The 115,343-nt window shown below is 43.4% G+C and carries 110 protein-coding genes, 1 pseudogene and 3 riboswitches (1 of these 114 only partly in view); of the genes and pseudogenes, 28 read left to right on the top strand and 83 right to left on the bottom strand.

Annotated features, from left to right (window positions below; all coding sequences use genetic code 11):
* Positions 1–250: 250 nt before the first annotated feature.
* From tpiA to JNG37_RS01565, 8 genes are all read right to left on the bottom strand, one after another.
* Positions 251–1,003, bottom strand: a complete 753-nt coding sequence (gene tpiA, locus JNG37_RS01530; protein WP_158454302.1) for a triose-phosphate isomerase — start codon at positions 1,001–1,003, stop codon at positions 251–253.
* A gap of 173 nt (positions 1,004–1,176) precedes the next feature.
* Positions 1,177–2,373 (bottom strand): elongation factor Tu, encoded by a 1,197-nt coding sequence (gene tuf / locus JNG37_RS01535; RefSeq protein ID WP_024531546.1) that lies wholly within the window; start codon positions 2,371–2,373, stop codon positions 1,177–1,179.
* A 276-nt stretch (positions 2,374–2,649) separates the two neighbouring features.
* Positions 2,650–3,618: an anti-sigma factor gene (locus JNG37_RS01540; protein ID WP_158454300.1), complete on the bottom strand. Its 969-nt coding sequence runs from the start codon at positions 3,616–3,618 to the stop codon at positions 2,650–2,652.
* Complete coding sequence (locus JNG37_RS01545; protein WP_158454298.1) at positions 3,605–4,108, bottom strand: RNA polymerase sigma factor; 504 nt, start codon at positions 4,106–4,108, stop codon at positions 3,605–3,607. The genes JNG37_RS01540 and JNG37_RS01545 overlap by 14 nt, the downstream gene beginning before the upstream one ends.
* A gap of 103 nt (positions 4,109–4,211) precedes the next feature.
* Positions 4,212–6,908: a phosphoenolpyruvate carboxylase gene (gene ppc, locus JNG37_RS01550; RefSeq protein WP_158454296.1), complete on the bottom strand. Its 2,697-nt coding sequence runs from the start codon at positions 6,906–6,908 to the stop codon at positions 4,212–4,214.
* A 20-nt stretch (positions 6,909–6,928) separates the two neighbouring features.
* A complete protein-coding gene (ftsW, locus tag JNG37_RS01555; protein WP_158454294.1) occupies positions 6,929–8,149 on the bottom strand; it encodes a cell division peptidoglycan polymerase FtsW in 1,221 nt (406 codons plus the stop codon).
* A gap of 109 nt (positions 8,150–8,258) precedes the next feature.
* Entirely contained in the window at positions 8,259–8,633 is a 375-nt protein-coding gene (locus tag JNG37_RS01560; protein ID WP_158454292.1) for a DUF4430 domain-containing protein, read from the bottom strand.
* Positions 8,630–9,127 (bottom strand): ECF transporter S component, encoded by a 498-nt coding sequence (locus JNG37_RS01565; protein WP_261979768.1) that lies wholly within the window; start codon positions 9,125–9,127, stop codon positions 8,630–8,632. Before JNG37_RS01565 ends, JNG37_RS01560 begins: the two co-directional genes overlap by 4 nt.
* A gap of 120 nt (positions 9,128–9,247) precedes the next feature.
* Here JNG37_RS01565 and JNG37_RS01570 point away from each other — a divergent pair, with 120 nt between their 5' ends.
* The 7 genes and pseudogenes from JNG37_RS01570 to lysS all read left to right on the top strand — a co-directional run bounded on the left by JNG37_RS01570 (position 9,248) and on the right by lysS (position 14,794).
* On the top strand, positions 9,248–10,099 hold the full coding sequence (locus tag JNG37_RS01570; protein WP_158454290.1) for a glycoside hydrolase family 25 protein: 852 nt from the start codon (positions 9,248–9,250) through the stop codon (positions 10,097–10,099).
* A gap of 21 nt (positions 10,100–10,120) precedes the next feature.
* Positions 10,121–10,216, top strand: a riboswitch (TPP riboswitch).
* A gap of 53 nt (positions 10,217–10,269) precedes the next feature.
* Positions 10,270–10,485 (top strand): annotated as a pseudogene (locus tag JNG37_RS01575) (glycosyl hydrolase family 25); the annotation flags it as partial.
* Positions 10,486–10,506: 21 nt separating this feature from the next.
* A riboswitch (TPP riboswitch) is annotated at positions 10,507–10,602 on the top strand.
* 42 nt (positions 10,603–10,644) lie between these two features.
* Positions 10,645–11,193, top strand: coding sequence for an energy-coupled thiamine transporter ThiT (gene thiT / locus JNG37_RS01580; RefSeq protein WP_158454288.1), 549 nt, complete (start codon positions 10,645–10,647; stop codon positions 11,191–11,193).
* Positions 11,194–11,263: 70 nt separating this feature from the next.
* A complete protein-coding gene (locus JNG37_RS01585; protein WP_158454286.1) occupies positions 11,264–12,106 on the top strand; it encodes a DUF368 domain-containing protein in 843 nt (280 codons plus the stop codon).
* Positions 12,106–12,588: an aminoacyl-tRNA deacylase gene (locus JNG37_RS01590; RefSeq protein ID WP_158454284.1), complete on the top strand. Its 483-nt coding sequence runs from the start codon at positions 12,106–12,108 to the stop codon at positions 12,586–12,588. Before JNG37_RS01585 ends, JNG37_RS01590 begins: the two co-directional genes overlap by 1 nt.
* A 2-nt stretch (positions 12,589–12,590) precedes the next feature.
* Complete coding sequence (locus tag JNG37_RS01595; protein ID WP_158454282.1) at positions 12,591–13,214, top strand: histidine phosphatase family protein; 624 nt, start codon at positions 12,591–12,593, stop codon at positions 13,212–13,214.
* A gap of 89 nt (positions 13,215–13,303) precedes the next feature.
* A complete protein-coding gene (gene lysS, locus JNG37_RS01600; RefSeq protein WP_158454280.1) occupies positions 13,304–14,794 on the top strand; it encodes a lysine--tRNA ligase in 1,491 nt (496 codons plus the stop codon).
* Between the two features lie 629 nt (positions 14,795–15,423).
* On the opposite strand, the gene JNG37_RS01605 is transcribed toward lysS, so the two are convergent.
* The 4 genes from JNG37_RS01605 to JNG37_RS01620 all read right to left on the bottom strand — a co-directional run bounded on the left by JNG37_RS01605 (position 15,424) and on the right by JNG37_RS01620 (position 19,695).
* Positions 15,424–16,470, bottom strand: a complete 1,047-nt coding sequence (locus tag JNG37_RS01605) for an LLM class flavin-dependent oxidoreductase (protein ID WP_158455359.1) — start codon at positions 16,468–16,470, stop codon at positions 15,424–15,426.
* 144 nt (positions 16,471–16,614) lie between these two features.
* Positions 16,615–17,865, bottom strand: a complete 1,251-nt coding sequence (locus JNG37_RS01610) for an ABC transporter permease (protein ID WP_158455361.1) — start codon at positions 17,863–17,865, stop codon at positions 16,615–16,617.
* Complete coding sequence (locus JNG37_RS01615) at positions 17,865–18,560, bottom strand: ABC transporter ATP-binding protein (protein WP_158455363.1); 696 nt, start codon at positions 18,558–18,560, stop codon at positions 17,865–17,867. The genes JNG37_RS01610 and JNG37_RS01615 overlap by 1 nt, the downstream gene beginning before the upstream one ends.
* Complete coding sequence (locus JNG37_RS01620; protein WP_158455365.1) at positions 18,541–19,695, bottom strand: efflux RND transporter periplasmic adaptor subunit; 1,155 nt, start codon at positions 19,693–19,695, stop codon at positions 18,541–18,543. Before JNG37_RS01620 ends, JNG37_RS01615 begins: the two co-directional genes overlap by 20 nt.
* 204 nt (positions 19,696–19,899) lie before the next feature.
* Between JNG37_RS01620 and gor the strand changes: the two genes are divergently transcribed.
* Together gor and JNG37_RS01630 are read left to right on the top strand one after the other, a co-directional pair.
* On the top strand, positions 19,900–21,249 hold the full coding sequence (gene gor / locus JNG37_RS01625) for a glutathione-disulfide reductase (protein WP_158455367.1): 1,350 nt from the start codon (positions 19,900–19,902) through the stop codon (positions 21,247–21,249).
* Positions 21,250–21,336: 87 nt separating this feature from the next.
* Positions 21,337–21,873, top strand: coding sequence for a biotin transporter BioY (locus JNG37_RS01630; protein WP_158455369.1), 537 nt, complete (start codon positions 21,337–21,339; stop codon positions 21,871–21,873).
* A gap of 10 nt (positions 21,874–21,883) precedes the next feature.
* On the opposite strand, the gene JNG37_RS01635 is transcribed toward JNG37_RS01630, so the two are convergent.
* Complete coding sequence (locus JNG37_RS01635; protein WP_158455371.1) at positions 21,884–22,096, bottom strand: YdbC family protein; 213 nt, start codon at positions 22,094–22,096, stop codon at positions 21,884–21,886.
* Positions 22,097–22,189: 93 nt separating this feature from the next.
* Between JNG37_RS01635 and JNG37_RS01640 the strand changes: the two genes are divergently transcribed.
* Entirely contained in the window at positions 22,190–22,516 is a 327-nt protein-coding gene (locus tag JNG37_RS01640; protein ID WP_158455373.1) for a hypothetical protein, read from the top strand.
* A gap of 14 nt (positions 22,517–22,530) precedes the next feature.
* On the opposite strand, the gene JNG37_RS01645 is transcribed toward JNG37_RS01640, so the two are convergent.
* Together JNG37_RS01645 and JNG37_RS01650 are read right to left on the bottom strand one after the other, a co-directional pair.
* The gene (locus JNG37_RS01645; RefSeq protein ID WP_158455375.1) at positions 22,531–23,820 is read right to left on the bottom strand and encodes a peptidase U32 family protein; all 1,290 of its coding nucleotides are present in this window, start codon (positions 23,818–23,820) and stop codon (positions 22,531–22,533) included.
* Position 23,821: 1 nt separating this feature from the next.
* On the bottom strand, positions 23,822–24,751 hold the full coding sequence (locus tag JNG37_RS01650) for a peptidase U32 family protein (RefSeq protein WP_158455377.1): 930 nt from the start codon (positions 24,749–24,751) through the stop codon (positions 23,822–23,824).
* 151 nt (positions 24,752–24,902) lie between these two features.
* On the opposite strand from JNG37_RS01650, the gene JNG37_RS01655 reads away from it, so the two are divergent.
* Positions 24,903–25,220, top strand: coding sequence for a DUF3270 family protein (locus JNG37_RS01655; RefSeq protein WP_158455379.1), 318 nt, complete (start codon positions 24,903–24,905; stop codon positions 25,218–25,220).
* A 67-nt stretch (positions 25,221–25,287) separates the two neighbouring features.
* On the opposite strand, the gene JNG37_RS01660 is transcribed toward JNG37_RS01655, so the two are convergent.
* From JNG37_RS01660 to JNG37_RS01705, 10 genes are all read right to left on the bottom strand, one after another.
* Positions 25,288–25,851, bottom strand: coding sequence for a YtxH domain-containing protein (locus JNG37_RS01660; RefSeq protein WP_158455381.1), 564 nt, complete (start codon positions 25,849–25,851; stop codon positions 25,288–25,290).
* Position 25,852: 1 nt separating this feature from the next.
* A complete protein-coding gene (locus tag JNG37_RS01665; protein WP_187321604.1) occupies positions 25,853–26,245 on the bottom strand; it encodes a DUF948 domain-containing protein in 393 nt (130 codons plus the stop codon).
* A complete protein-coding gene (lgt, locus tag JNG37_RS01670) occupies positions 26,245–27,030 on the bottom strand; it encodes a prolipoprotein diacylglyceryl transferase (protein ID WP_158455385.1) in 786 nt (261 codons plus the stop codon). Before lgt ends, JNG37_RS01665 begins: the two co-directional genes overlap by 1 nt.
* Complete coding sequence (gene hprK, locus JNG37_RS01675; RefSeq protein ID WP_158455387.1) at positions 27,030–27,968, bottom strand: HPr(Ser) kinase/phosphatase; 939 nt, start codon at positions 27,966–27,968, stop codon at positions 27,030–27,032. The genes lgt and hprK overlap by 1 nt, the downstream gene beginning before the upstream one ends.
* A 144-nt stretch (positions 27,969–28,112) precedes the next feature.
* Positions 28,113–28,379, bottom strand: a complete 267-nt coding sequence (locus JNG37_RS01680) for a PspC domain-containing protein (RefSeq protein WP_158455389.1) — start codon at positions 28,377–28,379, stop codon at positions 28,113–28,115.
* Positions 28,363–29,133 carry a hypothetical protein gene (locus tag JNG37_RS01685; protein ID WP_202848231.1) on the bottom strand — a complete coding sequence of 257 codons (771 nt, stop codon included), beginning with the start codon at positions 29,131–29,133 and terminating at the stop codon, positions 28,363–28,365. Before JNG37_RS01685 ends, JNG37_RS01680 begins: the two co-directional genes overlap by 17 nt.
* A 68-nt stretch (positions 29,134–29,201) precedes the next feature.
* Positions 29,202–29,636, bottom strand: coding sequence for a SprT family protein (locus JNG37_RS01690; protein WP_158455393.1), 435 nt, complete (start codon positions 29,634–29,636; stop codon positions 29,202–29,204).
* Positions 29,623–31,752, bottom strand: a complete 2,130-nt coding sequence (locus tag JNG37_RS01695; RefSeq protein WP_158455395.1) for a Tex family protein — start codon at positions 31,750–31,752, stop codon at positions 29,623–29,625. Before JNG37_RS01695 ends, JNG37_RS01690 begins: the two co-directional genes overlap by 14 nt.
* An 86-nt stretch (positions 31,753–31,838) precedes the next feature.
* On the bottom strand, positions 31,839–32,681 hold the full coding sequence (locus JNG37_RS01700) for an aldo/keto reductase (protein ID WP_158455397.1): 843 nt from the start codon (positions 32,679–32,681) through the stop codon (positions 31,839–31,841).
* Between the two features lie 86 nt (positions 32,682–32,767).
* A complete protein-coding gene (locus JNG37_RS01705) occupies positions 32,768–33,277 on the bottom strand; it encodes a QueT transporter family protein (protein WP_158455399.1) in 510 nt (169 codons plus the stop codon).
* Positions 33,275–33,377: riboswitch (PreQ1 riboswitch) on the bottom strand. Its footprint overlaps the gene before it by 3 nt.
* Before the next feature lie 29 nt (positions 33,378–33,406).
* Here JNG37_RS01705 and JNG37_RS01710 point away from each other — a divergent pair.
* Complete coding sequence (locus JNG37_RS01710) at positions 33,407–33,841, top strand: GtrA family protein (RefSeq protein ID WP_158455401.1); 435 nt, start codon at positions 33,407–33,409, stop codon at positions 33,839–33,841.
* Positions 33,842–33,862: 21 nt separating this feature from the next.
* On the opposite strand, the gene JNG37_RS01715 is transcribed toward JNG37_RS01710, so the two are convergent.
* The 6 genes from JNG37_RS01715 to metK all read right to left on the bottom strand — a co-directional run bounded on the left by JNG37_RS01715 (position 33,863) and on the right by metK (position 39,518).
* Positions 33,863–34,786 carry a YihY/virulence factor BrkB family protein gene (locus tag JNG37_RS01715; RefSeq protein WP_158455403.1) on the bottom strand — a complete coding sequence of 308 codons (924 nt, stop codon included), beginning with the start codon at positions 34,784–34,786 and terminating at the stop codon, positions 33,863–33,865.
* A gap of 42 nt (positions 34,787–34,828) precedes the next feature.
* Complete coding sequence (locus tag JNG37_RS01720) at positions 34,829–35,689, bottom strand: methionyl aminopeptidase (RefSeq protein ID WP_158455405.1); 861 nt, start codon at positions 35,687–35,689, stop codon at positions 34,829–34,831.
* Entirely contained in the window at positions 35,676–36,263 is a 588-nt protein-coding gene (locus JNG37_RS01725; RefSeq protein ID WP_158455407.1) for a GNAT family N-acetyltransferase, read from the bottom strand. Before JNG37_RS01725 ends, JNG37_RS01720 begins: the two co-directional genes overlap by 14 nt.
* A 51-nt stretch (positions 36,264–36,314) precedes the next feature.
* The gene (locus JNG37_RS01730; protein ID WP_158455409.1) at positions 36,315–37,574 is read right to left on the bottom strand and encodes a UDP-N-acetylglucosamine 1-carboxyvinyltransferase; all 1,260 of its coding nucleotides are present in this window, start codon (positions 37,572–37,574) and stop codon (positions 36,315–36,317) included.
* Between the two features lie 118 nt (positions 37,575–37,692).
* On the bottom strand, positions 37,693–38,289 hold the full coding sequence (locus tag JNG37_RS01735) for an NAD(P)H-dependent oxidoreductase (protein ID WP_158455572.1): 597 nt from the start codon (positions 38,287–38,289) through the stop codon (positions 37,693–37,695).
* A gap of 35 nt (positions 38,290–38,324) precedes the next feature.
* Positions 38,325–39,518 carry a methionine adenosyltransferase gene (gene metK, locus JNG37_RS01740; RefSeq protein WP_158455411.1) on the bottom strand — a complete coding sequence of 398 codons (1,194 nt, stop codon included), beginning with the start codon at positions 39,516–39,518 and terminating at the stop codon, positions 38,325–38,327.
* A 633-nt stretch (positions 39,519–40,151) separates the two neighbouring features.
* On the opposite strand from metK, the gene JNG37_RS01745 reads away from it, so the two are divergent.
* Positions 40,152–43,016 carry a GBS Bsp-like repeat-containing protein gene (locus JNG37_RS01745; protein WP_202848232.1) on the top strand — a complete coding sequence of 955 codons (2,865 nt, stop codon included), beginning with the start codon at positions 40,152–40,154 and terminating at the stop codon, positions 43,014–43,016.
* Between the two features lie 40 nt (positions 43,017–43,056).
* Here JNG37_RS01745 and JNG37_RS01750 read toward each other — a convergent pair whose 3' ends face one another.
* Genes JNG37_RS01750 through JNG37_RS01760 form a run of 3 tightly spaced genes read right to left on the bottom strand, consistent with a single transcriptional unit; the run spans position 43,057 to position 45,333 of the window.
* Complete coding sequence (locus tag JNG37_RS01750; protein WP_158455415.1) at positions 43,057–43,524, bottom strand: deoxycytidylate deaminase; 468 nt, start codon at positions 43,522–43,524, stop codon at positions 43,057–43,059.
* A gap of 10 nt (positions 43,525–43,534) precedes the next feature.
* The gene (locus JNG37_RS01755; RefSeq protein ID WP_158455417.1) at positions 43,535–44,290 is read right to left on the bottom strand and encodes a hypothetical protein; all 756 of its coding nucleotides are present in this window, start codon (positions 44,288–44,290) and stop codon (positions 43,535–43,537) included.
* Positions 44,291–44,298: 8 nt separating this feature from the next.
* A complete protein-coding gene (locus JNG37_RS01760; protein WP_158455419.1) occupies positions 44,299–45,333 on the bottom strand; it encodes a M42 family metallopeptidase in 1,035 nt (344 codons plus the stop codon).
* Between the two features lie 65 nt (positions 45,334–45,398).
* Between JNG37_RS01760 and birA the strand changes: the two genes are divergently transcribed.
* A complete protein-coding gene (gene birA / locus JNG37_RS01765; protein WP_158455421.1) occupies positions 45,399–46,334 on the top strand; it encodes a bifunctional biotin--[acetyl-CoA-carboxylase] ligase/biotin operon repressor BirA in 936 nt (311 codons plus the stop codon).
* Here the strand turns inward: birA and JNG37_RS01770 are convergent.
* The 10 genes from JNG37_RS01770 to udk all read right to left on the bottom strand — a co-directional run bounded on the left by JNG37_RS01770 (position 46,315) and on the right by udk (position 55,772).
* Positions 46,315–46,509, bottom strand: a complete 195-nt coding sequence (locus JNG37_RS01770) for a DUF3272 family protein (RefSeq protein ID WP_158455423.1) — start codon at positions 46,507–46,509, stop codon at positions 46,315–46,317. The two genes, birA and JNG37_RS01770, sit on opposite strands and share 20 nt — an antisense overlap.
* Before the next feature lie 687 nt (positions 46,510–47,196).
* A complete protein-coding gene (gene dnaX, locus JNG37_RS01775; RefSeq protein WP_158455425.1) occupies positions 47,197–48,867 on the bottom strand; it encodes a DNA polymerase III subunit gamma/tau in 1,671 nt (556 codons plus the stop codon).
* The gene (locus JNG37_RS01780; protein ID WP_158455427.1) at positions 48,867–49,364 is read right to left on the bottom strand and encodes a GAF domain-containing protein; all 498 of its coding nucleotides are present in this window, start codon (positions 49,362–49,364) and stop codon (positions 48,867–48,869) included. Before JNG37_RS01780 ends, dnaX begins: the two co-directional genes overlap by 1 nt.
* 89 nt (positions 49,365–49,453) lie before the next feature.
* Entirely contained in the window at positions 49,454–50,056 is a 603-nt protein-coding gene (gene leuD, locus JNG37_RS01785) for a 3-isopropylmalate dehydratase small subunit (RefSeq protein WP_158455429.1), read from the bottom strand.
* 2 nt (positions 50,057–50,058) lie between these two features.
* The gene (leuC, locus tag JNG37_RS01790; RefSeq protein WP_158455431.1) at positions 50,059–51,447 is read right to left on the bottom strand and encodes a 3-isopropylmalate dehydratase large subunit; all 1,389 of its coding nucleotides are present in this window, start codon (positions 51,445–51,447) and stop codon (positions 50,059–50,061) included.
* A 4-nt stretch (positions 51,448–51,451) separates the two neighbouring features.
* Complete coding sequence (locus JNG37_RS01795) at positions 51,452–51,721, bottom strand: DUF1294 domain-containing protein (RefSeq protein WP_158455433.1); 270 nt, start codon at positions 51,719–51,721, stop codon at positions 51,452–51,454.
* Positions 51,718–52,755, bottom strand: coding sequence for a 3-isopropylmalate dehydrogenase (gene leuB, locus JNG37_RS01800; RefSeq protein WP_158455435.1), 1,038 nt, complete (start codon positions 52,753–52,755; stop codon positions 51,718–51,720). The genes JNG37_RS01795 and leuB overlap by 4 nt, the downstream gene beginning before the upstream one ends.
* Positions 52,756–52,764: 9 nt before the next feature.
* Positions 52,765–54,324 (bottom strand): 2-isopropylmalate synthase, encoded by a 1,560-nt coding sequence (locus tag JNG37_RS01805; RefSeq protein ID WP_158455437.1) that lies wholly within the window; start codon positions 54,322–54,324, stop codon positions 52,765–52,767.
* 277 nt (positions 54,325–54,601) lie between these two features.
* Positions 54,602–55,141 carry a PadR family transcriptional regulator gene (locus tag JNG37_RS01810; protein WP_158455439.1) on the bottom strand — a complete coding sequence of 180 codons (540 nt, stop codon included), beginning with the start codon at positions 55,139–55,141 and terminating at the stop codon, positions 54,602–54,604.
* A 1-nt stretch (position 55,142) separates the two neighbouring features.
* The gene (udk, locus tag JNG37_RS01815) at positions 55,143–55,772 is read right to left on the bottom strand and encodes a uridine kinase (RefSeq protein ID WP_158455441.1); all 630 of its coding nucleotides are present in this window, start codon (positions 55,770–55,772) and stop codon (positions 55,143–55,145) included.
* Positions 55,773–55,853: 81 nt separating this feature from the next.
* Between udk and JNG37_RS01820 the strand changes: the two genes are divergently transcribed.
* Positions 55,854–56,834: a Gfo/Idh/MocA family protein gene (locus tag JNG37_RS01820; RefSeq protein ID WP_158455443.1), complete on the top strand. Its 981-nt coding sequence runs from the start codon at positions 55,854–55,856 to the stop codon at positions 56,832–56,834.
* Between the two features lie 36 nt (positions 56,835–56,870).
* Positions 56,871–57,953, top strand: a complete 1,083-nt coding sequence (locus JNG37_RS01825; protein ID WP_158455445.1) for a DEAD/DEAH box helicase — start codon at positions 56,871–56,873, stop codon at positions 57,951–57,953.
* Positions 57,954–57,979: 26 nt separating this feature from the next.
* On the opposite strand, the gene JNG37_RS01830 is transcribed toward JNG37_RS01825, so the two are convergent.
* The 4 genes from JNG37_RS01830 to JNG37_RS01845 form a co-directional block, all read right to left on the bottom strand.
* Positions 57,980–59,377, bottom strand: a complete 1,398-nt coding sequence (locus tag JNG37_RS01830) for a polysaccharide deacetylase family protein (protein WP_158455447.1) — start codon at positions 59,375–59,377, stop codon at positions 57,980–57,982.
* Positions 59,378–59,539: 162 nt separating this feature from the next.
* Positions 59,540–59,923 carry a lactoylglutathione lyase gene (gene gloA / locus JNG37_RS01835; RefSeq protein ID WP_158455449.1) on the bottom strand — a complete coding sequence of 128 codons (384 nt, stop codon included), beginning with the start codon at positions 59,921–59,923 and terminating at the stop codon, positions 59,540–59,542.
* Between the two features lie 67 nt (positions 59,924–59,990).
* A complete protein-coding gene (locus JNG37_RS01840) occupies positions 59,991–65,600 on the bottom strand; it encodes a discoidin domain-containing protein (RefSeq protein WP_187321603.1) in 5,610 nt (1,869 codons plus the stop codon).
* Between the two features lie 509 nt (positions 65,601–66,109).
* Positions 66,110–66,796, bottom strand: coding sequence for a phosphoglycerate mutase (locus tag JNG37_RS01845; protein ID WP_158455453.1), 687 nt, complete (start codon positions 66,794–66,796; stop codon positions 66,110–66,112).
* 224 nt (positions 66,797–67,020) lie between these two features.
* On the opposite strand from JNG37_RS01845, the gene JNG37_RS01850 reads away from it, so the two are divergent.
* The 3 genes from JNG37_RS01850 to JNG37_RS01860 all read left to right on the top strand — a co-directional run bounded on the left by JNG37_RS01850 (position 67,021) and on the right by JNG37_RS01860 (position 70,718).
* Positions 67,021–68,196: an acetyl-CoA C-acetyltransferase gene (locus JNG37_RS01850; protein ID WP_158455455.1), complete on the top strand. Its 1,176-nt coding sequence runs from the start codon at positions 67,021–67,023 to the stop codon at positions 68,194–68,196.
* A 28-nt stretch (positions 68,197–68,224) separates the two neighbouring features.
* On the top strand, positions 68,225–69,379 hold the full coding sequence (locus JNG37_RS01855) for a hydroxymethylglutaryl-CoA synthase (RefSeq protein WP_158455457.1): 1,155 nt from the start codon (positions 68,225–68,227) through the stop codon (positions 69,377–69,379).
* Positions 69,380–69,446: 67 nt separating this feature from the next.
* Positions 69,447–70,718, top strand: a complete 1,272-nt coding sequence (locus JNG37_RS01860; RefSeq protein WP_158455459.1) for a hydroxymethylglutaryl-CoA reductase, degradative — start codon at positions 69,447–69,449, stop codon at positions 70,716–70,718.
* Between the two features lie 9 nt (positions 70,719–70,727).
* On the opposite strand, the gene JNG37_RS01865 is transcribed toward JNG37_RS01860, so the two are convergent.
* Positions 70,728–71,192 (bottom strand): GNAT family N-acetyltransferase, encoded by a 465-nt coding sequence (locus tag JNG37_RS01865; RefSeq protein WP_158455461.1) that lies wholly within the window; start codon positions 71,190–71,192, stop codon positions 70,728–70,730.
* Between the two features lie 459 nt (positions 71,193–71,651).
* Between JNG37_RS01865 and JNG37_RS01870 the strand changes: the two genes are divergently transcribed.
* A complete protein-coding gene (locus tag JNG37_RS01870) occupies positions 71,652–71,819 on the top strand; it encodes a YjzC family protein (RefSeq protein ID WP_105128986.1) in 168 nt (55 codons plus the stop codon).
* Between the two features lie 263 nt (positions 71,820–72,082).
* Here the strand turns inward: JNG37_RS01870 and JNG37_RS01875 are convergent, their stop codons facing one another.
* From JNG37_RS01875 to xseA, 10 genes are all read right to left on the bottom strand, one after another.
* The gene (locus tag JNG37_RS01875) at positions 72,083–72,358 is read right to left on the bottom strand and encodes an HU family DNA-binding protein (protein ID WP_093650803.1); all 276 of its coding nucleotides are present in this window, start codon (positions 72,356–72,358) and stop codon (positions 72,083–72,085) included.
* A gap of 90 nt (positions 72,359–72,448) precedes the next feature.
* A complete protein-coding gene (locus tag JNG37_RS01880; protein WP_158455463.1) occupies positions 72,449–73,042 on the bottom strand; it encodes a YpmS family protein in 594 nt (197 codons plus the stop codon).
* Complete coding sequence (locus JNG37_RS01885) at positions 73,014–73,748, bottom strand: SGNH/GDSL hydrolase family protein (protein WP_238336217.1); 735 nt, start codon at positions 73,746–73,748, stop codon at positions 73,014–73,016. Before JNG37_RS01885 ends, JNG37_RS01880 begins: the two co-directional genes overlap by 29 nt.
* Before the next feature lie 70 nt (positions 73,749–73,818).
* Positions 73,819–74,652: a DegV family protein gene (locus JNG37_RS01890; RefSeq protein WP_158455467.1), complete on the bottom strand. Its 834-nt coding sequence runs from the start codon at positions 74,650–74,652 to the stop codon at positions 73,819–73,821.
* Between the two features lie 104 nt (positions 74,653–74,756).
* Positions 74,757–76,418: a DNA repair protein RecN gene (recN, locus tag JNG37_RS01895; protein ID WP_158455469.1), complete on the bottom strand. Its 1,662-nt coding sequence runs from the start codon at positions 76,416–76,418 to the stop codon at positions 74,757–74,759.
* A 1-nt stretch (position 76,419) separates the two neighbouring features.
* Positions 76,420–76,845 carry an arginine repressor gene (locus JNG37_RS01900; protein WP_158455471.1) on the bottom strand — a complete coding sequence of 142 codons (426 nt, stop codon included), beginning with the start codon at positions 76,843–76,845 and terminating at the stop codon, positions 76,420–76,422.
* On the bottom strand, positions 76,838–77,659 hold the full coding sequence (locus JNG37_RS01905) for a TlyA family RNA methyltransferase (RefSeq protein ID WP_158455473.1): 822 nt from the start codon (positions 77,657–77,659) through the stop codon (positions 76,838–76,840). The genes JNG37_RS01900 and JNG37_RS01905 overlap by 8 nt, the downstream gene beginning before the upstream one ends.
* Positions 77,652–78,524 (bottom strand): polyprenyl synthetase family protein, encoded by an 873-nt coding sequence (locus JNG37_RS01910; protein WP_158455475.1) that lies wholly within the window; start codon positions 78,522–78,524, stop codon positions 77,652–77,654. Before JNG37_RS01910 ends, JNG37_RS01905 begins: the two co-directional genes overlap by 8 nt.
* Entirely contained in the window at positions 78,517–78,738 is a 222-nt protein-coding gene (locus JNG37_RS01915) for an exodeoxyribonuclease VII small subunit (RefSeq protein ID WP_158455477.1), read from the bottom strand. The genes JNG37_RS01910 and JNG37_RS01915 overlap by 8 nt, the downstream gene beginning before the upstream one ends.
* Complete coding sequence (gene xseA, locus JNG37_RS01920) at positions 78,713–80,056, bottom strand: exodeoxyribonuclease VII large subunit (protein WP_158455479.1); 1,344 nt, start codon at positions 80,054–80,056, stop codon at positions 78,713–78,715. Before xseA ends, JNG37_RS01915 begins: the two co-directional genes overlap by 26 nt.
* A gap of 147 nt (positions 80,057–80,203) precedes the next feature.
* Here xseA and ypfJ point away from each other — a divergent pair, with 147 nt between their 5' ends.
* Complete coding sequence (gene ypfJ, locus JNG37_RS01925) at positions 80,204–81,112, top strand: KPN_02809 family neutral zinc metallopeptidase (protein ID WP_158455481.1); 909 nt, start codon at positions 80,204–80,206, stop codon at positions 81,110–81,112.
* 81 nt (positions 81,113–81,193) lie between these two features.
* On the opposite strand, the gene JNG37_RS01930 is transcribed toward ypfJ, so the two are convergent.
* The 4 genes from JNG37_RS01930 to JNG37_RS01945 all read right to left on the bottom strand — a co-directional run bounded on the left by JNG37_RS01930 (position 81,194) and on the right by JNG37_RS01945 (position 83,923).
* On the bottom strand, positions 81,194–82,042 hold the full coding sequence (locus tag JNG37_RS01930) for a bifunctional methylenetetrahydrofolate dehydrogenase/methenyltetrahydrofolate cyclohydrolase (protein WP_158455574.1): 849 nt from the start codon (positions 82,040–82,042) through the stop codon (positions 81,194–81,196).
* Between the two features lie 117 nt (positions 82,043–82,159).
* On the bottom strand, positions 82,160–82,894 hold the full coding sequence (locus JNG37_RS01935; RefSeq protein ID WP_158455483.1) for an amino acid ABC transporter ATP-binding protein: 735 nt from the start codon (positions 82,892–82,894) through the stop codon (positions 82,160–82,162).
* Entirely contained in the window at positions 82,887–83,576 is a 690-nt protein-coding gene (locus JNG37_RS01940; protein WP_158455485.1) for an amino acid ABC transporter permease, read from the bottom strand. The genes JNG37_RS01935 and JNG37_RS01940 overlap by 8 nt, the downstream gene beginning before the upstream one ends.
* 116 nt (positions 83,577–83,692) lie before the next feature.
* The gene (locus JNG37_RS01945; RefSeq protein ID WP_158455487.1) at positions 83,693–83,923 is read right to left on the bottom strand and encodes a DUF1797 family protein; all 231 of its coding nucleotides are present in this window, start codon (positions 83,921–83,923) and stop codon (positions 83,693–83,695) included.
* Positions 83,924–84,267: 344 nt separating this feature from the next.
* Here JNG37_RS01945 and JNG37_RS01950 point away from each other — a divergent pair, with 344 nt between their 5' ends.
* Positions 84,268–86,487, top strand: a complete 2,220-nt coding sequence (locus JNG37_RS01950) for an ATP-dependent Clp protease ATP-binding subunit (protein WP_158455489.1) — start codon at positions 84,268–84,270, stop codon at positions 86,485–86,487.
* Between the two features lie 66 nt (positions 86,488–86,553).
* Here JNG37_RS01950 and JNG37_RS01955 read toward each other — a convergent pair whose 3' ends face one another.
* Positions 86,554–87,549 (bottom strand): MBL fold metallo-hydrolase, encoded by a 996-nt coding sequence (locus JNG37_RS01955; RefSeq protein WP_158455491.1) that lies wholly within the window; start codon positions 87,547–87,549, stop codon positions 86,554–86,556.
* 171 nt (positions 87,550–87,720) lie between these two features.
* Here JNG37_RS01955 and JNG37_RS01960 point away from each other — a divergent pair, with 171 nt between their 5' ends.
* Both JNG37_RS01960 and JNG37_RS01965 read left to right on the top strand, forming a co-directional pair.
* Positions 87,721–88,179 (top strand): NUDIX hydrolase, encoded by a 459-nt coding sequence (locus JNG37_RS01960; protein ID WP_158455493.1) that lies wholly within the window; start codon positions 87,721–87,723, stop codon positions 88,177–88,179.
* A 51-nt stretch (positions 88,180–88,230) separates the two neighbouring features.
* The gene (locus JNG37_RS01965; RefSeq protein ID WP_158455495.1) at positions 88,231–88,536 is read left to right on the top strand and encodes a DUF1827 family protein; all 306 of its coding nucleotides are present in this window, start codon (positions 88,231–88,233) and stop codon (positions 88,534–88,536) included.
* Between the two features lie 107 nt (positions 88,537–88,643).
* Here the strand turns inward: JNG37_RS01965 and ileS are convergent, their stop codons facing one another.
* From ileS to murD, 12 genes are all read right to left on the bottom strand, one after another.
* Entirely contained in the window at positions 88,644–91,436 is a 2,793-nt protein-coding gene (ileS, locus tag JNG37_RS01970) for an isoleucine--tRNA ligase (protein ID WP_158455497.1), read from the bottom strand.
* Between the two features lies 1 nt (position 91,437).
* Positions 91,438–91,881 (bottom strand): GNAT family N-acetyltransferase, encoded by a 444-nt coding sequence (locus JNG37_RS01975; RefSeq protein WP_158455499.1) that lies wholly within the window; start codon positions 91,879–91,881, stop codon positions 91,438–91,440.
* A 227-nt stretch (positions 91,882–92,108) separates the two neighbouring features.
* Positions 92,109–92,813 (bottom strand): DivIVA domain-containing protein, encoded by a 705-nt coding sequence (locus JNG37_RS01980; protein WP_158455501.1) that lies wholly within the window; start codon positions 92,811–92,813, stop codon positions 92,109–92,111.
* A gap of 8 nt (positions 92,814–92,821) precedes the next feature.
* The gene (locus JNG37_RS01985; protein ID WP_158455503.1) at positions 92,822–93,616 is read right to left on the bottom strand and encodes a YlmH family RNA-binding protein; all 795 of its coding nucleotides are present in this window, start codon (positions 93,614–93,616) and stop codon (positions 92,822–92,824) included.
* On the bottom strand, positions 93,613–93,873 hold the full coding sequence (locus JNG37_RS01990) for a YggT family protein (RefSeq protein ID WP_158455505.1): 261 nt from the start codon (positions 93,871–93,873) through the stop codon (positions 93,613–93,615). Before JNG37_RS01990 ends, JNG37_RS01985 begins: the two co-directional genes overlap by 4 nt.
* A gap of 3 nt (positions 93,874–93,876) precedes the next feature.
* A complete protein-coding gene (locus JNG37_RS01995) occupies positions 93,877–94,452 on the bottom strand; it encodes a cell division protein SepF (RefSeq protein WP_158455507.1) in 576 nt (191 codons plus the stop codon).
* A gap of 12 nt (positions 94,453–94,464) precedes the next feature.
* Positions 94,465–95,136 (bottom strand): YggS family pyridoxal phosphate-dependent enzyme, encoded by a 672-nt coding sequence (locus JNG37_RS02000; RefSeq protein ID WP_158455576.1) that lies wholly within the window; start codon positions 95,134–95,136, stop codon positions 94,465–94,467.
* 1 nt (position 95,137) lies between these two features.
* Positions 95,138–96,373, bottom strand: a complete 1,236-nt coding sequence (gene ftsZ, locus JNG37_RS02005) for a cell division protein FtsZ (protein WP_158455509.1) — start codon at positions 96,371–96,373, stop codon at positions 95,138–95,140.
* A 19-nt stretch (positions 96,374–96,392) separates the two neighbouring features.
* Positions 96,393–97,772, bottom strand: a complete 1,380-nt coding sequence (ftsA, locus tag JNG37_RS02010; RefSeq protein WP_158455511.1) for a cell division protein FtsA — start codon at positions 97,770–97,772, stop codon at positions 96,393–96,395.
* Positions 97,773–97,913: 141 nt separating this feature from the next.
* A complete protein-coding gene (locus tag JNG37_RS02015; protein WP_158455513.1) occupies positions 97,914–98,978 on the bottom strand; it encodes a cell division protein FtsQ/DivIB in 1,065 nt (354 codons plus the stop codon).
* Positions 98,968–100,047 carry a UDP-N-acetylglucosamine--N-acetylmuramyl-(pentapeptide) pyrophosphoryl-undecaprenol N-acetylglucosamine transferase gene (locus tag JNG37_RS02020; RefSeq protein ID WP_158455515.1) on the bottom strand — a complete coding sequence of 360 codons (1,080 nt, stop codon included), beginning with the start codon at positions 100,045–100,047 and terminating at the stop codon, positions 98,968–98,970. The genes JNG37_RS02015 and JNG37_RS02020 overlap by 11 nt, the downstream gene beginning before the upstream one ends.
* A gap of 1 nt (position 100,048) precedes the next feature.
* A complete protein-coding gene (murD, locus tag JNG37_RS02025; RefSeq protein ID WP_158455517.1) occupies positions 100,049–101,401 on the bottom strand; it encodes a UDP-N-acetylmuramoyl-L-alanine--D-glutamate ligase in 1,353 nt (450 codons plus the stop codon).
* 186 nt (positions 101,402–101,587) lie between these two features.
* Between murD and JNG37_RS02030 the strand changes: the two genes are divergently transcribed.
* Positions 101,588–102,790, top strand: a complete 1,203-nt coding sequence (locus JNG37_RS02030; protein ID WP_158455519.1) for a mechanosensitive ion channel — start codon at positions 101,588–101,590, stop codon at positions 102,788–102,790.
* 117 nt (positions 102,791–102,907) lie between these two features.
* On the opposite strand, the gene JNG37_RS02035 is transcribed toward JNG37_RS02030, so the two are convergent.
* From JNG37_RS02035 to JNG37_RS02055, 5 genes are all read right to left on the bottom strand, one after another.
* On the bottom strand, positions 102,908–103,183 hold the full coding sequence (locus tag JNG37_RS02035; protein ID WP_158455521.1) for a DUF3165 family protein: 276 nt from the start codon (positions 103,181–103,183) through the stop codon (positions 102,908–102,910).
* A gap of 23 nt (positions 103,184–103,206) precedes the next feature.
* Entirely contained in the window at positions 103,207–105,054 is a 1,848-nt protein-coding gene (typA, locus tag JNG37_RS02040) for a translational GTPase TypA (protein ID WP_158455523.1), read from the bottom strand.
* 141 nt (positions 105,055–105,195) lie between these two features.
* On the bottom strand, positions 105,196–106,188 hold the full coding sequence (asnA, locus tag JNG37_RS02045; RefSeq protein ID WP_105151131.1) for an aspartate--ammonia ligase: 993 nt from the start codon (positions 106,186–106,188) through the stop codon (positions 105,196–105,198).
* Between the two features lie 83 nt (positions 106,189–106,271).
* Positions 106,272–107,330, bottom strand: coding sequence for an MmcQ/YjbR family DNA-binding protein (locus JNG37_RS02050; protein WP_158455525.1), 1,059 nt, complete (start codon positions 107,328–107,330; stop codon positions 106,272–106,274).
* Between the two features lie 20 nt (positions 107,331–107,350).
* Complete coding sequence (locus JNG37_RS02055) at positions 107,351–108,841, bottom strand: Sau3AI family type II restriction endonuclease (protein WP_158455527.1); 1,491 nt, start codon at positions 108,839–108,841, stop codon at positions 107,351–107,353.
* Positions 108,842–108,952: 111 nt separating this feature from the next.
* Between JNG37_RS02055 and dcm the strand changes: the two genes are divergently transcribed.
* Genes dcm through JNG37_RS02070 form a run of 3 tightly spaced genes read left to right on the top strand, consistent with a single transcriptional unit; the run spans position 108,953 to position 112,478 of the window.
* Positions 108,953–110,218, top strand: a complete 1,266-nt coding sequence (gene dcm / locus JNG37_RS02060; protein WP_158455529.1) for a DNA (cytosine-5-)-methyltransferase — start codon at positions 108,953–108,955, stop codon at positions 110,216–110,218.
* Between the two features lie 9 nt (positions 110,219–110,227).
* Complete coding sequence (locus JNG37_RS02065) at positions 110,228–111,481, top strand: nucleotidyltransferase family protein (RefSeq protein ID WP_158455531.1); 1,254 nt, start codon at positions 110,228–110,230, stop codon at positions 111,479–111,481.
* Positions 111,471–112,478 carry a DGQHR domain-containing protein gene (locus JNG37_RS02070; RefSeq protein WP_158455533.1) on the top strand — a complete coding sequence of 336 codons (1,008 nt, stop codon included), beginning with the start codon at positions 111,471–111,473 and terminating at the stop codon, positions 112,476–112,478. The genes JNG37_RS02065 and JNG37_RS02070 overlap by 11 nt, the downstream gene beginning before the upstream one ends.
* Before the next feature lie 54 nt (positions 112,479–112,532).
* On the opposite strand, the gene JNG37_RS02075 is transcribed toward JNG37_RS02070, so the two are convergent.
* The gene (locus JNG37_RS02075; protein ID WP_158455535.1) at positions 112,533–115,184 is read right to left on the bottom strand and encodes a valine--tRNA ligase; all 2,652 of its coding nucleotides are present in this window, start codon (positions 115,182–115,184) and stop codon (positions 112,533–112,535) included.
* Positions 115,185–115,342: 158 nt separating this feature from the next.
* Position 115,343: a 1-nt sliver of a hypothetical protein gene (locus tag JNG37_RS02080; RefSeq protein ID WP_158455537.1), read on the bottom strand. Its footprint extends 431 nt past the window's final position; a 1-nt sliver of its 432-nt coding sequence is all that appears in the window; the start codon falls outside the window, past its right edge — the gene reads right to left on this strand; the stop codon is cut by the window's right edge — 1 of its three bases falls inside, at position 115,343.

The raw sequence follows: 115,343 nt of genomic DNA on the forward strand, positions 1-115,343 counted from the left end.
ATTTATTTCCATCTGCACTCTTATTTTGTTGCCGACTCGATTTTGCAAACACTACTATACTTTTTCAATAACTTTAGACAAATATATGCTAGGTAACAAAAAACTATCAAATAAAATGAAATGGATTTTTTTGAACTAATCAAAAAATAACTATGAAAAAGGGTTTAGTTCTAAACAATTCAGAACTAAACCCAGACAATAATTAATCAGCTAGCTATAGTAGAAACAGCTCACTTATAATTATTATTAATTAGAAGTTCAAAAGTGCCAAGAAGCTTTCTGCTTCAAGTGAAGCACCACCAACAAGCGCACCGTCAACGTCTGGACAAGCCATGTATTCAGCAACGTTTGATGGGTTTACAGAACCGCCATATTGAACGCGAACTTTGTCTGCAACTTCTTGACCGAAGTCAGCTGCAACAACGTCACGGACTGCTTTACACATGTTTTGTGCGTCGTCTTTAGTAGCTGATTTACCAGTACCAATTGCCCAGATTGGCTCATAAGCGATAACAAGTGATGCTACTTGTTCAGCAGTCAAGTCTTTCAAAGCTGCAGAAACTTGCGCACCTACGAATTCAACTGCTTTACCAGCTTCATAGGTTTCAAGTGACTCACCACAGCAGATGATTGGAGTCAAACCGTTGCGGAAGATTGCGTGTGCTTTTTTGTTGATGTCTACGTCAGTTTCGTGGAAGTAATCACGACGCTCTGAATGACCGATAACAACGTAGTTAACACCCATTTCAGCCAATACTTTTGGAGAAGTTTCACCTGTAAAGGCACCAGCATCTTCAAAGTAGCAGTTTTGAGCAGCAACTTTCAATTCTGAATCTTTAGCGAACCACAAGAGAGCGTTCAAATCTACAGCTGGAGCTGCGATAGCTGCTTCAATTTTGTCGCCAGCAGGCAATTTTCCTGCAATTGCCTCAACGAAAGCTTGCGCTTCTTGAGGGTTTTTGTTCATTTTCCAGTTACCGGCAATGATTGGTTTACGTGACATTTCACATACCTCTTCTTTTTTATTTTACAAGGTCCATTATAGCATAAAATCAGGTAAGGTTAAAGCATTTCTGTGCATTTTATGAATGCTTACAGAAAAACTCCCTGTCCAAGGACAGAGAGTTCCAATTAAGTTGTCTGACTATAATTGTTATATCTGGGAACGTAATCGAATTAAGCTTCGATTTCTGTAACCATACCTGAACCAACAGTACGTCCACCTTCACGGATAGAGAAAGTAGTACCTTGTTCAACGGCGATTGGGTGGATCAATTCAACGTCGATAGTTACGTTATCACCAGGCATTACCATTTCAGTACCTTCTGGCAATTTGATTGAACCAGTTACGTCAGTTGTACGGAAGTAGAACTGTGGACGGTAGTTGTCGAAGAATGGAGTGTGACGTCCACCCTCTTCTTTAGTAAGGATGTAAACTTCACCTTTGAATTTAGTGTGTGGGTTGATAGAACCTGGTTTAGAGATAACTTGACCACGTTCGATTTCGTCACGTTGTACACCACGAAGAAGCACACCAACGTTATCGCCGGCAAGACCTTCGTCAAGTTGTTTACGGAACATTTCAACACCAGTAACAACTGCTTTAGATTTTTCTTCTTGAAGACCAACGATTTCGATTTCGTCGTTGACACGAACAGTACCACGGTCGATACGTCCTGAAGCTACAGTACCACGACCAGTGATTGAGAATACGTCCTCGACTGGAAGCAACAATGGTTTGTCAGTGTCGCGTTCTGGTTCTGGAATGTACTCATCAACAGTGTTCATCAATTCCATAACGATGTCTTCGTACTTAGCGTCACCTTCAAGAGCTTTAAGAGCTGAACCTTGGATAACTGGAAGATCATCACCTGGGAAATCGTATTCTGAAAGAAGGTCACGGATTTCCATTTCAACCAACTCAAGCAATTCTTCATCGTCAACCAAGTCAACTTTGTTCATGAAGACGATAAGGTGTTTAACACCAACCTGACGTGAAAGAAGGATGTGCTCACGAGTTTGTGGCATTGGACCGTCAGTTGAAGCTACTACAAGGATCGCACCGTCCATTTGGGCAGCACCAGTGATCATGTTTTTAACGTAGTCCGCGTGTCCTGGAGCGTCGATGTGAGCGTAGTGGCGTTTTTCAGTTTCGTACTCAACGTGTGCAGTGTTGATAGTGATACCGCGCTCGCGCTCTTCTGGAGCAGCATCGATAGACGCATAATCTTTAGGTTGGTTAACTGATGAAGGCAAGCGACGTGCCAATACAGTTGTGATAGCTGCAGTCAAAGTAGTTTTACCGTGGTCAACGTGTCCAATTGTACCAATGTTAACGTGGGGTTTACTACGATCGTATTTTTCTTTTGCCATTTTGGTAAAAGCCTCCAATAAAATATATTTTATAGATAGACAGTAGGCAATACGGTCTAACTTTACCTTACTATTCTATCAAATTGTAGCAGAAATGCAAGCATTTTCTATCGTTTTTTAATTTATTGCCGTTTCCTGCTGGCTTTCCTCCCTCTTTCAAGCTGAACAGTCTGCTTTTCTTTTCTAGCCTTCAGGTGAGAAATGTCACAGAAGATAGAAAAAAATGACCTGCTTTGCTTTTTCCAAAAGCACCTCCTGATCAATCAGGCATCCTTGCTACTTCTCCCACAGTCGATAATATGGTTGGTTTTGGACAGAGGCTCCGATACTAGAAGCATAGATCCAGTCCTTGCCTTCCAATTGAGCAAAGTCTTCTGCTTTACCTGTTAGGATAATGCCTGCGAACTCCAACTGGTCAATCTCTTCTTGTTTGGTGAAGTCGGTATCACCAAACTTGTCGACAAAGGCCTGCAAGTCATCCACTGGTAAGTCCAAATACTGCGCTCGTTTCTGATCTCCCGATTCCAAGAACTCTTTCATAAAGTCCATACCTGTCATATAGTCTTCTGGCATGGCCGAAAAGACCAGTTGAATATCCTCTGGCTCTAATCCCAAAAGCTGCTCTGGACGATAGTAATAGGTATTTTGTTTCCCTTCTGTCCCTATCCAATACCAATTTTTCTTGAGATTGCTAGGAATCATCTCTTTAATCTCTGCCAAGCTGTACTTCTTATCAAAGGAAATAGCCACTTCTACTAGCTGACCGCTCATTTCTCTTAGATAGGGCAACTCTTTAGCAATCTCTGACTCACTCCACACAATCTGATTCTTATTGTAAAAAACAGGTACCTTGGTATTGGTTGTATGATCATATAGGTATTTGAAGGTATTCCCAGGTATATGCTGGGCAAAGTCATAATGACTATCAAACAGGTCATAGTAAATTTCGTGCTGACCAAAAGCCATTGGAACACCGTCTAAATCCTTGTACAAATCGAAGTAGAGCTTTCCAGATACATAACTCATGCTTTGGATTTTAATGCCATCATGATTTATATTTGGATAGGCGATTTCCATTAACATCGTTTGTTCCCACACCTCACGACCTTCTCGTGCACCGACGATGATTTTTATGGTTTGAACGCCAATAAGCATTAAGATGAAACCGATGAGCGATGATAGCCCTATTGTCTTCCATAAATTCTTCCGCTTACTCTTTTTTGTCACTTCTTCAAAAGTCTTCATAGTCATATCCTCTCTCTTCTAGCATTTTCCTCAACTGCTTGCGTCCGCGGTAAAGGGTAATCTTGACCCAACTTTGACTCCTCCCCAAGACAGTAGACACTTCCTTGACCGTCATACCCTGAAAATAATAGAGGTCAATCACTTGCTGGTATTTTTCTGGCAAGTCTGCAACAGCTTGATAGAGTTCCTCATAATCTTCTTGGTCATAGACCAAAAGGTCTTCACTTCTAAAGAACTCCTTCTGTAAAATTTCATAGTAGCGCTTGTCTCGCCTATATTTGTCAATGTAAGCCCGAACTGCTGAACGGTAAAGCCAGGTTCTTAGTTTTTCGAAAGGAAGGACAAGCTCTGCTTCTAAAATTTTCACTAGTATATCCTGTGCGATGTCCTGACTATCTGCATAGTTGGCGCCAGATTTTTGTAGATAATAGGAAATCTCCTCAGCAATACCAATGACTTCTTTTTCATATTGATCCAGTTTGATACTCATCTCCTCCTTTCACTAATAAAACGAATGAATTGACGATTGGTTACACCTTTCTGATATTATTATACATAAAAAAACAACCTCCGAAGAAGTTGTTTTATGCCTATTAACCTGAGTTACGCAAACCTGTTGCTACACCGTTGATGGTGATGTGGATCAAGCTTTCTTGCTCCTTGCTTAATTCTCCACGACGGAGACGGTTGATGAGTTCAATCTGAATATAGTTGAGCACATTGAAGTATGGCATGCGGTAGTCCAGACTGGCTTTGAGGAAAGGTAATTCTGCCAAAAGTTCATCATTTTGTTCAATGGCCAAAATCATATCCTTGGTCAGTTGCCATTCATCCAAGATTGTGTGGAAGATTGCCTGTACTTCTTCTGTCTCACACATTTTGGCATACTCAAATGCAATGTTCATGTTGGATTTAGACAAAACCATATCTACATTTGACAAGAGGGAACGGAAGAATGGCCAGTTTTGGTACATCTTCTGTAATTTACCTAGGTTTGCAGGGTCTTTGTCAATGAAACGCTTGAAGCTAGAACCAACCCCATACCATCCTGGCAACATCACGCGGTTTTGAGACCAAGAGAAGACCCAAGGAATGGCACGGAGACCACCGATTTCTGTGATGGTCTTGCGAGCTGCAGGACGTGAACCGATATTAAGGCTCGAAACTTCACGAATAGGACTTGCAGCAAAGAAATAATCATAGAAATGCGGATTGTTAAAGACTAAATCACGGTAAATTTGGTAGCTATCTTCAACGATTTCATCCATTGATTCACGGTAGCCGTCAATCTCGTTCGGATTGGTAATCATCTGGGTCACCATACGGTCCAGAGTTGCGGAAACCAGCATTTCTAAGTTAAAGTAGGCTGCATCTTTGTTTCCGTACTTGTTACCGATGACCTCGCCTTGTTCGGTCAAACGAATACGGTCTTTGATGGAGCCAAATGGTTGCGAAGTGATAGCATCATAAGATGGGCCACCTCCACGACCAACTGTTCCTCCACGACCGTGGAAGAAGGTAATCTTAATGCCTTCTTCTTCACCGATTTGGGTCAATTCATTTTGCGCCTTATAAAGTGTCCAACCAGAAGACAGATAACCTCCATCCTTGTTAGAGTCGGAATAGCCAAGCATGATCTCTTGGTAGCCATTGTTCCCAGCAATCCAGCCTTTGGCCAAGTCAAGCTGCAGGTACTGACGCATGGTCTCAGAAGCATTATCCAAGTCTTCAATGGTTTCAAAAAGAGGAACAATCTGCACACGGGCTTGTTGAGCATCTACTAGTCCAACTTCTTTTAGGAGAACAGCCAATTCTAAGAGGTCTGAAACACTTTCAGAGTGGGAAATAATGTGTTGCTTGATGACTTCTTCTCCTAGCTTGTCTTTGAGCTCACGGGCTGCTGCAAAGATGGCCAACTCTTTCTGCAATTGTTCTGACTTAGGTGCATTTGTCGCAGACAGAATCCGAGGATCTTCTTCCAACTCTTTGAGAAGGACCTGACACTTATCACTTTCTGACAGGCTTGAATAATCCTCCACAATTCTTGCTGAGGCTAAGAGCTCTGCCACACTTGCTTCATGGATAGACGAATCTTGGCGCATGTCAATGCTAGCTAGATAGAATCCAAAGGCTTCTACGGCTTCCAATAATTCTGTTAAATCCCCTTTAATCAGCGCTGCTGTGCGATTTTCCTCTAAGGAAGCCTTGATAGCTTGAAGGTCTGCCTTAAATTCTGTGACGTTGGCATAGCGAACTCCTTGCTCCCTATCAGCTACTAGATAAGCTCGGGTGTTTGCTAGCTTCATCTGGATGTAATGGAAGGCACGACGATAGGGCTCGTGTTCGCGGTAAACAGACTGGTCCTGTGACAAGTCTGCCAAGGCCTGAACAGCTGGACTAACTTTCACAATAGTGGTCGATAGGGAGAAGGTGCGGTAGAGTTTGTACAACTGCTCATCGTAGTAATTCATGATGACATCGCACTGGGTTAGGGCGGACAATTTGAGGGTTTCCGCTGTAACGAATGGGTTGCCATCGCGGTCTCCACCAATCCACATGCCCATGGTAATAGGACGAGGATTGGTCAGTTGAATGCCTTTTTCAGCTGCTAAGCGCTTGTACTCCCGTTGGAGCTTAGTCACAGCCTTGATAAAGGAGCTGTTATAATACTCCATCACGTTAGTGATTTCGTTTGTAACCTTTAGCTTCTTCTCACGAATCATCTCCGTCTGCATGATGATTTCGATGTAGAGGCGGAGTTCATCTTCCCACTTGGTACGGTTCATCAAACCGAGTTTTACATCCCGATAACGACGAAGTAACTCATGAATATGCTTGGTTAAATCAAGCATAGACTGGCGTTGAACCTGAGTAGGATGGGCTGTTAAAACTGGAACAACATTTAATTTTTCAAGGATTTCTGCTGCATTTTCATGCTGGGCTACCATGTCGATCGTAGTTGAAATTTTCCCCAGATAATCCTGACCAATATTGTTTTGGTGGTTGATTTCATAAGCCAAATCAACGTCTTCTGAGATATTGATCAAAAGGGGAAGAACCGCGAAATAGCGGGAAATCACTTCCAATTCTTGGTTGGATAGTTGTCCGATAATCGCAATCAAATCATGGTAATTGTCCTCTGTAGACAGCTGCCCCAATTCGATAATCTTATTGAAGGTTTCTTCTGAAATCATCTGACGGGCAACGTCTTGAAGGATGGAGGTAAGAATGATAACCTCCTCCCGAATAGCTTCTTTGTTATTGTAGTTTTCTAATTTTTGTATTGTCATCTTTCTTCCCTCACTTACTCCTAGGCAAGAGTTCGTTCGATTTCTTCCTGGAGAAGCACTCTCTTTTCATTGGCATCAATGTTTAGCACAAAGGCAATTCCGATGGAAATGGTCAACAAGCTATTTCCCCCCTGAGAGATGAATGGGAAGGTTACACCTGTCGCTGGAATCACACCAGAAATACCGCCGACATTGATAAAAATCTGGATCAATAGCATGGCTGCCACACCAAAGGCCATCATCGAATTAAAAGGATTACGGGCTCGAATTCCTACAACGATGATTCGAAGAATAAGGAAGACCAGAAGTCCCAAAATCAAACTTCCTCCAAAAAAACCTAGCTCTTCAATCACGATAGAAAAGGCGAAATCCGTATGGGCTTCTGGTAGGTAGCCATTTTTTTCGATAGAATTCCCCAAACCAAGACCAAACCAGCCACCATTACTCATGGCATAGTAGGAATTAGCCAACTGTAAACCTGATTCCGTCGCATCCACAAAGGGATTAAAATAAGCTGCAAAGCGACGAGCAATATAGCCAAAAACTGGAATTTTAGCTACTAATTCGACCCCCAATATCCGAATGGTCGATAGAAGAACAAAGGCCCCTAATACGATCCCTGCAATAATAGTGGAAAACCAACGGTAACCAATCCCGCTTGCAGAAATCATCACCACCATAATCAAGCCAATGATGGTCGCATTTCCCAAGTCTGGCAAAGAACCAACCAGAGCCAGGAAAGCGAGACTCACCACGCGCCAATCATTGAAAGCTTTCGGAATCCAGCTCCCCTTTATCAAGGCCTGGTAATCATAGACGCGAATATCATCCTGCATCTGTGAAAATTTGTCTGCCAAATACCAGATGATAATCAACTTTAAGTATTCCGCAGGTTGCAGACCGATGATTCCTCCTGGTCCCAGACGAATCCATCCATGGGCACCGTTAACAGGATCAAAGAAACGAGATGCCACCAACATGGCAACTTCTGCCAACAAGACAACTAGAATGAGTTTCTTTTGACGCAGAAAACTTAATTTCATCCGGTAAATCATATAAATAAAACCGAGACTTAGTACCCAGAAAGCAGCTTGGGTAATCACCATCGAAAAGGGATTGCCACCTTTTTGGATCTGCAAGGCACTCGTCGTCGAATACACCATCACCAGACCAATAATCGATAAAATCATATAGGGGATGAGGATGGAGTAATTGAGCAGGTGTTTTTTATCAATCTTCATGTAAACTCCTTAAAGTCTGAGACTATCATTTCTATTATATCATAGAAATGATGCTTTCCTGTTTTTTTCCATGAAAGTAACAAAAAAAGAGCCGAATTTGGCTCTCTTCTTATTCAAATGTTTCCAAGTAAAAACGAATTTCATCATTTTCTTGGACTAACTGTTCCTGAGCTCCTTTTGGCGCCAATTCCCCATTGAAATCATACATCCAGTAGGTGTTGGTTGATGGATCTTGACTAACACCATCAATCACCGTAATCAAGCCAGCATCTTCTTCGATTTCATAAGCATCTTCCAAGACGTCCATAACGGAATCTCCAGGCTCCACTGTCACCTGTTTTTGATCGGTCCGATCTCCAAATTCAACTGTCAATTGCGCTGTATAAGTTTGTGTGACAAGATCTTCTGGATCTTCTGTCTGACACGCCAACAATACTGGCGCAAATACAAAAGCAACAAAGGCTAAAAGCCATTTCTTTTTCATAAAATCCTCCTAAAAATGGTAACAATAATGGGATAAAATAGGGCAGTAGATAGAGCATGAGCCAGATCAAACGATAGTCCAGCTAGCCAGTAAACAAAAAAAGGCATGCTGTATTGCCATGCAATTAAAAAACTGATGACAAAACCATAGAGAAAGACAAGGGCACCCGCAAAAACCGCTTCTAGCTTGCCAAAGTTAGTATGGAATTTGAATATTGGTACTAGCAACTTAGACCATACAGCGAGCACCAGCCCATAGGCGATGATTTGCCAGAACACAACTATCCCAAAACCTAGATAGATTCCCGACACCAACATGGACAAGGCCATGACCAACAAGGCATCTACCAACCCCCAGGAATAGGCGACCCACAAAAAGATAGCGGTCACTGGTTTGATATTGGGAAAGGCAACAAAGACAAAACGTAAGGCAACGGTTAAGGCACTTAGCATGACGATGCGACTAATAAACTGACTCTTGCTAACCTCTCTCACATCTCTCTCCTCCCTACTTCGATACTAGACTAGCCTAAATCCGCTTACATGTCAAGAAAATCCAGTTATTTCAAACCTATTTTTTTGATTTTTTTCTATAAATAGTGTAAACTATTCTGGATGAGAAAGAAAATAAAACCAATATTTGTTGCCATTTTTTTCCTCTTATTTACTGGTCTGCTCCTTTTAACTAGGGAAGTCTCCCAACAAGAGCAAGCAAGCAGTACAACTGAAGCACAGGCATCAACAAGTAGCAGTTCTACAAGTTCCTCTTCTTCTGTTGAATTTATTGAGGTGAACATCACAAACGCCTTAGAAATGAAGCCCATCATCGATGTATCAGGTTGGCAACGGCCTTCTGAGATTGACTACGATGTCCTATCGGCCAATATTTCTGGCGCAATTGTCCGGGTGCAGAGCGGTTCACATACCACCAAGGACAACAATGCCTCTGATGAAAATGGCTTAGACAAATCCTATCAAACCCACATTACAGAATTTCAATCACGAGGCATTCCTGTCGCAGTCTATGCCTACGTCACTGGAAACAGCATCGATTCCATGAAAAAAGAAGCCCAGACTTTTTACAAAGCTTCTTACAAATACAACCCTACCTTCTACTGGTTAGACGTAGAAGAAAAAACTATGGAAGATATGGATGCTGGTGTCGAAGCCTTTCGTCAAGAACTGATTAATCTCGGTGCTAAAAATATCGGTATCTACATCGGAACCTATTTCATGGAAGAACATAGTATCTCTGTTGACAAGTTTGATGCCGTCTGGATTCCAACTTATGGAACTGATTCGGGTTACTACAATGCTGCCCCTAATACCGATTTGGACTACGACTTGCACCAATATACCTCCCGAGGTTATGTGAACGGCTTTGCTAACCATCTAGACCTCAACCTCATTACAACTCTCAAGGATCCAAATGAAGTATATCAAAAACTCTTTACAGCCCCTGAGTAGTTTAGTATAATCATTTTAAATACATACACAAAGGAGTGCTTCGGCTGAGATCGCTTTTGCGAAATCCTCGAACCTGATCTAGTTAAGACTAGCGTAGGGATTGTGGTGTTGATCTACGATTGACTTGCCTGGACTCCTTTGTAACACAAAGGAGTTTTTATGTTGTCACATCGGCTGACAAGTTTGATGCCGTCTGGATTCCAACTTATGGAACTGATTCGGGTTACTACAATGCTGCCCCTAATACCGATTTGGACTACGACTTGCACCAATATACCTCCCGAGGTTATGTGAACGGCTTTGCTAACCATCTAGACCTCAACCTCATTACAACTCTCAAGGATCCAAATGAAGTATATCAAAAACTCTTTACAGCCCCTGAGTAGTTTAGTATAATCATTTTAAATACATACACAAAGGAGTGCTTCGGCTGAGATCGCTTTTGCGAAATCCTCGAACCTGATCTAGTTAAGACTAGCGTAGGGATTGTGGTGTTGATCTACGATTGACTTGCCTGGACTCCTTTGTAACACAAAGGAGTTTTTATGTTGTCACATCGGCTTTCCCTCTTGGCAGAAATCGCTATTTTCTCAGCCCTTGGCTTGATTTTAGACAAGCTTGTTCTCTTTACCATGCCGCAAGGTGGCTCAGTCTCACTTGTTATGCTTCCAATTCTCTTAGTCGCCCTTCGACATGGCCTATCGGCTGGTTTGCTGACAGGAGGAATTGTGGGCACCATTCAACTCTTCTATGGCGGTTATTTTCTGAATGTCTTTCAAGTCTTCCTTGACTATGCCCTCTCCTATGCAGGTATTGGATTAGCAGGGGTATTATCCCCTCTTCTAACCAAACAAAAAGACTTGAAGCAAGCAGCCTTCACCATCAGCTTGGCTGGATTTCTTGGTGGAAGTGTTCGACTGCTTGCCACCTTCCTATCTGGCATTATCTTCTATGCTGACTATGCCCCTGCTGGTACTCCCGTCTGGATTTATTCTTTTACCTATAATATCAGCTACATTCTCCCTTCGACCATCATTGCTTGCCTCTTGCTGATTTTGCTGTATAAGGCTCAACCAAATTTCTTCAAGAAATAAGCCCTATTTTCAAGGGGCTTTTTTTACTTTTGTGTTATAATGAAGCGTTAAAAAAATTTTTGGAGGTCTTATGTCATCTTGGATTTCTCGTATCATCAAAGGGATGATTATTGCACTCGGCTTTATCTTACCTGGTGTCTCTGGGGGAGTACTCACTGCTATCCTCGGAATTTATGAGCGACTAATTGGATTTTTGGCCAATATTCGAAAGGATTTCAAGGAAAACTTTCTTTTCTTCGTACCTGTTGGAATCGGTGGTATTTTAGGAATCGCACTCTTTTCATTTCCAGTTGAGTATCTCTTACAACATTTCCAAGTCCCAGTTTTGTGGGCCTTTGCAGGGGCAATCGTCGGAACAATTCCTAGTTTGCTTAAAGAATCAACTCAAAAAAGCAAACGCGATAGTATTGATTTGGCTTGGTTGATTGGGACATTCATCATTTCAGGATTCTTGCTCTACAATTTGAGCGATCTTGTCGGAACACTTCCAACAAACGTTGCAAGTTTTGTCTTGGCGGGTGCCTTGATAGCTTTAGGTATACTTGTTCCTGGACTCAGCCCTTCAAATCTCTTGCTGATTTTGGGCATTTACACGCCAATGCTTAATGGTTTCAAATCACTTGATTTATTCGGTACCTTCCTACCAATCGCAATCGGTGGCGTTCTTGCAATGGTTGCCTTTTCAAAAGCAATGGACCATGCTCTGAAAGTATACCATTCACGTGTTTATCACTTTATTATTGGTATCGTCTCATCTTCTACTCTCCTAATTTTGATTCCACAAGCAAGCAACAAAGAGTCAATTTCCTATGCTGGAACAAACTTTGTTACATGGATTGCTGCTCTTGTTCTTTTTGCCTTAGGAGTATGGCTAGGCCTTTGGATGAGTAAACTTGAGGAAAAATATAAATAATGGCTAAAAAGGTTAAGATTAAGAAAACCTTGGTGGACCAAATTTTAGACAAGGCTAAGATCGATCATGATAGCCTTGTTTTAAATGCCCTCGATGGCCAATTGCCACCAGGAATTGAAGAACACGAAATTTACAAAACACTGGCATTAACTGGGGATAAAACGGGTCCTATCATTGGAATCGTCCCAATCACTGAGCACCTGTCTGAGAAAAAATTAGCCAAGATCTCAGGCAATAAAAAAGTCAGTATGATTCCGCAAAAGGACTTGGAAAAGACAACTGGCTATGTTCACGGTGCCAACAATCCAGTCGGTATTCGTCAGAAGCACAATTTCCCAATCTACATTGATCAATCTGCCCTTGAACTCGGTCACTTGATTGTCTCTGCTGGAGAAATTGGTCGGTCTATTCGAATTGACAGTCAGGTTTTAGCTGATTTTGTAAAAGCTGACTTTGCCGATTTGATTGAAGGGAGGAACTAGACTTGAAAATTTATTTTGTCCGTCATGGAAAGACTGAGTGGAATTTGGAGGGACGCTTTCAAGGCGCTTCTGGTGATTCAGCTCTCTTGCCCGAATCTTATCAGGATTTAGAAAAACTAGGCAAATACCTTGCTGAAATCCCCTTTGATGCTATCTTCTCAAGCGATCTTCAACGTGCGCAGGTAACTGCCCAAGAAATCGCTAAAGTCAATCACCATTGCCAAACCGTTCTAGCCATGCCACAACTGCGTGAATGGAATTTTGGAAGACTAGAAGGAAGCAAGATGGCAATTTTTCGTGCCATCTACCCCAAACAAGCCTGGGCACTCAAACATAATCTAGCTCTTTTTGACAATGACCTATTTGAAGCTGAGAGCGTTCGCCAGGTAACTCAACGGATGGTCGACTTTGTCCAATCACTGAAAGGGCAAAACATGGAAACAATCCTCATCGTCAGTCATGGTGCCTTTCTAACCGCTTCTATCCATCGCCTGCTTGGTTTTCCACCAGCCCAACTGCGTCACCGAGGTGGTTTGGATAATGCTTCCATTTCCATTTTGGAAACGACAGACTTTGATCACTTTACAGAACTAGCTTGGAATGATACCAGCTACAAATCTCACTAAGAAAGCAGTTTCTTGCTTTCTTTTTTGCTGATTTTTTGCCTATTCTATGATAGAATAGAAAGAACAGACTTTGGAGGAATGAAATTTTTATGTCAACTGAACATTTTGAAGAATTAAATGACCAACAGATTGTCCGTCGTGAGAAAATGACGGCTCTTGCTGAACAGGGCATTGACCCATTTGGAAAACGTTTTGAGCGTTCTGCAAATTCAGCTGAATTGAAAGCTCAGTACGAAGACAAATCAAAAGAAGACTTAGAAGAATTAGGGCAAACAGCGATCATCGCTGGCCGTATCATGACCAAACGTGGTAAGGGTAAGGCAGGTTTTGCTCACATTCAAGACCGCGAAGGCCAGATTCAGATCTACGTTCGTAAGGATGATGTTGGCGAAGAAAATTATGAAATCTTCAAAAAAGCAGACCTTGGTGACTTTATCGGTGTCGAGGGAGATGTCTTCAAGACAAACGTTGGTGAGTTGTCTATCCATGCTCGCAAGTTGACTCACTTGTCTAAAGCGCTCCGCCCACTGCCAGAAAAATTCCATGGGTTGACAGACATCGAGACCCGCTACCGCAAGCGTTATTTGGACTTGATTACCAACCGTGAGAGCTTTGAGCGCTTTGTGACCCGCTCAAAAATTATCTCAGAAATCCGCCGTTACCTTGACGGACTTGGTTTCTTGGAGGTGGAAACACCTGTCCTTCACAACGAAGCTGGTGGTGCAGCGGCTCGTCCATTCATCACCCACCACAATGCCCAAAACATTGACATGGTTCTTCGTATCGCGACAGAACTCCACCTCAAACGCCTGATCGTCGGTGGTATGGAACGCGTCTATGAAATTGGTCGTATCTTCCGTAACGAAGGTATGGATGCGACTCACAACCCTGAGTTCACTTCCATTGAGGTTTACCAAGCCTATGCGGATTACTTGGACATCATGGACTTGACCGAAGGTATTATCCAGCATACTGCCAAGGCTGTTGTCGGTGATGGTCCTGTGACCTACCAAGATACTGTCATTAACATCCACGAGCCATTCAAGCGGATCCACATGGTTGATGCTATTAAGGAACAAACTGGCGTGGACTTCTGGCAAGAGATGAGCTTCGAGCAAGCAAAAGCCCTTGCAGCTGAGCATAAGGTCCCTGTGGAAAAACACCATACAGAAGTTGGTCAAATCATCAACAGCTTCTTTGAAGAATACGTTGAAGCAACTCTTATCCAACCAACCTTTGTCTATGGTCACCCAGTAGCCGTATCTCCACTGGCTAAGAAAAACGATGAAGACCCACGCTTCACAGACCGCTTCGAGCTCTTCATCATGACCAAAGAATACGGAAACGCCTTTACAGAATTGAACGACCCAATCGACCAATTGGAACGCTTCGAAGCTCAAGCCAAGGCTAAAGAACTCGGTGACGACGAAGCAACAGGCGTTGACTACGACTACATCGAAGCCCTCGAATACGGTATGCCACCAACAGGCGGCCTCGGAATCGGTATCGACCGCCTCTGCATGCTCTTGACAGACACCACTACTATTCGGGATGTGTTGCTATTTCCGACTATGAAATAAGCTAGAGTAACCTTCTAGTATTGTTGCCACTAGGAAATACCAATCGCTTTCCAGTTTCTTGGCGATTGGCTGACAAGGTCTGCTAGACCTTGTCACTCCCAACTATGAAGTAAGCAAGAGTAGCTTGCTAGTATTGTTGCCACTAGGTGATACCAATCGCTTTCCAGTTTCTTGGCGATTGGCTGACAAGGTCTGCTAGACCTTGTCACTCCCAACTATGAAGTAAGCAAGAGTAGCTTGCTAGTATTGTTGCCACTAGGTGATACCAATCACTTTCCAGTTTCTTGGCGATTGGCTGACAAGATCTGCTAGACCTTATCACACCCAACTATGAAGTAAGCAGGAGTAGCTTGCTAGTATTGTTTTTACTAGAATGTACCAATCGCTTTCCAGTTTCTTAGCGATTGGCTGAAAAGGTCTACCAGACCTTATCACTCCCGATGATGAAATAAAAACTACAAACTGTTTAACGCCGTTACTTAAAACACTCTTGGAAATTCCAAGAGTGTTTTTGCATGCAAAAAATCCCAACCACATGGTCAGGATTTTCAGGAGATTATGAAAAATATTTAGGATTGACTATAGTATAGCTCATCTTATCAACTATCTCATCAGTCTTGGGACTGATTCTATTCCTTCTTAGCAAAATAATCTCGGACGATTGGCGCAACTTCTTTGCCATAAAGTTCAATGGCACGGAGGACATCTTCATGTGGCATAGAGCCTATTGGGAGATGGAGGAAGAAACGGTCCAAGTCAAGTGTTTCAATAGTCTTGATAATTTTTTCAGCGACTCGTTTTGGATCTCCGACGATGGTTGCACCTTCGTCTGTCAGGGAGTAGAGATATTGCGCCTTGGTCATCTCGCTCCAATGTGGGCGGTCTTTGGCAATATTGTCCGTAATTACTTTGGTTGGATGATAGTATTCTTCCACAGCCTTGTCATGGTCGTCTGCAATCCAACCCCAAGAATGGGCTGCAACTTTCGTTTTCTTTGGATCATGACCTGAGTTGCGGGCAACCTTGCGATAAGCATCGACCAAAGGTTTAAAGCGATGGGCACCTGCACCAATGACAGCATAAACGATTGGCAAGCCTTTCTTAGCAATCTTGATGGTGGACTCTACATTGCCCCCAGTTGCGACCCAAATTGGAAAATCTTCCTGAACAGGACGTGGATAGACTGGCTTATTATCGACTGACTGGGTAAAATGCCCATCCCACTTGAGATTGGTTTCCTTGTCGATTTCCAGCAGCATATCCAACTTTTCATCGAAGAGTTCTTCATAGTCATGGAGATCATAGCCAAACAAGGGGAATGACTCCGTAAAGGAACCACGACCCGCCATGATTTCCGCTCTGCCATTTGACAAAGCATCAATGGTGGTGTACTGCTGATAAAGTCGCACAGGGTCCATGGAGGAAAGGATTGAAACTGCTGATGTTAGCTTGATATGCTTGGTATTGACGGCACCAGCTGCCAGCACGATCTCAGGTGCAGAAACCGCAAAATCTTCTCGGTGATGCTCCCCAATCCCATAAACATCAAGCCCCACCGCATCAGCTAGTTCGATTTCTTTGACTAGCTGGCGGATCCGCTCGTCGTGGCTGTAAGTTTCCCCTGTTTTTTCTAGTGGAGTTGTTTCGCCAAATGTTGAAATACCTAATTCTACCATGATGTTTTCTCCTTTAAATCTAGTAGAGCCTGCATCCTCTAGCTCTTACATCTCTGATGGTTTTATTTTATTACTAACTAGTGATATTGTCAAGGTATTTGCTTAATAAAAAAACGACTAGGAAAACCTAATCGTTTTTGAGTCTTATTCGTATCGCAAGGCCTCGATTGGATCAAGCTTAGATGCTTTGTTAGCAGGTAGTACACCGAAGACCACTCCGACCAGGGCTGAGAAGGCTAAACTTCCCAAGACAACAGGGATGGAAATCTCTGCAGTCATGTTTTCTCCCATGATGTGGCTGGCATTTAACCCCCAAACGGTTACTTGGGCAATGATCAATCCAATCAATCCGCCCAAACTGGTCAGAACCATAGCTTCTATCAAGAACTGCATCAAGATATTTCCTCTGGTAGCTCCAAGAGCTTTTCGAAGGCCGATCTCACGGGTCCTCTCAGTAACGGATACCAGCATGATGTTCATAACACCGATACCACCTACCAAGAGGGAAATCCCTGCGACTGATCCGATGAAGAGCGTGACTCCTGACATTTGCTGTTTGAAATCGTCTAACATGGTTGACATATCAAAGATATCGTAGCGAGATTCCTTAAGCCCTGTTGCTTGTGTCAAGTAGTCTGCTGCTGCAAGACCAACCTCACTGGCTCTTGTTACATCTTCCACATAAAGGTAGAGCGATGAGTTTTCCTTCATCCCTGTTTCTGCTGCCAACTGAGTATTGGTCATGACAGCATTACCGCCTGAGTTCATACCGTAAATGGCTGTTCCTGCTTTGGGATCCTTGTAAACTCCGACCACGAGGTAGGAATGTTGGTTCATATCTACAATTTGGTTGAGGGAGGCTTCTACTGTTCCAAATAGCTTTTCAGCCAAGGCTTGGTCCAACATGATAATCCGTGAAAAACGAGAATAATCATTTTGGGTAAACTGACGACCGGCTAAGATTTCATATTTTTTCACATCAAAGAAGGATTGGCTAACCCCTGTGATGGTGACATTTTCTGCTTTCTTGCTACCGACTGAGATTTCAGACATAGTGTTGATACTGATGTAATAGTTGCTGACACCATCGATATCCAGCAAACCTCGCAAGATATCTTCTGTCAAATCAGGTTCTTCTTCCGTAGAGACTTCTCCACCAGTAGAATAAAGAAATCCTCCAACACCACCTGTCTCAGTACCAACGATTTGAGAAAAGTAGACCTGGACATTATTTTGGTCACCAGCCAGAGATTTTTCGATACTGCGCGACATTCCTGTTCCCATCGCTACAATAATCACAACGGCTGCAACCCCAATGATAATTCCCAACATGGTCAAAAGAGAGCGCATTTTATGCGACAGGATGGATTTTAAGGCAAATTTCCAGTTTTCCATCAGCTACCTCCCTTCCGTTTGTCTTCAGTGATAACACCATCGCGCAAGACAATCGTTCGACTAGCATAGGCAGCTATTTCGGGCTCGTGGGTTACCATGATAATGGTCTTGCCTTCTCGATTCAAATTGGTCAAGAGATCCATAATCTGCTGTCCTGTCTTGGTATCTAGGGCACCAGTTGGCTCATCTGCCAAGATAATAGCTGGTGAGTTGACCAAGGCACGCGCAATGGCAACCCGTTGCTTTTGTCCTCCCGATAATTCTGAAGGCAGGTGGGTCATCCGCTCAGATAACTCCACCTTTTCCAGCAACTGTTTGGCTAGCTCTTTTCGCTTGGCAGCTGGCAAACCTGCATAAATCAAGGGCAACTCCACATTCTGAAGAGCGTTCAATTTAGCTAGTAAAAAGAATTGTTGAAAGACAAAACCAATCTGATCATTTCGGACCTGAGCCAATTTTTTCTCAGATAACTGACTCACTTCCTGATCTTCTAGCCAATAATTGCCTGTTGTGGACCGATCAAGGAGACCGATAATGTTCATCAAGGTCGATTTCCCTGAACCAGATGGTCCCATAATGGCTAGAAATTCTCCTTCCTCAACCTCCAGATCTATATCTTTCAGTACACGGAGTTCTTGATCACCATTTTGGTAGCTTTTATTGATAGCGTGCAGCTTAATTAACTGTTTGGTCATAGGCTTCCACCTCTTTTCCTTCTTCGAGGGTGTTATTCGGATTTGAGATGACTTGGTCACCAACTGTTAGACCTGCCGTTACTTCCTGGTTAAGTGCATCTGCATTGCCTAACTCAACCGCTACTCTCTTAGCCTTACCATCCACAATGGTCCACACATAGGTTCCATCGTCTCCATAGACAAGGGCTGATGTAGGCACAAGAATTGAACTGCTTGTATTGACTACTTCAATATTTACTGTAAAGCCTTGCTTGAGCTCTGCCATATCGCTCGTGATGGCAACTTTGAATGGGTACTTAGCACCACCTGTACCGGTTCCACTTGTTGCGTCTGCTGTTTGGTTACCTTCTGGATAGTTTGAAATGTAGGTGATTTTTCCAGTCCATTCTTTATCTGGATATACCTTAGTACGGATACGCACTTCTTGATCGACTGCAAGGTTGGCTAAATCATATTCTGTCAAGCTACCTTTCACTTGGAGGCTTGATTGGTTAACAATATGCACCAAGGTTTGGCTAGTTGTGGATGATTTCGAAACTGATTGGTTTACTTCAACAACTGTACCAGCTACGGTTGAATTAACAGTGGCTTCTGTTACAGCTTGGTACGCTTTATCTACAGCCGCTTGTGCATCTGCATAAGCATCATTAAGATCTTGCAACTGCATGTCTACACTTCTCTGGGCAGATGAGGTTGCTTGGCTATCTGTAGCAGCATCACCTGTCAAATCAACTGTCTGTCCGTTGGTTTTGAGATCATAGATTTGACGTCCAACTTTGTCTCGCGCTCGAACTGCCGAATCTAAATTGCTTTGCAACTCAGAAGTATCATACTGAACCAAGGGTGTACCAACCTGAACCTGATCACCTTGAGCAACCAGCAAGCCTGTCAAGTCCCCTTTTGAAGAATCATAGTAAACATACTGTTCCTCAGCTGCTGAGACAGTACCTGTCAAGAGCGTTGCTGAGGCGATGGAGCCTTCTGATACAACTGTATAGGTCAATGGCTCTTCATAAGCACCTGCCGTGCTGGTTGTTGAACTCTGCGTCATAAAATAGCCTGCAGCCGCGAGTCCTGCTACCAGGACTCCCAAACTAGAAAAGAGCGCAATTTTTGCTTTCTTTGACTTTAACATATCTGTCTCCTTTTTCATTTTTAATCTGTGTTAAATATATAATACACCAACACAAGTTGAATTGCAAGAATCTCTTTAAAAATATTCTACCAGAATTTCGACCAATTCCTCTTACACTTTTGTAAGCTTAACCAGGCGTAGCAAATTTCTGCCATTTTTTTCAAAAAACGATACAATACACTTAGATAATGAGGAGGTACTTTTATGAAGGAATACGATATTATTGCAATTGGAGGGGGAAGCGGTGGTATCGCTACCCTAAATCGAGCTGCTAGTTATGGTGCAAAAGCAGCCGTCATTGAAGCGAGTTTGCTTGGTGGAACTTGTGTCAACTTGGGTTGTGTTCCCAAAAAAATCATGTGGTATGGTGCCAATATTGCAGAAGTATTTGACCACTACGGTGCAGAATATGGCTTCCAGGCAAGAGATGTGCAGTTTGATTTTGCAACTTTACGTGCTAACCGTGAAGCCTATATCCAACGATCACGCTCATCTTATACCACTACCTTTGACAAAAACAAGGTTGATGTTATCCAAGGCTATGCCCGCTTTCTAAGCAATAAACAATTGGAAGTTAATGGGGAGATCTACACTGCCAAACATATTGTCATCGCAACTGGTGCCCAGCCTAGCATCCCCTCCATTCCAGGAGCGGAATTAGGTATTAGTTCTGACCAAGTATTTGGCTGGGAGGAGCTACCTACATCTGTCGCGATTATTGGAGCAGGTTATATTGCCGTAGAATTAGCTGGTGTTCTCCATCAATTTGGGGTTAAAACCGATCTATTCGTCCGAAATGATCGCCCCCTTCGTAACTTTGACCGCTATATTACTGATGCCTTGATGGAAGAAATGGATCGTACCCATCTACAACTTCATACTTTTAAAACACCAAGCCGACTGGAAAAAACAGAAGACGGTGCCATTACTATTCATTTCGAAGATGGAAGCAGTCACACCGCCCAAGAAGTGGTTTGGGCAATTGGCCGCAAGCCTAATAGCAATCAAATAGGATTGGAGAACACTGATATCCAAGTCCACCCATCTGGTCATATTGTCGTTGACGAATTTCAAGAAACAGGTGTTGAAGGTGTTTATGCCCTTGGGGATGTGACTGGCGAGAAAGAATTGACTCCTGTTGCCATTAAGGCTGGACGCCTGCTTGCCGAGCGCCTGTTCAACCACCAAGACGGAGCAAAAATGGACTATACCTGCATTCCAACCGTAGTCTTTTCACATCCTGCAATTGGAACCGTAGGACTCACCGAGGAAGAAGCAATTAGCCACTATGGGGCTGATCAGGTAAAATCCTACACCTCAAGCTTTACTTCAATGTACACAGCCCTTGCCGACAACCGACAAGCAGCTAAATTTAAGCTGGTGACTGTAGGATCTGAAGAAAAAGTGGTCGGTCTACATGGAATTGGTTACGGTGTTGATGAGATGATCCAAGGATTTGCCGTTGCCATCAAGATGGGGGCAACAAAGGCAGACTTCGATGCAACTGTAGCTATCCATCCAACAGGTTCGGAAGAATTTGTCACCATGCGCTAAAATTGTGACATCGGATTGGAAAATCTTGACCCTGAGATGAGAATTTTTTATACTATTGTTACCTCATATTTTTAAAAAGGATAACAAATGAAACCATCAAAAGAAACAGCTTTTATCGCTATGGGCCTTGCCCTTCTCATCACCTTGTCACAAATCAGCATCCCAATCGGTATCATCCCTCTTACGCTTCAAACCTTTGCAGTTGCCCTGATTGCAAGTCTTTACAAACCAAAGGCTGCTATGACCATTACAGGACTCTATCTACTTTTAGGGGCCATCGGTCTACCCGTATTCGCTGGCTTTAGCGGAGGCTTTGCAGCCTTGATTGGACCAACCGCTGGTTTTCTCTGGGGTTTCCTAGCCTTCTCAGGAGTAACTGCCAGTCTGACCCACTCTGACTCCAAACCATGGACAGTCTTTTTGGCAGCCCTAGTCGGCGATGCTATCTGTTTTGTCGCAGGCTGCGTCTTCTTTAAATACAACCTGGGCATTGACTGGGGACAAAGTATTAGTCTAACGGTTCTTCCCTTCCTCTTCCATGAAGGAATCAAACTTCTTTTGGTCAGTTTGATCCACAAAGGACTCCAACCGGTGCTAAAAAAAGAAGCCTACTTTAACAAGTAAGCTTCTTCTTTTAATTTCGAAAGGCATCTAATAATACTTGGAATTCCTCATTGCTCAATGTAATGCCCTTGCCCATCTTGCTATGGTCTGGACTCCAAGTGCGAATGTCGTACTTAGCAGGGGCACCATTAAATGATACACGGTTCAATTCCTTGGTCCACCCCTTGTCATTCTCAGACAGGACCAACAATTTTTCCACAATTTCAAATGTAAATTCTGCCATTTTTTCCTCCTCACTTGATCAATTCGAAAAATACCTTGTTTTTTTATCCTAAATTGGATAAGATAATTATATCAAGATTGAAAGGATTATGCTATGAGAAATTTTCTGACCGTATTAGCCAAACATCTCTACCAATTTATCAGCCAGAAGGGAACTCATATCGAAGAGAATCCTGAAGAACTTGCAACTATCCTAGATACCATTCAACTGGCACTCTATAAAAAAGCAGCTATTCACGTGATTTATGGACAAAAGAGTTTTACTGGTGAAATCGTCAAATGGGATCCTGACAAAGAACGTTTAATCATGAAAAATTTCCAAAAAAATGTTTCGAGTTTGATTCAGTTGAGAGATATTAAGCGTATTTCTCTCCTTCCTGAAAGCATTCAAGAGACACAGAAAAAAGGTCATCTCCACTAAGGGAGATGGCCTTTTTAAGCTCGAATGGTCATGGACTGGCCATTGTCTTTATAGAGATTAATCAAGCCAGACTGACAGGAACGAATCATATCTCCTGGACAAACTGGACGATCAAGCTTGATGGTCAAGAGCTCCATTGGTCGATTGGCTCTATCAATTGGAAGCCCATCCTGGTCTCGCAGATCTTCCACCTTGGTCTCGAAATGACGGAACCCTGGACCATAGCACTCAATCGCCTCACCTTCTTTGATGACATTGCGCTGGCGAATGGTCGCCCGCATGGTTTCAGGATCAAAGGAGACAACCTCTGCTACAAATTTATAACGTGGGATTTTCCGACGTGCTCCAAAAAGTTGCTCATCTTCCGATGGTGTCTGATAATAGAATCCTGTCGAAAGTTCCCGTTGGGCAACCTTCCAACATTCATCAATCAAATCCTGTTTGATGGCTTCAAAGGCTTCAGGGCTTTCAAGATAGGCATCCACAGCAGCCTTGTAGCAATTGGTTACCGTCGATACATAGTGAACAGATTTCATCCGGCCTTCAATTTTCAGGCTATCCACACCATTTTCAATCATGTCTGGAATATGCTCAATCATACACATGTCCACAGCAGACATGGAGAATTCCTCTGGAATCTGCCCCTGAACAGATTGACGGCCATCTTCTTCTGTCACTTGGTAGAGATCATATTTCCAACGGCAGGACTGGCAGCAGCCGCCACGGTTGGCATCTCGGAAACTCATATGGTTGGAGAGAACACATCGCCCAGAATAAGAAATACACATAGCACCATGAACAAAGGCTTCAATTTCCACATCTGTCCGCTGACGAATCTGGGCAATCTCTTCCATGGATACCTCTCGCGCCAAGACAACCCTGGTCAGCCCCATTTCCTTCCAAAATTCAAATGTTTCCACATTGGTTGAGGAAGCCTGAGTGGACAAGTGGATTTCCAAACCTGGTGCTTCTGCTGCACAGATAGCAATTAGAGCTGGGTCGGAAACAATCACGGCATCCAAGCCCATATCTCGTAGCTGGCAGAACCATTGACCTGCACCAATCTCATTGCCCTCATGGGTAACCATATTGGCCGCAACATAGACTTTGGCCCCTCTTTCATGGGCATAATCAATACCTTCCTGGAGTTCTTCCATGGAGAAATTCCCTGCCCGGCTTCTCAATCCATAAGCCTGTCCACCGACAAAAACAGCATCAGCACCGTAATCGACAGCTACTTTCAACTTTTCCAATGTCCCTGCTGGTGACAATACCTCTGGACGTTTGAGTCGTTTTTTTTGCATCTTATTTTACCTTATCTTTATCAAATTCATAAAAACCAGTGTCTAATTCCCGGCCTTGGGGATGAAGACTTGCTACTTCTCTTGCCAATTGACTCGCCACTTCCGCTGAAAAGCTACCGCTTTCTAATAAGTCACGCGCCTGACAGAACAGAGAAACAATAGCGACAAAATCTTGACCTGGTGTAAATAGCCCATCTAATTTCCAATGGTCATAGCCCATCTCTAGCAACTCTTCCAGTTGTAAGAGCATGGAAATATCCTTGTCCTTGAAAATGTGGGTACCATGTAGGTCTTGAAAAATGGAATAATGGGTCTCGGGTTTACCCGGTTCCGATAGGAAGAGACCTTCTTTTTTGGATGCAACCTCTGAGTCCGCCTGAATAAAGTTATAATAGTTATCCAAGAGAGGCCGCTTGGAATGGTGGATGACCGATGGACCATAGACCAAAATTTCCCCTGGAATAGCCAAATTTTCACCAATGCTAGCTAGCTCTTCACGAGGCAATTCTCTTGCCAGAACAGCTTCTACCACACCATGGTCTTTCCAAAAATTAACCTGCCGGCTCGAAGTGACAAACACAGAAGTGTCATAGATAATCGGAAATTGGTAACCATCTTTTTTGTTCTTATAAATCAGGCCTGTATCACCAACCACCAAAAAATCTACTTGAATCTCCTCCATCAAGTCCAAAAATGCTGGAATAGCATCCATTTGTTCCTGATGAAAGAGACCGTTGGCCGCAACTGTCAGTGCTCGCCCAGACTGATGGACCAAGTCTGCCAACTCCCGCAATTCTTCCTGTGAATAAGAATGGGCTAATCGCAACCCGTAGGCTTCTTGTCCTACATAGATCCGGTCCACACCTAGTTCCAATAATTGTTTTGCTTGATCGATTGATTCTGCTGTTGCAGTAAGGATTATTTTCTTCATATTGTACATTATATCACAAAGATTCACGACTGAAACTGAAAATTTTGGAAATTTGTCTGATTTTTACAGTATTTTGTAACCGTTTTGTAATCTAATTGACATAAAAAACAATCAATGTTATGGTATTCTAAATAGGCATAAAGGAGACGATATGGCATTAAGAGACTATCGGCCTGACCTTAACCCGCATGAGATTAATTACCCGAAAGAGAAACAGGCTAGATTCCAAGAATATGAAACTCCCTCGGAAAATCGAGAGAGATTGCGTGAATTAGTATTTTTCATCAACATTGTGATATTCTGTATTATCACAGTTTTTTCTGCGTATATCTTTTTGTCAAATGACTTCCCAGTCTTCCTTTCCTTCTTACTTGCCATTCCATGTGGTGCTGGTGGTTTACGCTTGGTACAATGGGCACTTAAGAAGCAGAAGCAGAAGCAAAAGCAAACAAAACAAGTAAAAAAATAGGCAGCTCAGCTGCTTTTTTTGTTGAGAAAAATCCCACTAGATTCATTCACCTAGTGGGATTTTAAAATTACAAAACTACTTCCGAATGTAGATCTTGTTCATCTTGAGCTGCTTGAGGTAGTTCAGTCTCTGACACTTCTTCTGAGACCAGTTCTGGCTGAACTTCTTCTGCTAATTCTTGCGCCAACTCTTCTGACACTTCTGCATCTGGACTGGTGAGGTCAATTTCAATAACAGCTGATTCTTCTGCCGTTTCTTCCGTTACATCTTTGGCTGTCGGGGATTGCTCAGATAATTTTTCTTTCATCTGCTCAAATTTTTCAAGAGACTGGTCTTTGAGACTAGTCACTTTTTCTTTACCTGTCTTCACCAAATCATCGACTGTTAATTCACCAGTTTCGAACTGCTCTTTGACAGTTTGGAAACGTTCAACGGCTTGGTTTTTCAACTCAGTCGCCTTGTTGATCAATTCTGCATTGGTATCTTCTGGATTTTCTTTAACTTCCTTGACAAATTCTTGCACCTTATCTTTGATAGCCTTTCCTGATTTGGAAGCTAGAAAAACAGCTGCTGCAGCACCACCGGCAGCACCTAGGACAATACTGGTGAGTAGGCTAGATTTTTTTACCATCTTACTTTCCTTTCTTTCCCAAGAGGGAGGATACTGTACTAACTGCTGAAAGAATACCTCCAGCCTTGGCTGTGGATTTACCTGCAGCAGTCGCTTTTTGCGTTAAGTTACGGGCTGAACTGTTGAGATCTGAAACAGAGGTTGATAGATCTGCAACTGCAACGAACAAAGGATCGAGCGTAGATACTTTTCCATTGACGTCTTCTACCAATACGTTTGTCTTAGCCAGCAATTCGTTGGCTTGGTAAAGGGTTACGTTGACATCACTAGTCAAGACCTTGAGGGTTTGTTGGGCTTCTTCTACAACGGCTGTAACCTTGCGGAGCAAGAGAATCAAGTAGATAGCAATACCAACAAAGGATAGGGCAATCAAAAGGACTGCAATTTCAATCATCATTCTTCTCCTTTTTCATAATAGGGAATACTGCTGTCGGATCTTCGATAGATAAATAGGGCTAATCCGACTAGAATCAAGAGGGCTGATAGCCATTGCGACACACGTAATCCCATAAAGAGAAGACTATCTGTTCGCATACCTTCAATCAACATCCGACCACTTCCGTACCATACCATATAGAAGAAGAGGATGTCACCCCGTTTAAGAAACTGAGGTTTCCGTCTTAGCCAGCAAATCACGGCAAAGCCAAGCAGATTCCACAGGGATTCATATAAAAAGGTGGGAGTCCGATAGGCTCCATCAATATACATTTGATCACGGATAAAAGCTGGTAGATAGTTCAAGTTTTCCACTGCCTGTCCGTATGCCTCTTGGTTGAAAAAATTTCCCCAGCGGCCAATGGCTTGTGCCAATAAGACTGACGGAGCAACAATATCCAAGAAATCAAGCGTGTTGATGAAACGGCGACGGGTAAAGAAATAAAGAACCAAGGCTCCTGCAATGAGGCCGCCATAGATAGCAATTCCACCATTCCAAATGGCAAAGATAGAGGCTAGATTATCTTTATAGGTGTCCCAAGAAAAGGCCACATAGTAAAATCTTGCTCCGACCAAGGAAAGGGGGAAACCGATGAGAATAAAATCGTAGATATCGTCAGCTTGGATCCGTCTTTTGGGTGCCTCCTTGGCAGCAAGATAGACACCTAGAATCAGCCCAGTCAAAATACAGATGGCATACCAGCGTATTTGGAGGGGGCCAAGTTGGATGGCAATGGGATCCATTAGTTCACCTCCTCTTCCTTATTGGATTCAATGAGGTTAGCGAGGCGCTCTTCAAAACTCTTGGTTGCATCGTAGCCCATCTGTTTAGCACGATAATTCATCGCAGCAGCTTCAATGACAACTGAAATGTTTCTGCCAGTCTTGACTGGGATGCGAATTTGGGGAATAGAGATTCCTGCAATTTCAATTGTATCTCCGCCGTTTCCTAAACGATCAAAAATCTTGCCTGTTTCATAATTTTCCAGATAAACAGCTAGTTGAACTTCGGATGATTCTTTAACGGCACTGGCTCCATACAAACTCATGATGTCGATAATACCAACTCCACGAATTTCTAATAAGTGGCGCAAGATTTCCGCAGGCTCGCCCCAAAGAGTCACATCATCTTTTGCATAGACATCGACACGGTCATCTGCAACGATTCGGTGGCCACGTTTGACCAACTCAAGGCCAGTCTCACTCTTACCAATTCCAGAGTCGCCCTGAATTAAAACCCCCATACCATAGATATCCATCAAGACGCCGTGAACGCTGGTCCTCTGGGCCAAACGGCTGTCTAGATAAGAGGACAATTCTCCTGATAGGCGACTGGTTGCAGATTGGCCTTGTAAGATAGCAATGCCTTCTTCTTTAGCGGCGCGGTACATTTCTTCTGGAATTTCCAAACCGCGTGCAACAATCACAACTGGGGTCTGAGGCTGGAACATTTGGCGTAAAACCTGATAGCGGTTGTGGGCTGTCATGGCCATCAAATAGGACCACTCCTTCATCCCGATCAGCTGGATCCGTTCTGGGGAGTAATAATCAAAATAGCCCGTCATTTCCAAACCTGGACGTGAGATGTCTGATGTGGTGATTTCTTTTTGCAACAAGGCATCCGTCGAATACATGGGCTGAACACGAAGATTTTCAAGCAAATCTTTCACAAAAACTGTCATAGAGCCCTCCTTTTCTTTTTTCCTATTATAACATAAGCTCGCTTGACTTGAACAGTTGAAGGGACCCTTCTGGAAGTATTTTTCAGAAAGAAAAGCCCACATCCGTTTCAGATGGGGCATCTCTGTATCAGCTCATTCTCCACCTTATTTTTCAGACGACAGAGACTCAGCTTCTTTTATTTTTCGCGGTCCCAAGCCAAACTGTTCTGCTTCCCAATCCTCTCTATAAGGAAGGGCAAAACCTAAAATTAGATAGGTCAACAGTAGGCCCATTCCCAGTCTGCCCGAAAAAGCAACTAAAAGTACAAAAGCCCAGCGTAGGACGGATACATTCCATGAAAATTTATCTGCCAAGCCTGCAAGAACCCCTCGCCAAACCTGACCCGTCCGTTTTCTAAAAAGCTTTAACAATTTCTTTTCCTCCTTTTAGCGTAATCGGGCTCCGATCTGTTTGAATTCGGACAAAAGCAGTTTCCTGACCAGCCCGATCACAAATAAAGGGATTCGCTATCTTTTTACGATTAATGATCGACTGACCACTTTTGGCTTCCATTTTCCCCTTGATCCCCAATTGCTTACCAAGGTTGAGATGAATGGGAGCCATTCTGACTTGGATAGACAGAGCCTGAGAACGACTACCGTCCAAGGTCAAACGAACGTCCTGTTGTTTTTCGTCCATCTGACTATGCACTGCCATATCTTCAAATGGAAGATAGTCCAGTCGCGCCTCCGCCTTTCCCAAATCCAAATCCAAAATGGACAACCAAGCCTCTGGCAAGGAAACCATTAATTGGCAACTAACTGCAGAAGAATAGTAAAGTCCCTTATTTTCTACAAAAAATTGTGGCAAGTCCTCTTCTCTAGTCTGACTAGGATAGACAATCTTGACCTGTAAATCGTCTGATTTGGATTTGCCAAAAACCACTTTTCCACTGGTCAATCGAATAAAGAGGGACTCAATGCCTTGAAACTGGTAAGCCTGTTGCCGCTTGGTCGATGAAAAGACCTTTAAACTCGGCAGAGAAAAAGATAGTTTGGCTTTTTCTTCCACAAACAACTGTTCTGGTCGCTCATCAAAGGTCAAAAAACAAGCCTTGGCTTCTTCCTTGGTTAAAACCCCTTTTTCATAGAGCTCCATCAAACGCTCTCTCTGTTGATAACTCATGATGTCACCTCAATTCCCTTATAGTATATCACATTTGTCCACAAAAAAATCAGCCCGAGGACTGATTCTTACCTGTCTTGCTTTAAAGCTCCTTTACAGCGCCCACAGCGGTATTTTTTTAGGTCAATACGGCGTCTCCGCTGGTAAATCTGCCCACAGGACTGGCAGGTGTACAACAGTGAAAGTTTGGCTGTCTGCTGGAGGCTGGGAGCATAGCGAAGGCCGTCCACCGCAACCAGTAGTTCCTTGAAGTCCTTATCCTTGTGCCGATAGCCTTTTTTCTCAAAGTAGAGATGATAATGGCAGAGCTCGTGGCGGACAATCTTACGAAAGACCTCTAAACCTTGCTCCTCCAAATGTTTGGGGTTAAAGTCCAAATTCCCATCTTTGGGAAAAAAGCGACCACCTGTCGACCGCAGTCGGCGATTCCAAACAGCTTGATGTCGAAATTCCTTACCGAAGTCCTCCAAGGACACCTGCTGCACATACTCAGTTAGATTCACGAGGAGCCACCAGGGTCAGGTTGACCTTCTCACGTTGCTCATCTAGCTTGTGGACCCATACAGTCACCAGGTCACCGACTGACACTACTTGGCTAGGGTGCTTGATGAAGTTCTTACTCATATTGGAGATGTGAATGAGCCCGTCCTCATGGATACCGATATCAACAAAGGCTCCAAAATCGACGACGTTGCGGACTACTCCTTCTAACTTCTGTCCGATTTGCAAATCTTTGAAGTCCAAGACATCTTGACGAAGGACGGGTGCTGTAAATTCATCCCGCATATCCCGACCAGGCTTGAGCAAGTCTGCGATGATGTCCTTCAAGGTCTCCTGACCGACACCAATTTTTTCAGCCGTTTCTGCGATAGTCACCTGCTTTAATTTTTCCTGCGCAGCTGCATCTATATGGTCAATGCCTAGGAGTGCCAACAAGTTCTCTACAGCCTTGTAAGACTCGGGGTGCACGCCAGTATTGTCCAAAAAGTTGGTCGCATCTGGAATCCTCAAGAAACCTGCAGCTTGCTCAAAGGCCTTATCGCCCAAACGCGGAACCTTCTTGAGCTGCTGACGCGAAGTCAGGGCACCATTTTCCTCGCGGTACTTGACGATGTTCTCCGAAATGGTCTTGTTAAGACCGGCCACGTGGGCAAGGAGGGCAGGACTGGCTGTATTGACATTGACACCGACCTGGTTGACCACCGTATCGACCACAAAGTCCAGACTTTCCGACAGGAGCTTCTGGTTGACATCGTGCTGGTACTGGCCGACACCAATCGACTTGGGATCGATTTTGACCAGCTCAGCCAGAGGGTCTTGCAGACGGCGGGCTATGGAAATGGCAGAGCGTTTTTCGACGGTCAGGTCTGGAAACTCTGTTCTCGCCAGTTCAGAAGCTGAGTAAACAGAGGCTCCGCTTTCATTGACGATGACATAAGAAACCGCTGGAAAATCCTTAAGCAAATCAGCAACGAAAGCCTCCGACTCACGGCTGGCAGTCCCGTTTCCGATGGCAATGATTTCCACTTGGTATTGCCCAATCAAGTCTGCCAAGTCTTTCTTGGCTTGGGCAATCTGGGCCTGAGAAGCAGGTTTGACAGGATGAATAACCTGGGTGGTCAAGAGTTTACCAGTCTGATCCACTACCGCCAACTTGGCCCCTGTCCGAAAGGCTGGGTCAAAGCCCAATACCATTTTTCCTTTTAAAGGCGGTACAAGGAGCAAGTTGCGCAGATTGTCTGAGAAGAGGGCGATGGCTCCTTCTTCTGCACTTTCCGTCAACTCGGTCCGAATGCGGCGCTCCATGGCTGGAATGATTTTTTTCTTAACAGCTTGATTGATGGCATCTGCGATGTAGGCATTTTTCTGCGGAAAACGGACTTCAAAGAAACGGATGATTTTATCTATATTATGCTCAAAACCAACTTTCAAGGCACCGATTTTCTCACCACGGTTAAGGGCCAGGGTCCGATAGCCCTGCATTTTGGCAACATTTTCAGAAAAATCATAGTACATCTGGAAGACTAGCTTTTCATCTGCTTCCTGATCTTTCAATTCGGAATACAGACTGGAATTGGTCTGGATTTCATGGTAGGTCCAAGCCCGAAGCTTGGCATCTTCTGAAATGGCTTCAACCAAGATGTCAACTGCCCCTGCTAGACAGGCTTGTGCCGTAGCAAAGCCGTCACAAATAAAGTTAGCCGCCTGCGTTTCCAAGTCAGCTACATTTTGCAAAATCAGACGTGCCAATGGAAACAGCCCTGCTTCACGCGCCACTGTTGCCTTAGTGCGGCGTTTTTCCTTATAAGGTAGGTAGAGTTCCTCGACATCTGCTAGCTTTTCCGCTTCTTCAATAGCCTGACGGAGTTGGTCGGACAACTTGCCTTGTTCTTCAATCTTGGCAAGAACCGTCTCTTTTCGGTCTGCCAAAGCCGTCAAAGCCTTGTCGCGATCAATAATGGCCTTGATGACCACCTCGTCCAAGTTCCCCGTTGCTTCCTTACGGTAGCGAGCGATAAAGGGAATGGTATTGCCTTCAGCTGTCAAGGTCAACACCGTATCGATTTGTTTCAAACTAACGCCCAATTCCTGGGCAATTTTCAAATATTTATCTTCCATACTTACTATTATAGCATGAAACAGGGGTAAATTTGCTTAATAGAAAAAGCATACGGCTCTACCGCATACTCTTTCCAATGAGTCAGTTAAAATCCTGCTTGGTCTGGATCCAGCCAGCCCTTAACTCCTTCAAGCTTATCCAACTGGGCTATAGCCTCAGGGCTAATCGACAGGTCAGCAATATCTAGGTTAGCCTTTATATTTTCTGGGCTGGTTGATTTTGGCAATGGCAGAAAGCCCTTATCTAAAGACCAAGCCAGTGCCAATTGAGCCACGCTGCAGCCTGCTTCTTTAGCTAGTTCTGCTGCTTCTTGGCTTTGGAAAAGTGTGCCTGTCCCAAATGGGCTATAGGCCTCCAAGAGAATGCCTTTGGCTTTGCAGTAGGCGACTAATTCTGTCTGAGGCGTTCCTGGTGCCAGCATGATCTGGTTGACCATGGGTGTGATTTCAGCCGTTTCAAGCAAGCTCTCAAGGTGATGTTCCATAAAGTTCGAGACACCAATAGCCTTGACCTTGCCTTCTTTGTAAAGGATTTCTAAGGCAGACCAAACTTGGGCATTCCTTTCTTTCCAGCCGATACCGTCACGAATAGCCTTCGGATTTGGCCAGTGGATAAGGAGTAGGTCCAGATAGTCCACTCCTAGCTTTGTCATAGACTCCTCAACAGATGCTAGCGTATCCTCCACACCGATCTTGTCATTCCAGACCTTTGTAGTCAGGAAAATGTCCTCACGAGCCAGTCCACTGTCTGCCAGTGCCTGTCCGACGCTAGCTTCATTGCCGTAAATCTGTGCCGTGTCAATGTGGCGATAGCCAGCTTCTAAGGCGTAGAGAACAGCACGGTGAGCCTCTTCTCCGTCAGGAATTTGCCAAGTCCCAAAACCAATTTTTGGAATGGTGACGCCGTTTGTTAATTGATAGGTTTCCATAGAAAGCCTCCTTGTTTTATTTCTTTTATTATAAACCAATTTGTCAGCACTTACAAAAGAAAAAGGCGACTAAAGCCGCCAATTCTTTACAAAGAAAGTCGTTTCGCAATACGTTCAATAACGAGGGAACCCACTAACAGAGACACTAGTTCCCCTGTTGCAGTTGTCAACCATGTCAGAAAGAAAGGCAAATCATACAGAACTTTCAATTCCAAAGCGATGGTAAACATAGTCGCCGCAAAAAAGAATGAGAAATAAAAGAATGCCTTATTAAACAAGCCACCAAAGAGGTAGTCTTTCTTGTATTTTTCAAAGAGGATAACCCCAACTGTGACAAAAATCAAGGTTGAAAATCCACCAACAAAAAGGTCAATCACCCCAAAACCAATCAAGTTTGAAATCATACAGCCGATGGTCACAGCGAAGATATATTTGCGATTATAGAAAGCCAAGAAATTGAGCATTTCTGACAAGCGGAACTGAATAGCACCAAATGACATGGCATTCAAGGGCGGTGTCAAGGTAAGAGCTACATAGATAGCCGCAATCAGAGCAATTTCTGCCATATCTTTGGCAGTCCATTTAGATGTTTTCATAAAAATTCTCCTTTAGCAAGATGCTTAAAATATGCTTGGGTAAAGTGAGCAAGCCCCAAGGGTCATTGATTTTCTCAACAACGTTGTCTAGTATAGCATAAATGAGAGAAAAATGATAGACTAGTTCTTATGAAAAAACTATTTTATCAACTCATACATAATGAAGTCATTCTTTATTTGATTGCAGGAGTCGCTGCAACACTTGTCTATATGGTCACTCGGATGGGGCTATTTTTAGTTATCCCTTCCATTCTCCTTGTTACCCTCTTGGCAAATGCTGTCGCCATTCTCTTTGCCTTCTGGACCAACGATCGGTTCGTTTTCAAACAGGATAGAGAGGGCTGGCCACAGCGTCTTGTCAAATTTGTATCTGCCCGTATCCTCACACTGGTTTTAGACATGTTTTTAGCCTATTTACTGGTACAAGCCTACCCACAATGGATTGGACAATTCGTCAACAATGACATCTCACTAGTCAACGCCATCGCGACACTCTTCTCACAAGTGCTGGTCATCGTACTCAACTATTTCTTGAGTAAGTTATTTATTTTTACAAAAAAATAGACTGGATTTTTTCCAGTCTATTTATGTTTCATCAACGTTGGTAAACCGTGCTTTTATCCTGTTCAAGATGGAGACGAAATCTCCATCCCGCGCGGTGAATTCTTCTACTTTCCGGCTTTGATAGGAAGCGTTTAGGACGGCTCCTACTATCAAGAGATTGGCCATAAAAACAAACCAGAGCATCAAAACTAGGAAGATAACTGAGGTCACAAATCGAAAATCCAAGAGTTTGCTGGCATAGGCATCCACATACAAGCCAAACAAGCGTCCTACCGTTCCAAGGGTAAGGACGACAAAGATTGCTCCTGGCAGGACATAGCGGATTTTTCGGATACGGACATTTGGCAAGAAGAAATACAGCATGAGCAGGGCTACAAATAGGACTATCAAGGCCAGGTATTGACTCTGACTCACCAAACTGGCCCATAATTTACTTTCAATTCCAAACTGCCGCGTCAATAACTGAGCCAGGCTATTTCCAAAGGCAAGGACAAGGGCTCCCAAGGTGATAATGATCTGTAGACCAATGCCTAAAAATATCCCCACCAAGCGCCCGATGATAAAGTCCCTATGCTTACTGACTCCATAAGCCTTATTGACTGCCTTTTGTAAGACCGACATGCTCTTTGAAATCGTCCAGAGAGTGGTCAGGATGGAAAAGCCCAACCAGGTATTGGAAGGCTGGGTCAACACATTGGTCACAATATGAACCACACTAGGGTAGAGACTGGCAGGAAATAGGTCTTCCAAGATGGTCAAAATCTGCGTCACATCGATAGACAGATAAGGCAGCAAACTTCCAAGGGTCATTAAGATGGGGAAAATGGAAATAATCAGATAGTAAGCTACTGCCACACTTGTCAATTCCAATTCTGCCGATTGATAAAACGCAAAAAAGGAGGAAATGAAGTCGAGACACTTGCTTTTCCAACTCGTCTTCTTCATGTTTTCCTCCTTTCAATTGCATTTCAACTCAATTGCACTTCGTTAGTAGCTACCTTCTTCTCCTTGGCTAGTCAAAATAACTGGTCCATCCTTGGTAATGACAAATTGGTGTTCGTACTGGCAAGACAAGCCACCATCAAGCGTCTTATGAGCCCAACCTGTCTTCATATCAGTATCGATTTCCCAAGTACCTGTATTAATCATTGGCTCGATGGTCAAAACCATGCCCTCACGCAAGCGAAGTCCACGTCCTTTTGTTCCGTAGTGAGGAACCATTGGCTCTTCGTGGAAGGTTGGACCAACTCCATGACCGACTAAGTCACGAACAACACCATAACCAAGTCCTTCGGCATATTCTTGGATAGCCGCACCGATATCACCGATACGATTGCCAACAACTGCTTGCTCAATACCGCGATATAAGCATTCCTTGGTCACATCCATCAAATTTTGTACTTCTTCCGAAACCTGACCTACTGCATAGGCCCAGCAGGAATCCGCACAACCACCACGATAAGATTGGGTGATTTTCTTCATAGCCTTGACATCATTAAAATTGAGCTTAGACACGTCAACAACTGATTTGTCCAATGGCTCACTGAGAACCATATCGACCTTGAGCAAATCCCCTTCTTTCAGTTTGTAATGACGTGGGAAGGCATGGGCCACTTCATCGTTGAGCCCACAACAAGTCGCATATGGATAGTCCATCAACTCACCATCAACACCAATTTGAAGAGGCAGGACATTTTTCTCTTTACAGGTTTTGCGGACATATTCTTCTACTTCCCACATGTCCACACCTGGTTTAATCAGGTCACGCAAACCAATATGGATACCCGCTAGCACATCACCAGCACGGTTCATTGCATCAATTTCTCGTTGTGATTTAATGGTAATCATCTTTTTCCCCTATTTCTTCTGTCAGTTGCTGATAGCTAGTCTGGCTTAACCCAAACAAGCAATACTTGCGCACCTTATGACTATAACGGTCGCTTCCCTTATAGGAACGAATGAGTTGGAAGCCCGCGCGTTTGGCGACGGCCTGACTGGCTCGGTTCTCTTCATGGGTAACCAGCGCCAATTCTCTCAATTGCAAGGCGTTAAAAGCTAGAAAGACCAACGTTTTAAGGGCTTCTGTCATCAAGCCTTTTCCTCTGAAGTCTTTCCTAAGCAAATAGCCTATTTCAGCCTGGCGACTGCCTTCTTGGATTTTTTCAAACCGAATCATCCCAATTAAGCACCCTGTTTCCTTGTCTTCCATCCCCCAGACTCCAAGAGGAGCTTGCATTCCCTCACGAACAAGGGCCTCTGTCGCTTCTTCCTTATCAAGAATAGCTGGAAATACAAAGGCCAGATTTTCAGGGTCCGAAACAAGCTGATAAAAATCCTCAACATCCGAAAATCGCAAGGGACGAAGATAGAGGCGCGGAGTCTCCATCTCTGCAAAGGCTGCAAGTTCTTTCCAAATTATCATCTTCTACCTAAGAGGCTGGACCAGAGTCCAGCCTCATTTTTTTTGCCTGACTTAGTCTTCAATCAACTGGATATCCGCACCTAAGTCTTGTAATTTTTCAATAATGTTTGAATACCCACGCAGGATAAATTCGATATTGGTGATCTCCGTTTGACCTTCGGCCATCAAGCCAGCAATGACCATAGCAGCACCAGCACGCAAATCAGTTGCCTTCACAGATGCTCCCTTTAGTTGGTTTGGGCCTTGATAGGCAATATGGTTGCTGCGTGTACGGATATCTGCTCCCATCCGTGCCAACTCTTGCACGTGACCAACCCGTTTTTCATAAATGGTATCCGTAATACTGCCACTGCCCTCTGCTTTCAAAAGAAGCGGCGTCAGAGGCTGTTGTAGGTCTGTCGCAAAACCAGGGTATGGTGCAGTTTTCACGCTAACAGCTTTCAGTTTCTCTTGTTTTTCAACAAAGATACTATCTTCAGAAATCGTCATCCGTACACCCATCGCTTCCAACTTGGCAATAAAGCTTTCCAAGTGTTCGTAAAGCACATTGTCAATCTGGATGCCTTCTCCGACAGCGGCAGCCAAGGCAATATAGGTTCCTGCTTCAATCCGGTCTGGAATTACCTGATGGCGAGTACCATGAAGACTATCCACACCTTCGATGGTAATCACATCTGTACCAGCACCACGAATATGAGCTCCCATGTTATTCAAAAGAGTTGCCACATCAATGATTTCTGGCTCACGCGCAGCATTTTCAATGACCGTACGGCCTTCTGCTTTTACAGCTGCCAAAATCGTATTTATAGTTGCTCCAACACTGACAACATCCATGAAGATATGGGCTCCATGAATACGACTACCGTTGGTCGAGAGGCGCATATTAGTGCCTTCATAGGTTACCTCTGCTCCCATGGCTTCGAAGGCTTTCAAATGCAAATCAATCGGACGAGGGCCGAGATCACATCCTCCCGGCAATCCGACAACGGCTTGACCATAACGACCTAAGAGCGAACCGTAGAAATAATAGGAAGCGCGTAGGCTATTGATTTTACCGAAAGGCATAGGCATGTCTTTCACACCACGAGGATCGATTTCAAGAGTTTCACCATCACGCTTGACACTTGCTCCCATGGTTTCCATAATATCAATCAAACTATCCACATCCGAGATAGCCGGAACACCGTCTAGAGTGACGATCCCATCTGCTAGAATAATGGCTGGAATCAAGGCAACAACTGAGTTTTTAGCTCCACTCACTGTTACATTTCCTTTTAAGGTGCGACCACCATTGATAACAATCTTTCTCATACTTTCGAATCACTTTCCTGTTTTTGCCCAAAAGGGCATACATTTCATTTTATCATAATAAAACTGATTAAGCTAGGTTAATGCATAAAAAGGCAACGTTTCCATTGCCTTTTTCTTTTTATATGATGGATTCAATCACCTTTTCAGCATGTTGTAGATAGGTTTCCAGTTGGTCTCGCTCCAAATAAGGAACCCGACCATAGAAGATATGGTCTAGAACCTGACAGTCGTTACTATTAAATAGCCAATCGGATGTCAAGGTCTTCATGGCTTGATCAATAGGCGTCAAACTGCCATCTTCATTTTGAGGTTGACCAGTCGGCGTGAAAAAGAGGGCCTTTTTCTGGGCAAAGCGTTTGCGGGGTTCATCCGATTCAAAGCTATAAGCAAAGCCGTGTTGAAAGACACGATCAATGTAGCCTTTCATAATAGCTGGCATGCCATTCCACCATGATGGGAAAATATAGATCAGCAGATCGCTTTCTTCAATCAAGTTCATTTCAATCTGAACATCTGCCGGGTAGGTATCTGACTGTCGAACAAAGCGTCCTTCTTCGATATGGATGGTATCTGGTCCCATCAAAATGGGATCAAACTCCAAAGCATATAAGTCGCGAACAGTCACTTCTGCTCCGCCTTTTTTCAAAGCCCCTTCAACTCGTTTCGCCAAGGAATGGGTAAAGCTTTCTTTTCTCGGATGTGCAAATACTATCAAGGCCTTCATCTTTTCACTCCTACTGCCCTATCTCTTTAATCCTGAATGGCTGCTAGCAATTGTTCTACCTTGTCTAATTTCTCCCATGGGAGATCAATGTCGGTACGCCCCATGTGTCCATAGGCTGCAGTTTGCTTGTAAATCGGACGTTTGAGGTCCAGCATTTGAATAATGCCAGCTGGGCGCAAATCGAAAATCTGACGAACAGCTGCTTCCAATTTGCTTTCCGCTACTGTACTCGTACCGAAGGTATCGATGCGAACTGAAACTGGATGAGCAACACCGATAGCGTAAGCCAATTGAACTTCAGCCTTTTTAGCCAAACCAGCTGCGACGATATTTTTAGCGATGTAGCGTGCCGCATAAGATGCAGAACGGTCCACTTTGGTCGCATCCTTACCAGAGAAGGCACCGCCACCATGACGAGAATAACCACCATAGGTATCAACGATGATCTTACGACCTGTCAAACCAGAGTCCCCTTGAGGTCCACCAATAACAAAGCGACCAGTTGGGTTGATAAAATAGTTGGTTTGATCATCCAAATATTGAGCTGGAATGATTTCCTTGATCACACGTTCAATGACATCCTGACGAATTTGCTCCTGGCTAACTTCTGGATCATGCTGAGTCGAAATAACGACTGTATCCACACGAACAGGTTGATTGTCTTCATCGTATTCAACCGTTACCTGTGACTTAGCATCTGGACGGAGATAAGCAATTTCACCAGATTTTCTCAACTCGGCCAAACGACGCACCAATTTGTGACTAAGTGAAATTGGCAACGGCATAAGTTCAGGCGTTTCATCTACTGCAAAACCAAACATGAGCCCCTGGTCACCTGCACCAATCAAATCCAATGGATCTTGACTAGCATCTTGACGAGTTTCCAAAGCTTCATTGACGCCTTGGGCAATATCTGGCGATTGCTCTACAAGTGACGGATGAACCCCAACCGACTCAGCTGAAAAACCATACTCACCTTTTGTATAGCCAATCTCCGCAATCGTGTCACGTACCACACGGTTAATATCCACATAGGCAGTGGTTGAAATCTCTCCAAAGACATGAACACTACCTGTATAAACAGCCGTCTCTGCCGCTACGTGCGCATCTGGATCCTCTGCTAAAATAGCGTCCAAAATAGCATCTGAAATCTGGTCTGCAATCTTATCCGGATGACCCTCCGAAACAGATTCAGACGTAAACAACTTACGTTCTGACATAAAAATGTCCCCCTTAAAATAGAATATATGCTAGAAAACTAGCGGGTTACTAAGGTTACAAAGAACTAGTCGAAGACTAGTTCTTTGCGAAAGACACCTGTCTTGAGCAAAGGAAAATCCTATTTGCGAAAGACTCCTGTCTTGAGCAAAGGAAAATCCTATTTGCGAAAGACTCCTGTCTTGAGCAAAGGAAAATCCTATTTGCGAAAGACACCTGTCTTGAGCAAGGGAAATCCTATTTGCGAAAGACTCCTGTCTTGAGCAAGGGAAACCCTATTTGCGAAAGACTCCTGTCTTGAACAAAGGAAAATTTCCAGATACTCAACGAGAAAGACAATACCAGACTGTATGAAATCAGCCTTATTTAAAGAAAATGGTTACTGAAGTGTAGTAAAGTTTTTACACTTACTATTCAATGTTACCAGCTTCTTTAATTGTGTTTCAAATATTTCTGCAAATATTAACTAGTCTATAAACTACCTTTTCGGGACTTAATAACTCTTCTAGTATAGCATACTCCTTTCATTCCTACTATGCATTTAGCGAAGATATTTTAAAAAAACTTATAATATTCCTAGAAAAAAAGCCTATTTTCTATTATAATGGTTTCAATACATTTTTTAGGGGAGTGTTATGAAAGTAAAAAACGCTATTTTCCTCGCTAGTAGCTCACTAGCCCTTTTTACGAGTCCACTCGTTGCAGCTGATCAGACCAGTCAAACTCTTCAGTCTGTTGAAAATGCAGCCATTTCTGTAACTGTTTCGAGCCAACAAACAGCAGACACTGTTCAATTAAGCTTATCAGGACCTAGTGATGGCAGCTTGACCAACCTTGCAACACGCTTGGTGTCAACGGATGGTCAGTCAATCCCTGTCAGCTTTAGCTTAGATGCCAGTGGTTTGTATATCGCACAAGTCAGCACCAGCCAATTGACAGCGAGCGAATGGCTACTTTATGCAACTGCGACTGACAAGCAAGGACAGACACTTTCCTTCCAACCAGCTGCCATTTCAATTCAATTGAACCAACCACTTGCTAGCTCTGAAGCAACAAGTACTGAAACTACAGCCGATCCTTCAACGGGAACTAGCACTTCTACGACAACAGCTTCTCAAACCGCTGCAATAACAAATGCAACGACTCCATCTTCGAGTACAATAGTGGCAAGTGTTAGCAAGTCAACTGCAACTTCCGTCACCGACGGCAAAAGTTCATCAACTGCAACTAGTACAAGTCAACTTCGCACTGCTGCTCAAGCTCGTGTCACCAGTTCAACCGCAACAAGCACGTCAGCTGCAAAGCCAAGCGCTAGTGTATCCATTGAAAATCTTGACCAAACCAAGGCTCAATTTGATGTGGTTGTAAAAAATGTCGTGAGTCCGAACGGGATCAAGACCATTCGAGTGCCTGTCTGGTCTGCTGAAAATGGCCAAGATGACATCATTTGGTATCCAGTAACAGATCAGGGAAATGGCACCTACCGCGTAACGGTTCAAGCCAAAAACCACAAGAACTCCCTTGGTACCTATCTTGCCCATGTTTATGTGGTCCCTCAGACAGGTAATCTGGTATATGTCGGTGAAACTAAGACCGTCCTTGAAAAGCAATCTGCTAAAGGAACCATTGCAGTTTCAAGTCCTGATCCAACAACTGGTACCTTCAAAGTACAAATCAACAATCTAGTCACACCAAACGGCATTCAGTCGGTATTCATTCCAACCTGGACAGATGCCAATGGCCAGGACGATATCGTTTGGCATCAAGCCACCAAGGCAACTGACGGCAGCTATTCTGTCACCATTTCACCTAGCCAACACAAGTCTGAAGATGGCAAGTACATCATTCACGCTTATGTGAAGAATAGCCAAGGCAAGATGGAATTCATTGGTAGCCAAACTGCGACCATCAACCGACCAAAGCCAAGCGCTAGTGTATCCATTGAAAATCTAGACCAAACCAAGGCTCAATTTGATGTGGTTGTAAAAAATGTCGTGAGTCCGAATGGAATCAAGACCATTCGAGTGCCTGTCTGGTCTGCTGAAAATGGCCAAGATGACATCATTTGGTACCCAGTCACAGATCAGGGAAATGGAACCTACCGCGTAACGGTTCAAGCCAAAAACCACAAGAACTCCCTTGGTACCTATCATGCCCATGTTTATGTGGTCCCTCAGACAGGTAATCTGGTATATGTCGGTGAAACTAAGACCGTCCTTGAAAAGCAATCTGCTAAAGGAACCATTGCTGTTTCAAGTCTTGATCCAACAACCGGTGCCTTCAAGGTACAAATCAACAATCTAGTTACACCAAACGGCATTCAGTCGGTATTCATTCCAACCTGGACAGATGCCAATGGTCAGGACGATATCGTTTGGCATCAAGCCACCAAGGCAACTGATGGTAGCTATGCTGTCACCATTTCACCTAGCCAACACAAGTCTGCAGATGGCAAGTACATCATCCACGCTTATGTGAAGAATAGCCAAGGCAAGATGGAATTCATTGGTAGCCAGTCAACAACTGTCAAACTACCAGCTATTAAAACAGCTGCATCCGTAGAAATTGCAAACCTCAATCACGAAAGAGGACAGTTTGATGTCATCGTATCCAATATCACAATTGCCAACGGTTTGAAAAAAGTTCAAGTTCCTGTTTGGTCTGGTATAGGTGGCCAGGACGATATCCAATGGTACGAAGCAAGCCTTCAAAGTGATGGAACTTATCTAGTAACTGTCCGAGCAAGCCAGCACAAGCACTCTGCTGGTAACTATCATGCCCATGTTTATCTGACAGATACTATTAATCAGCGAACCTTTGTTGGTGGTACTAGTATCGAATTAAACTACAAGCAGCAACCGTCACGGATTTTCATCGATGTAAGTAGTCACAATAATTACTTATCTGTAGCAGACTATCAGAAACTTTCTGCAAATGGAGTCGCTGGGGTTGTTGTAAAATTGACAGAAGGAACCAGTTATAAAAATCCATTTGCCCAATCTCAGGTCTCAAATGCATTAGCTGCTGGACTGAAAGTTTCAGTTTACCACTATTCTCACTTCACTTCAGCAAGTGATGCTCGCGCTGAAGCAACCTATTTTGTTGAAGAAGCTCGAAGACTCGGTTTGCCAAACACAACCCTCATGGTCAATGATATTGAAGAATACAAGACTCGTGCAAATATCAATTCCAATATGAAGGAATGGGAAAAGAGAATGAGAGAGCTTGGCTTTACCAATACCATTCATTACACAGGGGCGAGTTGGTTAGATAAAAACTCACTTGGAATTGTGGGTCCTATTGACACTTCCTTATTTGGAGCAGAGAATTTTTGGGTCGCTCAGTATCCCTATATCAATGGAATGTCGCCAGAAACTGCTATTCAAATGAACCTGCATTCACAGACTGCAGCTTGGCAGTTTACCTCAAAAGCAAAACTCCTACCTACTCATTCCAATTTCGATTTGAACCTAGACTACTCTGGACGCTTCACAAGATAATCGAACTAGACTCTACAAAAAAAAGCCCATAGGGCTTTTTTTATATAAATTCTGCATCTTGAATTGCTTTTTTAACGGTTTCCAACGGTAAATGAACCAACTCACACTCTTTTTCCTTGTAAAGATACTGGGCGTAATCATCCATTCGGTATTCGTTTATATAGACGACACGTTGGCAACCAACCTGAAGCAATTGCTTAGAACAATTAAGGCAGGGAAAATGGGTCACATAGGCAGTAAATCCATGTGGAATCCCCCTTTCTGCTCCCTGCAAGATGGCATTGACTTCCGCATGTAAGGTCCTAGCACAATGACCGTCAATCATAAGGCATTCCTGATCCAAGCAATGCTCTGTCCCTGAAACCGATCCATTGTAGCCTGTTGCCACAACCTTGTTGTCCTTGACCAAGACAGCACCGACTTTAGCACGTTTACAAGTCGCCCGATTGGCAATCAAGAGCGCCTGCGCCGCAAAATATTCATCCCAGGCTAAACGATTTGTTGACATGACTTACCTCCTAAAGTTTTTCACCTATAGTCGCATAAATCTCCGCCAAATCATGGCTAGTGATAATGCCTACTAAATCTTCTACTTCTAGGACAGTCCCATCCTTGCGCCGAGAAACCAGGACTGCCGCTTTTCGTGAACCTCCAACTGCTGTCACTTGCTCAATTAATTGGAACAGACTGGAGCTTGCGGGTAAGGTCAGAACACGCAGACTGGCTTCTTCACAAGCCAAGACTCTAGATAAGGGGGTCTTTTGTACCAATTCTTTCAAACTCGTTGACTCGTGAATGGACCTTGCCAACCAATTGCTGATTCCATTTTCAGATAGGAGACCCTGATAACCTGTCTGTGAAAAAAGGGGAAATTTTGAAAAATGCTCTCGATCCACCACTTCCAAAGCCTGTGAGAGGGGCGTTGTTATTGAGAAACTGATGGGACGAGCCTTCTGGCTGGACGCCAAATAGTCCGCCAGAGTAACTGGTGATTCATACTGGGCAATGACCTTTTCCAAGACAGCAATCAACTCTTGCGAAGGTTGGGCTACTTCTTTTAAACCAGTCCGTTTTTCATGGACCATGAGATTACGGAGCTGTCTGGCAACATAGAGATTGTCCCAATTGGCTTGAACGGGATTAATTGGACTTAAGTCTTTGGCTTTGGCCAACATGGAGCCAACATCCGCATAGTCCCCATCTGCAATACTACAAACTTTACGCAAGACCTTGTCTAGGTCATTATAGAGTTCTAAAAAGCGTTCTTCTTTCATATCCAACCTTACTTGACCAATTCAGATCGTAAATACGCATTTACCATCTTTTCAGTTGCCTCCACGGAATCAAGATGGGTCCGCTCGTAAGAATGGCTAGACTCGATTCCAGCCCCTAGAAGCGCATGCTTGACATCAGCTCCTGCTCGCATAGCTGCTGAAGCATCTGAGCCATAGTAAGGATAAATATCCAGCTTATACGGGATTCCATCTCTTTCAGCCAAGGCTACCAAGTGTTGACGGAATTCATAATGATAAGGTCCTGACCCATCCTTGACGCAGATAGAAACTGTGTATTCGTCAGTTTGCTGATCATCTCCCATTGCCCCCATATCGACCGCCAGATACTCAACCACCTGAGTAGGAATGCTAGAGTTGGCACCGTAGCCAATCTCTTCATTATTGGAGAAATAGAAATGGGTGGTATAAGGTAAGGTAATGCCCTCTTCCTTGTAAACCTTCAAAAGATGAAGCAAGATAGCGGCTGAAACCTTGTCATCCAGGTGACGACTCTTGATAAAGCCAGTTTCTGTCACAATGGTCCGTGGATCAAAGGAGATAAAGTCTCCGACTTCAATACCCAAGGCCCGCGTCTGATCTGCACTGGTCACTTTTTCGTCCAAACGAATTTCCATATTGGTCTGGTTGCGCTCAGCGGTGCAGGCATCTCGGTAGACATGGACTGAAGTTTGGTGCATCAAAATCGTACCTGTAAAGGTCTTACCATTCTTGGCACAATGAATTAAGCAGTTTTCTCCTTCAATAGAAGGATAGCCAAATCCTCCCACCAAATCCATTTTGAGTCGGCCGTCTGGCTTGACTGCACGCACCATGGCACCCAAAGTGTCCAGATGAGCAGTCAGCATCCGGTGCTCTTGGTCATTTTCCCCAGGAACTGTAACTAAAATGCCACCTTTAGCAGTCTTGATAGCCTCATAGCCGAAACCTTCCACTTCTGCCTTGATGTAGTTCATAATGTCCGTCGTAAAGCCTGTCGGGGACGGGGTGTTGGTCAGTTTGACGATGTAATCAAGTGTCTTCATGAAAACCTCCTTATTTGTAATCTATTATAACATGTTTTATGGCATTTTTTTGCTATAATAGGGATATGAAAACCTACCAGAAGATTTATTTACTTTTAGAAGAAAGACAAGACTACATCAGTGGTGAGGATTTGGCCCAGGAATTAGGGATTTCACGGACTTCTGTCTGGAAGGCTATCCGCCAGCTGGAGATGCAGGGCTTAACCATTGAAGCTGCTCGCAACCGTGGCTATAAGTTGGTTGATGGGGATTTGCTTCTTCCTGTAGCCATTTCGGAGGAGTTGGGATTGCCCGTCTACTTTAAGGCGGACAGCGATTCAACCCAGCTGGATGCCAAAAATGGGATTGAGAACAACCACCCCAGTCCTGCCCTGTACTTGGCTCCCCATCAAAACAAGGCCAAGGGACGATTTGGAAGGCCTTTTTATGCCTCCAAGTCAGGTGGTATCTACATGTCGCTCCGCCTTTCTCCAAACGTTCCCTTTCTTGCATTTAAGCCCTACACCATTCTAGCTGCAGCAGCCTTGATAAAAGCTATCATCCAACTGACAGGCTTGGATGTCCAGATCAAGTGGGTCAACGACATTTATTTAGGCAAGAAAAAAGTCGCTGGCATCCTGACCGAAGCTATCTCATCAATGGAAAGCCAGACCGTCACAGATGTGATCATCGGCGTTGGTATCAATGTCTTTATTGACGATTTTCCAAAAGAACTGCGCCGCACAGCTGGTAACCTCTTTGACCAAGAGCCAACTATTACCCGAAATCAACTCATCATCGCCTTTTGGAAAGCCTTTTTTGAAACAGATGAAAAAGAACTCATAGCTCTCTATAAAGAAAAATCACTCGTCGTTGGTAGACAAATGACATTTGTAGAAAATCAGGTAGAGTATAAGGGAACAGCCATAGCAGTGACTGACTCAGGCAATCTGGTCCTTCAACTAGAGGGCGGCCGCTCCAAAATCCTTTCTAGCGGTGAAATTAGTCTCCTTTCTTGGTAGTTTTTTCTACCAAATGGAGAAATTTCGTCACCTTGTAGGAAAAATAAAGATTGCGACCAACAAAGACAGCATAAATAGCAGCAAAAAGATAGTCTCCTGCCAATAATGATGCATTCATAAAATAAGTCGCAAAAGCCGTCACAAGGGCTAAAAAAATAAACTGTGGAATTCTCATAGGACTAGTATAGCAAAAAATCAGCTCAAGGGCTGTTTTTTTGTTAGACATGAAAACAATTTCAGAAAAAAACGTCAACTCGAACCACAAAAAAATCACTAGCAATTGCCAGTGATTTCTAGGAGATTATGAAAAATATTTAGGATTGAATACAGTATAACCCAAATCCAGTCCCCCCACATCCGACTTAAGACGGATATTACCTCAAGTCACAGAAAGTTTTAAAGAAATCTCCAACTTTTGAATCCGTTTTGAAAGAAGAATTTAGACAAACAAGGTTGCTTCAACGAGGCTGGGCTCAAGCCCATGACCACTTCTCAGAGTTCATGTCAACATCTCAGCGCAGTGGTTGATTGGCTTTAACAGTCCAGTGGACTGTTAAAGGTTCCCCAAACCTTTGGAGCTATACGGGGGCGGGAGTTCAAAAGGTCTGGGAGACCTTTTGAAGTAGGAGATAAAAACTGACGATAGTCAGCTCACATAATTCAAAGTCTGGGGATAGACTGTTTCAAATCAACAACTTAAAACGAGAAATTGTTGACGAACTCTTTTTTAGACTAGTCGAGTTCTTTCCCACTCCCGTTGAAGGTGGGAAATGGAGAGAACATAGTTCGCATCAAAAAAGTCCCCGCACCTACTTTGCTTTTATATTTTTGGGCGAAGGTTAAAAAGGTCCCCCGGACCTTTTTAATCATCGATAATTTCTGCCTGTCCTGCCAAGAAGCTAAATTCTTCTGGGATTGGGCTTTCTTCTTTTTGTTCTGCCTGTTCTGATCTTTGGCCTTTGGCTTTGAGGGAGAACTCAGCTCGAATAGTTTGCCATTCTTCCATAGCAATGGCTAGGATTTGTGGTGAAAAACCTGCTGCCTTGCTGAGAATATTCCCAAACATGGTATTGAGATTGTCTCGCTTCATGGTCTGCTCTGCATTAAAGGAAGATTCAAAAGCTAGAATGGCATGGTTTTCATTAGCAGCGACTGGCTGTGAGCCTGTTAGGAGCGCCTTATCTGCACCTGCCAAACTTTCAATCACTTCTCCCCAGGCATTTTGCAGGCGGGTTAGATTTTCACGCGCCAGGGCTGGATTTTCCATGGCCTCTTGCAAAATGGCATGCACCTTTCCTGTATCTACTCTATACTTTTTGGCAGTTTGTGGCTTACGTGATACAGGTTTTACTGTCTGCGGTTGTGTGGAAAGTCGAGCAAGTTCCTGCTTAAGACTGGTCACTTCTTTTTGGAGCGACTGGATTTGCTCAACCAAGTCAGCTGGTAGCTCTGCCATTGCCCCCGAAACTGGGCCTTCTTCTGCCAAGGCAATGGTCATCATCTCAGCGTAAATCTTGGGCTGGGGACTGGACTTGATATCAGTTAGGGACTTGGTCACCTGGTCAATCATGGCGAAAATCCGCTGCTTGTCCAAGGCTAGATTATCCAGGAATACAGGGCTAGTGTGGGTATTTTCCCCGCCTGTCTGGACAATCAATAGGTCGCGGAGGTAGTGAAGGAGGTCTGTCGCAAAGCGGGTCATACTCTTGCCGTTGTCGAAAATGGTAGTCAGATGGCTCAATGCTGCTACCGTATCAGCTTGCCGAAGGCTGGCTACATAGTCATCGAGGGCGCGCAGGCTGATTGATCCTGTGATTTCTTCTGCTATGTCCAGCGTGACTGACTCTTCTGCACTCAAGCTGAGTGCCTGATCAAGGATGGACAAGGCATCACGCATCCCCCCTTCTGCTCTTCGAGCAATCAAGGTCAAAGCCTGTTCATCGTAGGAAATACCCTCCTTATCCAAGATAGCCACCAAGTGTTGCTGAATATCCAAGACCTTAATAGACTTGAATTCAAAGCGCTGGACACGGGATAAAATGGTTGCTGGAATCTTATGTAGCTCGGTTGTCGCAAGGATAAAGACTACATTTTCCGTAGGCTCTTCCAAGGTTTTCAAGAGGGCGTTAAAAGCCCCTGTTGACAACATATGGACCTCGTCGATGATATAAACCTTATACTTGGCAAGGCTTGGGGCGTAGGTGGATTTGTCTCGAATATCACGAATTTCATCGACACCGTTGTTTGAAGCTGCATCGATCTCGATAACGTCCTCCAAACTGCCCTCCGTAATGGCCTGACAGATGTAGCAGTCATTGCAAGGCTCACCAGCCTCTTGATTAGGACAGTTCATGGCCTTTGCAAAAATCTTAGCAGCAGATGTCTTACCTGTACCTCTTGGACCTGAAAAGAGGTAGGCATGGCTGATCTTATCTTGCTCAATAGCCTGCTTGAGCGTGGTCGCAACCACCTCCTGCCCCACCATTTCTCCGAAGGTCTGGCTGCGGTATTTCCGATATAAAGCTTGGTACATTAGCGTTTTTCTCCAAACATAGTAAAGTTCCAGTCCGTCTTTTCAACCAGAAGCACCACAAATTTCTCTAGGTATTCTTGGTCAATGGCATCATAATCGGCTACCAAACGAGAATCCAAGTCCAGAACGCCCAGTAACTGACCGTTCTTCATTATGGGCACCACGATTTCCGACAGGGCTGCCGCATCGCAGGAAATGTAGTTGTCATGTAGACGGACATCGTCTACGAGAATAGTCTGGCCTTTGGCTGCCGACTCTCCGCAAACTCCCTTTCCAAGTGCAATGTGAACACAGGAAACGCCACCTTGGAATGGACCCAAAATCAATTCCTGACCGTCGTATAGGTAAAAACCTGTAAAAACAGAGTTGGGAAGAGCTTGATTAAGAAGAGCTGATGCATTGGACAGGTTGGCAAGAGCATTGGTTTCGCCTTCTAAAAGAGCCTCTAGTTGGGCAAGTAAAAGTTGATAGGTTGAGATTTTTTCTTGTTTTGTCATAGACACATTATAGCATATTTCCAGGCAAAATTGACCCCTTTCAGTACTAGCTGTCAATCAATTTCAATAGATAAGAAAAACACGTAAGCTTACGTGTTTCCTTCCTGCCAATAAGATGGACGATTGCGCTCGTATTGGCTGATTAAATCCTCAAACTGAAGGGTAATGCCAATATCATCCAGACCATTGATGAGTTTGTACTTCCATTCTTCCTCGATAGCAAATGCAAACTCCCCAACGGAGGTTATGATTTTTTGGTTGGGAAGATCGATTGTAATCTCCTCATCTGGCGCCAGCTGGGCCAGTCTCTGTCTAACCTCCCTCGGTTGAACAATAGGAAGCATACCATTGTTAAGCTCATTGTTGTAATGGATATCTCCAAAAGATCCCGCAATCACAACCTTGAAGCCATAGTCCGCCAAGGCCCAGGCAGCATGTTCACGAGAAGAACCCGCTCCAAAATTATCACCTGTGATGAGAATAGTTGCTTGTCGGTAGTCCTCTTTGTTGAAAATAAAATCAGGATTTTCAGTATACAGATGGTCTGTATAGCGCCAAGCATACATGAGATATTTGCCGAAGCCTTGCTTGTCAATCAACTTGAGAAATTGCTTGGGCAAAATCTGGTCTGTGTCGATATTGTCATTCATCAGAGGAACTGTCCTGCCCTTGTAAATAGTAAATGGCTCCATCTTTATCCTCCTACGATTTCTGTCATGGTGCGTACATCAACAAAACGTCCTGCTATCGCTGCAGCAGCAGCCATGGCCGGACTACACAGGTGGGTTTTTGCACCAAAACCTTGCCGATCTTCGAAATTTCGATTGCTGGTTGATGCACAGTGAACGCCGTCTGGGACCTTATCAGGGTTCATGCCTAGGCACATGGAACATCCTGGATCCCGCCATTCAAAACCGGCATCTAAAAAAATTTTATCTAGACCTATCTTTTCTGCAGCCCTTTTAACAGGTCGAGATCCTGGAACTACAATGGCAGTCAGATTAGGGGCAATCTTTTTTCCTTTGACAAATCGTGCAGCTAACTCTAAGTCACTCAAGCGAGCATTGGTACAAGAGCCGATAAAGATATAGCCCAGCTCAATATCCGCTGCAGTTTGGCCTGGTTTGAGCCCCATATAGCCATAGGCCCGCTCATCATTCATATCTGTCACTTCTGGAAAGGCTTGGTCAAAGGCAACTCCCATTGAAGGATTGGTTCCCCAAGTGACCATGGGTGCCAGCTTTGAAACATCCATCACAATGGTCTTATCATAGACTGCATCTTGATCCGAAACTAGGGTTTTCCAATCCGCAATCGCCGTCTCAATATCTTTGGGTGCATGCTCTGTTGCTCGGACATAATCAAAGGTTTTTTGATCTGGATTCATCATTCCAATCTTAGATCCGAACTCGATAGACATGTTGCAAATCGTCATCCGTTCTTCCATAGATAGGGCATCAACTGCCTCACCACGAAATTCAACTGCATAGCCAACCCCAACACCCACACCGTATTGGGCAATCAAGGCAAGGATGTAATCCTTGGCATAGACACCTGCCTGGGGCCTTCCGATAAATTCAACCAAAAGTTTCTTAGGTTTGACCTGCCAAATGGTCTGTGTCGCAAAAACATGCTCAACTTCAGACGTTCCAATTCCAAATCCTAGGGCGCCAAATGCACCGTGGGTTGCGGTATGGCTATCGCCGCACACGATAAATTTTCCAGGCTGTGTCCGCCCTGATTCGGGGCCAACCATGTGGACAATTCCTTGATGTTCTGAGCCATGGGCTGCACAGTCAATGCCAAACTCTAATACATTTTCAGCTAGCTTATCCATCTGGGCCTTTGAAATTGCATCTCGAATATCAAAAATATTGACAGTTGGGACATTGTGGTCAAAGGTTCCAAAGGTCAAATCTGGCCTCCGCACCTTTCTTCCAGCCTCCCGTAGCCCTTGAAAAGCCTGCGGACTCGTCACTTCATGGATATAATGTTGGTCCACATACATGAGCTGAGGTTGCCCTTCTTGCCCCGTAATCACATGCCGTTCCCAGACCTTATCTAAAATGGATTGTCCAGCCATCTAGCTACCTCCCTATCCAATAAATCACCAGAATATCAATCAAGACTCCGATTGCCCAAGCTAAGCGAAAATACACCTTTTGCGTCTTGTGGCGGAAATAAGTACCACCTCCCCAAGCTCCTAGCCCACCAAAGAAGTAGGCCATCAGTAACAAGGTCTTCTCTGAAATCCGATAGGCTTGCTTACGAGCACGGTGCTTATCTACACCGTAGGTTAGAAAAACAATGAAATTCCACAGACAAAGTACCAAACTCATCATTTGTTGAATGGTCATAATTCGCTTATTATGGCGGCCAGCATCTCAGCTGTCGTCGCCTTTCCTCCTAAATCTTGTGTTCTAATGCCTTTTTCAAGACTTCTTTCAACTGCTGCTTCAATCACCTGTGCAGCTTCTTCCTGTCCCAACGATTCCCGTACCATCATGGCTACCGATAAAATCATGCTGATGGGATTGGCTATGCCTTTTCCAGCAATATCAGGTGCTGAACCATGTATGGGCTCGTAGAGACTTGGCCCATTTAGGGAATGAGATGCCGAAGGCATAACTCCCAAGCTACCAGATAAGACACTGGCTTCATCGGACAGGATATCTCCAAATAAGTTCTCTGTCACAATAACATCAAATTGAGATGGACGAGTAATTAGCAACATGGCAGCACTATCAACCAACTGGTGCTCCACCTCCACATCTGGATAATCCTGAGCCAGCTCATCGACCACCTTACGCCAGAGTTTTGATGTCGCCAAAACATTTTGCTTATCAATACTGGTCAGCTTTTTTCTGCGTCTTTGCGCTGCTTCAAAGGCCAGTCTGACAATGGCTTTGATTTCTTCTCTTGTGTAGGAGTTGATATCAAACGCCTTATCTTCCTCTAAGTGATGGGTACCAAAGTAAATTCCCCCAGTCAATTCTCTCACAACTAGAAAATCCACGCCAGTTAAAAGATTGGCTTTCAAGGGCGAACGATCAGACAAACTGTCAAAAAGTTTGACCGGCCGTAAATTGGCATAGAGTCCTAACTCCTTTCTCAAGGCCAACAAGCCTTGCTCTGGTCTAATAGTTGCCTGGTCATACTGGGGACCACCAATGGCTGCCAATAAAATTGCATCTGCAGACCGAACCGCTTCCAAGGTACTGTCAGGAAGAGGATGTTGGTGAACATCTATGGCTGCCCCTCCGAATAGATGGTGTTCAATTGTAAGATCCAATTGGAACCGCTCTGCGACCTCTTCAAGCACTGCTAAGCCAGCTGCCATAATTTCTGGTCCGATGCCATCACCAGCTAGTGCAATAATTTTCTTAGTCATCGTTTTCTCCTATCTAGGACTGTCTTTTTCAGACAAGTTTTTTACAAAGCCGCCTTCATTTTCCTTTTGAACCATGATATTAGCATGAATGTAAGCCTTAGCTGCCGCTTTCAATACATCAAAGTCGATTCCGTTGGCATTGAAAATCGTATCTGTTTGGATATTTTCAACTGAAACATTAACCGAAGCCTGGGCATCAATGCCATCTGTGATCGCATCGATATTGAAGGTATCCAAACGAACGGCATGATTGAAGAACTGATCAATGGCATTGAAAATCGCTTCAATGGACCCTTTTCCATCAGCAACCAGTTCAACCCTTTCCACTTCCTGGTTGACCATGATAACAGAGGCTGTAATGGTTTCATCCTTATGCGACACCAATTTCAAGTCTGCAAAATGGAAGCCATCTACATTTTCAACCGTTACACCCGCTACTAGGGCACGAATATCCGCATTGGTGATCTGCTGCTTTTTGTCCGCCAGATTTTTAAACTTGACAAAGAGAGTTTGCAGTTCCGCTTCATCGACGTCCAGTTGGAGTTCTTCCAATTTTTTGGCAAAAGCATGGCGACCAGAAAGTTTGCCCAAGGGGAGGGAGTTTGAAGTAAAACCAACCAGCTCCGGGGTAATAATTTCATAGGTCAATGGATTTTTCAAGACACCGTCTTGATGAATGCCTGATTCGTGTGAGAAAGCATTGCCACCAACAACTGCCTTGTTCTTCGGAATAGAAAGACCTGAGAAACGTGATACCATCTCTGAGGTATTGACCGTTTCCGCCAATCGAATCGGGCTTTGGACATCATAAAAATCAGAACGAATTTCCAAAGCTACTGCCACCTCTTCCAAGGCAGCATTGCCTGCCCGCTCTCCGATACCATTGATGGTCCCTTCAATCCGACTTGCACCATTTTTAATGGCTGAAAGCGTGTTGGCAACCGCCATCCCAAGGTCATTGTGGCAATGGGGGCTGAAGCGAATATCACGGTCGGATTTCACATGTTCAATCAAGTAACGAAAAATATAGCCGTACTCTTCCGGTGTCGTGAAACCAACAGTATCGGGAATATTGATGTAGCTTGCTCCTGCATCCACAGCTGTTTGCACCACCTCCAAAAGAAAGTCCAATTCTGTCCGTGTTGCATCCTCAGGTGAAAATTCGACCACCTCAAATTTCGAACGTGCATAGGTCACATGTTCCTTGATAGCTGCCAAAATCTCCTCCTTGGACTTATTGAGTTTAAACTCACGGTGGATGGGGCTGGTTGCGATAAAGACATGAATTTGAGGATATTTAGCATCTTTTAAAGCTTCATAGCAGGCATCAATATCCGACTTAACAGAGCGCGCCAAACCTGAGACAGCTGTCTTGGTCAAGACTTTTGCAATGGCTTGCACCGCCTCAAACGAGTCCGGACTTGCTGCTGGAAAACCTGCTTCAATGGCAGATATCCCCCATTTTTCCAGTTGTTTGGCGATAGCAATTTTTTCCTTGATAGTAAAATGAACACCTGGTGTCTGTTCGCCGTCTCGAAGACTGGTATCTAAAAATTCGATGGTACGCATACTAAACTCCTTTTCTCACGCCTAAAATAAAAACATCTCACTTGGAATCCAAGCGAGATGTGGTGCCCGCTTGGTAAGCCAAACAGGACTAATGCTTGTTAGCACTAGCCCTGGTCCCTCAACAACAAGTTTTGTTTGACTGCTGACATCATTGGCACTCTCCCTGAGATAGAATAGGTCCATTCTACTAAAAAGAAGATAGTATGTCAAGAATTTTCTGTATTATCTAAATTATCAGAAAATACAATACAAAGAAAAAGATTCAGGAATCTGAATCTCATTTCATTTTTAAGGTCTGTTTCAACCATTTGATTTGGTCACGGTTTCGTGCAATGGCTCTGGTCAAAATCAGATAGTGACCATAGCGGTTTAACATGTCTTCCGGACTCGCAAAAAGATTGTTTTTTCGCTGCTCTAGGTGTTCCAAATGCTTATTGAGTAAGTCGATTTGGGCATGGATGAGTTTAGGAATGCGCTGGTCATCCTTGTCCTTTATAAAGAATAACTTCAGGGTGAAAATATCCTTTTGTAAAGGCAATTCATAGTTGGGTTCTGACAACCAGTTTTCCAACATTTCCAATCCTAGTTCAGTAATTCCGTACTGCTTCTCTTTCTCGTTATTGGGAACGGGATGGCAAACAATCCAGCCATCTTCCGTCATCCGTTTGAGTTCTGGATAGACTTGACTATGGGCAACTTGCCAATACTCGCCAATTTCACGTGGGACATAATCAGTAATTTGTTTTCCAGTTACCTCTGTTTCCGACGTCGCAATGATGCCGAGAATGATATGAGGTAAAATCCGTTGCTTGGGCATTTTAACTACGCTCTCTTAAAATACTCTCTACCTTGGTATTGATTAAGTCAATGGCTACAATATTTGAAACCCCTTCAGGAATCACGATATCTGCATACCGCTTGGTAGGCTCAATAAATTGATGGTACATTGGTTTAACTACCGAGGTATATTGATCAATGATACTATCCAAACTACGGCCACGTTCTTCCATGTCTCTCTTAATACGACGAATAATGCGGATATCATCATCAGTATCTACAAAAATTTTGATATCCATCAAATCTCTCAACCGCTTGTCCTCTAAAACCAAGATTCCTTCAACGATGAAGACATCCTGAGGTTCTTGACGATAGGTCTTATCTGAACGAGTGTGTTGGGTATAGTCATAAATGGGAATGTCCACTGCTCGACCTGCTAAAAGTTCGCTGATATGATAAATCATCAAATCAGTGTCAAAAGCCAGCGGATGGTCATAATTGGTTTGTATTCTTTCTTCATGGGTCAAATGAGACTGATTCTTATAATAGGAATCGTGCTCAATCATACAAATACGGGCATCAGGGAAATTATTTAGGATGGCACGGGACACACTGGTCTTGCCTCCACCTGAACCACCAGTTACGCCAATAATAATGGGTTTTTGCTTCATTATCATCTCCTTTTCTTTTCAATATTATTTTAACATGAAACATGTTATAATGAAAAGAATAACACAAGGAAAAGAGAAAATATGATCAGATTTGGTGTCATTGGTAGCTCATTTATCAGTCAAAAGTTTATAGAAACCGCACATTCCACCCAAAAATTTCAATTGTCTGCTGTTTTTTCAAGACAATTAGAACGAGCCCAGGAGTTTGCAGCACCCTTTCAATCTGCGCAAGCTTTCGCAGATTGGCAGGAATTTTTAGCCCAGGATCTAGATGCCATCTACATCGCAAGCCCAAATGCTTTGCATTACGAGCAAGCTAAGGCTGTCCTTCTGGCAGGAAAGCATGCTATCGTCGAAAAGCCCATGGTTTGCCATCCTGACCAGCTTGCTGAACTCCTTCGGATTGCTAAAGAAAACAAGGTTTTCCTCCTCGAAGCTGCTCGCAACACCTACGAAGCAGCCTTTGAATCCATTGGCTCCTTTTTACGAAATCACACTATTTTGGGCGCTCAGTTTTCTTATGCCAAGTATTCCTCAAAGATGCCTGAGCTACTAGCCGGAACAAAACCCAATATCTTTTCCGAAAAGATGGCTGGCGGGGCCTTAATGGACCTAGGTGTCTATGCCTTGTATGCTAGCGTGACCCTCTTTGGTCCTGCACAAAAGGTCGCTTATCAAGCTCAGCAACTCCCAAATACTGTTGACCTCAATGGATTTGGGTACTTGGACTATGGCCACTTTCAAGTGGGTATCTTTGCTGGAAAAAATCTGACCAGCACCCTTGCAAATGAAATCTACACAGACAAGGGGACCTTGGTGCTAGACAGCTGCCAACATATTCAGAAGGCTACCTTTTACTACCATGATGGAAGCCACATTGACTTGGACATTCAAGCCCCTTCCAATAACATGTTAGAAGAATGCCTTAGCTTTATCCATATCATTGAAAATGGTGACCAAGCCTTGGCTGATAGCCTGACCCAACGGGCTGAAGCTGTCCATCAGGCCTTGTATGACATGCGTCAAGTAGCCGGCATCCACTTTTCATCCGACCCTATTTAAGCACAGAAAGGAATGGACTTTGTCCATCTCATAACCATGAAATCACATTTTCCAACAAGCTGGACCACTCAGATGGAAGAGCTTCAATTTCAAGACTTTACCCCCATTCAAGAGGCTATTTTTACTCCAATCTCTGAAGGGAAAAACGTTTTAGCACTTAGCCCAACAGGTTCTGGAAAAACCTTAGCTTATCTCTGGCCTAGTCTCTTAAAGCTAAAGCCTAAAAAAGCCCAACAATTACTCATTCTTGCACCAAATACAGAATTAGCGGGGCAGTTGTTCGATGTCTGTAAAACCTGGGGAGAAAGCCTCGGCTTAACCTGTCAGCTCTTTTTATCTGGTTCCAGTCAAAAACGCCAGATTGAGCGCTTAAAGAAAGGACCTGAAATCTTGATTGGCACACCAGGTCGTATATTTGAGCTGATTAAACTCAAAAAAATCAAAATGATGAACGTTGAAACTATCGTCTTAGATGAATTCGATGAATTATTCAGCGATTCTCATTATCATTTCGTGGAGAAAATCGGCCACTATGTTCCAAAGGACTACCAATTCATTTACCTGAGTGCAACCAGCAAGTTTGACCCAAGTAAATTGGTGCCAGGTACCGTCACCATTGATGTCACAAAATCAGAAACTTCTACCATCGACCACTACTACATCATGGTCGAAAAACGTGATCGTCTAGACTTATTGCGTAAGTTTGCAAACCTTCCTGATTTTCGTGCCCTAACCTTCTTTAATCAACTGTCAGACTTGGGTGCCAGTGAAGAGCGGCTCCAATTCCATCAAGCCAATGTCATTTCCTTGGCATCAGATGTCAATGTGAAATTCCGCAAAGTTATCTTGGAGCGTTTCAAACAAGGCCAATTACATCTCCTCTTAGCAACTGACTTGGTAGCACGTGGGATTGACATCGAAAACTTAGAATGTGTCTTAAACTATGACATTCCTTTTGATAAGGCTAGCTACACCCACCGCGCTGGACGAACCGGACGAATGGGCAAAGACGGTATGGTCATCACCATGGTCACGAGCAACTATGAACTCCAACAATTGAAAAAATTTGCTTCGGTCCAAGAAGTCGAATTAAAAAACCAACAATTATTTAAAAAATAAGAGGCTAGTAAAACTAGCCTCTTATTTTATTGTGCTACGAGAGAATTATCTTTTGAATAATAGATACGTTGGCTGCTTAGCTGATCTCCTAAGACCTGGCTTGCAGTTCCAATCGTATACCCCTTACTTAGCAAGTAAGATAAGACTCCATCTAGGGAAGCGACTGTTGATTGGTGGATATCGTGCAACAAGAGCACACCACCAGGATGGGCTTGTGCCTGAACTTCTTTTAAAATGCTTGTAGCATTCCGTGACTGCCAATCCTTAGAATCAATCGACCAGTTGATAATTGGCATCTGAATAGAAGACATGGTTGTTGCATCGATTGCACCATAAGGCGGTCGCATCAAGCTCGGCTTAAAGCCAACAGCTGCTTCGATAGCTGATTGTGTTTGTTGGATTTCTGCTGTTACATCTTTAGCAGAAAGTTTCGTCAAGTTTGGATGGCTCCAAGAATGGTTGGCAATCTCATGCCCTTCTGCTACCATTCTTTGCAGAATTGCTTCATTTCCTGTAACAGACTTTCCTAAGACAAAGAAGGTTGCCTTGACCTGGTATTTTTTCAAGATATCTAAAACTAGCGGTGTTGTGGCTGGATTTGGTCCATCATCAAAGGTTAAAGCAATCATGTTGCGGTATTTTTTTGCCTCTTCTTCTGCTAGATAAGTCTGATAACTAGCCTGATCCTGACTCGACAAATACTGACTATTGACCACAGGGAAAAAGCTAGCAATCGGTAGCCCAATCTGCTCGACCAAGTAGGTTTCTTTTGGTAGTAGTAAGAAAATCTGGCTATCTGAGTAAGAAAGTGTAAACTGGGTGAGGTCAGCAGTCTGAAATGCCTGTAGGATATTTGTTTTTTCTGTAGCATCAACTCCGAGCTGGTCCAAGCTTGCTGACAGGACCCCCTCAAATTGGGGACGGAGCGTTTCCATATCCGTTACCAAATCAGACAAATCAAAAGGATCTGCTTGGGCTGTCAATAAAACCTGACCGACCTCTTCAACTTGTTTTGAACTGATTTTAGTCCCCTTCATCTGGTAGCGATTGGAAAGAATCTCATGCTTAGTTACGGTTGAAAATTCAGAAGCTTGACTCTTAGAACGGACTTCTATGTAGTCTGAAATTCCTTTCTTTCCAGCTTGCTTGCCCAATTTCCCTTGGACATAGGCTTCTATTTTTGTTCTCACTGTTTCCAAAGGCTGCCCAGCTTCATTTTTAGGAATGGCCGCCGATACAATTGTAGTACCAACCTTTCCTTTTTGAACATAGATGTCAGCCTGTTTTTTCAGCTGACTTTCTTGCTGTTGAATAAATTGATCCCATGTTCGGTACTGATAAAGTTGATAGGTTTTAAAACCTAAAACAACTATACAAGCTAACAAAATAACATTAACTACTGCTAAAATAACTGTTTTTCTCATCCTACTCCCCTCATTCTTGTACAAATCTTCACTACTATTCTATCAAATATTTTAGGAGGCCTCAACTAAGATTCGATATTTTTTGGAAAAATAGCTACCTTTTTTCAGATACTTTTCCGCAATTTCTTTACAAAAAACCTACTCATCTGAGTAGGTTTTCTGCTAGTCTGCACGGATAACCTCGACACGGTAGCCATCTGGATCCGTTACGAAATAATAGCGTCCAGGGCTGCCTGGTAATCCCTTGATGTCTGTCGTTGGATAGCCCAAGTCCTTGTGTTTTTGGTTGTCTCCTTCCAAATCATCTGATGAGAGAGCCAGGTGTGAGAAGCCGTCACCAACTGTATATGGTCCATGACCGTAGTTGTAGGTCAGTTCGATTTCAAATGAATCCCCTTCAAGTGCCAGATACACCAAGGTAAATTGATGGTCTGGATAGTCCTTTCGGCGGGTTTCCTTGAAACTAAAACCTTCTTCATAGAAGCGTTGAGATGCTTCGAGATTTTCCACACGCAAACAAGCGTGTAACATTTTTTTACTTGCCATTTGCTACCTCCTTTTTTTTCGAGTATAGCACAGTTAGGAAAAAACTTCCATTGACAGCACTTTTGTATCACTGCTCTTTTCGCTTCTTAGCTAAGCACAAGCCTGTCAAACCAAGGAACCCAAGACTTGCTAAGGTTGAAACTACTGAATCAGCTTGACCTGTTTTCGGAAGTGCTTGACCTTCCGATTTTGCTGGTGTTTGAGAGGCAGTAACAATCGTCTCTTTCGCCCCTTTATCTGGCAAGCTACCAAGTGGTTTTTCTGCCGTCCAGAGACCTGAGCCATGAAGCGTGAGATGACCCAATGGTTTTTCTGGCGACAGCAATCCGTCTCCATTGATGGAAATATGTCCCAATGGTAAAGCCTCTGCTGTTGGAGCAGTATCAGGAACTGCGGTCACCAATTCTTCGATAGGTTGATCTGGTTGGGATGGAGATTCTGGATCAGTTGGTTGATCTGGTTGAACAGGTACTTCTGGATCAGTTGGTTGATCTGGCTGAACAGGTACTTCTGGATCAGTTGGTTGATCTGGCTGAACAGGTACTTCTGGATTAGTTGGTTGGTCTGGCTGAACAGGTACTTCTGGATCAGTTGGTTGATCTGGCTGAACAGGTACTTCTGGTTGAATTGGAGAAGCAGCTGGGCCATATACCGCAATCTCTTTTCCAGATACAAAGCCACCAACACTTGCTAACCAATGAACCTTGATGAATCGAGCCTTGCTTCCTTCTGGAAGAAGAGCCACTTTTTCTGTATTATTGACTGCCCAAGCAATCGGCGCCGTTACTTCCTCCCACTCTTCTCCGTCATGACTGATGGACAATTTTACACTAGTAATCGTACCATTTCCGGCATTGTTGCGAGGTCGATAGAGGATGTGATCGATATCTTTTACTTGGCCCAAATCAAGAACAATGTGACTAGGAACCGCCTGACGATTCGCCCAAGAACTATGGTAAAGTGTCGTATCGTTTCCATCTATGAAATAGGTCAATTCTGTTCCTGCTTGGTCCGCAATTGGAGTGGTCGCTAGAACAATTGGAACTTTTCTTGTCGCATCTTTAGCAGGAGTCACAAGACTAACTACTTCAGAAGCTTCAGATGTCCCCAAGCTATTTTTAGCCTTCACACGGAATCGATAGGTGCTTTCCGGCGCCAAATTGTAAACAGTCAAGTTAGTCTGGTCTGTCTGTCCAACTGGGACAAAGCCATCTGCTGTCTCCTGCTCAATCAGGTATTCAAAAGCCTGCTTGTCCCCAGTCCAAGTCAGGGTCGCACTACCACTTGTTAAGCGATTAGAGGCAACTTGACTCGGGACAGCTGGGACTGTTGTATAGGTGACTGCCTGACGAATGGCTGAATCAGCCAAGGCTTTGGTTCGCAAGTTATTGCTGACTAAAATACCATCTTGTAAGGTCAAATCTAGCTGACCATCTTTCAAGGCTCTGAGGGTAATTCGGCCAATTTCTCCGCTTCCTGTCAACTGTGGCTTGTCACCAAAGTTAACAAAGCTAAAGACAATGTTGGACTGATTGCCACGAGTACGGACATAGGAGAAGTTTTCAGCTTCTTTAGTAAAGGTTTGGTTGGCTGTTACTTGACCGACTACTTCAAACTGACTGCCATCAATCATCACAGTGCTCGTCAAGGCATTGACAGCTTCCAAGTCTGCAGCCATCAAACGGATGGTAGTAGTTTGACCAGCGGTCAAGTCTAGCTTATCAGCCGTCAGATAGGTCCGACCAGCAGGATTACTTTGAGAAGGTGTGGCAATGCCTCCCTCCAACTGAACGGCTGCCACGCTAATATCATAAGCATCAATCAGACCATTTTTATTGGAATCAGCATGACTGATGTATCCAAAATCACTATCTTCTGTCCGCAAGCCAGAGTAATTCAAGAAGGAGGTCTTATCGTCGTCTGAAATTCGACCGTCATTGCTGATGTCACCGGGAATCAACATGCGGCTACCTGGTTTTTTGAAGACCAGTAATTCTTCGCCAGATACAAAGTTATTCACCCCTTCTGCGATGTGCATCCGAATATAACGCACGCGCGGTACTGCAAATTTATAGGTCTTGGTCTTATTATCATTTGCCCAAACAGAATAGTAGCTGTCCGTTGTCCAATTTACTCCGTCTTCGCTAACTTCAAAGTAGGCCTTGGTTATCCGACCATTTGAGCCAACGTCGTTGCGAGGGTAGTATTCAATGCGGTCCACTTCATAAGTCCCTCCAAGGTCCATGCTAATGGTCGCCGGGAAGGTTACCACTGACCCCCATTGGCTGTGGAATTGGTGACCGACTTGCTTATCAAACAATTTATCTAAGCCCTGACCATCCTGAGGCGTAATGTTTGTCGTCGCCTGAATACCCTCAATAGCATCGCTCCAAGGATTTTCATTGGTTGCTACGCGCAATTCTTGGGACCAAGCTGACGCTCCTTTGGCATTAACGGCACGGATTTTGAAACTGTGCTCGCTGCCATAAGCGAAATCATCAAAGGTAAAGTTGGTGCCGGTAATACCTGTAAAGAGAGTCCCATCTCGCAAAATATCATATGAACTTGCTCCCTCTACCCCTGTCCATTGGAGACGAATTGAGGTAGCCGAAATCCCTTCTTCTGGTGCAGTAAGTCCTGTTGGAATCGTTGGAACTTGTAGATCTGCTGGCACTTCAGCAACTGGATTTTGATGTACAAATCCGTCAATCGTAACAACAACTGCTGCCTGAGTGACATCTCGAGCTGCCAACTTAATTTTCAGGAGATCATTCATTTCCACCCGAAGATGTTGAATGTCTGCACTCTTTGGATTGTAGGTTGGCATCAACGGGTTGGCATGATAGTAGAATACATCACTACCTGCCTCGTATTCTTCTAAGCTGTTTACTCGTCTCAGGGTCACATCTTGATTGCCCACACGAACGGTGACAGCATCCACATCTTCTGAAACATTAACATGGAGCTCTGTTGTTTTTTCCTTGATGAATCCTGGGAAGCTACCTTCTGTTGCCCCAATCGTCAAGACTGCTCTGCCTTTTTCATTGGAATCACCAGCCTGACTACTAATCACTGTTTTTGCCAATTGACCCGCCTGATAACCAACGCTCTTACCATCATCTTCATAGAGGGTAAAGCTGGAATCCCCATGCGGATAGAATTGAATCACCCGTTTGGTCCGATCAATCTCACCTGGGTTATTGTTGGCATTAGTCATCGGAATGATGGCACCATTTCGGACAAACACAGGGGCTTTCCAAAGTGGAGCAGCAAAGCCGTTTAAGACTTGGCCGCCCTTGTATTTCTGACCTGTGTACCAGTCAATCCACTCCTGGTCCTCTCCGCCTGGCAGATAGATGTTATTGCGAATATCATCGCCATTTGCCTGCATGGCTGTATTTTTATAAATAGGCGCTACCAAGAGGTTTGACCCGTACATATACTGGTACTGGACATCCTTGCCGTAGTTGATAACCTCGTCAGGGAATTCAATAAACATGGCGCGAACAATTGGCTTCCCTGTCTCCCTCGCCTCGTGACCTAAGGAATAAGCGTAAGGCATGAGGGTTGATTTTTGTTTGAGGGAAATACGGTTAATATCGGTTGTCCGATCGTCAAAGGAGAATGGTGTTTTCGGTTTTGCACCCCAACCGTCCATGTTCATCATGATGGAGGTGAACATTTTCCATTGGTAATCACGGGCATTGATAATCGGATCTGCACCACCAAAGATACCATCCATATCCGAACCCATGTTTGGATTTCCTGACAAGCCTAAGCCAATATAGGTCGGAATGTGGAAACGAATGTACTCCCATTCCCCACCAGACTGGTCACCACTCCAAATTGCTGCACTACGCTGGGTTCCACCCCAACCATCCAAGGAGACGATAAATGGACGCGCCTGTTCAGCACCACTTCCATTGGTGATGCGCTTGGCACCTTCGTCAACCCCGTTCAAGCCAAAGGAATAACCAGGACCAACCCAGGCAACGTCGGTCTTAATGGCCCGAATTCCTGCTACAGTCACTTCTTTGTCAATATCCCGATGAAGGACAACTTCCTTGCTTGGATTGGTATCAACAAGGTCTGACTGAGTCCAAAGACCAACTTGAATGCCTTTTGATTTGGCATAGTCCACAAATTTTTTCAAATTGGCAATATTGCCATCCAAACTATCTGTTTGGCCATAACCTGCACCATAGCCATCGTTTGGCAAAAACCAGGCAAGCGGCATATTCTGCTCTTCATAGCGATCGATGACAGCTTTTGCTGAGAATAGATAACTGTTTCCCTCACCATTTAAGGTTTCCTTGACTGCATTTGCCCGATCGGCTTCTGGCAAATGTTGTGGCTGGTATTCACGATACCACTTGTCTCCTAGTTTAATAGCGCCACGAGTTCCTTCAGCAACTTCCACCCAATAATCCCGGTTGTAGGCATTCAAATGTCCCAGATAGAGCGCGTATTCTGGTAGGACAACTGGCGCTCCTGTTAATTCCTGGTAGTCCTTGATAATGGCTGTTGGACTGCTATTGATGAAGAAATAGGAATCGAAGCGTCCTTCAAGGTGTTTGGTTTCCACCTGGTCTGCCTGTTCCGTTCCAAAGTCATAGAAACCACGTTGGAAGGTATTGCGCAAAACACCGTAGCCATTTGTGGACCAGTAGAATGGGCTTGGAGATGCAACCCCGCCATCAACCCAGTTATTTTCGTTGACAATGTTTATCTTTTGACCCTTGTGACTGAAGCGACCATTTTGCATTCCTCCACCGAAGAAGAACTCATTTTCATCCTGGCTCAGCACTTGACTGGTTTGAGTCGGAGTGATTTGGACTGGCAAAACTTCCTTAGTGACATATTTGTTGGCAAGTCGGTCAAAAACAGACATGCGGGCAGTCGCCTTATCAAAGAAAATCCAGATTTTTTCTGTTTCAAGAATATAGCGATGCTCCTCCTCCAACAACCGACCAACCTGCTGATAGTCTTGACGATAAGCTTCCAAGGATTTCACCGTAATGGTCGCAGGTCGGTCTTCGCGACTAGGTGCTGGATGCTCTTGGAAATCCCCTGTTTTGTCAATATAATAACGGAAAACATGGTCGTTATAGAGGCTGACCTGGGCTTGCTCACCTGTTTGATAGCGAATGGTCGCGACACCATTATCAAAAGTCAATCCTGTGATGGCACCAACTGCAGTAGCTGGTTTTGAAAAACTAGCGTCCGCTTGATGACTCGGCAGTTCTGTAGTCGGAGAAAGACTAACCGCAGCAGGCTGGGCCGCAGGAGCAAACTCCATCCGCTCAACTTCGGAGTCACTTGCCAAATTGTCTGAACCACCCCTTGTGTCTGCGGACAAAACAGGCACCTCTGATTCTACGGTTTCAGTTCCTTCAGCAACTTCTCTAGTTTCTCCTTCCAGATTTGCTACTGGCGAACTGTCCGTTCCTACTCCACCGACTTCTTCAACAACCTCGCTCACAGTCGACTCTTCTGAAGCCTCCTCAGGAGATAGTTGGTTGCTGATTGTATCTTCTCCCTCAAGGCCTGTCTCTGCAAAAACTGACTGACCACCGAAGAGACTACAACCAATCGCAACAGAAGCGACACCAACTGCTAGCCGCCGAATCGAAAAACGATAGCGTTTATCAAATAGATATTTGGAATGTTGACTCATTTGTTCCTCCTCATTTGTAAAAATGTGTAGAATTCTCTCAATCATACTATACTAAATTCTGACAATAAATTCAATATATGTATATACTTTTTACAAGTGTTTTCGCTTGTTTTTGAACAAACATTCCAAATATGTAAAAAACCTCTATTTGCTTATACAAACAGAGGTATTCTAGTAACGGAAAACAAACTGACACAACTTGACTGCCTCACTTTCTTATTCTCCAAGCAAATGATTGCCCAGTCTAAGAGAGTGAAAACTTTCCGTGAACTGTTTCAGCCCGATCCTAGAGATGGCGAAGTGAGGTTCTAGTGGAGATGAAGCAAGCGAGCACAAATCCCAGAACAACTTTTCAACATCCTGTCATCTTACAGCACAGTGTTTGATTGACTAAAGAGTCAGCAATCAAGACTGTTACTAAATTCCCATTTTGTCTAACATCAACTGTTCACCTTTTTTGTCAAATCTAAAAAACACCTGAGGAAAGCTCAGGTGTTTTGCTTACAATATTATAGGTAATATTCTTTTACAATGTTCAAGTTTTCATCCAATTCGAAAACAAGTGGTGGGAAGTTTGGAATTTCCACATCCATGATTTCGTCATCAGACAAGCCTTTGATGTGTTTTACAAGGGCACGGATTGAGTTACCGTGTGCACCTACGAATACGTTTTTGCCGTCTTTCAAAGCTGGAGCAATCTTGTCTTCCCAGAATGGAAGGGCGCGCTCAAGCGTTACTTTCAAGTTTTCAGCATCTGGAATAACTGCTGAGTCAAGGTGAGCATAACGACGGTCAGTATGTGCTGAGTGCTCATCGTCTTTTGCCATATCTGGAGGCAATACATCGTATGAACGACGCCAGATGTGAACTTGCTCATCACCGAATTGTTCTGCAGCTTCTGCCTTGTTTTTACCTGTCAAACCACCGTAGTGACGCTCGTTCAAACGCCATGATTTTTCAACTGGTACCCACAATTGGTCCGCAGACTCAAGTGCCAAGTTCGTTGTTTTAATCGCACGTTTCAATACTGATGTGAAAGCAAGGTCAAACTCGATACCAGCTTCTTTGATCAAAAGACCAGCGTCGATTGCTTGTTGAGTACCTTTGTCAGACAAATCAACATCAGCCCAACCAGTGAAAAGGTTAGCTTTGTTCCATTCAGACTCACCGTGGCGAGCAAAAACCAATTTTACCATTAATGGATTCTCCTTTTTATTTTGAGGTTTCCCTCTGTTACCCTTCTATTTTACACGAATTTCAGGAAAAAGGCTAGTCTTTCCCATTTCTGATTACGCTTACATGTCCTTCCCGCCAAAATCAGCCCTGAGACTGATTTTTATTTCCTTGTTTTTGACAAAAAAATGGTATAATGAATGAAAGAAATTTGGAAATATTTCCTAGTCTATTGTTAGGAGTACCCATGAAAAAAGTTGCTATCGTCTCAGCCTACCGATCTGCAATCGGTAGTTTTGGAGGCAGTCTCAAGGACATTACCATCGCCGATTTAGGTGCACAAGTCCTTGAACACGCACTCAGTACCAAACACATACCAAAAGAAGACATTGACGAAGTCATTTTCGGCAATGTCCTTTCAGCTGGTCATGGGCAAAATATTGCCCGTCAAATCGCCCTAAAGGCTGGACTTCCAGAAACCACCTCCGCTTACTGTGTCAATAAAGTTTGCGGATCAGGTCTCAAGTCAGTCCTCCTGGCTGCCCAATCCATCATGCTTGGTGACAATGATGTCGTTGTTGCTGGAGGCATCGAAATCATGAGCCAAGCTGCCTATCTCTCCAAATCCAGCCGATTTGGAAGTAAGTTAGGCCATATTACTTTAGAAGATTCCATGTTGACAGATGGTTTGACAGATGCTTTCAACGACTATCACATGGGCATTACAGCTGAAAATGTGGCTGAACGCTATCAAATCAGTCGTGAAGCCCAAGACGCCTTTGCATACTCTAGTCAAGAAAAAGCTGCAAAAGCTATTGCTGAAAGACGCTTTATCGATGAGATTGTACCAATAAAGCTGAAGAGTCGAAAGGGCGAAAGTATTTTTGATAAGGATGAGTATCCTCGACTAACACCACTTGAAAAACTGGCGACCTTACGACCTGCCTTCAAAAAAGATGGAACGGTTACAGCTGCCAATGCTTCTGGTATCAATGATGGCTGTGCAGTCCTCATTCTCATGTCTGAGGAAAAGGCTAATGAGCTAAACCTCATGCCTCTGGCCTATATCGAAAGTTATGCTACAAGCGGTCTAGATCCTGCCCTCATGGGAATGGGACCAGTTACTGCAAGTAAAAAGGCGCTTCAAAAGATTGGCAAAACTGTAGAAGATATTGATTTATTTGAACTAAATGAGGCATTCGCAGCCCAATCCATTCCAGTTGTCGAACAATTAGGAGCTGACCCTTCCAAGGTCAATGTCAACGGCGGTGCCATCGCTTTGGGCCACCCGATTGGAGCTAGCGGCAGTCGAATCTTGGTTAGCCTCATCCATGAACTCAACAAACAAGATAAAAAGCTGGGCCTCTGTGCCCTCTGTATCGGAGGCGGTCAAGGAATAAGCCTCATTATTTCTCATGCATAAAACAAGGAATAGGTTGGAAGGAACACTTATGAACATCGGTATTGATAAAATCGGCTTTGCGGCGCCAGATTTTGTTTTAGATTTGGCTGATTTAGCCCTAGCCCGCAACATTGATCCCAATAAATACAAAATCGGACTTCTCCAGTCAGAGATGGCTGTTGCACCCGTCACGCAAGACATTGTCTCCCTCGGCGCTCAAGCTGCTGCAGCTATCTTGACAGAAGAAGACAAACAGACCATTGACATGGTCATCGTCGGAACTGAGTCAAGCGTAGACCAGAGTAAGGCCGCTGCTGTATCTATTCATGGTTTATTAGGCATCCAGCCCTTTGCTCGCTCCATCGAGATGAAGGAAGCCTGCTACGGAGCTACAGCTGGACTCAGTTTAGCCAAGAGCCACATCGCTCAATTTCCTGATTCAAAAGTCCTGGTCATCGCAAGTGATATCGCCAAGTATGGATTAGAGTCAGGTGGCGAGCCAACCCAAGGTGCTGGCGCAGTTGCCATGTTGGTCACTGCTAACCCACGCATCATGGTCCTCAATAATGACAATGTTTGCCAGACTCGCGACATTTATGACTTCTGGCGACCAAACTATGACAAGTACCCTCGCGTTGATGGTCGCTTCTCTACAATCCAATACACCGACTGCTTGACCACAACCTTTGATTATTACCAGAAAAAAACAGGTCAGTCGCTTGAAGATTTTGCAGCCATGTGCTTGCACATCCCCTTCTCCAAGCAAGGTCTCAAAGGTTTGCAAGCCATCGCTAAAAATGAAGAAACCCTCAACCGCTTGACAGAGCGCTTCCAAGAAGCCATCGTCTATAACAAGGTTGTCGGCAATATCTACACAGGCTCCATCTTCCTCTCTCTCCTTTCCCTTTTGGAAAATAGCAGAGCGCTCGAGGCAGGGGATCAAATCCTCTTTTATAGCTATGGTAGCGGTGCTGTCTGTGAAATCTTCAGCGGTTCCCTTGTTGAAGGATACCAGAAACAATTGGACCAAAATCGCTTAGAAAGCCTCAATCAACGGACCAAACTCAGTATGGAAGAATATGAACAAATCTTCTTCCAAGAAATCAACTTGGACGAGACAGGTACATCAGTTGACCTTCCAGAAGATCCAAAACCCTTTGCCCTCATTCAAGTAGACAAACACAAACGGATTTATCGTAAATAAAAGCCAAAACGGCGCCCTTTGGCTCTCACCAAGGGCGCTTTTCGTTAGAAATTAGAAAGAGGAAACCATGGCACACTTCTCAGGATTCTATAAAAAATCACGCCAAGAGCGCATTGACATCCTCCTCCAAAACAAACCTCTGTCAGAAACGAGCTTGGACATTCTTCATCATGACACCAATCTTCCTGAATCCATTGCAGGCAAGATGGCGGAGAACCATCTGGGAACCTTTGCCCTGCCCTTCTCGGTTCTGCCTGAATTACTTGTCGATAACCAGGTTTTCTCTGTTCCTATGGTGACAGAAGAACCTTCTGTGGTTGCCGCTGCTTCTTTCGGCGCCAAAATCATCGCTCGGTCTGGCGGTTTTACCACCATCATTCACAACCGTATCATGATTGGACAGGTGGCACTCTTTGATGTTCCTGACCATTGCCGAGCAAGTCAGGCTATTCTCGACCAGAAAGCTACTATTTTAGAAGCTGCCAATCAAGCCCATCCATCTATTGTGAAACGCGGAGGGGGCGCTCGTGACCTGACTGTGGAAAGTAAGGATGAGTTTTTGATTGTCTATCTTCAGGTGGATGTCCAAGAAGCCATGGGTGCGAATATTCTTAATAACATGCTTGAAGCCATTAAGGATGATTTGGAAGAACTCAGTCAGGGACAAGCCTTGATGGGAATTCTGTCCAACTATGCAACCGAATCTCTGGTCACTGCCCAGTGTCGTCTTGCCATATCCAGTCTGGCTACTAGCTCTGCCATTGCCCAAGAAACGGCTCAAAAAATTGCCCTAGCTAGCAAGCTGGCCCAGCTAGATCCTTATCGGGCTGCCACTCATAACAAGGGAATTTTTAACGGTATCGATGCCGTGGTGATTGCGACTGGAAATGACTGGCGGGCGGTGGAGGCCGGTGCTCATGCTTATGCCAGCCGTGATGGACAGTACAAGGGACTCTCTACTTGGTCCATTGATGGCGATCACTTGGTCGGCTCCATCACTCTGCCCCTTCCGATTGCTTCGGTCGGTGGTTCCATTGGCCTAAATCCCAAGGTGGCAGTTGCTTTTGACCTGCTCAACCAGCCAAAGGCCCGCCAACTGGCCTCCATCATCGCTTCAGTAGGGCTTTGTCAAAACTTTGCAGCCCTCCGAGCCTTGGTCACTTCTGGTATTCAGGCAGGTCATATGAAACTCCATGCCAAGTCCCTAGCCCTTCTTGCTGGTGCTGAGGAACAAGAAGTGGATCAACTGGCCCAACTCCTGCGCAAAGAAAAACACAGCAACCTAGAAACTGCACAGAAATTATTGGCAACTTTGAGACAACATAAAAAAGAGGGATAGCCTCTTTTTTTAGTCAATTATTTGCTCCATGCGGAACTTTTGCGGCTTCATACCCAAGCGTTCATAAAATCGAACAGCTCCCGAATTGTCTGCCCATACGTCCAATGTTAGGTTGTGACAACCTTGCTCCTTGGCATAGGAAAGGGCAAAGTCATAGAGTTGCTCACCGATTTTTTGACCACGTGCAGCACTAGCCACACACAAATCATCTATGAACAGGGTTTTGACTGGTTCCAAAACATCACCTGTCGCAGTCCTAAGCTCACAAAATAGGTGGCCCACTACTTTCCCTTCTACTTCATAAACAAAAATTGGCTTAGCTGGATTGTCCAAAAGCGCCTTTAAGTCATCCTCAGAAAATTTTTGCCCTGAGCTTCTAAAAATATCCGGCCGTGCTTGATGATGGACCTGTAAAATATCTTGCAAGAGATTGGTTAATACTGGAATATCAGCTTGCCTAGCTAAACGAATCATGTTCCTTCCTCCTAGTTGATAGTATAGCATTTTTTTCAAAATAGGTCTAAAGACCGATGAATATTCTGAAAATTCGGTTATACTGTAAGTGTATCCTAAAATTTTTCATAAATCTCCTTAAAAATCAGCCCACCAAGGCTGGTTTTTTTGTTGTACGAATAATTCCTGATACAACAAAAAAATCAATACTTTTTAGAGGATTTTGCATAATATTTTATTCCATCTATTGAGTCACAATATTAATTGTACTCAATCATCAAAATTTATAAATTAGTTTATCTTTATTTTTCTTCTTGAATACGAAAACAACTAGATATAGTATAGAAATATTTTTGTAACACTATATATTGTGAACTGTGTTATAATATACCTATGACAATCAGGAAAATAAATCCAACTTTAACTACCAAATCAAGTGATTTTCTCCTGTATGTCAAATATTAAGAAAGGAGATACGATATGAGTAAAAACCTAATCAAACCAGGAACTGACAATCAACCTGCTGGGACTTATCAAGAAGTTGGTCCTCGTGGTGGACAAGTTTCTGGCGGACGTGTGGTACACATCGACAAAGGTGATCGTTTACCACCTACTCAAGAACCTGGTCGAAACTGGGTCAAACAATAGCTACAGAGCGTGTCAAATTTTGATACGCTTTTCTTGACTCTTTCGTGCAAAATGCTTTTGCTCTATTTCACTCCGCAGACTCTGGGAGCCAAAAAACACAGAAAAAAGCCTATTGCACAACGTAGAAACGTTGATACAATAGGCTTATTCACGTTATGCCTCGCTCTTTTATTTCTAGGCGAGGGATAAAACAGTCTATCCCCAGACTGTTTTTGCTCTCCTGTTTTCAAGCAAAAGATAAAAAGGTCCACTGGACCTTTTTATTATTTAACAGCGTCTTTGAGGGCTTTACCAGCTTTGAATGCTGGAACTTTTGATGCTGCGATTGTGATTTCTTCACCAGATTGTGGGTTACGACCTTTACGAGCTGCGCGTTCGCGAACTTCAAAGTTACCGAAACCGATCAATTGTACTTTTTCACCAGCTGCAAGGTAGTCAGCTACTGCTGCAAATACTGCATCAACTGCTGCTGCTGAGTCTTTTTTAGTCAATGAAGTTGCTTCTGCAACTTTTGCAATCAAATCTTGTTTATTAGCCATTTGCTAAGTCCTCCAATAATTTTCTGAGTTATTACTCACCTTAATATAGTACCTAAAAATCTCGATTTGGTCAAGTTTTTAATGCCATTTCTAGCTTTTTCGATAGAGATCTAGTAGGATTTGATCATTATATAAATCAATGGTATTTACTCGGGCAAATAGCCCTAAATCATTTTCCAACTGATTCAATGCGATAACGAGTTGACTCTGATCCTTATCAATCTGAATAAAGGTTGGTAGCTTGTAATTCTTATCAATGTAGGTCAGAATTTCCTTTGTTGGAAGCGGAAGCGTGCCTGCTGAAATTTCCGAAACTTTTAATAAGATATCACCGTTTTCAAGTTTGGAAGGGATAAAATAAATGGACAGTGGAATGCTAGAGCCAAGGAATTGGTAGCTACCTTCAAAAAGGAGAAATTGAGAATTGAGATAGACTTGATAAGAAAAATCCTCTGTTTGGTATTCTTCCAAATAGCTATTCATCAGTTGATTGAGTTCTTCTTTCGAGGTGCTAAATTGCCCAACCTTTTCACCAGTTTGGCTAGAAATTGTCTGGCTAGCAATTTCTTCACGTACAGTTGTTACTCGCTTCCAAATGACCAATGCAAAGGCCAGTTGAAAGGCTAATAAGAGTAAACAGGCCCATTTCCAAAGATTAATCTTGCCATTGCTCTTTGCTTGCATCAATTTCCTCCATCATCACTTTTTTTATGACCTCATAACCTGTATGACTAGGGTGGAAGTAATCTTCAGAGGTCAAAAGGTCTTCTAGACTCAACTCTTCGGTCTGGTCCTGGTCAATCTCGACCATATCTTGATAAATATCTACATAGTAAACAGCTTTCAGGCTAGATAGGGTCTCCTGAGTGGCTTGATTCCACTCCCGAATCAACTGGTCCAATTGGTCCAAATCTGGGAAATTAACCAAAAAGGGGTTATAGAGCCCTAAAACATAAATGGGTAAGTCGGGATTGTCTTGACGTGCTGTCTCAATCAACTGCAGCAAGCGTTTCTGATAGTCCCGAATCCCTTTTGCTACAACCTGATCACTCAAATCCGTTAAGTGCCCAACTAAGAGCTTCCGCAGGTCATTGCCACCGACAGTCAGGGTTAGTAAGTCCGCTGCTGCCAATTGTTTGGCCAGATCCGCTTCTTCCATTCGTTTCAAGATTTGCGAGCTTGTATTGCCTGAAACACCTTGATTGTAGCTGGTGACCTCATAGCCATAGCGATTAACCAATTCTTGGGCTAAGAGCGGCACAAAGCCCCCCTGTCCAGTTTCATCCCCCACTCCTTCGGTCAGCGAATCCCCCAAAGCCAGGTAGTTCAAACTGGGCGGCGCCAGTTTTTCCTGCCCCTTGGACAAAAGCGGAGCCTGGTTCGGAATCATTAAGTTCAATAATAGCAGAAAACCTAGAAGACTAAGGAAAAAGACTACTAGGTTTTCGATTATTTTCCGGCTATTCATAGCGCACTAAAATAGCCCAGGCATCCTCGCCTGTGTGAGTTTGAATGATGGAACCTGTTTCCAAGACCGAAACCGGACTAGAAACTTTATCTGCCAGTTTTTCCTTTATTTCCTGGGCGAATTGAGGTGATCCTGAATAGGAAACACCAATCTCAGCAACTGACTTTTGGGACAGGCTCTGGCTAAATTCATCCAGCCATTTCTTGAAGGTTTTGGCTCCGCGACCTTTGACAACTGGATTCAATTGATGGTCGGTCATCTCCATAATGACACGGATATTGAGCAGGGAGCTGAGTAAACCAGTAACTCGACCGATACGCCCCCCCTTGACTAGGTTTTCCAAGGTTGAAACCCCAATAAACAATTGGGTTTTTTCTTTGATTTCTTCTAGCTTAGCCAAGATTTCTTCCTTGCTCGCTCCAGCCTGTGCCATTTTTGCGGCTGCTACTACCTGGAATTTGGCTGCCTGGTCTGTAAAGCCTGAATCTATAACCGTTACATCTGCACCTGAAAGACTAGCCCCTTGGCGAGCGGCTTCAACAGTTCCAGAAAGGGCGTGAGAAAGATGGATAGCGATGATTTGACTGCCATCCTTCGCTAAGTCTGAAAAAGTCTCTGCAAACAAGCCAACAGGAGGTTGACTGGTTTTTGGTAAATGCTTGCTTTGACGCATCAATTGAAGAAACTGGCCTTCTGACAAATCCGCATCGGAATACACCACTCCATCCACCATAACTGATAAAGGAACACGGGTGATGTCCAATTCTGCCAACAGACTTTCTTCCATTGTCGTGCTTGAATCCGTTACAATTTTAACTCGTGACATACAACTTCCTACTTTTCTTTTCAATGAATACCACTATTATATCAAATTTGGGCCAATTTTTGGAAATTTTATAATAATAACCTAAAAGAAAAAGGATAGAGTCCCTACCCTTTTTCGACTAATTCTCTGGCTTGTGCGCGTGCTGCAGCAGATACAGTGTCGCCGGCAAGCATTTTCGCAATTTCTTCGATGCGCTCTTCCATTTCCAACAAGCGGACCCGTGAAATTGTCTTTTCTTGATCTGAAACCTTTTCAATAAAGAACTGGTGATCCGCTATAGCGATTACCTGAGGCAGGTGGGAAATCGCCAAAACTTGGCCAAATTGCCCAATCTTGTAAATCTTTTGAGCGATGGCCTGAGCAACTCGACCTGATACCCCCGTGTCAACTTCGTCGAACACAATTGCGGTCTTGCCTTCCTTACGAGCCAAGGCGGATTTAATAGCCAACATCAGGCGGGATAATTCTCCTCCAGAAGCTACTTTTACCAAGGGTTTCAAGTCTTCACCAGGGTTGGTTGCGATGTAGAATTCTACTGTTTGGTTACCTTCTCGGTTAAACTTACCCTTGAAAAATTGCACTTGAAAGCGAGCTTTTTCCATATACAGGTCTTTCAACTCTTGTGCAATATCTGCTTCCAATTCCTTAGCTAAGCCTTGTCTAGCTACTAGCAACTGATCTGCCAAGGAAACCAATTGTTTTTCTAAATGTTTTAATTGGCCTTCAAAATCTTGCTCCCCTTGATTTCGACCAGTTAAGAGATTGTATTCTTCTGTAATCTTGTCCAAATAGTCCAAGACATGGGCCAGGTCGCCTCCATATTTCTTGGTCATGGAGTGAATCACATCCAAACGTTGTTCCAGTTGCAGTAAACGATTGCCATCAAAATCCAGATCGTCGATGATGTCTCCCAAACGCTTAGTCACTTCTTCAACGACATAGTAGGACTCTGTCAAATTTGTGGACAGTTCTTTATAGTCTGGATCAAATTCTTCCAAACTTTGTAAATCATTCATGGCAGATCGAAGATTGGATAGGCTGGAAAAATCTTCATTGTCCAGTAGAACAAAGGCGTTGGTCAATGTATCTGCAATCTGCTTATGATTCAAAAGACGGTCACGTTCTTGATGGAGCTGGCGATCTTCACCCGCCTTGAGTTCTGCCGCCTCAATCTCAGCAATCTGGTACTCCAGCATCTCGATGCGGGCCTTATGCTCTAATTCATTGCGCTGTTTTTCAAGCACTAGCTTGCGCATGGTACGATAGGACTCAAAGGCCTCTTGGTAAGCTGTTTTCAATTCCCAAAAAGCTTGGTCGCCAAAACTATCCAATAAACGGATATGGTGCTGGGCCTTCATCAATTCTTCTTGATCATGTTGGCCATGAATATCTACTAAGAATTGGCCGACTTGTTTGAGGACAGACAAATTAACCAATTGACCGTTGATTCGGCTGACAGATCGCCCATTTTGTAGGATTTCCCGACGGATAATCAGCTCATCGGTCACCTCAATCCCCTGCTCTTCCAATACTTGCTCCAGGGCTCTGCTTTGTTCCAAGGAAAAAAGACCCTCAATCTCAGCTTTGGGACAGCCGTGGCGGATAACATCTGTCGTCGCGCGTGCTCCCAGCATCAGGTTCATGGCGTCGATGATGATCGATTTTCCGGCGCCTGTCTCCCCTGTTAAGACGGTCATACCTTTGTCAAAGGTCAAGGAGACTTCTTCAATAATGGCAAAGTTCTTGATCGAAATATCTAGTAACATCCTACCACATCCTTATTGTCTGCTGGATTTGCGGAAGATAATCTTCATCTTTCACAATCAGCAAAATGCTATCATCATCAGCGATGACGCTGAAGACTTGGTCCCCAAACTGCTCCAAAATTTGGCGCTTAATCACCAAGGCGGAACCTGGAACCAGGTCAATATGGATCATCTTGTCCATGCTTCTCAAGTGTAGGATTGACTTGGTTTCTGGTGATTTTTGCTTGGGCTTTGGCAAACCGTAAATGTAGGTGTTATCGGCCGTTGGAACCTTGATAATCCCCAATTCTTTAATATCACGCGAAACAGTCGCCTGTGTTGCCTGAACCCCAAAGTCTTTCAGGCGCTCTACAATCTCATCTTGGGTATCGATTGGATAGCGGACTACCAGGTCCTGTATTAATTCTAAACGTTCTTTTTTATTCATCCTTCTGAAATTCCTCATGTGCCAATTGAACCAACTGAGAAAGGTTGATTGTGGTCTCAAACTGGGCTGATTCTGATTTTTCAAGCAGGGCTAAAAATTCAATATTACCATGCCCGCCTTGGACTGGAGAAAAGGTCAAACCCTTGACAGAAAAACCTGTTGCAATAGCCATTGCAGTTACTTGCTCTAAAACTTTGAGATGGACAGCCTTGTCCTTGACAATGCCATTTTTCCCAATCTGTTCCCGTCCGGCTTCAAATTGTGGTTTAACCAAGGCAACCACCTGGCCCTTGTCTGCCAAAATGCCATGCAGAGCTGGCAAAATCAAGTTCAGGGAGATGAAGCTGACATCAATAGAGGCAAAGGTCGGTTGCCCTGCTTCAAAATCAGCTAACTCAGCATAGCGGAAATTATACTGCTCCATGCTGATAACCCGCTCATCCTGACGCAATTTCCACGCCAGCTGATTGGTACCGACATCCACTGCATAGACCTGCTTGGCACCTGCCTGCAACATAACATCCGTAAATCCACCTGTCGAAGCTCCAATATCAATCGTTGTCTGCCCTTCAACTGATAATTCGAAAAACTCCATGGCTTTCTCTAATTTGAGACCACCTCGACTGACATACTTGAGTTTTTCGCCCTTGAGCTTGAGTTCAATTCCCTCGTCAATTTTCTCGCCAGGTTTATCATAGCGTTCGCCATTGATGACGGATACAACTAAGCCAGCCATAACTCCACGCTTAGCCTGCTCCCGCGTCTCGAAAAGCCCCTGTTTATAAGCTAATACATCTACTCTTTCCTTAGCCATTGATTCGTAAACTTTCTATCAATTGATACACTTCTTGCCCCTTAAAGCCATTGTGTTCTTCTAATTCCTTAAAAATAGCCACAGCCTTATTCAATGAATCCTGAACAATGAATTTGGACTCCTCCAATCCTAACAAACTTGGATAAGTTGCTTTTTCAGCCGCCAAATCTTTCTGAGGCGTTTTGCCCAATTCATCAAAATCTGCCGTCACATCTAAAATGTCATCTCGAACCTGAAAGGCATGACCAATCAACATCCCAGCTTGCCACAAGGAACCGACAACAGAACTAGGCTGTTGCGCAATAATCCCTGCTGCATGAAATGGATAGGTCAAAAGACGACCTGTCTTATTTTCATGAATTTTAATTAGGTCAAAAATTTCCATCTCTTTTCCTTCACCTAGCATGTCCAGCATTTGACCGCCGACCATCCCAAAGGTTCCAGATGCTAATGACATAAGCTGTACCAATTCAAGTAAAACTTGATTTGGCAAATCAGCCAGAGACAAGAGACCAAAAGCGTCTAAAAAGAGGCTATCGCCTGCTAAAATAGCTGTCGCTTCGTCAAATTTCTTATGGTTAGTCAGTCGACCTCTACGATAATCATCATTATCCATAGCTGGCAAATCATCATGAATCAGGCTTCCCGTGTGAATCATCTCTAAGGCAGCGGCCACTTGGTAGTGGGCTTGCTGCAGTTCAACCCCAAATCCTTCCACGATTTGAAGCAATAAGACCGGTCGAATCCTTTTTCCACCACCATCAATCGAATACAAAATCGCATCAATCAATTCTTCTGAAACAATGGTTCCACGCTTGTAATAAAAATCGCGAATTTCCTGATCAATCCGTTTCACATCAACCATTATTCATCTCCGCTTCACTACCATCAGCCTGCATGACCTTGACCAAGGTCTTTTCAGCTTCCGCCAGTGTCTTTTGCAGGTCTTTAGACAGAATCATTCCTTTTTGAAACTCGGCAAGTGCCTCTTCCAAGGCCACATCGCCCTGTTCCAACTTGGTCACGATTCCTTCTAATTCAGCTAAGTTTTCTTCAAATGTTTTCGTCTTTTTGGACATGATTTACCTCCACTTGTAGCTGACCGTCTCGCATGCGAACTGTCAACCGATCATTCTCTTCAATTGCTGTGACACTATCTGCCACTCGTCCTTCTTTTTCCACTAGAGCATAACCACGGGCTACAATGCGACTGGTATCCAGCATGGTCAAGGCTTCCATAAGTTTATCTGCTTTTGCTACCTTATTATCATAGATATTTGCCATATTGCTCTTCAGTAGGCGTTGTTGCTGACCAACTTTTTCAATTAATCCTTCCAGTCTTCGTTCAAGCTGGATGCCCTGCAGGCGCTGATCAAGTAAAAGACTAGCCTGTTTTTGTTGCCCATAGACTTCTCTCATTCGTACTTGAAGTTGATGAGTCAGTCTATCTAATTTTTGTACATAGCCATCATAGAGGCGCTCGGGTTGACGAAAGAGGACGGATTGGCTAATTTTTTCAACCTGTCCACGCAAGTATTTCAACCGATTGGTCATGGCCTGAAAAGATCGGGTTTCCTGCTGGTTCAAATAACCCAACAAATCAGCCTTGGTGACTGGGGTAGCCAGTTCTGCTGCTGCAGTTGGTGTTGCCGCCCGCCTATCTGCTACAAAATCAGCCAAGGTCGTATCCGTTTCATGCCCCACGCTGGAAATGATAGGAATGCGAGATTCAAAAATCGCTCGCACCACTCGCTCTTCATTAAAAGCCCAGAGGTCTTCGATGGACCCGCCACCACGACCGACGATGAGAACATCTAAATCTTCACGCTGGTTGGCACGTTGAATATTGGTCGCTACTTCCTTAGCCGCCCCATCTCCTTGAACCTTTGTCGGATAGAGGACAATTTCCACTCCAGGAAAGCGGCGGCTAACGGTTGTAATAATATCCTGAATAACCGCTCCGCTTGGACTAGTAATCACGCCGATTTTTTTCGTAAAACGTGGCAAGACTTGCTTGAATTCTGGTTTAAACAGTCCTTCGTCTGCCAAAGCTTTCTTCAACTGCTCAAACTTGATTGCCAAGGCACCAATCCCATCCGGCTCTGCTTTTTCAATGACGATGGAATAGGACCCGCTTGGTTCATAGAGCTGAACACGGCCGACGGCATTGATCTTCATCCCCTCTTCCAGTTCAAATCCTAGCTGTTTATAGACCCCTGCCCACATGGTCGCTTGAATGACAGCCTTATCGTCTTTCAAGGAAAAATACTGATGACTTGGTCGCTTACGGAAGTTGGACACTTGACCAGTCAGGTAAACACGTTCCAAATAGGGATCTCGATCAAACTTTAATTTTAAATACTTGGTTAGATGGCTAACCGACAGATATTCAACCATGCCCACTCCTTCTCTACTGTATCCCTACTATTATATCAAAAATTCCCTCTAATTTCCTCTTTGAAAAAACGGCTTTTTCTGATTAAAATTACTGTAAATTTTTCCAATTTACTATATAATATTATCAAGAACTTCAAGGAGAAAAATATGAAATTAGATGATCTGAGACAAAGTAAAAACATAGAAGATCGCCGAGAGCAATCCAGTTCTGGTATAAACTATCGACAGGCAAGTGGCGGTAGCAACCTTCTCTTTAGCCTCCTCTTTTCAAGACTGGGATGGAAGGGCAAATTGGTCTTGATTCTGGTCTTTCTACTTTTTGGCGGAATGTCTGGCTTGGGAAATCTCTTGCCAGGATCGACCTCCTATAACCAATACCAGTCCAGTCAGGTAACGACCTCTGGCACCAATATCTCCGACCAAGATGCCATTTTCATGAGTAAGGTCCTAGGCTCAACAGAAGACTTTTGGACACAAGAATTTGCCAACAATGGCTATACATATGACGCTCCAACTCTGGTCTTCTACTCCGATCAGACCCAAACTGGATGCGGAATCGGTTCTTCTCAAGCAGGTCCCTTCTACTGTTCTGCAGATCAAAAAATCTATATTGATACGACCTTTTATCAAGAATTGTCCAACCGCTACAATGCCGCAGGCGACTTTGCTATGGCATACGTTATTGCTCACGAAGTTGGACACCATGTTCAAAACGAATTGGGAATCCTTGGTGCCTATCATCAAAAACGCGCCCAGTTATCTGATAAAGAAGGTAATGCCCTCAACGTTCGTTTGGAGCTACAAGCGGACTACTATGCTGGAGCATGGGCCAAATACGTGGAAGGTCAAGGTCTCCTGGAGGTTGGAGACATAGAAGAGGCAATGAATGCAGCTCATGCTGTTGGTGATGATACCCTCCAACAAGAAGCCTATGGCCGTACCGTTCCTGATAGTTTCACACATGGGACCTCTGCCCAACGTAAAAAATGGTTTGACCTCGGTTATACCCACGGTGACTTAGCGCACGGGGATACATTCTCTGTTGCCAATCCTTAAAAATGCAATCCCTAGTCAAAAGACTGGGGATTTTCTTATATAAAAAACGAGGTCAGCTCTTGCCAACCTCATCTATTTTTTCTATTTCCCACTTCTGACACAGGCTTCATAAGTTTGCTCCATAAGCATAGTAATGGTCATAGGCCCAACTCCTCCTGGAACTGGGGTGATGTGGCTGGCTAGATCTGCCACTTCATCATACTTGACATCCCCAATCAGTTTGCCATTTTCATCCCGGTTCATGCCCACATCAATCACGACTGCACCTGGCTTGATGAAATCCTTGGTCACAAAATGTCCACGGCCAATGGCAACGACAAGAATATCCGCTTGACGAGCCAATTCTGGCAGATTTTGTGTCCGAGAATGGGCAATGGTTACCGTCGCATTAGCATCCAGCAGAAGCTGGGCCATGGGTTTTCCCACAATATTGGAACGACCGATGACAAGGGCTGACTTGCCTTCTAGGTCAATCTGGTATTCCTTGAACATCTCCATAATCCCTGCTGGAGTAGAGGGAATCATGACCGGATGGCCAGACCAGAATTTCCCCATATTGGTCGGATGAAAACCGTCCACATCCTTGTCTGGATCAATAGCCAACAAAACTTTTTCTTCGCTGATGTGGGCGGGTAGAGGTAACTGTACCAAAATACCATGCCATTCATCAGATTGATTGTAGCCTTCGATTAATTCCAACAATTCAGCTTCTGAAATAGTATCCGGTACTCTCACCACCTCGCTCTTAAATCCTGCTGCAAGGGCTGAACGCTCTTTGTTGCGAACATAGACCTGACTAGCAGGGTCTTCACCCACCAAAATAACAACAAGACCTGGCACCAAGCCTTTTTCCTCTTTTAATTGAGCTGTTTTTTCTGCCAAGGCAGCCTGCATTTTTACTGCCAAAGCCTTTCCATCAATCACGACCATCTCTTGAATTCTCCTCACTTTTTTCTTCATTATACCTTATTTTTCAACCTTCTGACTCACTTACTTCCCAAAATCACCAAAAAATATAAAAAACTCCGAACAATGTCGGAGTTAATCTTACAAGACTTTAGATAAGAAATCCTTGGTCCGTTCTTCTTTGGTGTGTTCGAAAACTTCTTCTGGCGTGCCATCTTCAACAATGACACCTCCATCCATGAAGATAACACGGTCAGCCACCTCACGCGCAAATCCCATCTCATGGGTCACGATGACCATGGTCATCCCAGACTTAGCCAGGTCCTGCATAACCGCAAGGACCTCACCGACCATCTCAGGGTCAAGGGCAGAGGTCGGCTCATCAAAGAGCAAGACATCTGGATCCATAGCCAAACCACGTGCAATGGCAATCCGCTGCTGCTGACCACCTGAAAGACTTTGTGGATAGGCTTGCGCCTTATCTGGCAGCCCAACCTTTTCAAGCAATTCCTTAGCCTTAGCTTCAGCTTCTGCCTTTGCAATGCCTTTTGTCTTAATTGGAGACAGGGTAATATTTTCCAAGACTGTCATATTTGGGAAAAGATTAAACTGTTGGAAAACCATCCCCATCTTTTCACGCATCTTGAAAATATCATTTGATTTATCTGTAATATCAACCCCTTCAAAAGTCACCGTTCCCTTGGTCGGAACTTCCAAGAGATTCATGGTCCGCAAGAAGGTTGATTTTCCTGATCCAGAAGGTCCGATAATGACAACCACCTGGCCTTGTTGGATATCCAAGTCAATGCCTTTTAAGACTTCATTTTTTCCGAAATACTTATGCAAATTTCTGATTGAGATAATGGCATTAGTCATGGCTCTGACCTCCCTTGTTTAATTTCTTCTCAAAGCGCGTGATGGCAAACGTCAAAATACTGGTCATCATCAAATAATAAGCGGCTGCTACAAAGTACGGCTCTCTAGTCAGATAAGTCATGGTTGCAACAGAACCTGCACCATTCCACAACTCAATCACACCAATGGTTGCCAACAATGAACTGTCCTTGACAATGGTCACAAATTCATTTCCCAAAGCAGGCAGGATGTTTTTAATAGCCTGGGGCATAATGACATAGCGCATAGCCTGAACCGGACGAATCCCTAGCGAGAAGGCTGCCTCTAGCTGACCTTTTGGAACAGCATTGATTCCTGCACGGATAGTCTCTGATACATAGGCGCCAGAGTTCATCGAAAGAATGACAATTCCTGGAATCAATCGTGTCAAATCCACTGACAACACACCCAATTGAAAAGTTGGTGCAGACAGGTGCATCATCGAAAAAGCAATCATAATCTGCACTAACATGGGTGTTCCACGGAAAATCCATACATACAGATTTGCAAACCAAACCAAGACCTTCCACTTACTGCGTTGAGCCAAAGCCAAAAGAAGACCTAAAATACTTCCGAAAAAGACAACAAAGAAGGCGATAATAATGGTTACCAAAGCTCCGTAATTAAAATAGCCTATATATTTTGAAAGAAAAGAAAAATCCATTTACATACTCCTAATCAACGATTTTCATAATTATACCACGATGTGCATAAAAATTCAAATATAAGGAAAAAATATTCAGAAGAAAAAGCGCTTCGTCAGCGCCTTCTTCGTCTCTTCTAGTAAAGAAGCTCGTAAATTTCCATTGCAATCAAATCAATGCTGTCAAAAGTATAGGTTTCTCTTGCAGCAACGTCTCTCAATGTAAAGACTGCACCATTGACTTCATCATTACTATAAGCAACCTCTGCCACAACGACACCCTCACGTTCAAAGTTGCGTTTCAAGGTTCCGCCATCACTGGCCATAGCCTGCAAACGGCTAATGATTCTCACCAAATGTGATTCCATAAAATGTCTCCTAATTCTTAGTATAGGTATATTTTACCACACTTTTGATAATTTGTAAGTATTTTAGCTGGATAATCCCCTATTTTCCTTCCTTTTCTATTGGTTGATTTCGTGGTAAAATACAAGAAGAAAGGGGTTTCATCTATAAATACTCACAAATTCATCTTTATGCAATCACATCCCTTCAAAAATGGGACAGATTTTGTTCCCAAAACGAAACTACTGAAAACGAGAAAGGAAGATAGCAGATTCTTGCATTTTAATGGAAACTTGATATAATTGACTTATATTTGACCTTTATTGACTAATAGTTTTTGGTCAGAAAATAGAAAAGAGGGAACGATATGCTTTGCCATAACTGTAAAATCAATGACGCAACCATCCATCTCTATACCAACCTAAACGGAAAACAACAACAGGTTGACCTCTGCCACAACTGCTATCAAATCATGAAAACTGATCCTAATAATGCCATTTTGAAAGGGCTCGGTGATTTAGCCAATCCCAACAATATGGATCCCTTCAGCGAATTTTTCAATCATCTAGGTGGCTATCCAGGTCATACACCAGCAGGAAAGGCACGAAACCAAACACCACCTACACAGTCAGGTGGAGGCAGCAATGGCAATGGTGGTCATCAGCAGCCACCACAAAAGCCAAACGGTTTATTAGAAGAATTTGGTATCAATGTCACAGAAATTGCCCGTCGTGGCGATATTGATCCTGTCATTGGTCGCGATCAAGAAATCCGACGAGTGATTGAAATTCTCAACCGCCGTACTAAGAACAACCCAGTTCTCATTGGCGAGCCAGGAGTTGGTAAAACCGCTGTCGTTGAAGGCCTGGCCCAAAAAATTGTAGATGGCGATGTACCACAAAAATTGCAAGGTAAGGAAGTCATCCGCCTAGATGTTGTTAGCCTTGTTCAAGGAACTGGTATCCGAGGTCAGTTTGAAGAACGCATGCAAAAACTCATGGAAGAAATTCGGAACCGTCGCGAGATTATCCTCTTTATTGACGAAATCCATGAGATAGTTGGTGCAGGTTCAGCAGGCGATGGCAATATGGATGCAGGCAATATCCTCAAACCGGCCCTAGCACGTGGAGAAATGCAGCTGGTTGGAGCAACTACGCTAAATGAGTACCGTATTATCGAAAAAGATGCAGCCTTGGAACGCCGGATGCAGCCAGTAAAGGTTGATGAGCCGAGTGTGGAGGAAACTATTACCATTCTCAAGGGTATTCAGAGCAAGTACCAAGACTACCATCATGTCAAATATACGGATGCAGCAATCGAGGCCGCTGCAGTTCTCTCTAACCGTTACATTCAGGATCGCTTCTTACCAGATAAAGCCATTGACCTTTTGGATGAGGCAGGCTCTAAGATGAACTTGACCCTCAACTTTGTAGATCCCAAAGAAATTGATCAACGCTTGATTGAAGCTGAAAATCGTAAAGCACAAGCTACCCGCGACGAAGATTACGAAAAAGCAGCCTACTACCGTGACCAAATCGCCAAATACAAGGAAATGCAAAAGGCAACCTTGAGCGAAGAAGACACACCACTCATTACTGAAAAAGAAATCGAAGCCATTGTCGAGCAAAAAACCAATATCCCCGTTGGTGACCTCAAAGAAAAAGAGCAATCTCAACTCATCAACCTAGCCAGCGACCTCAAAGCCCACGTCATTGGGCAAGATGACGCAGTGGATAAGATTTCCAAGGCCATTCGCCGCAACCGTGTTGGCCTAGGAGCGCCGAATCGTCCAATCGGCTCCTTCCTCTTTGTCGGACCAACAGGTGTCGGAAAAACCGAACTGTCCAAACAATTAGCCATTGAACTCTTTGGTTCAGCAGACAGCATGATCCGCTTCGATATGTCTGAATATATGGAGAAACATGCTGTAGCCAAGCTAGTTGGTGCTCCTCCAGGATATGTGGGCTATGAAGAAGCCGGTCAACTAACTGAAAAAGTACGCCGTAATCCTTACTCCCTCATCTTGCTCGATGAGGTTGAAAAAGCCCACCCTGATGTTATGCATATGTTCCTTCAGGTTCTAGACGATGGTCGCTTGACAGATGGACAAGGTCGAACTGTCAGCTTTAAGGATACTATCATTATCATGACATCAAATGCTGGTACTGGAAAAGTGGAAGCCAGCGTCGGATTCGGTGCAGCAATGGAAGGCAGAACCCACTCTGTTCTGAACCAACTCGGTAACTTCTTTAGTCCAGAATTTATGAACCGTTTTGACGGTATCATCGAATTTCAGCCACTCAGCAAGGAAAACCTTCTCGAAATTGTCAGTCTCATGTTAGAAGATGTTAACAAGCGCCTTTCTAACAATGGTATCAATCTCCATGTTACTGAAAAGGTCAAGGAAAAACTGGTTGACTTGGGTTACGATCCAAAAATGGGAGCTCGTCCACTCCGCAGAACCATTCAAGATCAGATTGAGGATGCCATTACGGATTTCTATCTGGAGCATCCGCAAGAAAAAGACTTGCGTGCCATCATGAATCCTAAAGGCGACATCATCATCAAAGCCAATCAGAAAAAGTAAATCAACCCACTGAATAAGCCTAAAAATAGCACCCTGCATCTTGCTGGGTGCTATTTTTGTAAGAGGTTATCCTTTTGAGATACAGGTTTGCAATTTTTTGAAATAGAGAACTCCCTTGTTCAGGGTCATGGACAAATGACCAGATTCAACCAGGTAATCTAAGTGGGCCATAGTTTCCCCACTAGCAAACCATTTCTGTGGTTTCGGAAATTGGTCCCAAGAATCTGCCTTAATGCGCCATTTGATACGAGCCGACACATCCCGTACAGTCACTTTTTCATCAATTCCAATCGCATCCAATATCTCCTGCATCCGTTCAAAATGATGGTCAATTAACTGGTCAATGCGACTGACATGGTCATCAATGACCTTACGGTGACCAGGGAATAAGGTAATCTTCGGCATCTTACGTAAGCGACCTAGAGTCTCCATATAGGTCTTCAGGATATTTGGGTACTCCCAGCCCCAGAAGGTAATATTGGGCGTAATTGGATCCAAAACCGTATCAGCACTAAATAAAATTTGTTTGTCCCTATCATACAAACCAATATGACCCGGAGTATGTCCAATTAAATCCAAAATTTCAAAATCAAAGTTTCCAAATTGGAAATGGCTACCAATCTCTAGAACCTGAAATGGAACCGCTCGATCCAAGCAGAAACGATAGCCTGGATTGTCTTCAATTGCCATCTCCTGGTCCGAAATGCCATAAAGAGTTTTAAAACTTTCCAACATGTTCCAGTACTCTCCACTTGCCATAGCATTAAAGAGATCACCATCCACCTTCCCAGCAAAAATTCTTGCCCCACGATCATAAAAATAAGTCGCTAAACCAGAATGATCCGCATGAAGATGAGTAATCACTAAATCCACCGATTGGATTGAAATACCGAGGACAGCTAAGCCAGCTTCCATATCCGCCAAGGATTCAGGATGGTTGTAGCCTGTGTCAATAACCAAGCTCCGCTCTTCCCCTCGGATAATATAGGAGTGGATTTCCCGCAAGGGACTATTGGGCAAACAAATAGGAAAGGTATAGATGCCAGGGTAAACTTCTCTCATGCTTGATTCCTCCTTGACAGGTCTTTCATATTTCTAGTATAACATAGGTTTCCAGGCGAAAAAACTTACAATCCCTAATGCTTTCCATAAGGAAAATTCATAAAAACATGGTATAATGACAGAACAAAGTAGGAAAAATTTAGAAAATTGTGACAGATGGAGGAAACAGAGATGGACCACGCAACATTCGGAGTCAAAGAAGAAAATGTAACCTATACCAACCGATATGGAGTGTACGCTGTCATTTCTAATCCTGAAAAGACGCATATTATCCTGGTCCAAGCCCCAAATGGCGCCTGGTTTTTGCCTGGCGGCGAGATTGAAGAGGGGGAAAATCACCTGACCGCATTGGAAAGAGAACTGATAGAAGAGCTTGGCTTCACCGCAACAATCGGCCAGTATTACGGCCAAGCTGACGAATATTTTTACTCTAGTCACCGCGATACCTACTACTACAATCCAGCCTATATCTACCAAGTCTTGGATTACCAAGAAGTCGGCAAGCCCTTAGAAGATTTCAATCATCTTGCTTGGTTTCCAGTGGAAGAAGCCATCCAACTGCTCAAACGCGGCAGTCATAAATGGGGAATCGAACAATGGAAAATCGGTCAAGCCGCAAAGAAAGACTAGAAAATTCACATCAAGAATGCTATAATAAAGCAAAAGGATAGGAGGTCATGCATGAAAATTATCAATACGACCAATAGTCACGCCCAACTGGTACAAAGTCAACTCGCCAATACCGATGCCTTCCTAGTTGAAACCTATTCAGCTGGAAATACGGATGTGATTTTTACACAGGCACCCCGCCACTATGAATTGCTGATTAGCAACAAATACCGTGCTGTCCAACAATCTGAGATTGAGAAGATTCGTGATTTCTTCCTCCATCGCAAAATTGACGAACGGACCATCAACAAGGCGGCTATCCGTACGATTCACACCGATAGATTGATTGAAATGTCTATCCCTATTGTCACTGAATAAACAACTAAAAAGGAAGCTAAGCTTCCTTTTTTCATACAGAAAAATCCTAACCTCATTAAGAAGTTAGGATATTTTTTTACATGTCGTAGAGCGGAGATTCCACACCTTTACTTGGCTTCAAAACCTTGAGCTACTGCTTCTGGGAAGTTCTCTTCCACTACGCTTGCACAGTGGTCACAGATTGTTGCTCCATAACTGCGTTCTACAACGCTAGTATCAATACGGCGGCAACGGTCACATACTTCACCTGCTGCACGTTCTACTGCAAAGGCAACTTCATCCACCATAAGTGCACTTTCAGGAGCTGCTTCCGTGGTTACTGTAAGGTTTGAAACGATGAGCAACTGAGCAAGGTCTGCATTCAAGCTCTCCAAGAAGGACTTGGTTTCAGCTGAGACATAGGCAGTCAAATGAGCTTCAAGTGACTTACCGATGACCTTTGCATTACGCGCTTCTTCCAAGGCTTTTTGTGCCTGAGTACGGAAGTTCATAAAGTTTTCCCAATCAGCCAAAAGCTGCGCTTCATTGGCAAAGGTTTCCACCTCTGGCATTTCCGCCAATTGTACAAATTCTTCTGCTTCGTGTTCCAAGTATGACCAGATTTCTTCTGCTGTGTGTGGCAAGATCGGAGTCAAGAGCTTAGTAATTTTTACCAAGATGTCATAGAAAACGGTCTGCATCTGACGACGAGAAAGTGATTTAGCACCATCAATGTAGACAACATCTTTGGCAAAATCGAGGTAGAAGGCTGACAGGTCAAGTGTGACAAAGTTAACCACAGACTTGTAGATAGCCATGAAGTCATAGTTGTCATATGCTTCGCGGATTTGAGCTACCAGTTTGTTAAATTTCACCAAGAGGTACTGGTCAACAGAACGAAGCTCTTGGTAAGCCAGTGCATCACTTGCAGGATTGAAATCAGAAGTGTTGGCAATCAAGAAGCGAAGGGTATTACGGATTTTACGGTAGGTTTCAGAAACCTGTCCCAGAATATCCATAGACACACGTACGTCGTTTGAAGTATCAACGGATGTCACCCATAGACGCAAGATTTCTGCACCAAATTGTTTCTCAACATCACTTGGAAGAATGGTATTTCCTAGGGATTTAGACATCTTCATTCCTTTACCATCTAGGACAAAACCTTGTGACAAGACAGCCTTGTATGGTGCATGACCATTTACGGCTACAGAGGTAATCAAGGATGAGTTAAACCAACCACGGTATTGGTCAGAACCTTCTAGGTAGAGGTCTGCTGGGTAGGCTAGGTTTTCACGTGCGTTCATAACACCATTCCAAGATGAACCAGAGTCAAACCATACGTCCATGATGTCTGTTTCTTTGGTAAATTCGCCATTTGGTGAACCTGGATGAGTGAAACCAGCTGGCAAAAGATCTTTTGCTTCTGATTTCCACCAGATGATAGAACCATGTTCTTCAAAAAGGGCAGCAACGTGGTCTGTCACTTCCTTGGTCATAATCGCTGTACCATCTTCTGCATAGAAGATTGGAAGAGGCACACCCCAAGCACGCTGACGAGAGATGACCCAGTCACCACGGTCACGGATCATATTGTAAAGACGTGTTTTCCCCCAAGCAGGAATAAAGGTCGTTGCTTCGATTTGTTCCAAGATTTCCTGACGGAATTTAGAGACAGAGGCAAACCATTGCGGTACTGCACGCCAGATGATCGGCTTCTTGGTTCTCCAGTCAAATGGGTATGAGTGATTGATCACTTCACTAGCAAGGAGCAAGTCGCCTAATTTTTCCTTAACCGTTGGTACAACCTTATCATAGAATTGCCCTTCAAAATCAGGACCCGCAGCTTCATTCATCAAGCCACGTTCGTTGACAGTTACCGCAACCTCCAAGTCATATTTGACACCGACATTATAGTCATCCTCACCAAAACCTGGAGCCGTATGGACGATACCAGTACCCGAGTCCGTTGTGACATGGTCACCTAAGATAACCAATTCATCAACTTCTCTATCCCATGGGTGTTCGGTCACAATGTATTCAAACTCAGCACCCTTGTGTTTTGAAATCACTTCGAAAGATTCCCAACCGAATTTGGCTGCCAAGCTATCAACCAAGGCTTCTGCCAAGACATACTTACGGTCAGAACCAACTGGTTGAACCAAGACATAGTCAATGTCTGCTCCCATGGTCAAACCGCGAGAAGCCGTTACTGTAAATGGAGTCGTTGTCCAGACAACGATGTAGCTGTCTGTATCCAAGAGCCCCTTGCCATCTTTGACCTTGTTGGCATAGTAAAGAGATGTTGAGTCAATATCGTGGTATTCGATTTCAGCTTCTGCAAGGGCAGATTCAGATGACCATGACCAGTAGACAGGCTTGGCACCACGGTAAATATAGCCCTTGTCTGCCATAGCACCGAAGACACGGATTTGAGCAGCTTCATAATCTTTCGTCAAGGTGATGTATGGATTTTCCCAGTCTGCAGAAACACCCAAGCGTTTGAAATCATCACGTTGCTTGTCAACTTGACTAAGAGCGTAGTCACGGCACATTTCAAGGTATTCTACCAAGTCCATTTCCTTGCGCTTAACACCTTGTTTTGCCAAGACTTGCTCAATAGGAAGACCATGCGTATCCCAACCCGGTACAAATGGCGCACGGAAGCCAGACATTGACTTAGAGCGAACGATAATATCTTTAGAAATCTTGTTCAAAGCGTGTCCAACGTGGATATTTCCGTTAGCGTATGGAGGGCCATCGTGGAGGTGGAAGGCAGGTTTGCCTTCATTGAGTTCTTGGCGACGAGCATACAAGTTTGCTTCATCCCAAGCCTTTTGCCATTCTGGCTCACGTGTTGGTAAGCCTGCACGCATTGGGAAGGCAGTTTGACCTAGATTAAGGGTTTCTTTTAATTTCATTTTATCTCCTTTTTAGTTGATATTCCATTTTTATTTCATTTCCATCCAAGCCTAGTGAAATAAAGCCTAGACTAGACAAGATAGACCTCATTTTATGATTTCCAACAACATAACTAGCTTGAATCGATTTACAATCAGTATCTGCTTTTGCTCGTCTCATAATCTGGCGCAGAGCTTCCTTACCGTAGCCTTTTCCTTGCTGATGGTGATCAATCATTAGACGCCAGATTAGCCAATTCTCTCCCTCTTTTGACAAGAGGAGAAAGCCTACAACCTTATCTGCTGCCCAGATGGCAAGCGCTTCGAGTTGATTCCGCTCCCTGTAGAGCCAGGTTTGCGCCAGAGAATAAAGATTAGGAGCAACCTTGCGTTGATCCTTCTCGTCAAGCGAAAGAGCAATCACCGCTTCAAAACTTTCATGATCTACTAGTTGTAATTTTATCATAAGCATATAAAAAAACTCCCGTCAATAAGGACGAAAGTTCGTGGTACCACCTTAGTTCAGACAGAGTTTCCCCTGTCCCTCAATGCCCGTAACGTGAGCCCACGTTGGTTCTTACTTGATTCAGACCCAATTTTCTCAAGATGATACACTAATTGAAAGGGAATGCAGGGCTTCCACCATCTCCTGCTCGCTTAACTTATTTCAATCAGGCTTGTTCTTGAACTTTTTTAGTTATAATCAATTTCAATTTTATCTGCCGCCGCAGCTTCTTCAGCTTCTAAAGCAGCTGCTTGACGTTTCAACTCAGCTACTTCTTCTGGAGACAATTGTCGGGTTACATCTAAACCATCTTCTTCTTGGATTTCTACTTTTTCTTCCAAGGCAGATTCCAATACTTCACGGAAAGCTTCGTCACTTGTTTGCAAGTAAGTTGCAGTTGGACGCAAGATTTCTTCCCAATCAGATGAGTTGATAATAGACAATTGGCTCTCAACTGTAGATTTCAAACGTTGGTGGAAGATCCGTGTTTTGTTTTTCAGCTCCTCTGTTTCCACCGCAACTTTTTTGGCGTTATCAGTTGCTGTACGCAAGATTTCATTTGCCTTGTCCTTTGCTTCATTGAGTAAGGTTTGGGCATCGTAATCTGCTTGTTTGATAATATTTGCAGCGCGATCTTCTGCAGCTACTTTTACCTTATCTGCAGTATCTTGTGCCAAAAGAACGGATTGGCTAAGTGACTCCTTCATTTGATCAAAGTAAGCCAAACGCTCTTTCAAAGACTTGATTTCAGATTCTTGTTCATGCTTGGTACGAACCAAATCTTCGTAGTCAACAGTGACCATATCCAAAAATTCATCAACTTCTTCTTGGTTGTAGCCACGGAACTTGGTTCCAAAGGTTTTGTCTTTTAATTCTAATGATGTTAATGCCATAACTTCCCCTATTTCTTGAATAATTCAATTTCTAATTTTATTTTACCTTGTTTTGAATATCCTAAAAGATTCCGAACTTCCATTCTCCCAAATGACCGAACGCTTATTAATTGACCCTCTTGGATAATTCGCGAAGCTTGTTCCATTGGAACATAGTCCACTTTTACCTTTCCGGCATCAATTAGATTGGTAGCAATCTGACGAGACAAGTTAAAACTCGCTGCGACTACCTTATCCAACCGCATACTGCTCACCAAGATTGTCTTGGTTTGGCCCTTTGGTTTCTCCACTCGATCTAAATCCGACCAGGTTAATTCTTTCCAATCTACCTTGGCCCTTGCGATTTTCTGCACTTCTGCCTCAATGGTAGAAACGAAACGTTTATCCACTAGGATAACCGCTCTGCCTTCTTCCACAAAAATGTCACCAAGTAACTCCCGCTTGATTCCTAAGCGATTCAAGAGTGTCCCTAGAATCTGTGCATGTGTCAATTGATGAAATTTTTCTGCATAGCTTAACTCCAAGATACTCATCTCAAAATCTGCTGTCTCCAACTGATAATATTCTGGAGCAACTATGCAACGACCATACTCTGTTCCTAGCATTTCTCTAGAAGAATAGACCGCCAATCCATGATGATTGGCAACATCGCGGATTATTTTTTCTTGTCGTGAATGGACAAATTCTGTCAATCGAAATTGATAAAAATCTTCCACCCACTGAGCAAGGCTACCTATCTTGTCCAAATACGCCCACTCATCTTTGTTGTAATGTTGATAGACTTGATGACGAGCTGAGGTCATAGGACAATCAACCAATAGTATAGGAAACGATAGGCCAGATTCAATACAATCATCACAATGAATACTGTCCAATCCAAGCCCATAAACTGCAGACGCAGATTTCGAAATGGAAGGAGAATTGGTCGAACTAGCCAAATCACCAGTCGGCCAACAAAGGTATCATACAAGCCAGGAATCCATGACATAAAGGCATAGGCCAATAAAATGTAGGAATAAATTTCCAAAGCCTTTAAGAGGATAATAATGATAAAATCCATGGCTTACCTTCTCATATCAAAATCATATTCCAAATCTGATTGACCAGACTGTTGGTTTGCATTTCGAATTTCTTCAATATTGACGGTCACATTTACTGGAGTCAATAACCACATTGAATTTGATACTTTTTTAAGATTTCCAGCCAAGACAGAACGGGCACCGTCCAAGTAATCTAAACAACGACGAGCCTGTGGATCAGACATGTATTGGAAATCAATTAAGATACTGGCATTCTCCAACAACAAGTTAACAATCTCAGGTGCATCCTCATAGCGTTTTGGATACTTGATGTCAATGGTTGTCTTCACCTCTTCTGAATGACTATTGGATTTTAACTCCATTTGTCGTTCGTTCAAACGTTGAATATTGGTTTCCGCTTTACGAGAAACTGGTTGTTCAACTGGACGTTGTAGTTCTTTTTTTTCAGTCACAGCCGAACGGGATGGTTGACTAGATGGGGCAAGACGCATTGTTGGAGCAGGCTTCACTTCTTGTTGAATTCCTTCCTCCTGATATGCATCGCTGTCATCCATTTCAAAATAATTAAAAAAGTTTTTGAAGGTATCTTTTAATGCCACTTTTATCTTCTCCTATCTAAAAAATGCTGAACCGATCCGAACAAAAGTAGCTCCATTTTGAATGGCTTGCTCAAAATCACCGCTCATTCCCATGCTTAATTCTGTAAACGGCATATTGGGGATGTGCTTAGCAGCTAAAGTCTGACATATTTCAGAAGCCTTAGCAAACAAGGCATCCAACTCTTCTGCATTCGCATCAATCGGTGCCATTGTCATGAGCCCAACCAAGCGAATATGTTCAAATGACCGAAGATTTTCAATCACGTCATCCAATTCTTCCGGAGCAAAGCCATGTTTGCTTTCTTCCCCTGAAATATTCACCTGCAAAAAACAGTTAATTGTTTTTGTCGCACGTTTTTCAATCTCAGCAGCCAAAGACAGCGAATCCAAGGCATGGAAGTAATCAACATAATTAATGACATCCTTAACCTTACGTCGCTGTAAACTGCCAATCAAGTGCCAAACCAGTCCAGTGTCTTGCAAAGACTTGTATTTATCCAGAAATTTATCCACTCGATTCTCACCGATATGGTTAATTCCAGCATCAACGAGTTCTTTAGCAATAGAGCTGTCCACATATTTTGTGACAGCTATTACATTTACAGAATCTTTTGTGCGATGGGCATGATGGCAAGCCTCTTCAATGCTTGCCATCACTTCATCATAATTTCGTTTAATCGACATATTAACGGTTACGGAAGAATGGTGGTGTGTCCAATTCATCTTCAACATCGTCTGCTTTGAATTTTTCAACAGACAATTTAGAAGACTCTACTTCCGTTGGGCGAAGAAGATTTTCTCTTCTCAAATCCCATTCACCAAAAGCTGTGCTTGCAGCCGATTCCACACGCTGTGGAGCGGCTTGAGGCGTTGGAGCCTGAGGCGTTGCATAGTCAAAGCGTTGAGTAGGACGGCTAGCTGTCACGACTTCTGGACGGCTTGGTCGAGTTACACGCTCAACTGCGTCTTGACGAACACCTGTTGCAACAACAGTCACACGAATTTCGTCTTTCATTGTATCATCAATCGATGTACCCAACCAAATATTCACACCTTGGCCAGCTGCTTGATGAACAATTTCTGAAGCTTCTTCTGCTTCCGTCAAGGTCATGTCATAACCACCTGTTACGTTGACAATCACATCGTTTGCACCATCAATTGTTGTTTCCAACAATGGTGAGTAGATGGCCTTGCGAGCAGCTTCGATGACACGATCTTCACCTGTACCGATACCGATACCCATAAGCGCATTGCCTTTGTTCTCCATAACAGTCTTAACGTCTGCAAAGTCCAAGTTAATGAGGCCTGGGTTGGTAATCAAATCAGTGATACCTTGTACACCTTGGCGAAGAACGTTATCTGCCTCACTCAAAGCTTCCAAAAGAGGCGTTTTCTTGTCAACAATTTCCAATAAGTTGTTATTTGAAATGATCAACAATGTGTCAACGTATTCACGCAGAGATTCAATACCTTCAACCGCAAAGGCACCACGTTTGTTTCCTTCAAAACCAAATGGACGAGTAACAACTGCGACTGTCAAAGCACCCAAATTTTTCGCAATGCGTGCGATAACTGGGGCAGCACCAGTACCTGAGCCACCGCCCATACCAGCAGTGATGAAAACCATATCCGCGCCTGTCAAGACACTAGTCAATGCCTCTTCACTTTCTTCAGCTGCCTTACGACCAACTTCAGGTTGACCTCCAGCACCCAAACCACGCGTCAATTTTGGACCCAACTGGATTACAGTTTCTGCTTTTGAGCTGCTCAAGGCTTGAACATCTGTGTTTGCTGCGATAAATTCAACACCAGCAAGACCTTCTTCAATCATGCGGTTGATGGCATTACCGCCACCACCACCAACACCAATTACTTTAATGACAGCTCCGTGACGGGCAGCTGCTTCAAATGATAATGTCATAGTTTATTCACCTTTTCTTTTATTCAAACATGCTTCCAAACAAGCCACGGATACGATCCGAGATTTTTACGCGATTGTCATCTTCCTGATGCTCTTCAACAGCAAAGTCATTGTAGTCATTGTCTGCTGTATCAGAATGCAGTTCAGACACCAAGTCATTTGGTACAGAAACTGGAGTTGGGCGATGTACTGGGAGATCGATTGGAACTTCCACTGGACGCTGACGAAGACTTGCTTCCCCATTTACTGCACGCTGAGCAATCTTCTCAACATCGCTAGCTGCTCCAACGTACTCAACAATGCTAATCACATGAGCAAAGGCTGGATTGCGGATACCAATTTGGTTTGGAATATAGAGTTTGGTATTGGCACCGAGCACCTCTTGAGCCAACTCTGTAATTCCTGGAAGAATCGCACCACCACCCACGAGAACAACGCCTCCTGGTAATTCCAAGGCACGTGTCCGCTCCAAATCTTGTTTCACTTTCGTGAAGATTTGACGAAGACGAGCTGCGATGACTTCTGAAAGGTATCGTTCGGTTACTTCAACTGGAGTGCTTTCACCGATTACTTCAACTGAGAATTTCTCTTTTTCAGTTGCTTCTTGCGGATAAGCGATGCCGTAGTTGTACTTCAAGTTTTCTGCAATACTTTGAGAAGTTGTCAAAACTTTTGAAATATCTTTGGTGATGTAGTCTCCACCTTCTTGATAGATATTGGTGTATTGCAACTCTTGCCCACGCATTACAGCGACTGTGGTTTGACCTCCACCCAAGTCGATAACTGTTGCACCAAATTCACGTTCCCCTTCGTTCAAGACAGAACGAGTCAAGGCCAATGGTGAAATCACAACATTTTCCACTTGAACTCCTGCACGTTCAACCGTCTTACGAAGATTGTGCAAGATAGTTCGAGGACCTGTATAGAGCAAGCCACGCATTTCCAAACGGATTCCCATCATACCACGAGGATCTTTAATGCCAGTGAAACCATCCACTACAAATTCTTCTGGAACGAAGGAAATCACTTCGCGTTCTGGAGTCATGCTCTTAGTCAAGGCAGATTTCACAACGTTTTCGACATCCGCATCTGTAATCTCTTGGGAATCAGTTGTTACTGGAATCATACCCTGAGTTGGCTCAATCTGCAAAAGATTAGCTGGAAGACCAACATTGACACGGTCAATGCGAATTCCTGCTTTTTCTTCAGCCTGTGCCAAGGCTTTCTTGATAGCGCCTGCCGCCACCTCAATGTTAATAATTATTCCATCCTTAACGCCTGCACTTTTCACATTGCTGACGCCGATGACATTCATTTCATTATCAATATACTCTGCAACCAAGACTTTAACGGAGCTTGTACCGATATCTAATCCCGTAAAAAAGCCATTTCTAGCCATTCGATCAGTCCTCTCTTACTTTCAACTTTAACAAATTTACATTCTAACAAATTTGGTAGAATTATTCATTTTTCATTATACCATATAATATCTGAAAATGGGCATTTTATTAGCTTATTTCTTGATTTCTTCTGATTTTTTTTACTGACTAAGAGCATAGCTAAAGACCCCCACTTCCATATCAACCACACTTGCTACTGACAGTTGCGGTGCGATGGTTAAATAATAAGACAATTTCGTATCAATATGTGAAAGTGGTATGAGAATTTTGTTGCCATCATACATGGTCAATGTTAGCAAATCCGCTGTGGCAGTCGTCGGAGTCAAATCAACTTGCTGGATATTGGTCAAGATTTTCTGGTCAATCTGATCCAATTGTAAAGCAAGTTCCTTAATCATTTCTTTATCCGTCAAATTCATCAAAGTATAATCTGCCCCTAGGTTTTCTTCTGCAGTTTCAATTTCCGCAATTTTTCCGCTTGAAAGGACCGAATAGTAAGCATCGTTTTGCTTGATGTAGCCAACTTCCTTGTATTCTTCAATAGCAATCGTGAACTGGTTGGGAAATTGGTAAGAAATGCTTGCCGTTTTGACAAGGTTGCTGGATTTTTTTACATTGGCTGCATAAGCGTCTTTATGCAAAAGGGTTGTCAAACTATAGTCTTGGTCTGAAATCAAACTATACTGCCTGACCATTTCTGCCGTCAGCAAGTTTTGACCTGTCACTTTTAGCTGCTTTTGCTTACTCCAAGGACTGATAAAATAGGTCGCTAACAATACCACACTAACAGCTACCAAGTAGATCGGAACGGCTTTTGCCCACGCTTTTCTAGGAATACTTACTTGGTCTTCTTTAAGCTTTTTTTCTCTCTTAAAAAACGAAGACCTTTTTTTACTCTGACCTTGGTCAGAATCATTTTCCACTTCTTCTCTAACTACTTCCAACGATTGAGCCTGGCTGGCCAAATAGGCTTCATGCTTTTCCCGCCACGACTTAAGAAATTGACTAGCTTCCTCCTGGCGCTCGTCCTCATCCTCTATCTTTTCTTCAGCCTCATCAGACCAATCAGCTCCATCATCAGCCTCTGTACTTTCAGAATGTTCAACTGCTTCAGATGCTTGATCAACTGACTCTGTTTGCACCTCTTCTTCAAAAAGCATATGTTCTTGCTCTTCTCTTACCAACTGGTCTTCTCTATCCTTCATTCCTTGACCTTCTTCCGATATCTGATTTCAAGCGCTCATAAAAGGCCTCCAAGGATTGAATGTCGGTTGACTCTTCCATATTTTTCAGGTAGTGATCTTTTTGTTGGAAAATTTCCTCTACCAAGCCTGGAAAACGTTCCATGGTCAAGTCTTCTTCTGACCATTGTTTGGCATAACCTTTTTCTTCAAAATAGGCTGCATTTTCCAACTGATCACCCCGACTAGCTTGTTTTCCTAGAGGAACAATGGCATGCAGTTTTTGCCCCGCAACCAATTCAAAGAGGGTATTGGAACCACCTCTTGTCACCACCAAATCAGCTTGAGCCAACAAGGGAAAATAGAGGTCTGTCACATAGTCAACCCTATATAGATTATCGGACAGTTCATTCAAATCCGAATGACCAGTGATGTTGATAATATTATAGAGTTGCGTCAAGGCTTTCTTTTCTGAACTGATAAAGTCATTAAAGACCTTGGCACCACCTGACCCACCGATGAATAGTAGAACAGGTTTTTCTTCATCAAAATGACGCAAAATATCTGGCAACTGGATTGGTGTCACCTTGTTTGACTGAGCAACCTTTGTAACAGCCCCAACATGGACAACCTTTTCAAGACCAGCAGTTTGCTCAAAAGTAGAATACATGGTCGTTGCAAATTTATAGGCAATCTTATTGGCCAAGCCCATACTCAAATCCGATTCGTGAATAAAAACAGGAATCCCCAATGCACGCGCTGCAATGACAGGCGGAACAGACACAAAGCCACCTTTAGAGAAGAGAGCTTGCGGACGAACTTTTGCCATCACAAAGAGAGATTGGAGGATACCCCAGCCAACCTTAAAAACATCCAGGGCATTTTGCCATGAAAAATACCGACGGAGCTTCCCGGTTGCAATCGGATGGAATTGGATATCCAAACCCGATTTGATGATTTGCTGGTGTTCGATTCCAGCCGCATCACCAATATAATGCACCTGCCAGCCATCTTCTAAAAATTTTGGAATCAGGAGGAGATTAAGGGTCACATGGCCAACTGTTCCTCCTCCTGTAAAGATGATTTTCTTCATATTATCCCTTCAATTCTTCTACTGCCTTGAGGAAGACCTCCCCACGCACCTCAAAGTTATCATACATATCCCAACTTGCATTGGCAGGGCTCAAAAGAACTGTGTCACCTTGACTCGCCAAGGCAAATGCCTTACGAGTTGCATCTGCAACATCATTTGCATCTGTATAGGCTACACCTGCCTTATCTGCCGCCCGTTTCACCCGTTCAGCCGACTGTCCAAGCACTACCATGTGCTTCAAGCCACGAATATCTGGCACCAAGTCATCAAATTCATTGCCACGGTCTAAACCTCCAGCAATCAAGATGACCTGCGCATTATCAAAACCAGACAAGGCCATCTGAGTCGCCAAGATATTGGTCGATTTACTATCATTATAGAAAGAGACACCAGCTATTTCATCAACAAACTGCAGGCGGTGTTTGACACCACCAAAAGCAGCCAAACTATCACGAATGGCTTGATTGTCAACTCCAAGAGACTTGGCTACCGCAATCGTTGCCAAGGCATTTTCAATATTGTGTGAACCAGGCACACCGATCTGATCGGCATCCATGATCCATTCTCCCTTGAAGTAGAGCTTGCCATCCAAAAGATAGGCACCCTCCACCACTTCTTGGGTCGAAAACGGTAAGACTGTTGCCTTTGTTTCATGTGCCAATGCACGCGCCTCTTCCTGGTTAAAGTTCAACACCAAGGTATCTTCCTCAGTCATCTGACGCTGAATCATCCATTTGGCTGCCACATATTGGTCAAAACTGCCGTGGTAATCCAAGTGACTTGCGATTAAATTTGTGATGACTGCAATCTTAGGGAGGAATGACTCCGTTCCCATTAATTGAAAAGAAGACAGCTCCATCACCAGACAATCCGTGTCAAGCGCCTCTTGAACCACTTCTGAAGCAGGATAGCCAATATTGCCACACAATTTCGCAGATTGACCACCCGCGTTAAGAACTTCTGCAATCATGGTCGTTGTTGTTGTTTTCCCATTTGACCCTGTGATGCCCACAATCGGCGCCTCAGAAACAAGATAAGCCAATTCAACCTCGGTCCAAACAGGTATCCCCTTGTCCAGGGCCTTCACCACCATAGGATTATCATAGCGGATACCAGGATTTTTCACTAACAAGGCAAATTCTTCATCCAATAATTCCAAGGGATGGCTACCACAGATGACCCGAATCCCATCTTCCAATAAGGCCTGAGCCATCGGATTGTCTTCAAAAGGCTTACCATCATTGACAGTTACGATTGCACCAAGTCGGTCTAACAACCGAGCCGCAGCCTCGCCAGACTTGGCCAAGCCCAATACCAAAACTTTTTTATTCTTAAAATCTTCAATCATTTTCATCAATAGATACCATTCTTTCTAACTTACTATTTTACATGGAAAATCCCCCATTTTCAAGCCAGAGCGGTCACTTTCAAACTTCTTAAACCGTTTTTTTAGAATTATTACAAAATGGAGTCGTCTTCTTTGCTATTCTATTATAAACATGTTAGACTACGAGTGAAAAATATTTAAAGGAGTGTCATTATGACAAGTATTCTTGAAACCCTATTCTTGCCACTTGTTTCTGCCTTGCCAGGATTCGTGAGCATGTTGATTCTCTTGGTGATTGCCTTTGTGCTCGCTAGCTTCTTGCGCAAGCTCACCCTCACTGGCCTCAACAAAATCCAGTTTGCTGACAAACTGCACAAATGGGGCATTATCAAACAAGAAGACGACGGTAAAGGAGTCATTAAAAACCTCGGTCAGCTGGTTTACTTCCTTGTCATCCTCTTCTTCCTCCCATCCATCCTTTCTGGTTTGAATATCAGCTCAACAGTTGATCCAATTGCCAGCATGTTCCAAAAATTCTTTGCCTTCATTCCAAACTTGATTGCAGCAGGCTTGATCCTCTTCGTCGGAACCTTCTTCTGCAACTTTATCAAGAGCCTCCTGATTGCTTTCTTGGAACGCTTGGATATCGATACTTGGTATGCAAAAGTTACTGGACAAGAGAAACTTCCTATTGATACCAAACAACTAATTTCCGTTTTGGCAACCGTTGTTTATGTCTTGGTCTTCATCCCAATCTTGACCTTGGCTTTGGAAACACTTGGTATTACCAGCATCTCTCAACCAATCGTTACAATTTTAAACCAAGTAATCGGTGCGCTTCCAAGTGTCTTGGTTGCACTTGTCTTGATTGCACTTGGTAGCTTTATCGCTAAATTAATCGGCAACCTCTTGGAAAATCTCCTTGAAACTGCTGGCATCAATACTTACTCTAAATACCTAACAAACAAAGAAGATGCCAACTTCCAACTTTCAGCAGTCATTGCACAAGTAGTACGTGCCATTATCATCATCTTCTTCTTTGTACAAGCGATCCAAGTCTTGAACCTTCAAGTCTTCAACTCAGTTGGTACTGCTATTCTTGCTTACCTTCCATCTCTAATCAGCGCTATCGCTATCGTTGTCTTGGCAGTAATTGGTGGAAACATCTTGTCAAGCTTCCTAAACAAGGTAACAAACAACGCCTTCTTAGCAGGATTAGTCCGTTACGGCATCCTTGTCTTGGCTGTCTTTATGGCACTTGACCAATTGAAATTTGCACAAAATATCGTGCAATCAACCTTTACAATTGTTCTTGGAGCATTTGCAGTAGCCTTCGCCCTTGCATTTGGTCTTGGCGGACGGGATTTCGCTGCAAAACAATTGGAAAAATTGGACAAAAAAATCGATAAAGAATAAATCCAAAGTCGATTCACAAAAGCCCAAACCTAGTAGGGTAAATCCAAAAGAGTCTGGATTCAATCTCCAGACTCTTTTTCTGATTATTCGCCAAATGAAAAAGAGCCAACTGGCTCTTTATTTTTTTTGTAATCGCCGAATGGCTTGGCGCTTTTTGGGTCTATCCAAATGATAAATATCCCGCATAGCAAACAGGCCTAAAATCACCATGGCTATCCCTAACCAGACTTCTAGGGAGACCTCCATAATCTTTAGAAAGCCTAGAAGGAGGGCCGCGAACAAAATGACAATGAGGAAGACCGCTATCACCACATTCATGGTCCCCTTGATATTATTCGGTGCTACAAATAGATAGAAGAGTACCAAGATGATGGCAATAATCAAGTAAAACATGATTCCTCCTTGTGTGCGTCAGCTTATTCTTCCGTTGCTAATTTTTTCTTCTTAGCAGCCTTGTCACGCTCTGCCTTGTTCAAGATTTGCTTACGAAGACGAATTGACTCAGGTGTAACTTCCATGTACTCATCATCATTCAAGAATTCAAGGGATTCTTCAAGGGTCAAGATACGTGGCGTCTTGATAACAGATGTTTGGTCCTTGGTTGCTGAACGGACGTTGGTCATTTGCTTAGCAGTTGTGATGTTAACTGTCAAGTCGTTGTCACGCGAGTTTTCACCGATGATCATACCTTCGTACACTTCAGTACCTGGGTTGACAAAGATGGTACCACGCTCTTCGATACGCATGATAGAGTATGTCGTTGCCTTACCTTGGTCAATAGAGACAAGGGCACCACGGTGACGACCACCGATTTCACCTTGAACAACAGGTAAGTATTGGTCGAAAGTATGGTTCATGATACCGTACCCACGAGTCATTGACAAGAATTCTGTTGAATAACCAATCAAACCACGAGCTGGAACGAGGAAGACCAAACGAGTTTGACCGTTACCAGTTGAAATCATATCCAACATATCGCCCTTACGCTCTGAAAGGGACTGGATAACTGATCCTTGGTATTCTTCTGGTGTATCGATTTGCACACGCTCGAACGGCTCCATTTTCACGCCGTCAATTTCCTTGATAATAACTTCTGGACGTGATACTTGAAGCTCATAGCCTTCACGACGCATGGTTTCAATCAAGATAGACAAGTGCAATTCACCACGACCTGAAACAGTCCATTTATCTGGAGAATCCGTCGCATCAACACGAAGAGATACGTCTGTCTGCAATTCTTCCAAAAGACGTTCTTCAATCTTACGAGAAGTCACCCACTTACCTTCACGACCTGCAAATGGTGAGTTGTTAACCAAGAAGGTCATCTGAAGGGTTGGCTCATCGATACGAAGAACTGGAAGTGGCTCAACCGCATCCGTTGGCGTTACGGTTTCACCGACGAAGATGTCTTCCATACCTGAAACGGCAATCAAGTCACCAGCTTTTGCTTCTTGGATTTCCTTACGCTCAAGACCGAAGAAACCAAAGAGCTTGGTAACGCGGAAGTTTTTAGTAGTGCCGTCTAGTTTTGAAAGGGTAACTTGGTCACCAACTTTAACAGTACCACGAAAGACACGACCGATACCGATACGACCTACGAAGTCATTGTAGTCCAAAAGGGATACTTGGAACTGCAAAGGCTCATCTGAGTTATCCACTGGTGCAGGGATATGTTCGATGATGGTATCAAAAATTGGTGCCATAGTTTCTTCTTGGTCTGCTGGATTGTCAGACAAAGATGAAGTCCCGTTGATAGCTGATGCGTAAACCACTGGGAATTCCAACTGGTCATCATCTGCACCCAATTCGATAAAGAGTTCAAGCACTTCATCTACAACTTCTTCTGGACGAGCAGAAGGTTTGTCAATCTTGTTGACAACGACGATTGGTGTCAAGTTTTGTTCAAGGGCTTTTTTCAATACGAAACGAGTCTGTGGCATAGTCCCTTCGTAAGCATCCACGACAAGCACAACACCGTCAACCATTTTCATGATCCGCTCAACCTCACCACCGAAGTCCGCGTGTCCTGGTGTGTCCATGATGTTGATACGAGTACCGTTGTAAGCTACGGCAGTGTTTTTGGCAAGAATGGTGATACCACGCTCTTTTTCAATATCGTTTGAGTCCATGGCACGCTCGTCTAATTGCGTACGCTCATCAAGGGTTTGTGATTGCTTCAAAAGCTCATCAACGAGGGTTGTTTTTCCGTGGTCAACGTGGGCGATAATGGCTACGTTACGGATGTCTTCTCTAAGTTTTGTCATAATATCCTCTATATCATTTAATGTAACTAAAAAAGTATATCATAGATTGACTGAAAAATCACAGATAATCACATTGTAAATGTTTTCAGTTTGTTTGATAAACAAGAAAGAAAAGAGATTGAAAACCAATCTCTTCTTTTTTTACAAAATATTCTCGAAGTTGTCTCGCACTTCTTGTGGCCACACGCTAGACTGCACTTCACCGATATGTTTCTTACGAAGCAAGAACATGGCCAAACGCGATTGCCCAATACCACCACCGATAGACAGCGGAAGCAAACCACTCAAGAGTGCCTTGTGCCAGTCGAATTCCAAGCGCTCTTCATCACCTGTAATAGCTACTTGGCGACGAAGGGCTGCCTCATCAACCCGAATCCCCATTGAGGATAATTCGAAGGCTGAACCCAAGACCTCGTTCCAAACCAAGATGTCCCCATTTAGTCCCTTGTAGCCTGGCTCAGATGGGCTGGTCCAGTCATCGTAGTCTGGTGCACGGCCGTCATGTGGCTTACCGTCAGCCAACTCTCCACCAATACCAATCAGAAAGACTGCACCGTACTCTTTAGCAACGACATTTTCACGCTCTTTTGGCGTCAAATCAGGGAAGTTTTTCACCAAGTCTTCCGTATGGATAAAGGTGATTTTCTTCGGCAAAACAGACTCAATGTCATAACGAGCTTCAACGGCCAATTCGGTCAGACGGATAGCTTTGTAAATCTGCTCCACCGTTTCCTTCAAATATGCCAAGTTACGACGACCTGCTGGAATCACCTTTTCCCAGTCCCACTGGTCCACATAGACTGAGTGGATTTCATCTAAGGAATCTTCATCTGGACGAAGGGCCTTCATGTGCACAAAGAGACCTTCTCCCTCATTAAAACCGAAACGAGCCAGGGTATGACGCTTCCATTTTGCAAGAGAGTGAACTACCTCATAGGTCGCATTGGGAATCAATTTCACATTCACCGATACCGCATTCTCCACGCCGGACAAATTATCCTGGATACCATCCCCGACACGACTCAAAATCGGTCCTTGCACTTCTACGATTTCTAACTTGTCTTTCAAATACTGGGTGAATGTATTTTTGACGAAAGAAATCTCCTCTTGCTGATGAATGAAGCTCTTCTTCATACCTTACCTCCTTAAAATTTATACACCTTATTATACTCTTTTTTACCCACTTGTAAAGTCTTTTTATTAAATATTCTGATAATTTAATGGAGGTTTTTCACTTCGGCTGACAGCACTTCTATCACGCCCTCTGTCAAGCGTCTAGGACCACGCACCGCCCTGACACCCAAGTCCATCATGCGCGCTCTCGGCAAAACATCATCGGAAAACTGAGCAATCAATTCCACCTGCATAAGTTTCTTTTCTGTAGGAATGTCTGATTGTCCATGATTTTCCAAGTTCGCCTCCAAGACACGGCAGACATAGCGAATAGCCTGCACTGGTGCCGTCACGTAGATGGCTACGATGTCCCCAGCTTGAATGATTGATTTTTGCGGCCAATAGACTACCTTATTTTCCGCAAACTCGGTATCAATATCATAGACCTTTGGATTGGCTGGAATAACCCAGTAATCAGGCCCTTGATCCGCCTTGTAGGATTTTGGTCCTACCAGATAACGGCTCTTCTCAAGCAGGGCAAAAACCATCTGGTCCTCCACAGTCTCATCCAGTAAGACCGACACCCAGGTCTTCTTTGACATATGGTAGGCAGGGTAGATGCCCGACTGACTCAGCAGCTCTGCTATTTCCCGACCGTCAACCTTGAGATTGACAATCTCCACCAGCTCTTGATCAGCGCTCCCATCCAACTGTCCCCGCTTGACCTGAGTCACCAAAGCGTACCACTTGCTATTGGCAGGATGGCGAAAAGCCCCCGTCTCTGGCGACTTGGCAAAGGGATAATCAGGAAGGTCTCCCCACTTCTCCTTGATGAGCTGGGCGATGCGGTTGCTTTGGTCTTTGGAAAATGGCAGAGCGACACAACAAGCCTCCTCTACTCGAGCCAAAATAGACTGATAGCTTTCTCTCACCTGCCCCACAAAAGCCCCAGCTGGTGCAGTCACCATATGGGCAGTATAGACCTCCTCCATCTCACAATCCCAGACAAAGGACGACAGCTGACCAGCCTCATCAACCTCTACCACCGCCTCAAACTGCCCCTCCATGAACACCTCACGGTAGATGTAACGATTGTTAGAAAAGATAAAACCGAAAGGGAGGAGAGAGGGGAGGTTGATTTGGTAAGAATTGTTTTTGTTCATAGATGCCTTTCACTAAATAATTAATCCCACTCACCTAGTAATACCTCTTTCAAAAATTTTTTAGGAATCCAAAATGAGTGTTTCGTTATTCTTCTGCCATCTGGCAATTTGTCAGTATCTGATAATTTTCCCTTACCAACAAATTCATTAGGTCTAATTTCGTAGTAAGTATTTTGAGCATGAATTTTCGTGAATAAAATTGTATTGACTTTACTCTGAGGAAAGTTGGTAGATACTTTATTACCATTTTGACTCAATTCAACACCGTCTTGGATGATTTTTCGTGTTTCTATCCAAACTCTTTGGACCTCCGGAATTAGTCTATCTGGAAACCCCCAAAACTTGATATTATCTAATACAAATAATTTATCCGATACTTCTTTAAAAATGACAAATAAAAACCGTTTATTGCAAATTTCCAAAAATGGATGCGATTCCTCCCAGACATCATTCCTAGCCAATTCTTCAAATTGATAAGTCTTAAACGGAGAGTCCTCTTTTGGTAGCCCATTTTTATCTACACGAATAACGCGTAAATTCATATTGGCTTTTTGAAATTCTTGTGTCTTTTCAAGGTCTCCAGTCAGCCCCAATATATTTCTAACCAGAGTGCTATTTTTACCTTTTGCTCTAGGATTCACGTCAAATCGACTATATAATTCTTCCTCAGAAAATCCTTTATAGGCTAAAATTTTGTCTGCAATAACCTGTGTAAATGATTTTTTCTCGCCTCTGGCAGTTGCTAAAATACTTTCTTGATCAACTTGATTAAATATCTTGTGATTAATCAAGTAGGTCATGTAGCTTGATTTCAGCTCCCAAGCCCTTTGTTTTGCAAGAGTATCACTAAAAGGCTGGCTTCTAAAATCTTTTCCTTTCCCTGCACCTTTAGTACAGGTAGATAAATAGTTCCCATCTGATTCGGACAGTTCATGGGCTTTACCTTGCTTAATCTTTTCTACAATACGATTATAATCCTCAAGAATGACCTCCATATCCTCTTCAAACCATTCGTACAAAAAAATTTTTTCAATGATATAATCCGACATTGTCTGCCCTGGAATGAGACCATTGTAAAACAGTAAAAGTATTTTAGAGCATTTTTGCCATAGATGAGTGGAATAAAAGTCATCTAAGTTTTCCTCCATGTAGTTTAATATTGTTAAAACTAACCGCTCTTTTGCACTAATTGTTCCATTCTTGTTCACTTTAAAAGGCGTGACTTTCAATTCTACTCCAACCTTGTCAAAATCAGCAGCTGAGTCACTATTAGGTTGATAGCCATAAAAGTATTTTTCTATATAATTGCCATATTGCCCTTTTGACTTCATACTGATTTCTTTATCAACAATTTCTGAGATTGTACCATCTTGAAAATCTCGATAAGTTTTATAAGGCGAAACTTGGTATTCAGCAATAATTTCGCCAAGCGACCTATCTAGTAAATGTTGAGAATAATCAAGAATACTTTGAATATCTGTTTCATCATAATTGAATAAGTGTTTTTCCATATAAAATTTCCTACTAAATTCCTATAGCTCTATTATATCAAATAAAAATCCTTGATCGAAATTGTTTTTTACGATATAATAGAGAGTATTAAATAAACTTGAGGAGAAAAAATGAATATTCTCGAACTCTTTGCCGGTGTAGGCGGTTTTCGAATTGGATTGGAAAATGCTGACAAAGATTACTTCCAAACTAAATGGGCAAATCAATGGGAGCCTGCTCGAAAATCACAGGATGCTTTTGAAGTTTATGATTTGCATTTCCCAGACAGTGAAAACATCAATATTAGTATCTCAGATATTTCTGACGAAAAGTTTGCTGAAATGAATCCCGAAATGATTGTTGGTGGTTTTCCTTGCCAAGACTATTCTGTTGCACGAAGCAAGAAGAACGAACAAGGGATTGAAGGAAAAAAAGGAGTTCTCTTTTGGGAAATTATCCGTGCTACTCGTATCACCAAACCTAAATATCTTATTTTAGAAAACGTTGACCGTCTTCTAAAAGCACCTTCTAAACAAAGAGGACGTGACTTTGCAATCATGTTGACAGCGTTTAACAATCTCGGCTACTCAGTTGAATGGCGAGTTATCAATGCCGCTGAATATGGTCGAAGCCAACGCCGTCGTCGTGTATTCTTCTTTGTCTATCGAAATGACACGACTTTTGCTCAAAAACTAGATAAACAGTTTGAAAATACCGAGACTGTATTTAACGAAAATCGATATGATGACTATCTATTCCACTCAGGCTTGTTTGCAACCCAATTCCCAATTAAATCAATACCAATAAAAAATCGCCAAGTCTACTACGAACTGGCGAAAGATATTGTTGAAGTATCAGATAACTTCACCGGAACAGTTTGGAATACTGGCGTGATGAGACACGGGAAATACTATTCCGTTGATACTCAATGTGACTATAAAGGTCAACCGATAACTCTTGGAGAAATCTTGCAAGATGAAAAAGATGTACCTGAGAAATACTTTTTGACAGACCCTACTAAGCTAGAAAAATTCCAATATCTACGAGGTCCAAAAAAGATTGAAAGAACTTCGGCAGACGGTCACACCTATACCTATTCCGAAGGTGGAATGTCGCCGACTGACGACCTAAACCTGCCTGGACGAACTATGTTGACTTCCGAAGGAACTGTCAATCGCTCTACTCACTTTATCAATGTGAACAATCGATACCGTTTGATTACACCTGTAGAAGCGGAACGATTACAAGATTTCCCAGATGATTGGACTAAGCAGAAAAAATTAGCAGATGGATCCATTGTAGACGTATCTGATAAAATGCGTATGTTCTTTATGGGCAATGCCCTCGTAACTGAAATCGTACGAAAAATTGGGGAGTATATAGTAAAAATTGGTTAAAATGGAGATATGAGAAAAATGCAACAAGAAATAATACAAAATTGGCTCAGAACCTTTGATTCTTTAGAACCTGAAGCTAAAGAATGCTTGATTGAATTTGATCAACTTATTAACAATTTCGTTAGTCAAAATTCAGAAATACCTTTAGTTGGATTACAAAAAAGAGTCAAATCTAAGCAAAGTTTTAGTGATAAATTAGTCCGAAAATCATACATTACACAATGGGAGTATAATTATCAATTTGAAGATAAAAACAAGTCTTTCTTAGCCGAACATTTACAAGATTTCATTGGTATTAGACTCAATACATATTTTCAAGTTGAAGAAGAAGAACTCTTTAATAAATTAATTAATTTTTTAGAGAAAAACGAAAAAATAATTATTCCCGATGAAGAAAAAAAAGCAAAAAGACAACAAAATCAACACGAAATATTTAAATTCAGTGGCACATATGAGTTCAGTAATCGTAAGTTTGGTTTTGAAATTCAGATAAAATCTTCTGTGCATAATCTTTGGGGTGAGGTAGACCATTTCACAATATATAAACCTCATAATTTTGACTTTAATATTACAACAAAAAAAGAATTAACCGAGTCCGTATTTCAAATATTAGCTAATTCAGATACCCAATTATATAATTTAAAGAAAAATAATACATATGAAATACAAAAATTATTAAATCAATTATTCTTTGAATTTACTAAAAATGATATTTTTCAAACTGAAATTTTCACACATAACTACTATGATTGGTTCTACAACATATTTCATCAAGTCAACATCAATGATGTTTTAGTCTCATTTTTAAAAGAAGAAGAGTATATAAAGAAAGACTTCAATATAGATATACTACATAATAATAATATTGAAGTAAATGAAGAGATTTATAGTTATCTTTCTAAAGTAATTGAAAAAGTAATCAACGAGGGAGAGGCAGATAACATTGCTAAGATATTATCTTTCATTTTCAAAAATATAAATAAAGACGATATATATCAGTATATTGCCGACTACATATACTTCGAACTTTCTAATTATTTTATTTCTAATTCATCTGAACAGGATGAATTAGATACTGTTTTCCCTAGCGATGAAGACGAAGATGATTTTGAAGATTCTGAAGCAGATTTCAAAGAGTTAATAAATAATTTAAAAATGCCTGAAATGACTCCAAATAACGCTCATTCTGATTATAAAAAAATAATATATAATAAACTTAAAGAAATGAATCTAAAAATAGGGAGAATCCAATATGACGCATAGATTTTTAATTAATCAACATCATCCTGAATTACAAGACGGATTAGAAGTTAAAAATTTTTCGGTTGATTTTCTTATAAGAAATACTGCTACTAAAGTTTTTTCACCAGAAACATTTAAGGGTTATCAGCGAAAAATAAATAGAACTCATTGTTTGAATATTGTAAAATATATTATAAAAAATGATTATTTTTTCTTCCCTACTCCAATTATTTGCGCCAATAAAGATAGTAAATTATTTATTGTTGACGGACAGCATCGAGTAGAAGCACTTCGCATTGTTAAAGAAGAATTTCCAGATAAATATGAACTAATTAAAGAATATGAAATTAGCTCCATTGTTTTGAATAATCCAACAGATGCTTTAGAAGTAGATACTTTTATCACTATTAATAAAACTTCAAGGAAAGTGGATACTTCTCTAGCTCTTGTTCTAAAAACAATGTATTCGGGAGCTGACAACGCCGCTCCTTTAGCAAAAAAACAATACATACTAGTCGAATTAGCTAGAAGCTTGGATAAAACTGATAAACATTGGAATAACGAAATTTCTTGGGAAGGAACTCCGCAAGCTACTGGAAAAGTTATAAGTTTAAATTCTTTTGTACGTGCCACTATGCCTCTAATTAATCTTTTAGAAAAAAACAATCTAATTGCAATTGATTCTCTTAATGAAACACAAGAACAAATACTCAAGGTCTACACTGCGTACTGGGAGATAATTATGAATAAATGGCCACAAGTATTTCACACAAAAGAATCTTCAAAAATTTTAAAAGGATCAATCGGCCTAAGCTCTACTCTAAAATTTCTGAGTAACAAATTAAAAGATATTAAACTAGATAGCATAGAGGAACTCATTAATCATATAAATAACGAATTTGAACTAGTAACTATTAACCCAGAATACTGGCTTCCAGGTAATATTTTTTCTAGTTACTCTTCAGGAAGTGGCTTTTCAAACATTGCCAAAATATTAGAAGACTCTCAAAAAAAATAAAATACTTTCTAACTAGATAGTCAAAAAGCACGGTCTTATGACCGTGCTTTTTGACTATCTTCCCATCTTCTTCATCTCTTCAATCCGTCCTACTGTCGCATCGTATTTTACTTGGTAGTCGGCTTGTTTTTCTTTTTCTTTTTCAACGACTTCTGGTTTGGCGTTGGCGATGAAGCGTTCGTTGCTGAGTTTTTTGCCGACCATGTCTAGTTCTTTTTGCCACTTGGCAAGCTCTTTGTCTAGACGAGCCAACTCTTCTTCTACGTTGAGAAGGTCGGCTAGTGGCAAGAAGATTTCAGCACCGGTGATAACGGCTGACATAGCTAATTCTGGTGAAGCGATACTTGAGCTGATTTCCAACTGTTCTGGATTTGTAAAGCGTCGGATGTAGTTTTCATTTGCCTTGAAGAAGGTTTCAAGCTCGCTATCTGCCGTCTTAATCAAAATGGTAATCGGCTTAGAAGGAGCAACATTCACTTCTGCTCTGCTATTTCGCACCGAACGAATCAAGTCCTTGAGACTTTCCACTCCCTTATGTGCTTCCGCATTTTCAAAGGCTGGGTTGACAACAGGGTAAGCCGCCACTACGATAGAGCCTTCTGCGTACTGAGCGTATATTTCTTCCGTCACAAACGGCATGATTGGGTGGAGGAGGCGAAGGATTTGGTCCAGCGTGTAGAGAAGAACAGAGCGAGTCATGACTTTCTCAGCCTCATTGTCACTGTAAAGCACTTCCTTGGTCAGCTCGACGTACCAGTTGGCGAACTCTTCCCAGATGAAGTTGTAGAGGATGTGACCAGCAACACCAAACTCGAACTTGTCGAAGTTTTCAGTGACCTTGGCAATAGTTTCGTTGAGGTTGTGGAGAATCCAGCGGTCCGTCACGTTACCAGCCTCACCAGCTGCGACTTTCGCAACATTCTCACGCGCCGCATCCAAGGTCAAGCCTTCATTGTTCATGAGGATATAGCGGGAAATGTTCCAAATCTTGTTGATGAAGTTCCAAGAAGCATCCATCTTCTCGTAAGAGAAGCGAACATCTTGGCCAGGGGCAGAGCCGTTTGACAAGAACCAACGCAAAGCGTCCGCACCGTATTTCTCAATGACATCCATTGGGTCAATCCCGTTTCCGAGCGACTTGGACATCTTGCGACCTTCTTCGTCACGGATCAAACCGTGGATCAGCACGTTCTTGAAGGGCTGACGGCCTGTGAACTCAAGCGATTGGAAAATCATCCGCGACACCCAGAAGAAGATGATGTCATAGCCCGTTACCAAGGTTGAAGTTGGGAAGTAACGCTGGAAGTCCGTCGCGTTTTCGTCAGGCCAGCCCATTGTTGAGAATGGCCAAAGGGCAGAGCTAAACCAGGTGTCTAGGACATCCTCATCCTGTACCCAACCGTCACCTGCTGGAGCCTCTTCTCCGACGTACATTTCGCCAGATTCGTTATACCATGCTGGAATCTGATGCCCCCACCAAAGCTGACGCGAGATAACCCAGTCATGTACATTTTCCATCCATTGTAGGAAGGTATCGTTGAAGCGTGGTGGGTAAAATTCTACCTTGTCAGCTGTGTCTTGGTTGGCAATGGCATTCTTAGCCAGTTGGTCCATTTTAACAAACCACTGGGTTGACAAGCGTGGCTCAACCACCACACCTGTACGCTCCGAGTGTCCAACGGAATGTACACGGTTTTCGATTTCGACAAGGGCACCCAGTTCTTGTAACTTAGCAACCGTTGCTTTACGGGCTTCAAAGCGGTCCATACCTGCAAATTCGCCTGCAAGCTCGTTCATGGTACCGTCGTCGTTCATAACATTGACTTGTGGCAGATTGTGGCGTTGACCTACGAGGAAGTCATTCGGATCGTGGGCAGGAGTGATTTTCACAACCCCTGTACCAAATTCTGGGTCTGCGTGTTCATCCGCAACGATTGGGATTGGCTTGTTTACGATTGGTAGGATAACGTTTTTGCCAATCAAGTCCTTGTAACGTGGGTCTTCTGGGTTAACTGCCACCGCAACGTCACCGAACATGGTTTCAGGACGAGTTGTCGCAACTTGCAGGGCACGAGAGCCATCTTCCAACATATAATTCATGTGGTAGAAAGCACCCTCTACATCTTTGTGGATAACTTCAATATCAGAAAGGGCTGTGCGAGCTGCGGGGTCCCAGTTGATGATAAATTCGCCACGGTAGATCCAGCCTTTTTTGTAGAGTTCTACAAAGACCTTGCGAACAGCTTTCGACAAGCCTTCGTCCAGCGTGAAGCGGTCACGTTGGTAGTCCAAAGACAGACCCAACTTGCCCCATTGCTCACGAATGGTCGCTGCGTACTCATCCTTCCATTCCCAGACTTTATCGAGGAATTTTTCACGACCCAAGTCATAGCGGGTCACGCCTTGCTCCCGCAAGCGTTCCTCAACCTTAGCCTGAGTGGCAATCCCCGCGTGGTCCATACCTGGAAGCCAGAGAGTGTCAAAGCCCTGCATGCGCTTTTGGCGGATAATGATGTCTTGAAGGGTGGTATCCCAAGCGTGTCCCAAGTGCAACTTACCCGTTACGTTTGGCGGTGGAATGACGATCGAATAAGGCTTAGCCTCCGCATCGCCTGACGGCTTAAACACATCTTGGTCCAACCAAGTTTGATAACGACCAGCCTCAACCTCGGCTGGATTGTATTTTGGTGATAATTCTTTTGACATTATTTTTTCTCCTTTAGTATTCTTTAAGAAAATTGGTTTATACTATCCTCAAGCTAGAAATAGCAAAACTTTTCTTTTTCATATAATCTCCTAGAAATAGTCAGTCCTTTGGGCTGGCTATTTCGTTTTTATTCACGAACGATATGGGGCGCGTAGCTT

The organism is Streptococcus suis (assembly GCF_016775005.1).
GTDB lineage: Bacteria > Bacillota > Bacilli > Lactobacillales > Streptococcaceae > Streptococcus > Streptococcus suivaginalis.

What these genes read in the sequence shown, in the direction of transcription:
- JNG37_RS01635 (WP_158455371.1), bottom strand. Translation starts at nt 22,096, where the DNA reads ATGGCAGAATTTACATTTGAAATTGTGGAAAAATTGTTGGTCCTGTCT.
- ftsZ (WP_158455509.1), bottom strand. Translation starts at nt 96,373, where the DNA reads ATGACATTATCATTTGAAGCAGCTGCCCGTCACGGAGCTGTCATTAAA.
- JNG37_RS01975 (WP_158455499.1), bottom strand. Translation starts at nt 91,881, where the DNA reads ATGATAAAATTACAACTAGTAGATCATGAAAGTTTTGAAGCGGTGATT.
- JNG37_RS01940 (WP_158455485.1), bottom strand. Translation starts at nt 83,576, where the DNA reads ATGGATTTTTCTTTTCTTTCAAAATATATAGGCTATTTTAATTACGGA.
- tpiA (WP_158454302.1), bottom strand. Translation starts at nt 1,003, where the DNA reads ATGTCACGTAAACCAATCATTGCCGGTAACTGGAAAATGAACAAAAAC.
- JNG37_RS01930 (WP_158455574.1), bottom strand. Translation starts at nt 82,042, where the DNA reads ATGGTCGTGATTGATGGAAAGGCTTTGGCAGTAAAAATGCAGGCTGCC.
- JNG37_RS01540 (WP_158454300.1), bottom strand. Translation starts at nt 3,618, where the DNA reads ATGAAGACTTTTGAAGAAGTGACAAAAAAGAGTAAGCGGAAGAATTTA.
- typA (WP_158455523.1), bottom strand. Translation starts at nt 105,054, where the DNA reads ATGACAAAACTTAGAGAAGACATCCGTAACGTAGCCATTATCGCCCAC.
- JNG37_RS01915 (WP_158455477.1), bottom strand. Translation starts at nt 78,738, where the DNA reads ATGTCCAAAAAGACGAAAACATTTGAAGAAAACTTAGCTGAATTAGAA.
- JNG37_RS01980 (WP_158455501.1), bottom strand. Translation starts at nt 92,813, where the DNA reads ATGGCATTAACATCATTAGAATTAAAAGACAAAACCTTTGGAACCAAG.
- thiT (WP_158454288.1), top strand. Translation starts at nt 10,645, where the DNA reads ATGTTGTCACATCGGCTTTCCCTCTTGGCAGAAATCGCTATTTTCTCA.
- dnaX (WP_158455425.1), bottom strand. Translation starts at nt 48,867, where the DNA reads ATGTACCAAGCTTTATATCGGAAATACCGCAGCCAGACCTTCGGAGAA.
- JNG37_RS01825 (WP_158455445.1), top strand. Translation starts at nt 56,871, where the DNA reads ATGAAATCACATTTTCCAACAAGCTGGACCACTCAGATGGAAGAGCTT.
- JNG37_RS01955 (WP_158455491.1), bottom strand. Translation starts at nt 87,549, where the DNA reads ATGAGAGAAGTTTACCCTGGCATCTATACCTTTCCTATTTGTTTGCCC.
- JNG37_RS01655 (WP_158455379.1), top strand. Translation starts at nt 24,903, where the DNA reads ATGGCATTAAGAGACTATCGGCCTGACCTTAACCCGCATGAGATTAAT.
- JNG37_RS01620 (WP_158455365.1), bottom strand. Translation starts at nt 19,695, where the DNA reads ATGTTAAAGTCAAAGAAAGCAAAAATTGCGCTCTTTTCTAGTTTGGGA.
- JNG37_RS01645 (WP_158455375.1), bottom strand. Translation starts at nt 23,820, where the DNA reads ATGCAAAAAAAACGACTCAAACGTCCAGAGGTATTGTCACCAGCAGGG.
- metK (WP_158455411.1), bottom strand. Translation starts at nt 39,518, where the DNA reads ATGTCAGAACGTAAGTTGTTTACGTCTGAATCTGTTTCGGAGGGTCAT.
- JNG37_RS01960 (WP_158455493.1), top strand. Translation starts at nt 87,721, where the DNA reads ATGGACCACGCAACATTCGGAGTCAAAGAAGAAAATGTAACCTATACC.
- JNG37_RS02020 (WP_158455515.1), bottom strand. Translation starts at nt 100,047, where the DNA reads ATGAAGAAAATCATCTTTACAGGAGGAGGAACAGTTGGCCATGTGACC.
- JNG37_RS01950 (WP_158455489.1), top strand. Translation starts at nt 84,268, where the DNA reads ATGCTTTGCCATAACTGTAAAATCAATGACGCAACCATCCATCTCTAT.
- JNG37_RS01990 (WP_158455505.1), bottom strand. Translation starts at nt 93,873, where the DNA reads ATGGATTTTATCATTATTATCCTCTTAAAGGCTTTGGAAATTTATTCC.
- JNG37_RS01695 (WP_158455395.1), bottom strand. Translation starts at nt 31,752, where the DNA reads ATGGAAGATAAATATTTGAAAATTGCCCAGGAATTGGGCGTTAGTTTG.
- JNG37_RS01885 (WP_238336217.1), bottom strand. Translation starts at nt 73,748, where the DNA reads ATGATTCCGAACCAGGCTCCGCTTTTGTCCAAGGGGCAGGAAAAACTG.
- murD (WP_158455517.1), bottom strand. Translation starts at nt 101,401, where the DNA reads ATGAAAATGATTGAAGATTTTAAGAATAAAAAAGTTTTGGTATTGGGC.
- JNG37_RS01985 (WP_158455503.1), bottom strand. Translation starts at nt 93,616, where the DNA reads ATGACCTCAGCTCGTCATCAAGTCTATCAACATTACAACAAAGATGAG.
- JNG37_RS01660 (WP_158455381.1), bottom strand. Translation starts at nt 25,851, where the DNA reads ATGGTAAAAAAATCTAGCCTACTCACCAGTATTGTCCTAGGTGCTGCC.
- JNG37_RS01870 (WP_105128986.1), top strand. Translation starts at nt 71,652, where the DNA reads ATGAGTAAAAACCTAATCAAACCAGGAACTGACAATCAACCTGCTGGG.
- JNG37_RS02015 (WP_158455513.1), bottom strand. Translation starts at nt 98,978, where the DNA reads ATGAAGGATAGAGAAGACCAGTTGGTAAGAGAAGAGCAAGAACATATG.
- JNG37_RS01700 (WP_158455397.1), bottom strand. Translation starts at nt 32,681, where the DNA reads ATGGAAACCTATCAATTAACAAACGGCGTCACCATTCCAAAAATTGGT.
- JNG37_RS01830 (WP_158455447.1), bottom strand. Translation starts at nt 59,377, where the DNA reads ATGAGAAAAACAGTTATTTTAGCAGTAGTTAATGTTATTTTGTTAGCT.
- JNG37_RS01745 (WP_202848232.1), top strand. Translation starts at nt 40,152, where the DNA reads ATGAAAGTAAAAAACGCTATTTTCCTCGCTAGTAGCTCACTAGCCCTT.
- JNG37_RS01890 (WP_158455467.1), bottom strand. Translation starts at nt 74,652, where the DNA reads ATGTCACGAGTTAAAATTGTAACGGATTCAAGCACGACAATGGAAGAA.
- lgt (WP_158455385.1), bottom strand. Translation starts at nt 27,030, where the DNA reads ATGGATCCCATTGCCATCCAACTTGGCCCCCTCCAAATACGCTGGTAT.
- JNG37_RS02035 (WP_158455521.1), bottom strand. Translation starts at nt 103,183, where the DNA reads ATGTTTTACTTGATTATTGCCATCATCTTGGTACTCTTCTATCTATTT.
- JNG37_RS01630 (WP_158455369.1), top strand. Translation starts at nt 21,337, where the DNA reads ATGAAACCATCAAAAGAAACAGCTTTTATCGCTATGGGCCTTGCCCTT.
- JNG37_RS02000 (WP_158455576.1), bottom strand. Translation starts at nt 95,136, where the DNA reads ATGTCGATTAAACGAAATTATGATGAAGTGATGGCAAGCATTGAAGAG.
- JNG37_RS01820 (WP_158455443.1), top strand. Translation starts at nt 55,854, where the DNA reads ATGATCAGATTTGGTGTCATTGGTAGCTCATTTATCAGTCAAAAGTTT.
- JNG37_RS02055 (WP_158455527.1), bottom strand. Translation starts at nt 108,841, where the DNA reads ATGGAAAAACACTTATTCAATTATGATGAAACAGATATTCAAAGTATT.
- JNG37_RS02030 (WP_158455519.1), top strand. Translation starts at nt 101,588, where the DNA reads ATGACAAGTATTCTTGAAACCCTATTCTTGCCACTTGTTTCTGCCTTG.
- JNG37_RS01665 (WP_187321604.1), bottom strand. Translation starts at nt 26,245, where the DNA reads ATGATTGAAATTGCAGTCCTTTTGATTGCCCTATCCTTTGTTGGTATT.
- dcm (WP_158455529.1), top strand. Translation starts at nt 108,953, where the DNA reads ATGAATATTCTCGAACTCTTTGCCGGTGTAGGCGGTTTTCGAATTGGA.
- JNG37_RS02065 (WP_158455531.1), top strand. Translation starts at nt 110,228, where the DNA reads ATGAGAAAAATGCAACAAGAAATAATACAAAATTGGCTCAGAACCTTT.
- JNG37_RS01805 (WP_158455437.1), bottom strand. Translation starts at nt 54,324, where the DNA reads ATGCGTACCATCGAATTTTTAGATACCAGTCTTCGAGACGGCGAACAG.
- JNG37_RS01720 (WP_158455405.1), bottom strand. Translation starts at nt 35,689, where the DNA reads ATGATTACCATTAAATCACAACGAGAAATTGATGCAATGAACCGTGCT.
- JNG37_RS01865 (WP_158455461.1), bottom strand. Translation starts at nt 71,192, where the DNA reads ATGATTCGTTTAGCTAGGCAAGCTGATATTCCAGTATTAACCAATCTC.
- JNG37_RS01760 (WP_158455419.1), bottom strand. Translation starts at nt 45,333, where the DNA reads ATGAAGACACTTGATTACATCGTCAAACTGACCAACACCCCGTCCCCG.
- JNG37_RS01685 (WP_202848231.1), bottom strand. Translation starts at nt 29,133, where the DNA reads ATGAGTTATCAACAGAGAGAGCGTTTGATGGAGCTCTATGAAAAAGGG.
- udk (WP_158455441.1), bottom strand. Translation starts at nt 55,772, where the DNA reads ATGAAGCAAAAACCCATTATTATTGGCGTAACTGGTGGTTCAGGTGGA.
- JNG37_RS01900 (WP_158455471.1), bottom strand. Translation starts at nt 76,845, where the DNA reads ATGAATAAAAAAGAACGTTTAGAATTAATACAGGACCTGGTAGTCCGC.
- JNG37_RS01750 (WP_158455415.1), bottom strand. Translation starts at nt 43,524, where the DNA reads ATGTCAACAAATCGTTTAGCCTGGGATGAATATTTTGCGGCGCAGGCG.
- JNG37_RS01610 (WP_158455361.1), bottom strand. Translation starts at nt 17,865, where the DNA reads ATGGAAAACTGGAAATTTGCCTTAAAATCCATCCTGTCGCATAAAATG.
- JNG37_RS01860 (WP_158455459.1), top strand. Translation starts at nt 69,447, where the DNA reads ATGGCACACTTCTCAGGATTCTATAAAAAATCACGCCAAGAGCGCATT.
- JNG37_RS01585 (WP_158454286.1), top strand. Translation starts at nt 11,264, where the DNA reads ATGTCATCTTGGATTTCTCGTATCATCAAAGGGATGATTATTGCACTC.
- JNG37_RS02075 (WP_158455535.1), bottom strand. Translation starts at nt 115,184, where the DNA reads ATGTCAAAAGAATTATCACCAAAATACAATCCAGCCGAGGTTGAGGCT.
- JNG37_RS01780 (WP_158455427.1), bottom strand. Translation starts at nt 49,364, where the DNA reads ATGACAAAACAAGAAAAAATCTCAACCTATCAACTTTTACTTGCCCAA.
- JNG37_RS01705 (WP_158455399.1), bottom strand. Translation starts at nt 33,277, where the DNA reads ATGAAAACATCTAAATGGACTGCCAAAGATATGGCAGAAATTGCTCTG.
- JNG37_RS01770 (WP_158455423.1), bottom strand. Translation starts at nt 46,509, where the DNA reads ATGAGAATTCCACAGTTTATTTTTTTAGCCCTTGTGACGGCTTTTGCG.
- JNG37_RS01730 (WP_158455409.1), bottom strand. Translation starts at nt 37,574, where the DNA reads ATGAGAAAGATTGTTATCAATGGTGGTCGCACCTTAAAAGGAAATGTA.
- JNG37_RS01880 (WP_158455463.1), bottom strand. Translation starts at nt 73,042, where the DNA reads ATGCAAGCAAAGAGCAATGGCAAGATTAATCTTTGGAAATGGGCCTGT.
- JNG37_RS01875 (WP_093650803.1), bottom strand. Translation starts at nt 72,358, where the DNA reads ATGGCTAATAAACAAGATTTGATTGCAAAAGTTGCAGAAGCAACTTCA.
- birA (WP_158455421.1), top strand. Translation starts at nt 45,399, where the DNA reads ATGAAAACCTACCAGAAGATTTATTTACTTTTAGAAGAAAGACAAGAC.
- leuB (WP_158455435.1), bottom strand. Translation starts at nt 52,755, where the DNA reads ATGACTAAGAAAATTATTGCACTAGCTGGTGATGGCATCGGACCAGAA.
- ileS (WP_158455497.1), bottom strand. Translation starts at nt 91,436, where the DNA reads ATGAAATTAAAAGAAACCCTTAATCTAGGTCAAACTGCCTTCCCAATG.
- JNG37_RS01905 (WP_158455473.1), bottom strand. Translation starts at nt 77,659, where the DNA reads ATGGCTAAGGAAAGAGTAGATGTATTAGCTTATAAACAGGGGCTTTTC.
- gor (WP_158455367.1), top strand. Translation starts at nt 19,900, where the DNA reads ATGAAGGAATACGATATTATTGCAATTGGAGGGGGAAGCGGTGGTATC.
- asnA (WP_105151131.1), bottom strand. Translation starts at nt 106,188, where the DNA reads ATGAAGAAGAGCTTCATTCATCAGCAAGAGGAGATTTCTTTCGTCAAA.
- JNG37_RS01935 (WP_158455483.1), bottom strand. Translation starts at nt 82,894, where the DNA reads ATGACTAATGCCATTATCTCAATCAGAAATTTGCATAAGTATTTCGGA.
- JNG37_RS01965 (WP_158455495.1), top strand. Translation starts at nt 88,231, where the DNA reads ATGAAAATTATCAATACGACCAATAGTCACGCCCAACTGGTACAAAGT.
- JNG37_RS01710 (WP_158455401.1), top strand. Translation starts at nt 33,407, where the DNA reads ATGAAAAAACTATTTTATCAACTCATACATAATGAAGTCATTCTTTAT.
- ypfJ (WP_158455481.1), top strand. Translation starts at nt 80,204, where the DNA reads ATGAAATTAGATGATCTGAGACAAAGTAAAAACATAGAAGATCGCCGA.
- JNG37_RS01810 (WP_158455439.1), bottom strand. Translation starts at nt 55,141, where the DNA reads ATGCCCAAGCAACGGATTTTACCTCATATCATTCTCGGCATCATTGCG.
- JNG37_RS01910 (WP_158455475.1), bottom strand. Translation starts at nt 78,524, where the DNA reads ATGGTTGATGTGAAACGGATTGATCAGGAAATTCGCGATTTTTATTAC.
- recN (WP_158455469.1), bottom strand. Translation starts at nt 76,418, where the DNA reads ATGTTACTAGATATTTCGATCAAGAACTTTGCCATTATTGAAGAAGTC.
- xseA (WP_158455479.1), bottom strand. Translation starts at nt 80,056, where the DNA reads ATGGTTGAATATCTGTCGGTTAGCCATCTAACCAAGTATTTAAAATTA.
- JNG37_RS01640 (WP_158455373.1), top strand. Translation starts at nt 22,190, where the DNA reads ATGAGAAATTTTCTGACCGTATTAGCCAAACATCTCTACCAATTTATC.
- lysS (WP_158454280.1), top strand. Translation starts at nt 13,304, where the DNA reads ATGTCAACTGAACATTTTGAAGAATTAAATGACCAACAGATTGTCCGT.
- leuC (WP_158455431.1), bottom strand. Translation starts at nt 51,447, where the DNA reads ATGGCTGGACAATCCATTTTAGATAAGGTCTGGGAACGGCATGTGATT.
- gloA (WP_158455449.1), bottom strand. Translation starts at nt 59,923, where the DNA reads ATGGCAAGTAAAAAAATGTTACACGCTTGTTTGCGTGTGGAAAATCTC.
- hprK (WP_158455387.1), bottom strand. Translation starts at nt 27,968, where the DNA reads ATGACAGTTTTTGTGAAAGATTTGCTTGAAAATCTTCGTGTTCAGCCC.
- ppc (WP_158454296.1), bottom strand. Translation starts at nt 6,908, where the DNA reads ATGACAATACAAAAATTAGAAAACTACAATAACAAAGAAGCTATTCGG.
- JNG37_RS01725 (WP_158455407.1), bottom strand. Translation starts at nt 36,263, where the DNA reads ATGATAATTTGGAAAGAACTTGCAGCCTTTGCAGAGATGGAGACTCCG.
- ftsA (WP_158455511.1), bottom strand. Translation starts at nt 97,772, where the DNA reads ATGGCTAGAAATGGCTTTTTTACGGGATTAGATATCGGTACAAGCTCC.
- JNG37_RS01850 (WP_158455455.1), top strand. Translation starts at nt 67,021, where the DNA reads ATGAAAAAAGTTGCTATCGTCTCAGCCTACCGATCTGCAATCGGTAGT.
- JNG37_RS01855 (WP_158455457.1), top strand. Translation starts at nt 68,225, where the DNA reads ATGAACATCGGTATTGATAAAATCGGCTTTGCGGCGCCAGATTTTGTT.
- ftsW (WP_158454294.1), bottom strand. Translation starts at nt 8,149, where the DNA reads ATGAAGATTGATAAAAAACACCTGCTCAATTACTCCATCCTCATCCCC.
- leuD (WP_158455429.1), bottom strand. Translation starts at nt 50,056, where the DNA reads ATGGAGCCATTTACTATTTACAAGGGCAGGACAGTTCCTCTGATGAAT.
- JNG37_RS01840 (WP_187321603.1), bottom strand. Translation starts at nt 65,600, where the DNA reads ATGAGTCAACATTCCAAATATCTATTTGATAAACGCTATCGTTTTTCG.
- JNG37_RS01715 (WP_158455403.1), bottom strand. Translation starts at nt 34,786, where the DNA reads ATGAAGAAGACGAGTTGGAAAAGCAAGTGTCTCGACTTCATTTCCTCC.
- JNG37_RS01845 (WP_158455453.1), bottom strand. Translation starts at nt 66,796, where the DNA reads ATGGTAAAATTGGTTTTTGCTCGCCACGGTGAGTCTGAATGGAACAAA.
- JNG37_RS01590 (WP_158454284.1), top strand. Translation starts at nt 12,106, where the DNA reads ATGGCTAAAAAGGTTAAGATTAAGAAAACCTTGGTGGACCAAATTTTA.
- JNG37_RS01795 (WP_158455433.1), bottom strand. Translation starts at nt 51,721, where the DNA reads ATGACCATTCAACAAATGATGAGTTTGGTACTTTGTCTGTGGAATTTC.
- JNG37_RS01615 (WP_158455363.1), bottom strand. Translation starts at nt 18,560, where the DNA reads ATGACCAAACAGTTAATTAAGCTGCACGCTATCAATAAAAGCTACCAA.
- JNG37_RS01945 (WP_158455487.1), bottom strand. Translation starts at nt 83,923, where the DNA reads ATGGAATCACATTTGGTGAGAATCATTAGCCGTTTGCAGGCTATGGCC.
- JNG37_RS01605 (WP_158455359.1), bottom strand. Translation starts at nt 16,470, where the DNA reads ATGGTAGAATTAGGTATTTCAACATTTGGCGAAACAACTCCACTAGAA.
- JNG37_RS02070 (WP_158455533.1), top strand. Translation starts at nt 111,471, where the DNA reads ATGACGCATAGATTTTTAATTAATCAACATCATCCTGAATTACAAGAC.
- JNG37_RS01545 (WP_158454298.1), bottom strand. Translation starts at nt 4,108, where the DNA reads ATGAGTATCAAACTGGATCAATATGAAAAAGAAGTCATTGGTATTGCT.
- JNG37_RS02050 (WP_158455525.1), bottom strand. Translation starts at nt 107,330, where the DNA reads ATGAACAAAAACAATTCTTACCAAATCAACCTCCCCTCTCTCCTCCCT.
- JNG37_RS01560 (WP_158454292.1), bottom strand. Translation starts at nt 8,633, where the DNA reads ATGAAAAAGAAATGGCTTTTAGCCTTTGTTGCTTTTGTATTTGCGCCA.
- JNG37_RS01650 (WP_158455377.1), bottom strand. Translation starts at nt 24,751, where the DNA reads ATGAAGAAAATAATCCTTACTGCAACAGCAGAATCAATCGATCAAGCA.
- JNG37_RS01570 (WP_158454290.1), top strand. Translation starts at nt 9,248, where the DNA reads ATGAGAAAGAAAATAAAACCAATATTTGTTGCCATTTTTTTCCTCTTA.
- JNG37_RS01755 (WP_158455417.1), bottom strand. Translation starts at nt 44,290, where the DNA reads ATGAAAGAAGAACGCTTTTTAGAACTCTATAATGACCTAGACAAGGTC.
- tuf (WP_024531546.1), bottom strand. Translation starts at nt 2,373, where the DNA reads ATGGCAAAAGAAAAATACGATCGTAGTAAACCCCACGTTAACATTGGT.